Source organism: Paenibacillus sp. J22P59, from assembly GCF_059383895.1.
The window spans coordinates 1-83406 of record NZ_JBXENX010000017.1 but is presented as its reverse complement, the minus strand read 5'-3'; the positions used below and the strand labels follow the sequence as shown (position 1 = coordinate 83406).

Below are 83406 nucleotides of genomic sequence, written 5' to 3'. Positions count from 1 at the left end.
GAACCCATGAACCCATGAACCCATGAACCCATGAACCCATGAACCCATGAACCCATGAACCCATGAACCCATGAACCCATGAACCCATGAACCCATGAACCCATGAACCCATGAACCCAAACCCCAAACCCCAAACCCCACAAGGAGTACTCTCCCTTACGCTGCAGATGTTACGTATAAAGAGATTACGCTATCGTATGAAGCATTTTTCGTAAAAACAGGCTTCATACAGGGGCAAACCGGAGATAACGTCAGCTATACTCATTAGTCGGGAACCGAGCTTCGCCACTAATGACCCTCTCTTCACTATTGCTCTTTTCCGCCTGTCTGAGCGTTAAGATAAAGTAAATGCATTCATTAATTTCTACATGAACTTCCTTCTTTAACGTGGGAGCCGTTTTTTTGGAGCAGCTTTCTTTGTGTTCAGGGCGGCTGTGCTTGGAACAGCTACAGGAATCTGGCACTCCCTTTCATGCGAATGAAAGAAGATCACCTGCGTAATGGTCAACTTAAGCCTAGCTACACTAATGCAGGAGGACTGGCGGTATAGTGAGGCCGAAGAGACATGGACGTGTAATGGCTGGGCGAAAACGACTGTTATGGCCATAGCAACGAAGAGAAACGAAAGAAAACGAAAGAAAATGAAGAAAAAACGAAAGAAAACATAAGGGAACGAAAGAAAACATAAGGGAACGACAACATAAGGGAACGAAACGCAAGGGAACGAAAGAAAATGCAAGGAAATGAAAAACAAAAGAAACGAAAGAAAATGCAAGAAAATGGATAGGAAATAAGGAGCGGAAAGATCGAAATCGAAGATATAGGCTAGCGTTGTGAAGAAGGATTGAACGGGAGTGTGTGTTTGGAGAATTCAGGGACAGCCGGGGATTCAGGTGTTTTTTACTTCGATTTTGCCGAAAGTGAGACCTTAAAATCGGATGGCTTTCGTTCTCCCATCATTTGCTCGATAAGACAGGGATAGATCAAAAAACAAAAATGGCGGTGCTGGGATAACTTCCTTAGCCTCGCCATTTTTTTGAATTTTGACCAAATTCACATTAAAGATCTCTTCAAGTGAGCAGAGCTGCTTTTGCCAGCCCCTTATTTATATAGTCTAAAGGCTGCTCTAAGCTTGTCCGCTTAGCTTGCGGCCGATCCATTGCTCATAGGCGAGGGCAACGCCGCACATATCAAGCTCGCTTAGCCCCATCGCATCTCCCACCTGAAATTGGCTCTTAGCTGCTTCCAGTAAGGGGGTAGGAACATTAAGGCTGTCTGAGAGCACAGAGGATAACCGCAGATCCTTGAGCATCAGTGCCAAGGAGAATTGGACATCATAGTTGCTATCAAGAATTTTTTGCCCTTTCAGGTCAGCTGATTTGCTGGCTGCCCCTCCTGATTGTACAAGCTCCAGAAAGGCGCTGCCATCAATGCCGCCTTTAGCGGCGATAGCCATTCCTTCGGTCAAGGCAACGACATTAATGCCGACAATCGTATTATGTGCAAGCTTGGCTGTTGCGCCGCTGGCGTTGTCTCCCATATAAATGGCTTTGCTGCCCATCGCCATAAGTACATCCTGAACCTGCGCAAGCGTATCTTGCGGACCGCCCACCATGAAGACGAGAGTCCCGTTATCGGCTGCAGGCTTGCTGCCTGTCACAGGGGCATCTAGAAATTGACCGCCGAGGCTCTTCGCAGTATCAGCGAGCTCACGTGCAAGGGACGGGGATATCGTGCTGCTGTCAATAAGGGTCATTCCGGGACGAAAAGCATTGAATATGCCCTCCTGGCCCCAATACACGTCACGGATGGCTGCATCATTGCTGATCATCGTTATGACAATATCAGAATGATGCACAGTTTCCGTTATAGAAGAAGCTTCTTTTGCACCAAGCTCCAATAGTGATCCGGCTTTGCCTGGCGTGCGGTTGTATACAGTAACGGCATAGCCCTTGCTCAGCAAGTTAGCTGCCATTCCCATTCCCATAACGCCTAATCCGATGAATCCAATCTTTTTCATTCGTATTCCTCCTCAGATTTTACGGAGCAAAACTACTTCGTAATAAGCACGCTTGGCATAAATAATAGTGCGTGATAAATGTATTATAACGCTACTTCATGAATTTTTCATTGGAAGGAAGCTTGTTTTTACTTGGTAAATCCGATATTCTAAATGCTAAGTCTAAATCAAGATCAGGAGGCCTTTTCAATATGAGTAAAACAGTACAATTCGATTACAGCAAAGCGCTTACGTTTCTTGGCCAGCATGAAGTCGATAATTTGACCGAACAAGTGCGTCTTGCACATGATCAATTACATAACGGTACAGGTGCAGGCTCGGATTACCTTGGCTGGATCGACCTGCCGACTAATTACGATAAAGAAGAATTTGCCCGCATCAAGCAAGCAGCAGACAAGATCAAATCGGATTCAGAAGTATTGATCGTTATTGGTATTGGCGGTTCTTACCTTGGTGCACGTGCAGCTATTGAGATGCTGTCGAACTCTTTCTACAACCTGCAATCGAAGGAGCAGCGTGCAACGCCGCAAATTTTGTTCGCAGGCAATAATATCAGCTCGACCTATGTGACTCACCTTCTTCAACTGATTGAAGGACGTGAATGGTCCATTAACGTAATCTCCAAATCAGGCACAACGACTGAGCCTGCTATTGCTTTCCGTATTTTCCGTGAAGCGCTGGAGCGTCAATATGGCAAAGAAGAAGCTCGCAAACGCATTTACGCAACAACGGACCAAGAGAAAGGCGCTTTGAAAAAGCTTGCGACTGAAGAAGGCTATGAGTCCTTCATTATTCCAGATGATGTTGGCGGACGCTACTCCGTACTGACAGCTGTAGGCTTGCTTCCAATCGCAGCAGCGGGCATTGACATCGACGCTATGATGCAAGGTGCAGCTGACGCATCGAAGGAATACAGCAACCCGAATCTGGCAGAGAATGAAGCTTACCAATATGCGGCTGCTCGTAATGCTTTGTACCGCAAAGGCAAGACAACTGAAATTCTCGTTAACTATGAGCCTAATCTTCATTTCGTATCCGAGTGGTGGAAGCAGCTGTTCGGCGAGAGTGAAGGCAAGGATTACAAAGGCATCTATCCAGCATCTGTTGATTTCTCGACGGACCTGCACTCGATGGGTCAATTCATTCAAGAGGGCAACCGTAATATATTCGAGACCGTTATTCAGGTTAATGAAGTGACTGAGCACATTGCAATCGGCCATGATCCTGCGGATCTGGATGGCTTGAACTTCTTGACAGGCAAGACGATGGATTTCGTGAACAAAAAAGCATTCGAAGGAACGCTGCTTGCCCATACGGATGGACAAGTACCGAACTTTATCGTGAATATCGCTGACTTCAACCCGTATACCTTCGGTTATTTGGTCTACTTCTTCGAGAAAGCATGTGGAATCAGCGGCTATCTGCTGGGCGTGAATCCATTCGACCAACCGGGCGTTGAAGCCTATAAGCGCAACATGTTCGCGCTGCTTGGCAAACCGGGCTACGAGAAGGAAAAAGCGGAACTCGAAGCGCGCCTGTAGGCCGCTGGCGACCGTGACTACTGCATATGCTGGAACGTTATTCGACGATTAGAGAGCGAAGCAGCGCGGAAGTAATTATCAAAAAATCCCGGTTTATCGGTTATGCCAAGCCGGTAGAGACAGAAGAAGAAGCCATTGCCTTCATCGAGGAAATTAAGAAGCTTCATCGGGCCGCGACGCATAATTGCTCGGCCTATATGGTGGGAGAACGCGATCAGCATCAAAAAGCTTCCGATGATGGGGAGCCCAGCGGTACAGCTGGCAAACCGATTCTTGAGGTAATCAAGAATAAGGGGCTCAAAAATGTCGCTGTCGTCGTTACTCGTTATTTCGGCGGCATTATGCTTGGGGCTGGCGGACTCGTTCGTGCTTACACGGATGGCGCTGTAGCGGGTATTGAAGCGGCTGGGGAGATTGTGAAGGTGCTCCACCGTGAAGTATACGTGGACGTGGATTATACGTGGTACGGCAAGCTTGAGAATGAGCTTCATGGCAAGGGTACACGCCTCGGCGGAACTGAGTTTCTGGACCGTGTTATTGTGAAGTGCTTGCCAGAGGCCGCTGAAGCACCGGCTTTCATCGCTTGGATGACGGATCTTACCCAAGGACAAGCATTGATAACGGAAGGCGAAAGTGCCTATTATATTGAGGGCGAATAAGCAAGGAGAAGAGAGACAGACACTTTGGATAAAAGTGGACTGTCTCTCTTTTTGCGTCTATAGAAGTGAAAAAGTGGCTATATAAGCCCAAGTTATCCAATCCAGAAAAAAATGTTAATTTAGCATTGACTGATATGGTAAATGTCTGCTAAATTTATAATACCAAGTTAGTTAATAGGAATTGTGTTTTTTAGTTGTACAACACCTACGGCACAAGCCGCGGTCTGGAGGTCAGGTCACGCAGTGAATACGATGTTTCGCAGTAAAAGGTGGAGCTTTGGATTTCGTACCACCGTTATGCTCTACTTTATTCTATTAATCGTTCTTCCAATTCTAGGTATTTATACGCAGTCGATCTCAAGCGGGTGGCTGCCCTTCTGGGACAGCATTGTCGATCCTCTTGCTTGGAAAGCGGTTCTGTTAACCGTTAAGCTGGCACTCATTGCGACAATTATTAATGTTCTAATAGGCACAATGACAGGCTGGGTACTGATTCGCTACCGTTTTCCCGGACGGCGGATTCTGAATAGTCTGGTAGACCTGCCCTTTGCACTCCCTACCGCTGTAACGGGACTGATGATCTTATTGCTTCTTGGTCCAGGCAGCTTCGCAGGAGAGCTTGCGGCTAAGCTGGGCTTCGAAATTGTATTCCACGAGCCCGCGATTGTCATTGCGATGCTGTTCGTAACCTTCCCCTTCGTGATCCGGGCTGTACAGCCTCTTCTGGAGGAGATGGATAAGTCGGAGGAAGAAGCGGCTTATACAATGGGCGCTTCCAAATGGCGCACCTTCTTCAATGTCATTCTGCCAACCATGCTTCCGGGTGTCATTAGCGGAGCGATGCTTGCTTTTTCTAGAGGCTTGGCTGAATTTGGTGCGGTAGTTCTTGTAGCAGGCAATATTCCAGGCAAGACGCTGATTGCGTCCGTCTTTATATTTGGTGAAATTGAGAGCAATAATCCGCAGGGAGCTGCGGCTGTGTCTGTACTGCTGCTTACGCTTTCGTTCATTATCTTGTGGACTGTCAGCCTCATCCAAGCGAGGAGGCCAAGATAATGACAATCAGAAGACTGTGGATTGGATTGACTTATATTGTTTTTATTTTGCTGCTGATTATTCCTTTAATCGAAATTTTTACCGGCTCATGGGCAGATGGCTGGAGTGGTTTTATCGGAGGTTTGTCTCGCCCGCAATCGCTTCATGCCTTAGGGATGACTGCTGCTATCGTCCTTATCGTGACAGTCATTAATACGCTGTTTGGGGTAATGCTCGCTTTGTATCTGGTACGTGCAAGCTGGATAGGCGATCGAATCAAGCGTCTGCTTAACAGTCTGGTCGATCTGCCTTTTGCGGTATCGCCAGTCATTGGCGGGTTGATGATTGTCCTTATTCTCGGCCCTAATACGGTGATTGGTACATTTTTCGAGGATGCCGGGTTCAAGATCGTCTACGCACTGCCGGGGATGATTCTGGCGACCTTATTCGTTACTTTTCCGTTGATGGTGAGAGAAGTGCTGCCGGTGCTCCAAGAGATTGGAGCGCAGCAAGAGGAAGCGGCATCAACTTTGGGCGCGTATTCCTTCTATACGTTCTGGAAGGTCACTTGGCCATCTATTCGCTGGGGCGTTATTTATGGGGTTGTATTGACGGTAGCTCGTTCATTAGGAGAGTTTGGTGCTGTGCTGGTTGTCTCCGGCAACATCATGAACAAGACACAGACGGCGACCACGCTCGTCTATCAGGATGTAGAAAATTTCAACGTTGTAGCTGCAAACGGGGTAGCGTTGGTTCTTGCCGTATTTTCCGTTGGGCTGCTGTTAGTGATGGAATGGGCCAAAAAACGAAAGGAAGTGCATTAAGCCATGCATATTGAAGTTCGTAATTTAAGCAAAAGCTTTGGTGATTTTCACGCGGTACAAAATGTGAGCTTCGAAATCGAAAAGGGTCACCTGATTGGGCTTCTTGGGCCGAGCGGCGGCGGCAAAACCTCGATCCTGCGGATGCTGGCTGGCCTTGAGTCTCCAACCTCCGGCGATATTTTTTTCCATGGCAAGCGCGTGAATGATCTGCCTCCTCAGGAGCGCGGAATCGGATTCGTGTTCCAGAACTACGCGTTGTTCAAGCATATGACGGTATATGATAATATCGCCTTTGGGTTAAAGGTGAAGAAGCAGTCGAAGGAGCAGATTAAAGATCGCGTATCGACGCTAGTAGAATTGACTGGTCTCAAAGGGTTCGAGCATCGTTATGTGCATCAGCTATCTGGCGGACAGCGCCAACGGGTTGCCTTCGCTAGAGCATTGGCGCCAGAGCCGCAATTATTGCTGCTGGATGAGCCATTCGCAGCGATAGATGCGAAGATTCGATCTGAGCTTCGCACTTGGCTGAAGGAAATGATCGAGCGGGTCGGCATCACTTCGATCTTCGTCACGCATGATCAGGAGGAAGCTATTGAGGTCGCAGACGAAATTATGATTATCGGCAAGGGCAAGCTTGAGCAGAAGGGTACGCCATGGGAAATTTATAAAAATCCAGAGACGCCATTCGTAGCAAGCTTCATCGGCGAATCGACGATTGTAGAGGATATCGGCGTGCTGAAAGGCTTTGATGCCGCGGCTGTCTATCCACGTACTAAAGCTCTTATTCGTCCAGAATATATTGAGATTGGCAGACCTGGTGAAATACCGCTTGCTTCGGCAACACTTGATGCTACAGTCAAAGCCTTGCATTTCCGCGGCAGCGAATGGATGGTCGAGCTGCTCGTTGGAACCGTCAAGCTGATTACGTATCGCTCCTTGGAGAAGGCCGTACTCATACCGGGCGAGAAGGTCAATGTGCTCGTTCATCGCGCTTACCTGTTCAATGAGAATGACAGCTGGATTATGGAGAACAGCTTGAAAGAAGATCCGATGCCGATTCATATCTAAATTTCCTGAAAAGAGTTGTATGCGAATATGTTAATCAATCGAGCAACAAGCCAGCGCAGGATTATGCTGCTGCTTGCTCTTTTGCTGCTAATGACGGCAGCAGGCTGCAGCAACGCGGAGCCGGTGAATAATCCTGCGGCTGAATCTACCTCTCAAGATGGTGATGTAACGCTTGTCATTGGTGCTTATTCCGTTGTGAAGGACGCATTCAGTGAAATACTGCCGAGATTTCAATCTCATTGGCAGGAGCAGAGCAGCCAGAAAGTGAACTTTCAGCAGTCCTATGAGGCCTCTGGAACACAAGCACGAGCAATTGCAGGTGGCTTTGAGGCCGATGTAGCGATTATGGCGCTGGAAGGCGATCTGGATAAAATAGCGGACGCAGGCTTCATTACGCAGGATTGGAAAGCACAGAGCCATTCGGGGATGATTACTAGCTCTATTGTCGTCTTGGGGACGCGAGCAGGCAATCCAAAAGGGATTAAAGATTGGGATGATTTGACGCGAGATGGAATCAAAGTGTTGTATCCAAACCCGAAAACTTCAGGTGGAGCGCAGTGGGATATTAATGCGATCTATGGAGCAGGGCTGAAGAAGTCGGAGGAGCAGGGCGGAGGAAAAGATCCTGCTTTTGCGAAAAGCTTTCTCAAATCGGTGCATGACAATGTTGCTTCCTTGGATAAGAGCGGCAGAGCCTCAATGGCGGCATTCGAATATGGGGTAGGCGATGTAATCGTCACCTATGAGAATGAGCTGCTTGCCCGCCAGAAGCAAGGAGTCGACTATGACATTGTGATTCCAGAGCATACGATACTGATTGAGAACCCTGCTGCAGTTGTAGATAAGAATGTAGATAAGCATGGCACGCGTGACGTTGCAGAAGCTTTTATCGCCTACTTGCAAAGTGATGAAGCGCAGCGCATATTTGCTGATTATGGCTTCCGCCCTGTTAATGAGAAGATCGCTGAGGAAACCAAGACCAGCTTCACGGTTCCTGCGGGCCTATTTGATATTAACTATTTGGGTGGCTGGAAAGAAGTAAGGGAGAAGCTCTATTCCAAAAAAGGCGTCTGGTATCAGGTTTTGGCTGATTTGTAAGGAGAACAAATTAGACCTCTGTATGAGATGATTAATCTCGAGTACAGAGGTCTTTTCCTATGAAATCTATGGAGCAAGCAAGCTTATTGTACGGCTTCTGCCTGCAGGATGAACTTCTCAATAACGTGGCGAACGCCTTCTTCATTATTGCTAAGGGTTACGTAATTAGCGATTTCCTTGAGCGCAGGCGTGGCATTGCCCATTGCGACACCTAATCCTGCGGCTTCAATCATTTCATGATCATTCCAAGCATCGCCAATAGCGATACATTGTTCCATCGAGCAATTCAGATGCTCTGCCATGAAGCGGAGAGCGTGGCCTTTGGTGCCTTCCTTGTGCATGAACTCCAAATAATGAGCCTTTGATTTCGTCATATGAACGCGATCACCGATCAGAGGCCTGAGCTTAGCTGCGATTTCGTCCAAATAAGCAGGATCATCAATGATCAGCATTTTACTATTCGGCTGTTCTAGCAGATCTTCGAAGCTCTCAGGCACAACATAAGGGATGTTCGTCAGCTCGGAGTACTTCTTAGCCCTGTCGTTATCTTCTTTTACATATAGAATATCATCAACATACAGCTGCAAGTGCAGACCATGCGCTTCGGTGAAGGCATAGAGCTCTTTGGCAGCATCCGTCGGCACATAACGCTCGTACAGCACTTGCCCGTCCAGCAAGGTTTTGACCAATGAGCCTTGATACGTAATAATCGGGACATTCAATTGAATTTGCTGCGCTATTTTTCGTGCGGAGGCATACATCCGTCCTGTAGCCAGGGTTACGGTTACGCCTTGCGCAATCGCTTGCTCCATGGCCGCTTTCGTTGCTTCAGTCACGATGAGGTCATCGGTGAGCAACGTATCATCTACATCAATTGCGATAAGCTTATACATAATAGCTAGTAAGGCTCCTCTCGTCTCTTTCGTTAACAATGGACTAGGTTGATTGTAGCTTAAAAGCAGCGGAGCGTTCAAGAGATGGATGTGAATCAGCTCTCATGTCAAAGGGGTATTTGCTACATTCCCTTCAAATAAGCTAAAGTATAGGGAGACATATGAAAGATTCGGGGAGTGACGAAAGTGAAGTATTTTACAAATAACATAGCAAAGCAAAGAGCAATCACGTTCTGCCTAATGGGCGGTATCGTTTGTGTGTTAGCAGGATTCGTGGGAGGCTGGCTGTGGACGGAGGCCCGTTATCCGATGCTTAAGGAACCAGCATTTCGCAATTTTAATGCCTCTTATACAACGATCATGGACGATTATTTGAATGGGGCGAAGCCCGAGGATCTGATTAACGGGGCATCTGAAGGAATGGTGGCCTCTCTTGAAGACCCTTATTCCAGATATCTGATCAAAGAGCAAGGCAATGCCTATACACAAGGCTACGAGGGTGAATTTTCTGGGGTAGGCGCAGAGGTGCGTGAAGAGGACGGGAAATTTATAGTGAACGGCCTGACCAAAGGAGCTCCAGCTGAGCGCGGGGGTATCCAGGCTGGGGATGTTATTATAGGCGTTAATGGTGAGAAGCTTGCAGGGAAGACCTTTCAGGACCTGATCGGTATGCTGCGCGGCGAGACAGGCTCGGAGGTAAGTCTAACTCTGCAGCGGGGCGAGGACTCAGAGCCTATTGTCATTAAGCTGAAGCGAGAGGCGATTCCGGTACATACGGTTTCATCAGAAATGCTAGAGGATGGTATCGGGCATATTACGATTAGCCGCTTCGCCGAGAAGACGGGGACCGAGTTCGATGAGGAAGTTGAGAAGCTGAAGAAGGAAGGCATGACTAAGCTGCTGCTTGATCTTCGTTCAAATCCGGGCGGCCAGCTAGTGCCGACGATTCACATAGCGGATAAGCTAGTGCCTAAGGACAAATTGATTCTTGATGTCATTTATAAGAATGAGCGCAAGGTAGTCTCCTATAAATCCAAGCAGAAGGAGCCTTGGACAATTCCGATCGCGGTGCTTGTTAACGGGCAATCAGCTAGCGCGAGTGAGGTATTGACCGCGGCGTTGAAGGAGTCTGCAGGGGCTGTCGTCATTGGAGAGAAGACCTATGGAAAAGGTGTCGTTCAGGCTTACCAGCAGTTCAAAGACGGCTCGGTGCTAAGTCTGACAGAAGCGCAGTGGAAAACACCGGGTGGAACCTGGCTTCATAAAGTCGGCGTAACACCGGATGAGATCGTTGCGTTGCCTGCCTATGCGAGCCTTCGTCCATTGCCGCTCGGAAGTGAGCTCACAGTCGGCAGCTATGGGGAAGATGTGAAGACACTTCAGACGATGCTTAAGGAGCTTGGCTATGCACCTGTAGGACATGATGGGCTGTTCGATGAACAGACGGCGTCTGCCCTTCGTCAATTCCAAGCGGTAGAAAAGCTTGGAGCTAGCGGCAAGCTGACTGATCGCACCTCATATCGACTGCTCGCTAAACTTAGGGAGAAATTAGATCGTGAGGATACCCAATTGCAAAAAGGACTAGATATACTAAAAAAATAACAGCCGCTTTCACCTGCCGCTATTGACAACGGGAATGATAATTAATATCATTTGAAGAGTAAGCATTACACCGTTGCAATACGGTTGCGGGGTGAGACGGATGAAGAAGATCAAATATTGTACGAGGAACCTCAAGAACGGAACGAAGCCAGTGTATAAGGCTATGAAAGCGAAGTTTCCAGATATTAAGATGAAGAAAAGCGATTGTCTAGGCCATTGCAAGACTTGCAAGCATGAGTGCTTCGTTATGATTAAATCCGAGACCGTCCGTGCGTCAGATCCAGATCAACTGTATAAGCAGTTGAAGAAGATGATTGGCTAACGAGTTGGAATAATTTATGGGGGCGGCTTTTGCCGCCCTTTTTCGTTTGTGTTAGAATAAGAGTAAATATGGAAAGAGGTGCATAGGCGATGAATGATAATTTAGCAGAAGCGTTAAATGAACAGATGAACTTTGAGTTTTATTCGGCGCATGTGTATCTGGCAATGGCTGCTTATTGCAGCGCAGAAAGCCTGGATGGCTTCGCGAACTTCTTTATTATTCAAGCGGAGGAAGAACGATTCCATGCTATGAAGATATATAAGTTTATTAATGACCGCGGCCGTCGTGCGACCTTGACAGGCATGGGCGATCCAAAGAATGAATATTCTTCGATGCTGGATGCATTCGAGCATGGTTATGAGCATGAGAAACAGAATACGAAGCGGTTCTATAACCTTGCCGATCTGGCGCTTAATGACCGTGAGCATGCAACAATGTATTTCTTGAAGTGGTTCATTGACGAGCAGGTAGAGGAAGAGTCTCTGTTCGATAGCATTATTCAGAAGCTTAAACGGATTGATAAAGACAATAATGCCTTCTATATGCTGGATGCCGAGTTCGCACAGCGGACCTTCGTTGCTCCGGCAGAGTAAGATACAACATAGAGCAAGTAATAACAACGGGAATGGCTTATTCAGCTGTTCCCGTTGTTGCTTGTAGAGGAGGGATATACCTGTTCTTCATCATCCAGCGTATTTGCGGTGTTTTATTACTGATATTCGGAGTAGTCTTATTATTCATGGGTAACGGAGGCATTCCAGTTGGAGGAGCGCTGCTGTTCGGGGGTTTTGTGCTTGTTTCACTAGCAGAGCTTGTAGATCTTCAAAGAGGCATCTATCGTACGGCTATGGGATTGCCTTATTCGCAGGAGCAGCTTAATCTTCTAATCAGATCAAACAAACGATTAGTGACTTCGGAATCCTTGTCTATCTATCCCAATAACGAAACGGAATATCCGATTATTCATCTCCACGGCCAGCCCTACATAAGGGCCAGAGCATTAGTAAATTATATGGAACAAAGCGAGCTGACTTATACTTTTCAATTTCCTAATGCTGACCCTGTCGTTATGCGTTGTGCGGCGCGTTATGCCGCTGGTGTGAATTTATTCGGCTTTCATGATCAGGTATTTGTTAATCTTGCGGAGCTTCCGATAACGGTAAGGATTAACGGGGATTACTTTCAAATAGAAAGTAAAGCTGCGCAGTAGGCGTGCTTGCTGAAAAAACCACTCGTATAAGCATCAAAGGATGAAAGTAGTTAAAAAAAGCGATGCAGAGATTATCTCTGCATCGCTCAGATTTTACAGAAACCCGCGTTTTTAAAACGTTGGGTTTCTTTTTTAATTACGCTAAGTCAAACTCGTGAAATACGGAATATGGTAATCCTCTTAGCCCATCCGTTTATGATGGAGGGCGGAATGGAGATTGAGATTTTCTCGGGCAGCATCATACCGTAACGGTTTTCCGCTATAATCTTGTTTCTTGTCTTTTCTAGATAAATAAAGGTTCCAGGTTCCGCTATTTTGGGAAATCAGTTCGTTTTGGCTTTGTTTTCTTGCGATAGCGGAATCGCCTTCCTCTATTGGATCTATTAAAGTAGAAATACAACAAATAGAGGAACGTCATGCCGCTATAGCAGTAAGGCCACTGGCAGTTATAAGACTACCAGCAGCAGACCACCGGGACAACTATAATTTCCTGCGTCCCGTTCATTCCTGAAATCGCATAGTTGCTTTTCGGGAAGTCAGCTCTAAAGAACTCAAAAGCTCGGGGAATAATTTCATCAGGTAGAGAGTGTCTTATGAGCTTTCAATACAGCATGAGCGATGCAGATTCTGCATCGCTATTTCAATTGTGATTAATTGCTGCTTTTTTCAGGTGAGGATAGGCAAGGGAGCGCCCCCGACAGAATAGGCATGCTTTTGCAACCTTACTCATTAATTCAGAGGAATCCCAGAGCAATGGCGATCGTAAGAACATTCGAATGAACAGCATGCTGCTTAAAACGAAAAAAAGTCCCATTCGTCAGTTCAATGACGTACGGGACTTTCTCCTCTTTTGATTCAAGCTTGATTCGTCTGTTCCTGTTCGAACATGGCAAGGAAGGAATCAACAATAGCCGGTTCAAATTGCTTGCCGCGCTGCTCCTTGATATAAGCTAACGCTTGCTCGTTGGACCATTTCTCTTTGTAAGCTCGCTTGCTCGTAAGAGCATCGTATACGTCAACAATGCTAACGATACGAGCTTCTATTGGAATATCATGACCTGCCAGCTTATGCGGGTAGCCTTCCCCATCCCAACGCTCATGATGGTGGAGTATAATATTCCGGCTGACTGTCAGCTCGCTGGAGAATAGTTCATCATTGAATTCGCTAAATATTTTTTCGATAATGTCGGCCCCGATTTGGGTATGCATCTCGATAATAGCTCGCTCATAATAGACGAGCGGTCCCGGCTTATACAGTATTCCTTCAGGGACGCCTGATTTGCCGATGTCATGCAGAATGCTGGCCGATGACAATTTGTTAATAAATTCTTCTCCCCATCCCAGCTGCAGCCTGTCGTTATGTATCCGCGAAAGACGGTCAGTGAGATCCCGAACGCGCACAAGATGGGATTCAATTCCGGGATCACGAATTTCGCAGGAGATAGCGAGCACTTTAAGCAAGGAGCTTTGGATATGCCCCACTCGGTCCTCAGGCAAATAAAAGCCGCTTTTCAATTGCTCCAGCTCTCGAAAAATGCCTATATAGTAAATGGTATCTTTATCCAGAGAATAAGGCGTAATCGTAATGGAGGAATGCCACAGCTGGCCATCCCGTTTGCGATTAGTGAAGACGCCTGACCATGGTTTTTTTGCACGAAGTGCCAGCTTCATATTGTCATGTGTTTCTTTGGGCGTGTAACGGGTTCTTAGTATACTTGCTTTTTTGCCGATGATATCGCATTGCTTATACCCGGTTATTGCCTCATAGCTGCTATTAATGGCTAGAATGTGATGCTGCTCATCCGTAATAATGACGGCGTCAGCAAGGCTGAGAAAAGGCTTCAATTGTTCAATCATGATCATGCTGCTGTTGGCTCCTCACTCGAATGCGGATAGTAGGAAAGGCGAGATTGCCGCTGGCTTGCCGCGATAGTAGGCCGGAGAGCTGATATACAGCTCTTCCTGCGCTCTTGTGACGGCGACATAAGCAAGTCTGCGTTCTTCTTCAAGAGCAGCCTCCGTCTTGTTGTCACCTATTTGAATGGCACTTCGATCAGTATTCTTGCTCGCGGTGATCGCTGAGCTGTGCGGTAGTATCCCTTCGGATGCCCCGCATAGAAATACGACGGGAAATTCAAGCCCCTTCGATTTGTGGATGGTCATGAAGTTAACGGCATCCTCTTGAGGCTTGCCCTGCTTCATTTCCTTATGCTTGGTTCTAACCTCGTCAATAAAAGTGAGGAAGGATTCAATCTGGTCGAAACGTTTGGCGGAGGCTTCCAGTTCATCAAGCATTTCCTTAAGGGATTCTTTATGCTCAGTCATTGCCTGGCCTTTGCTTGCATCAAGAAAGGAATCATAGAATTGGCTGCGGAGCAGGCGAATAGCAGCCTCCGGTTTAAGCTTCTCCAGAGATCGAATCAGCTTGACCCGTTCTTTGATTTTATCTTGATGGAAAGATTTGATATCCGGGAATCTAGTTAGATGGATTAACGGCCACTTCTTGGCTTGCTTCTTGTCTTCATTCCATATAAAGGCCATTGCTTGCTCAGGCTTCACATACAAAGTTGCGAGCATTGCTTCAATCGCATCGAAATTCCTTCGATCGACGGCAATCCTGAGATGGGCAATGATAGGCTTGATCACCCACTGCTCATAGAGGGACTCTCCATTGCCGTAATCAATGAAAGGCACCTTCTGAATGACGAGCTGGTCGAATATCGCACGCGAGCTGCTTGCCGTTCGGAACAGAATGGCAAAATCGCTGAACGAGCGCTCCTTTTTCTCCTGCTGTGACAGGATCGTTCTAATGATCAGCTCTGCCTCATCGTCACTGTTCCCAGGACGGGCATATAAGGGCAATCTGCCATGCGGCTTTGCTGTTTGCAGCGTCTTGATGCGGCGCTTCTTATTGTGGCGGATAATGGAGTTGCCAAGCCCGACTATGCCTGAGCCGGAACGATAATTCACATCCAGCACGACCTGCTGCGCCCCCGGATATTGCTGCTCAAAGTTCAAGATATAATCATTGCGTGCGCCATTGAAGGAATAGATCGTCTGATCATCGTCTCCGACAACCATGAGATTGCGGTGTATCGCTGTAATCAGCTTAATGATCTCGTATTGCACCTTGTTCGTATCTTGAAACTCATCTATCATGACATAGCGAAAGCGGCTCTGAAGATTCCGCAATAGTGATTCATCCTCTTGGAGCAGCCTATAGGCTTCTAGCAGCATATCATCATAATCAATAAGATCCGACTGGGTCTTCCATTCCTCATAAAGGGTGAACAGCAGCTTCAGCTGCCGTTCCTCCTCTGTTGCCTCCGGAAGGTCGCTTACTGCAATCATTTGCATTTTGTATGCGGAGAGAAGCATAATAAGTGTCTCTGGCTGATGGATCTCATGCAAATTACGAGAGCGAAGCAGTCTCTTGAAAAAGACTTGTTTCCTTCCCGCTTCCCCTAGAATACCTTGTTTATAGCCGCGGCGGCGAAGGAGCAGCAAGCAGAAGGAATGGAAGGTGCGTGCTTCGATTCGCGCTGCTGCAGCCGCATGGATATCCGGCAGCTTTGCAATTCTGTCGCGCATTTCTTCCGCTGCCTTTTTGGAGAAGGTCATAAGCAGGAGCTGCTGGGGAGCAATGCCCCGTACAGACAACAAATAGCCTGTCCGACAGACAAGGACAGACGTTTTGCCTGAGCCTGCACCGGCGAGGGTGAGGACGGGTCCTTCTTCATGTCGTACGGCTTCTATCTGTCGCTCGTTGAGCTTAATTCCTTGTTGCTCCAAGGCTCGGAAAAAAGCCGCATCGGCTTCCCGATTATTAATCAGCTGTTCGCTGGTATCGGCTGAAGCATGCAGGGCAGGAGTGAAGTTTTTATTCGTAATGCCATAAGGCCGCTTCATATAAATTGCGGTAGGGTTCATTGGTTTTGTCATGTTTAGTAATCACCTGCTTGATTATAACATGTTAGAATAGTTCATAATGCGTTAAAATAGAACATTAATGCACACTTCGAGGAGGACAACATGATACAGGCTGCTAAGAAAGAAGACGTGAAGCAAGTCATGCCGCTATTGCATGCTGCAATTGGTTCAATCGCCTGCTCGCTTGCGGGCGTGGATGATGAAGAGAAGGCAATGGGCATACTGGCCGGATTTTACGAGCAAGAAGGGAACCGGATCAGTTATCAGAATGTGATTGTCGATAAGAGGGATGGCTGTATTGCCGGTATCCTTATTTGTTATGGAGGCGATGATGCGGAAAGCTTGGATCGGCCTTTTATTGAACGGGTGGAGCAGGAGACCGGCATTAGCGGCTATACGATTACGGCAGAGACGAGGCCGGGAGAATATTATTTGGACTCGATATCCGTACATGAGTCTTATCAAGGTCAAGGGATCGCCAAGACCTTAATGGGAGCATTTGAGCTTCAGGCAGAAAAAGTAGGCTATAACAAAGTTTCACTCATCGTAGAAGAAAATAATGACCGCGCATTTGCGCTCTATAAGAAGATGGGCTATTCGGAGGACGGGGAATTGACCGTTAGCGGCCATTTGTATACACGCATGTCGAAGCCGGTCGGGGACAATCCAACGGCCTAATTTTTATATAAGGTAAGATGAGATCCATTAAGCGGCAATTGTGCTGTCTTAATGGATTTTTTTAATGATCCAGAAACCACCTCTAAACTCAAGGGTGATTAGAGACAAGGACAAATGTGGTATAATATTGTTAAACAGATTTACAAAGGGGTCTTATTTCTATGACAACCGATCCAATCTCGCAATTCGAAAAGAAAATCATCATCCGCAACATTGAACGAGAAGATTTCGATAAAATCATCGCGCTGCAAAATATTTGTTTTCCGAACATGTCTCCTTGGAAGCTGGATCAATTAGAAAGCCACGTCCGCATATTTCCCGAAGGTCAAATATGCGTCGAGCTTGATGGTGAAATTATCGGCTCCTGTTCTAGCTTGATCGTGAACTTCGACGATTATTTGGAGCAGCATTCGTATTCCGAAATCACAGACAAGGGCTATATTCGCAACCATAACCCCCGTGGCGGGAACCTTTATGGGATGGAGGTCATGGTACATCCAGATTTCCGTCGCATGAAAATCGGCAGAAGATTATACGAGGCAAGGAAACGGCTGGCGGAGCAGCGTAACCTCAAGAGTATTATAGTTGGGGGACGCATCCCGGGGTATCACAACTATTCTGATAAGTTGTCTCCAAGGGCTTATGCAGAGGAAGTGTTGCAGCAGAACATCTACGATCCGGTACTGACTTTTCAGATGATGAATGGATTTACGCTGAAGAGAATCATTACCAATTATTTGTCCGATGACGCCGATTCTGAGAATTTCGCGGCCCTGTTAGAATGGAATAATATCGAATACAGGCCGAGCATCAACAAGACACTTTATAAAATGTCTTTCCCTGTCCGCATTTGCGTCGTCCAGTATATGATGAAGAAGATCGATTCTTTCGAGGAATTCGCTACCCAGTGCGAGCATTACGTGGACGTAGCATCGGATTACAAATCCGATTTCGCCGTTTTCCCGGAGAACTTCACGATGCAGCTGCTTTCATTCTTGGATGACCGGTCTCCGAGCTTGGCTGTCCGGAAGCTTACGACCTATACGACCCATTATGTGGAGTTATTCTCCGAGCTCGCGGTCAAGTATAATGTAAATATCGTAGGTGGCTCCCACTTCATTGAGAACAATAACCGGATCTACAATGTGGCTCACTTATTCCGCCGAGACGGCACAATTGAGCAGCAATACAAGCTGCATATTTCTCCGAACGAGCGGAAGTGGTGGGGGATCAACGGGGGGAACTCACTCGGGGTGTTCGATACGGACTGCGGTAAAATATCGATTCAGCTCAGCAGCGATATCGAGTATCCGGAGTTGTCGCGTATCGTCGCGGAGGAGGGAGCACAGATTATATTCGTTCCTTTCTGTGCGGAAGATAGGCAGACGTTCCTGAGAGTGAAGTACTGCGCACAGGCTAGGGCGATCGAGAACCAGGTATTCATTGTAACCGCGGGAACAGTAGGTAATCTAACCCATGTGGACAATGTAGACGTTCAGTACGCCCAGTCCGGCATTTATACGCCAGCCGATTTCTCCTTCTCTCGCGACGGCATTGCGGGGGAGTGCAGTGAGAATACAGAGACGGTCATCATGGCCGAGGTAGACATGGAAACGCTGGAGAGGTACCGTAAATCCAACGATGCATTATCGTTCAAGGATCGCCGGACGGACATCTATTCCTTACAAATTCGTACTTAAACCATAACAGAGGTGCATATGAAGAAGTTAACGATAGCAACCACGCAATACGGTCTGACCGATATCCGCACCGAAGAAGAGTTCTGGACGGGAATCGCCACGAAGGTTCGGGATGCTGCCGAGCAGGGCGCCTCCATGATCGTGTTCCCGGAATACATGACCGCTCACTTACTAAGCATAGAGCCGGCGATGCTGCACGATGAAGCGTGTTATTATCTAAATGGGCTGACGGATAAATATATGGCGTTCTTCGGAGACCTAAGCCGAGAATGCGATATTGCCATACAAGCGGGGACACATATTTGCTTAGTGGAAGAGGGAGAGTACTCGAACAAGGCATTCCTCTTCTTTCCCGACGGACGGGTCGAGACGCAGAGCAAGGTGCATCTTACGCCAGAGGAGCAGATTCGCTGGCCTCTGGTCGCGGGCGACGAGCTTAACGTATTCGATACAAAGTGGGGCAAGATGGCGATCTTGACCTGTTACGACATCGAGTTCCCGGAGCTGGCGAGGGCAGCCGCGCTTCGCGGCGCGGAGCTTCTTCTATGCCCTTCCTATACCGATAGCTCCTTCGGGTACCATCGCGTGCGGCATTGCGCCCAAGCAAGGGCGATCGAGAATCAGCTGTTCGTGGTATTGAGCGGCCTCGTCGGAGCTTTGTCTGAGGATCGTCCGCAGGTGGACATTGGTTTTTGCCAAGCGGGCGTATTCACTCCATGCGATTTACCGTTCGCCGCGGATGGCATTTTGCAGGTCGGAGAAACGAACGAAAACAGTACGGTGCTGGCCGAGCTCGACTTTCACCAGCTCCGAGAGAATCGAGAACGCGGCGCGGTAGCGCCCTTCTACGACCGCCGTCCCGATCTATACGAACACGAACACCAGAAGACACTACTGTAAACAAGCTGTTTGGCCCCTTTATGGTATTATCCCTATCCCCCTTAAGTAGACACTCAAAAAACCGCCAAGTTATCATGGAGGTGCAGTGATACTTGAGGGGGATATTTTTATGGCTATATATGATCTTGTCCTGCCACATTTAACGGCTACAACTCTGAGGGAAGGCCATAGAGACACATTTTCATACAATCTGAATTCTGAAGTAAGGCAGTGGTTGTTTTTATATTTGGCGTCGTGTAAATGACAGGATAATCTATTTCTTCGTATAATTTGCGTATCGGAAAAGCTAATTTTTCTTCTCCCAGAGAGAGCTGGGCATCTACACCCCTTTTATTCCCACGTGCATCCAAGCGAATCCATCTTCCCATTGATGTAAGATAGACAGCATTTAATGCATGGATCACGTAGCCCGTATCAGGAGTATCTCCTAAAGTTAAACGTTGGTAACAGAAGCCCGCTGGTATTCCTTGGCATCTCAGTAAAGCACATAAAAGATTGGACTTGGCATAACAAATTCCTTCTTGGAACAAAAGGACCTCAGATGCTCTATACGTAATGCGCGAGCTTTGGATATCCCAAGAATGAGAGATGTTGTCACGAACAAATTCAAAAGCAGCTTTAATGAATTCAAATTCATTTAACGATCGGTTATGTAATTCCTCTGCTGCCTCCTTTATCAAATAATGGCTATAATCCACGGCTTCCGTTTCTTCCAAATAGTCTTCCAAGTTATTGGACTCGCATATGAGCTCCATTAGGCCACCCTCACATTTTTTAGAATAGATTTTATAATTATGAGATAAAATGAATATTTATTCAATCTATATTTGGCTGGAATTACGATCTTTTTTTAGTGTCCTATATCCAGTATAGAATAAGTATTCAGAATCGAGTAATATGGTAAGGATTGGAGAAGCTTGTTTATTTTATAGGAGAGTGAAGCTGATGGCAGACCTAAGTTTGGGGAAAAAGGTAGCGTATAGCTCGGGTAATTTGTCGGTTAGTTTGATCGCACAGGCATTCTCGACTTATATCGTCTTTTATTATGTAGATGTACTGGGTGCAAGGCCGTACTGGATAACGATGGCGATGGTTATACATGGGATTTTTAATGCGCTGCTGAATCCTTTGTTTGGCTATTTGTCTGACAGGACCAGAACACGCTGGGGAAGAAGAGTGCCTTACATGATGTTCGGCATCATTCCATTAGCCGCACTATTCACGGCGATATGGTTCCCGGTAGGTACAGGAGCAGCGCTGTTCTGGTATTTTCTGCTCATCATATTAGTCTATGATATTGCCTACGTAATGGTCGTGTTGAATTATTCAGCATTGTTCCCTGAATTATTCGTCACAATTAAGGAGCGGGCAAATGTCTCTTCATGGAGACAGATGCTTGGCATTGTCGGAATGATCATCGGTGTAGCGCTGCCTCCCCTTTTATACAGCAGGTTAGGCTGGGGACCGATGGGAGCCATCTTCGCCAGTATAGCTTTGTTATTTTTCCTCGTGGCCTTATCGGTGAGCAAAGAGAAGGGAACGGCTCCTGAAGCAACGATCAAATTTAGGCAAGCCGTAACCTATACCTTTGGCAATAAAGCTTTTCTGCTCTATGTCATTGGAAGCTTTTTCGTACAATTCACGTTTGCGCTGCTTCCAGCCATGATCCCCTTTTTCACTAAATATGTACTTTTGGCCTCTGAGGACAGTAACACCCTCGTGCTAGGCGCTATATTCCTTATTGCGATTCCGTTCGTTTATTTATGGGGGCGTGTTGTACAGCGATGGGGTCCGCGGAAGACGATTATTACGGCTATTATTTGTTACATGCTGGCACTCTTTCCGTTCTTGTTCGTGACAAGTGTAACAGCAGCAGTAGTGACGGCCTCATTTATTGGGATAGGGCTGGCAGGGATAATGGTTTTATTAGAAATTTTGCTGTCCGAAGTAATTGATGAGGATGAGAAGCGTACAGGCGAACGCCGTGAAGGTATGTACTTCGGCATGAATGGCTTTATTGTCCGCTGGAGCGTATCCTTGCAAGCAGTCGTCTTAGGAATCGTTCTGGAGACGACGGGTTATGTGAAAGACGCCCCTCAGCAGACTGAAGCAGCGATTTGGGGCTTGCGTTCCATGCTTAGTGTCATTCCCATTATCGCCTTGCTTGCGGCATTGTTATTTTTCTATTTATACCCGATTGGCCGCAGCAGTTATAGCCTGACAAAAGAAGCCAAGAATGAAACGGCGCCACCTAGTGTAGATTAAACGTTATGAATTGCGTTCTACTTACATCGGGAGACAGGTGAGCTCTGTTGAAGGAAAGAAAAAAACTGGACTTAGCTGCACTCGCATCCATACCGTTAATTATGACGCTCGCTAATTCAATGCTGATTCCGGTTCTTCCTTTGATGAAAAAGGAATTGAAGATAACAGCCATGCAATCGAGCTTAATTATTACCGTGTATGCTGCCATTTCGATCCTTTGTATTCCTATCGCTGGCTATTTGTCGGATCGTTTCGGCCGAAAACGGATCATTATTATCGGATTATCTTTAGCTGCTATTGGTGGAGCGGTCTCAGGCTTATCCGCCTGGCTAATGAAAGAACATGTCTACTCCATGATTTTGCTCGGGCGCTTCATTCAAGGGATTGGGGCAGCAGGTGCTTTTCCTATCGTGCTTCCTTTAGTTGGGGATATGTTCGATAGTGAAGAAGAGGTAACGAGCGGGCTAGGTATGATTGAGACGTCGAATACATTCGGCAAAGTGGTCAGTCCGATTCTAGGCTCGGCCTTGGCTTTAGTGGTCTGGTATCTCCCGCTTGCCGTTATTCCAATCATCTGTGTGCTGTCCGTTATTGCTGTACTATTTCTTGTGAAAGAGCCGAAGAAAAAACCGAATCAATCGGATCAATCCTTGAAGCAGTTTATCCGCTCAGTTAAATCCATATTGTCCGAAAAAGGCCACTGGCTATACGCCATATTCGCAATTGGCGGTATTGCCATGTTTATCATGTTCGGGTTTTTGTATTATTTATCCTCGGTTCTCGAAGACCAGTATCACATTGATGGAATATGGAAGGGCTGCTTGCTGGCAATTCCGCTTAGTGCCATTTGCCTTGCTTCTTTTGTTACAGGAAAAATAGTTGGAGAGAACAAGCCCCGCATGAAATGGTTCACTGTAGCGGGAACGCTATTGGCGGCGGCTAGCATGCTAGCATGTGGCATTATTAACTCTCAGAGCTTAGTTGTCCTGTTGTCTTTAATGTTCGTAAGCGGTGCGGGCATCGGGTTAATACTGCCTTGTCTGGATGCATTAATTACAGAAGGAATCGAGAAGAAGCAGCGAGGAACAATCACTTCCATCTATAGCAGTACCCGCTTCATTGGCGTGGCGCTGGGCCCATTGATAACGGCCTTGATCTTGAACAAAGAGGCGATGATGTTCTATATCTTCGCTGGCTGCGGGGTTGTATGCGCATTGCTCGTCTTGATCTCGGTGAAACCAGATGCTTCATCCTAGAACAGAACAGCAGAACCTTCCAATCCTCTTCAGATTGGGAGGCTCTGTTTCATGTTAGGATTCAGGCTGTCACTGGTTAGGGGAAAGAAACAGTCAGCTTTAAGGAGCATCTGGACTGGGAATAATCTGCTTCGCACAACTTTGGCAAATACAAGCTTTATCGCGCAGCGCTTCTGGAATCTTCTTCAACACCTCTTCCGGGATCTGAATGGAGAAGCACCAGCATGATGCAGGCGTGGTTCCGGCTAAGAGTCCACAATTATTATCAGTATGGCACAGAGGGCAGGTCTTCATGATCGGTTTAGCTCCTTACATTGCCTGTTTATTATAATTATGATAATATGATAATCACTATATTTTATGAGCACAACCTATTTAAAATTCGAAGGGCGGTGAGCAGCCTTGATTATAGAAGAACGAGTGGCAATAATCAACCGTCAGTTAAAAACCAAAGGGTTTAAGCTGACCCCTCAACGGGAGGCAACGGTACGTGTTCTGTTAGAGAATGAGAAGGATCATCTGAATGCAGAGGATGTCTACATGCTTCTGAAACGCACCAATCCGGAAATAGGCCTTGCAACTGTATATCGCGCACTGGAATTATTAAGTGATCTCCATATTGTTGAAAAAGTCAACTTTGGGGATGGAGCTACTAGATTTGATCTTAGAAATAATGATCAAGACCATCACCATCACCATTTGATTTGTACGGAATGTGGGCGTGTTGAAGAAATTATGGATGATTGGCTGCTGCCGATAGAGAATCGGTTGGAGCTTGAATATGGATTTAAGGTGCTTGATCATAGGCTTGATTTCCATGGTGTGTGCCAAGCGTGCAAGACCAAGTCAAAAGAGCTGAGCAAAGAAAATAAATTTGTATCCTAATAAGAGTTACCACTCCCCAACACTCCCATTTATTGTATAATAATGGGTAGGGAGAGTGGTAACTATTTTATTGGAAATGGACAAACAAGCATTTGATTCTTATGGGGATGAAGCATTGGGTTGGGCATGTATAGGGCCGATGCTAATCCAGGTTCGTGCAAAAAGCATGGAAGTCAAAGGCCAATTGTACAAGCAGTTAACGGAGGGGCAACGCGCATTAATGATGTTTCATGTATTCTATGGTCATGCCAAGAATTCGCCTAGTGAGCTATATGCTTGGACAGCTCATTTGTTGAGCGAAGGAGAGAGCTGGGAGCATGTCCTGAGCAGCCTTCGTTACTTTGGAGATGACCAGTTGCTTGAATTGGTTGAGAAGGTAAGAGTTGTGGTTGAGGGAAGAACTCATCCGCCGACCTTGAATGATCTGGCTGAAGATGATGGGCTGTCGAGCACGATGAATCTTTATTACGAGGCTTTTCAACAGCTTCTCCCTCACACGATGGCGCGAATAGCTTCATTTATTCGGACGGATACTGATCAATTTGTACGCTTGACGACAATAGGGTAAGCGTTCTAATAGAACAAGGAGAACGATAATCGCATGCGATTATTTTTCTCCTTGTTTGTTTTTAGCTAGAGTGGCTTCGAGCTCATACGATATCCATTTGCGATAAAAAAGAATCGGCATTATGCTAATAAGAGTGGCTTATGCAGCCTTTCAGAAAAAGTGGACGTAAGCGGTCAGACAGATAAATTTTTTTGAATGGAAGAAAGGAGCATCCATTATGTATACCATTAGAATGGACTTATATCAGGATTGGAATGAAACGGTAAAGGAAATATTCCGAGGATCGGGCTATCCGCTGCCGGATGATATGGATGAAAAAACGATAGGTATCGTTTACTTCATGCAAACCGCCCAAAGCGAAGAAGAGGCGGAGCAAATGCGCGCAGCTAATGAAGAGCGAATTCGCGGACTGCAAACAACGATAGCGGAGCATTTTGAAGCAGTGATATTGCCGGATATCCGCAGTCGGACAGGGTATGAAGGGGAGGAATTCTCTTTCAAATGGATCTACCAGAGTGGTGAGCATATTATTGAGGAGCATTCCTCTTATCGAATTCCAATTTAATCGTACAAGCAGCAGTCTAAGGGCATGGGTACCGTCCGCGACTGCTGCTTATTAGCGTAATTTTTTCACAAAAAATAGATTTAGATCGTCATCAACTACGACCTGCTGACCGTATTGCAAATACTCCCCATTTTTATAAATTCCTTGGCCGTCAGGGACATAACCCCGTTTGATATATAACGTTTGTGCAGCACCGTAATCGCGGAATAGCGCTACACCAAGTCCAGACAAGGGGGAATGCTGACTTATAAGCTCTTCGCATTTATCCATTAGCAAGGTGCCAATTCCGCGTTGTCGATAGCTGATCAGAACGTTGAAGTCTTGGATCTCGGGAATGGCGTTATTTTTGAAATAAGGATAATTGGATTGCCAGACGATATTGACGTATCCCGCGAATAATCCCTCCACCTCTGCTAGCAGCGTTACACTTTCTCCCTTATCTTGCTTCTCTGCATAAGCGGAATATAGACTCGCGGGCTTATTCCAGCCCTGGTCGAGGAAAGCATTTGAAATGGTTGAAGCATCACTGGCTTTCAATCTACGAATGGTAATCATACTCATTGGCTCCACTCCTGTTCTCATAAAAAATGCACCACCTTAAGGATGATCGGGCTGCCCCTAATGGGATTTCCCTTATCAGTTTAAGATGGTGCAAGGCCAAGCTATAATGTTCTAGGCTTCGTTGTAATGCTCTTCACAGAAGGCCAGCACGAATTTCTCTTCTTCATCCTCAAGCTCAAACTCCAGATGGCGATCCGTTTCTTTCTCAATAATTTCATGCTTAATGATTCGGTTGCCGCTTTCCTCTACACTGTATACAACCCTCAAATAAAGGCCTTTCTCCGAGTGCAGCTCATCTTCTTCAGGCAATTCAATATCAATCAGGAATTCGTAGCGCTTGCCGCTTAGAATACCGAATGGATCTTTAACAAACTCAACGCTATAGCCGCTAATAGTTAACATATTCTCATCCTTTTTGTGAAACAAATTTGTAAAACCTATTTATTTGGTTCTAGTCTTGCGGGGATCTGTCCGAAATGGGCTTAAGAATAGCTTCGGAATGCCCGTGTCGAAGCGTTGGAGCACACCCGTGATAGGATGATCAAAGGCAAGCACGCGAGCGTGCAGACCGAGTCTTCCTATCGGCTTGGTACGGGAGCCGTATTTCTTATCGCCGACGACAGGATGCCCGATATCCTCCATATGAACGCGAATTTGATTTTTCCGCCCCGTTTCGAGATGAACCTCCATTAATGAAAATTCTTTGCTCGCTTGCAGCAGCTTGTAATGGGTTACAGCATGCTGACCATCATTGGGATGGCGGCTGGAGTACATTTTGAGTGTCTTGCTTTCTTTCAACCAGGAAGTTATCGTCCCTTGCGGCTTCTTGACGGCTCCTTCGACGAGAGCGACATAGGAACGTTCTTTAACGATCTCCTGCCAGGATTGCTGCAGCAATTGCTGGACCTTTTCGCTTTTGGCAAACATCATGACACCAGACGTATCTCTATCCAACCGATGGACGATGAAAATTCGCGCCTTGTCGGCTGTCGCGCGCACATGGGAGGTCAGCTGGCGATAGGCGGTTATATCGGTTTCCTTATCCGTGGCGATGGAGAGAAGACCTGCGTCCTTATTGACGACGATGAGATGCTCATCCTCGAATAGGATTGTAAGGCCCATAAGCGGAACAGTCTCGGGAGTCCGTTCTTTTTGAATCACAACCACTTGTCCGGGTTGAAGCGGATAATTGTATTTGGTCTCTACGCGGTCATTCACGTACACTTGCCCGTGTGCCAGCAAGGACTTGATGGAATTGCGGCCCTGACCGTTCAATTGTGTTAATAAAAAGGAAAGCAGCTCCGAGGGCTCTTGAACCGTTAGCGACTTGCTTGGTGCCGGCTTCTTGTTCGGGCTGGCTTGTTTCTTATACATTCTTGCAACCTCCTGCATATTCACTGCTGCTCTCACTATACCATGATCATCCTTTCAATTCTATGCTGATCGTTTTGCAGGAGGGGAAGGAGCTTTTTTATTTAAAATTTATTTGTACTTCATATACCTATGGTAAAGTAGGATGAAAAAAAAGACGAGGTGATACTCGATGTCCATAAAGATCCTGGTAATCGAAGATGATTTGTATATTCAAGAGCTCATCAAAGAATTTCTCAAGGCACAAAACTATTACGTGGAGGTAGCTGCAGATGGAATGGAGGGGTACCGAAAGTTTCAACAAGGCACATTCGACTTGGTCCTGCTAGATATTATGCTGCCGAGTATGAACGGGTATTCTGTCTGTCAAATGATTCGGAGGCACCATCCGACGCCTGTGATCATTCTGACTGCTCTAAGCGAAGAGAAGGATCAGCTAAAAGCGTTTGAATTAGAAGCGGATGATTTCATATCGAAGCCTTTTTCATTCAATGTGCTTGTCAAAAGGGTTGAAGCTGTGCTGCGTCGCTCCATGCCGGAAAGCAGACCTAATGAGCTTCATTTTGACCGCCTTCGCATGGAATGTGAAAGTTATAAAGCCTATATTGATCAGACGATGATTGAGCTGACCATTAAAGAGTTTGAAATTTTGCAGTTTTTTGTAGAAAACGCGAGGCGAACAATAACCAGAGAAATGCTTCTTGATAAGCTGTGGGGCTACGATTTCTACGGAGACACTCGCATTGTGGATGCACATATCAAAAATATTCGAAAGAAATTAGGTTTGCCTTACATAAGAACATTAAAAGGCATCGGTTACATTATGGACGGTACTGTAACATGAGGCATAGAGGCATTACCTTCAAAATATTTGTCATCACGACGATCTTGCTGATCGTCTCAGCGCTGTTTTTGTACCTTGCGTTATATTTCTTCCTCCCTTCCTTTTATTACCACACCAAAAAAGAGGGGCTGGCAGCCGGGGTTAATACGCTGGTCACTCAACTCGAAAATAGCGACTGGGACAAGGCGAATGGCTTGCTTGACGCTTTTGGGTACAGCCAAAATGCAATGGTGTTAGTAAAGAATGGGGAAGGAAAAGTGGTTTACCCCCATCTTTATGTGCTACCTTACAATGATGACATAAGCAATGACAAAACAATTACATCACTTCCTGCTGCTTCCGAAAAGATAAGCGGTTCGTCAATCATCATTCGACAAATCGATAACCCGCAATTAAACTTATTTTCATTTGCTACCACCAAAACGGAGGAATTCAGTACTACAGCGCTTGTCTCGATCGGTGGCAATGACGAATCGTATACCTTATCAGTAAGTGCTACTCTGCAGCCAATCGATGAAGCGGCATCTGTCATTTGGACCTTTCTGCCCTATATGTTTGTTGTGATTCTGCTCATTTCATTCGTCGGCGCCTATGTGTATTCAAGGCTTATTACGCGGCCATTGATTGGCTTAAACCTATTGGCTCGACAGATGTCAGGATTTGAATTTACGAATGAAATTACAATCAAGTCCAATGATGAAATCGGCGAATTGGCTGGTTCTTTGAACAAATTATCCCGCGATTTGCAACGTTCGATGACAGAACTCCACGACGCTAATGCAAGGCTGACAGATGATATTCAACGAAAAGAGGATCAGGAACAGCGAAGACGGGAATTTATCGCTACGATTTCTCATGAACTAAAAACGCCGCTAACCGCGGTATCCGGCCAACTCGAAGCGATGATACATCGAATCGGGCCATACCACAATCGAGACAAATATTTATTGCAATCCCAAGAAATCGTGAAAAGCATGGAAAAGCTCGTACATGAAATTCTGGACCTATCCAAGCTGGAGAGCCAGGCGTTCAAGCCCCAAATTCAACCCGTGAACGCGACATTGCTTGTGGAGAATTTACTTCATAGCTATGAATACTTTTGCGAAATGAAACAGATCAAGCTGGTCGGTGAAATCGACCCGGATGTGATGCTGCAGGCTGATGAACGATTATTATCCAAAGCTGTGTCCAATGTAGTGGGCAATGCAGTGCAGTATACTCGGGAAGGAGAAAAGGTATCCGTTCGCCTACGTGGAAGCAACGATTTCATCCATTTGGAGGTATTGAATACGGGGACTCACATCAATGAAGAGGAGCTTCTGCTTCTGTTCAACCCGTTCTATCGTCTAGAGAAGTCTCGAAGCCGGGCAACGGGAGGCAGCGGACTCGGCTTATATATTGTACAAAAAGTGCTGGAAGCCCATTGTGCGGAATATAAGCTTGTTAATACGCCCGATGGCGTTCTATTCACCATACAGTTTCCTAGAACCTGGAGCTCATAGCTCTGGGTTTTTTTCTTGCCAACTTCATATAAGCTTCATATGCGATTCAAGTTGAAATCCTATAATCAGTCATAGTTCAGTCGAACTAGAGGAAGGGAGACAAGAAGCTTGAAGTTTTTGAATTTATACCGAAGGCAAATGAAGGAAGTGTTTGCCGCGTTTTGTTTTCTCGCTCCGAGCCTTATAGGGTTTTCTGTGTTTTATTTGGTTCCTTTTATCAATAGTGTAGGGTACTCGTTTCAAGAGCGGATTGAAGGGACATTTACCCTCGGCAACTATATGGAATTGCTCGAAAGCTCGTCTTTTCACAAGGCTGCTGCCAATACGTTTTGGTTTACTGCTGTCAGCGTACCGATCATTTTGATCGTATCATTATTCCTGGCTATGATGTTGAACCGGCGGGTGTTCTTCCGAAACTGGCTGCGTACAGCTTATGTGATGCCGCTTGTCGTACCGGTGGCATCGATCGTGATGGTCTGGCAGATTTTGTTCGATTGGAACGGAACAGGGAATGCCATATTACAGTATTTGGACATTGGCCGCATCGATTGGATGAAATCAGATTGGTCCGTATGGGTGCTTATTCTCGCGTTTTTATGGAAAAACATCGGATACAACGTGATTTTGTTTTTGGCTGGGCTTCAAAACGTTCCTGAGCAGTATTACGAGATCGCGGAGTTGGAAGGCGCTGGCCCGCTCCGTAGACTTTTCGGCATCACACTGATTTATTTGACGCCGGCGATGTTCCTCGTCATCTTGATGTCCATATTGAATTCGTTCAAAATTTTTCGCGAAACATATTTGCTAGCCGGTTCCTACCCCTATGACCGCATCTATATGATGCAGCACTATATGAACAATATGTTCCTGTCGTTGGACATTCAAAAGCTTACCGCCGCTGCGACATTGATGGCGCTCTTCATAATTGTGCTGGTTGTTGTGTTATTTCAAATCGAGAATAGGTTTCGTTCTTTTATGGAGTAGTAATTCATGACAGGAGAGTTTAGCTATGGGCAAGAAAAAAATGCAAGCCATCTTCACATGGATGCGCACATTGCTATTAATCGCAATAGCTCTGGTCATACTCGTACCAGTTGTGCTGACGATCGTCAATTCCTTAATGACGGAACAGGAGATTATTACAAATTACAGTATGCTTGGGAAATCGGATACGAGTGAATTTGCCAATCTAAAATGGATTCCGGACTGGATTTCTATTCATCAATATTTTAAGGTTCTAATCGCTACCCCTCAGTTTTTATACATGTTCTGGAACTCGGTATACATGGTATTCGCCATCATTATCGGACAGACGGCACTATCCGCTTTGGCTGCCTTCGCTTTTGCCAAATTACGTTTTCCGGGCAGGAATTTGTTGTTCTTTTGTTACCTCATGGTTATGCTCATGCCGTTTCAGGTGACGCTGGTACCCAATTATATTACAGTCGATCGTTTGGGACTGTTGAACAGTCCCGCAGCGATAATCCTTCCAGGCATATTCGCCACCTTTGGCGTATTCTTGCTGCGGCAATTCATTCAGCAGATCCCTTCGGCTTACCTGGAAGCCGCCAGAATCGATGGAGCGGGCTATTGGCGAATATTCCAATCAATTGTCTTGCCGATGATTAAACCGGGCTTAACGGCGCTGGTTGTACTATTGTTCGCTGACTACTGGAATATGGTCGAGCAGCCGCTTATTTTCCTGCAGGATGCTCATCTTCAACCGCTATCCGTCTTTCTGTCTCGTATTCAGGAGGAAACATACGGCGTTGCCTTTGCCGCGTCCGTTCTTTATATGGCGCCTATGGTGCTGTTGTTTTTAAACACCGAACGATATTTTGTCGAAGGGATTGAACTATCCGGTATAAAAGGGTAGCCGACCCTTGATCCACAGAATCGCCCGAGGAGGAAATACAATGGAAAAGGCTCAAAGACGGCTGCCCCGCTACTTATTTATCCTGTTTTTTATTCTGTTGGCAGCGTTGACCTTGTTCAGCAACATGTTTCAAACCATGATGCTGCCGAAAGTAACATCAGAACAACCGGTGAAAAAGCAGCTAACTCATGTGATAAAGGGTACAGGAACGATTGACTTTCGCGATAAAGAGGACTTGATCAATGAGAGCGGTTGGAAAGTCAAAGATATCAGGGTGAACGAAAATGACGAAGTCAAGAAAGGACAAGTACTAGCTACGTTCGACGGCTCAACCATCGAAGCTCAATTGCTTGATGAGGAGGATCGGTTGAAACAACAAACGCTGGACGGAGAGATACTGCAGCAGCAATTGAAATTGAAATTACGGGATGGAGAGGAAGGAGCGTTGCAAGAAGCGAAGCGCGAATTAGAGAAACTACAACTGAACATCAATATGCAGCAGAGAAAGATCGATCAATTACGAGAGGATCTGGCAAAGAATACACAATTGACAGCACCTTATAACGGAAGAGTAATCGATTTGAACGTAAAGGAAGGCAGGAGTGTTCCTCAAGGAGCAACGATACTTACGCTTGCCAAGACCGATGAAGGCATGTCCTTCTCCTTCGAGACAGACTCGAATTACGCAGCATTGCTGCAAATTGGAGAGACGGTAAGGGTGAATGTGAAAGGCGAAAAGGAAAAGTCGGTGGATGGAACCATCGCAAAGATAACAAACGGTGGATTGAAGGAGGACGCCAGTCAGAGAGGGATAAGTGCGGGAAACGACACGAAAAACGATCGTAACCCGCAAAAAATGATTTCTGTCTCGATCAAAGATAACAACTTGAAAGGTGGTGAACAAGCAGAGGTGAAATTGGACAAGCCGGTCAAGCAGCAAGGGCTGGTAATCCGTAAGGAGTTAGTCAAGGAAGATGCTGGCGGGAGTTATGTATTCGTTATACGGGAAAATAAGAGTCCGCTCGGCAATACATACTCGGCGCAAAAAGCCTATTTGCGAATAGGAGAAGAATCGGGCAACGAGATTGTCATTCTATCTGGTATAAGTTCTGATGAAAAGATCATTGTGGAAGCAAGTGAGCCGTTGCAGGATGGCAACCGTGTTCGACTGAACTGAAAGGAATGATAAACAATGAACAGTAAATGGATATTTCTCTTATTAACTCTTTTGTTATTCGTATCTGCATGCAGCTCCAAAAGTACATCATCCAATCCAGACACCGCACAGAACGGCGATCGAAAAACCGTTGTTCTTTCCGTGAAATCGTCTAATCCTTTTCTTGAAAATGCAGTTCAGAAATTTGAGGCGCTTCATCCCGATATTCACATTGAAATTAAACAGTATAGTGCAATGCCGCAAATGGACGGCGGAGTCAAGCTTTCGATGGACGATGTGATGGACTCGGAGAAATATGTCCAGTCGGTTATAACCGAAGCGATGTCGGGAAAAGGGGCAGATTTGATCGAAATGATGGATTTGCCCGAAGATAAATTTGTGGACAAAAAACTCTTGTCTAATTTGGATGATTGGATAGCCGGCGATTCATCCTTCGATAAAGACCAGCTTTATTCTAATATTCTTCAATCTTCGCGCATCGGCAATGGGTTATATACGATCCCGACTAACTTCATGCTTCTAATGATCGAAGGGAATAAGGAGCTATTAAAAAAAGCGAATGTTGAGATTGATGACAAAACTTGGACATGGGAGCAGTTGAAGGACATCACCAAGGACATGAGGGAACAGGAAGGTCAAGAGTTGTACGCCTTTGTCGGATTTCCGCAGGACTTCATCGTGTCTCTATTCCTGGAAGGCAGTTATCGGCAATTCGTTCAGGACGAGCGATCGGTGAACTTTGATTCGGAACCGTTCAGAACGTTCATGGAAAATATTAAAACGATGTATGATAATGGCATTATTAGTTCCGAAGACAATGAAAATCAAAAGGATCTATTTTCCTATACGATTAATAATAGAGTGCAATCTTTATTATCTAGCTTAGTTAATCCGTCTACTCAAATGCTGCAAATGCCAACAGAAAACGGTCAATCGCAAGGTTGGATGTACAAATCCTCCTTCAAACTAGGTATAAACAGCAAATCGAAAGTTCAGAAGGAAGCATGGGAATTTCTGAAGTTCCTTCTCTCAGAGGAGATGCAGTCTTCGCCGGAATTGATGGGAATCCCTGTCCATAGAGGGGCTGCTGATATAAGGCTTCAGGAAGCTGCGCAAAATATCACACAGGGGGAATTGGGTACTCAGCAGCCCGGAGTCGTTTCCACAGAAAATACTGAACAAGAATTAATTCCGGATGCCAAGCTTCTAGAAGAGCAAGTCCAGTATGCAAAAACTATTTTAGAGGGAGCTAAAGTTAGTTCTACTATTGATAAGAAAATCGACGCCATCGTTAAGGAAGAGGTCAAATCATATTTGAGCGGCCAGAAGTCAGCTGAAGAAGTAAGCAAACTGATTCAAAACCGCGTTAAAACCTATTTAAATGAGTGATGGATGTCGATTAATGAGGAAGGATAGACAGTGGATTGAAGGAGATTGGATCAATAGTTAATGAATTAGGCTCTAGCAAATGATGCTAGAGCCCTTTCTTGTTACTCATAAATTGAAAGTCATTTTCATAGACAAGCTCTGTGCTGTGGTGTTACGATTAGGAGACATTTCTGTCAGGATGGGAATAGAGTTAATATCTGGAGGGTAAAGACGTGAAAATCAAAGCTGCACACCTGTTATTATGCCCGCTGCTAGCGGCTGGCCTAATACTGACACCACTGCCGCAGGTATCTGCTGTATCTGCCGCTGCCTCTGAGGCGGTTGCTTTTTCTTCAACTGCAACGAAGAACACGATTAAGGTTACGGTGGATGGCAAAGCGCTATCGCTTTCTTCGGCTCCTTATGTAAAGGATGGAGTAACCTTTGTCCCTATGCGGCCAATCTTCACTGCACTTAATGCGACTGTGGCTTGGGAACCCAATACGGAGACCATTATTGGACGCAAGTATGGCACGACCATTACGTTGAAGATTGGCAAGAAATCAGCTGTTGTCAATGGGAAGACAGTTAAGCTTGAAGCAGCCGCTGAGGTAAAGAACGGTACAACCTTCGTACCTGCGCGCTTTATTGCAGAAGCGTTCGATGCTGAGGTCAAATGGGAGAACGCTGCGAGAACGGTTCGAATCGAATCCAAGGAATATGCCCTGAAGCAGCTGTACGAGAAGATTCAGAAAGAGGAAGAGGCGAAGCGGGTCAAGCTGACCGCGAAGCAAATCGTAGACTTATATGACGAGAGCGTCGTATCCATTTCTACTAATGTAGGATTTGGCAGCGGGGTCATCATCGGCGATCGTTACATTCTGACTAATCATCATGTTATGTTGGATGCTACTTCAGCTACGGTTAATACGATCTATGGCGATGAGATTAAAGTAACAGGTGTTGCTCTCTATAACGAGAACAATGATCTGGCTATTATACAGACAGCTGAGCCGATTGGACTTCAGCCGATTAATGTCGGATTCGGCTTTAATTCCGATAAGGGCGACAAGGTTGTAGCGATTGGCAGTCCGCTCGGTTTGCAAAACACGGTCTCTGATGGATTAATTAGCAATATTATATATGAAGACGGTATTCGTTTGATTCAGACAAGTGCGCCGATCGATCATGGAAGCTCGGGCGGAGCCTTGTTTAATGAATATGGCGAGCTGATTGGCATCACATCAGCGGGCTATACTTCTCAAGCGGATTTGAATTTTGCAGTATCAACCATGCATGCAGCTCTATTAATAGGAATGCTGCCTGATGAGCCGCAGGACAAGGTAGCGTTCCTTGAGCCGTCGCTGCCTAAAACGTTGGAAGGCGTTTCGTTCGATAAAATCCAAGAGTTGATGACAGAGCAATTCTCTTCTGTACAGACAGGCTCGGGCTACGCTAGATTTACCGAATGGAAAGTGCAGCGTGATACTGCCGGGTGGTTGGTATTTACTGCTAATATTGATCCGATCTTCTACACGTATTATGGAGCAGAGGCAGCTGCAGACCTTCGTCTATGGACGATTAATATGGGCCATGAGCTGCACCGGATGCTTCCAAAGGAGCGCATACAGGTCACTATCTCCTTCGATCGTGTATTTGGCTTTGAACCGCGCGGTTTCAAAGCTGGAGAAGTAGAAGCTCTAGGGAATGAAAAGTGGCGTGTGCGCTTCCCAGTTATCGAAATGCAGCTCAAAGATCAGCTCTATATTGAAGTGAAGCACTAATATCATTTAATTATAGGATTCAATTAAGGAGAGGCCATTTTGGCTGGTACGCTTGTACCCGCCGGGGCCTCTTCTTTTTTATTGTTTTTTTCTGTACAATAGTAGTCATCTTGGTTGAAGTTAGTGAGGTAACGTTCATGAAAGTCGTACTGTCTACATTAAATGCAAAATATATTCATACATCGCTGGCACTGCGCTGCTTGAAAGCCTATAGTGGCCATCAATTCGATATGGATATCGCCGAATATACGATTAAAGACCCGGCCATGAATATCGTGTCTGATATTTTTACGCGTCAGCCCGATGTGGTTGCTTTCTCTTGTTATATCTGGAATATTCAAGAGACGATTACGGTTATCAACATGCTGCGCAAGATTAACCCGCAAGTCAAAATTGTACTTGGCGGGCCGGAGGTCAGTTATGATACCGAGTATTGGATGGAGCGCATCCCTGAGGTGGATTTCATCGTCGTAGGCGAAGGAGAGGAGACCTTCCATCATTTGCTTACGGAGCTTGAGGGAGCTGGCAAGTTCCATATGGTATTTGGCCTTGCTTATCGCAAGCAGCGTGAGAGCGGCGTGGAGATTCTGGTTAACCCGGGACGGCCGAAGCTTGATCTTGCTACGCTGCCATCCCCGTATCGATTCAAGGAGGATATTGCCACTCTGGGCAGTCGCGTCGTCTATTTCGAGACAAGCCGGGGATGTCCATTCAGCTGCCAATTCTGCCTGTCCAGTATTGAGGTGGGTGTCCGTTATTTCGATATGGATCGAACCAAATCGGATATTTTGTACCTGATTGCATCTGGAGCGAAGCTAATCAAATTCGTGGACCGTACCTTTAATATTAAAAGGGATTATGCACTCGAAATGTTCCGCTTCCTGATTGAGAATCATCAAGGCTGTGTATTCCAGTTCGAGATCACGGCTGACATTATGCGTCCTGAGGTGCTTGATTATTTGGCAGAGCATGCGCCGCCAGGCGTATTCCGGTTCGAGATTGGGGTTCAGTCGACGAATGATCCGACGAATGAAGCTGTACAGCGTCGTCAGAACTGGTCGAAGCTGGTGAGAACCGTGACCAAAGTAAAGGATTCTGGCAAAATCGATCAGCATCTTGATTTGATAGCCGGCCTTCCGTTAGAAAATTATGATACATTCCGTGGAACCTTCAACGATGTATTCGCACTTGGACCGGAGGAGTTGCAGCTTGGCTTCCTGAAGATGCTGCGCGGAACCGGCCTGCGCCGCGATGCGGAGAAGTGGGGATATATCTACATGGATCAATCTCCTTATGAGATGTTAGGCAACGATCTGATGCCGTTCGGAGACATTGTTCGCATCAAGCGAGTGGAGGATGTCCTCGAGAAATATTGGAATGCGCATCGAATGGATCGCACGCTGCTGCATTTGGTCGAGAAGGTCTTCCCATCCCCGTTCGATTTCTTCCAATCATTTGGCGATTACTGGGAGAATCGCGGCTGGCAGAAAATTGGGCATCAGCTGGAGGATTTATTTTCCCGGCTATGGGCGTTCTTGAATGATTACAAAGCGCATATTCCAGCTGCTGAGGGCGAGAAGCTTGATCTTGAAGTGGTGCTAGGATTAATGAAATATGATTATTTCCTCAACCATAACTATAAGCCGCGCAAAACGTGGTGGGAGTTCACGATGGACAAGTCCGAATGGGGACGCTGGATGCGCCAGCTCATTGAGCGTCCGGAGGAGCTATCTGGCTCATTTGCTGAATTGCGGTTGACAGAGAAAGAGCTGTTCAAGCATGCAGTGATTGAGATGCTTCCATTTGACCTTGAGGCATACCTTGCGAAGGGCGAGATTAATAAAGAGTCTCATACGTTGCTAACTGTATTATACGCGCTAGATAGCAGCAATCCTGGCGGCAAGCCGGTGCCAAAGCCGTATATGCTGCAAGTAAATCCAGAAGAAGCATTAATCAATTAATAGGAATAGGCCGGAGCAGATGGCAGCATCTGCTCCGGCCTATTGTCATTTTAACGTTCTACATTGAGCTGATCTGAGTCTGTTTACAGACTCAGATCTTTGTCCTTCCTTCATGAAGGAAGGACGCTTCGCAGCACAGTCATCTTCCCATCCAGTGTATAGCTGCCGAGGCTTGCTGGCAGGAGGAAGCACTCTCCTGCTTTGGCGGTAAGCTGTCCCTCTGCCCATACTAGCGTACCGCTGCCTTCGGCAACGACAAGAATAACAAAGCTGTCTGTTGTAGTGACGTAACTGACAGCGGAGCTTATGATGCCTTTTTCAACAACAAAATAAGGTGAGGATGCTATAGTAAGCCACTCGCCGGGCTTCATGCTGTCCGTATCCATCCGACTGGCTTCCGAGCCCTCGTAGGAGATGACATTGAGCGAATCCTTAATATGAAGCTCTCTTAATTGACCATCAAGCCCGGGACGGTTGTAATCATGCAGCCGATAAGTCGTATCGGAATTTTGCTGAATTTCTGCAACAAGTATGCCGGCACAGAGCGCATGCACGGTGCCAGCGGGAATATAGAAGGAATCCCCGGCTTTTACAGACACCTCTTGCAGCGTATCCATAATGCGGCCCTCTGCAATAGCAGTCTCCATCGCCAGACGATCTATTTGATCCTTTAGTCCGTAAATGATTTTTGCATCCGGCTTTGCCTTGAGAATATACCACATCTCTGTTTTGCCAAGCTCGCCGGGAGGCAGAGCCTCGTAATGATCGTTCGGATGAACCTGTATCGACAGGTCATCATTACAATCAAGCAGCTTAATCAGCAGGGGGAAGCGGCCGTTTTTCTCGGAAAATCCCTTTGCACCGAACCATTCACGGCCGTAAGCTATACGTATTTCGTCCAAGCCTTTGCCGGCAAGCGGACCGTTAAGCACCTTGGTCGTTCCATTGGGATGATCGCCAATCATCCAGCCTTCACCAATAGATCCCTCGGGAAGCTGGAGGCCGAATTGTTCCAGTGCGCGGCCCCCCCAAATCCGTTCTTTCATTTCTGCCCGAAATTGTAAAGGATACGGTTGCACAGTCATTGTTATCTCTCCCATCAAAACTATTTTTGGAGAAAGACCTGTTACGATAGTGGCCCCCTTACAGCAATAAAGAGGCTATTCGCGTTACAGCTACTTGTGAAGTACGTAGGACTACAGGTAGTTATTGCTGCTTCGGCTAGACAGGTTCTTTCTAAGAAAAGAGTGTCAGATCAGCGAAGTCGTTTCTCGATAGCTAGAAGATAAGGGGCTGCCTTCCTTTGAGGCTGGCGGTATAAGACCACTGCATAGGCTGCACCTGGCAATTGAGAAGCCCAATTCTCAACAGCAGTCGCTTCATCCGAGCCTCCAGGATGTCCTGGATACAATACGCAGGTCACAATCGCACCGGGACGAAGGAGGGAGAGTGCAGCATTCAGAGCTGGCAGAGTGGTGCTCGGCTGTGTAATGACATCCTCATCACCGCCTGGCAAATAGCCAAGGTTGAACATAACGGCAGCTACATTCCCGTGAGCCTGCGTGTCGATGAGCTCGGCCATTTGAGCATGATTGCCCAGCACTAGCTTTACATCTGGGAGCTTCCCTTGAAGCTCTAGTGGTGATAGTCGTTCCTGTGTCCGATTCAGCGCTTCCTGCTGGATGTCAAAGGCGTAGACGGTTCCCTTCACGCCAACCAGTTCGCAAAGAGCCAGCGTGTCAACGCCTCCTCCAGCCGTTGCATCAATGACAATATCGCCGGGCAGCGTACGCTCGGCAATCCACTTATGTGCCATACTCAAAACCGATAGAAATCCCATTAGTTCTCCCTCCATAGCTTGCCTTGCCATGTATTCCGCGCCTTAAGCCCATTGTCGATGGCGTTAAGCACTTCCCACTTCTTGAGGCTCCACATTGGACCGATCAGCAGATCGCGCGGAGCATCTCCAGTAAGCCGATGAACAATCATCTCAGGCGGCAGCAATTCGAGTGAGTCCACAATCAGCTTGATGTATTCGTCCTGCTCAAGAAACCGCAGGAGTCCGGCTTCGTATTGCCGAACCATAGGGGTCTTTCGCATAAGGTGCAGCAGATGGATCTTGATGCCCTGTACATCCATATTGGCAACAGCGCGTACGGTATCGAGCATCATCTCATGCGTTTCCTGAGGCAAGCCGTGGATGATATGAGTGCATATGCGAATGCCTCTTGCACGCAATCGTTGTACCGCATCCAAATAGCAGTCCGTATCATGGGCACGGTTAATTAGTTCAGAGGTCGACTCATGGACCGTCTGCAAGCCCATCTCCACCCACAGATAGGTCCTCTCATTAAGCTCTGCCAAATAATCGACGACATCGTCAGGCAGGCAGTCTGGCCGAGTAGCGATCGACAATCCCACTACGCCAGGCTGCTTCAAAATCTCTTCATAATACTCTCGCAGCTCTTCAACTGGTGCATAAGTATTCGTATAAGCTTGGAAATAGCCGATGTATTGCGCTTCGGGCCATTTTTGGTGCTGGCGATCACGGATATGATTGAATTGAGTTACGAGATCATCTCGTCTGCTGCCTGCAAAGTCACCTGAGCCGCGAGCGCTGCAAAAGGTACAGCCTCCCTTGGCAATTGAGCCGTCCCTGTTCGGGCAAGTAAAACCGGCATCAAGCATAACTTTGAATACTTTGCCTCCGAATTGCTCTCTCATCTCGTAGTTCCATGTATGAAATCGTTTATCTCCCCAGAGCTGCGGCTGCTGGGGCGCCTGTTGCAATAAGTTCATTCCGTTCTCCTTCTTAACATAAATTGCCCCCTTTATTTTATCGAAAAACAAGGGGAAATGCCATGACTCAATTTCCAGCTCAGTTGCTTCCTTAGTTCTCATTTTTAATTGGAAATTATTTTAGATGAGACAATAATTAGGCTTGCAATACCTTACATCATCTGTTATATTAAAAGTGCGACAAAACAGCAAAAATACCTTACACGCCTTATTCGTAGCGATTGTTATATTCTGTCGATTAACTGGAAATGCTGTATAATAAATCGATGAGGTGATAAGACATGGATCAATTAACAAAAATCCCGCACGGCAATGACAAAGTAACCGTGGAATTAACCGTAAAAGAATTGATGGCGCTTTCAGGAGTTCGTTTCCCAAATAATCATAGCGTTAAGGTGTCGGCGAGGAAGAAGCTGAACGAAGTGCTTGAAGAGACATACGAGATTGATCAAAACAACCGTCCCATTGATTATCAAACACTGTTTTAAGCTTGGAAAATACAAGTACAGCCGAAGGGGTTAGCCCTTGCGGCTTTTTTTATACGATTCTGGCTCTTTACAATAACGTTGATCTTGGGCAGAATAAGGACTAGCTTAACGTGCAGGCTGCAGCCTGCGAAATGTCGGGGAGGATTATGTACAATGCGTTTAAGAGGTAGAAAAGGAATTCGTGAAAGTCTAGAGGCGCAGCCAGAGCTGGTTATATTGGATGCGGCGCCGCTTAAGGGAAAATGGCGTGAATTTTTTGGCAACGACCGTCCGATTTATGTAGAGCTGGGAATGGGCAAGGGTCGTTTCATAAGTAATATGAGCTTCCGCAACCCGGACATTAATTATATTGGCGTCGATATGTATGATGAACTGATTCGCAGGGCGAGTGACAAGGCAAGGACGATCTGGGAGGAGCGGGACGTGGAGCATCCGCCGAATCTGGCGCTGCTCAGAGCTAATATCGAGCATATCGAGTCGATGTTTGAGCCGGGGGAGATTGAGCGGATCCATTTGAACTTCAGTGATCCATGGCCGAAGGGTAAGCATGCTCGCCGCAGGCTGACGCATCCGCGTTTTCTCGCGAAATACGCTCAGCTGCTGAACGAGCGCGGGGAAATTCATTTCAAGACGGATTCGCAATCTTTGTTTGAGTTCTCTTTGAACAGCTTCACAGAGGTGGAGATGCAGCTGCGAAACATATCCCTTCATCTTCATAAGGATGAACCAAGAGAGGATCTTGTGTTCACGGAATACGAGATGAAGTTTATGGAAAAAGGGCAGCCTATTTATCGGCTGGAAGCCGTGATCGGCGAAGCTGCACTATCCGAGTATCGGACAAGCAAACGGGACAAGGCACTTAAGGAAGCTGCCGAGGCCGAAGCCGAAGTTGATGCGGTGGATGAAGAGCAATAATTAGACCGAGCTTACCCAGCTGTATTCGACTGCTAGTGCTGTAACGGTGCCAACAAACGCGCCTGCTGCTACATCGGAAGGGTAATGAAGGCCTAGGTACATCCTGGACCAAGCAACAGACAGACCGAGAAAGATCGCCACAGGCAATACAACAACGAACCACATGCCGCTTGTCGACACAATCGGAATCAGCCATGCGAAGATTGCTGTCGTATGCCCTGAAGGAAACGAAGAATCGACAAGCGGCTTTCTTCCAGTATTTAATCCCTCAAGCGCTTGATAAGGGCGCAATCTCTTGAACTTGCGTTTCATAATGAAGACAGGAAAATGGCTGATGACTACGGCAACGAAACAATGCCAGCCCGTTGCATTCCAAGGCGATGGCGCAAGCAGTGCGAAAAGCAATGAACTGAGTACCGTAAACGTTGCGCCTCCCATATGAGTTACCGTGCTTAGCCAAGTTCCGAGCCATCGGTGGAATCTTCTTTGTACCCGCCTGCGATTCGCCCAGATGATCAATTGCTGCTCGCGAATTCTCAGCCATCCAATCATTCGTTTCATTTACAACCTCCTACAACTACTTAGAGCCTCGCTTAATTCCAAAACATTATAACCGATCTTATCATGTTTTTGTTCCCTGTACGTAAACAAAATTGTTAATTATCTGTCATAAGGCAATCTGTACACCTCTTCTTTGAGCATTCTTGTATCCTTTTTTATTACAAATTATTTGATCATTATTTGTCGTTTTACAATTTGCAATGGATGGCAAAGATAGAGAAAGGTACATAGAACGATTGTGCCCTCTGCCACTTACTGGAATAGACAACATCGACATGAACCTGCAATTTTTTATAAGGTTGCCGAGCTGTTTTATGTCTTTATACCTGTTTCAAATTCTTATTAATGGGTAATGTTTGCCAAAACCATTATGATCGTGGCGAGCACTTAGTGAGGTGGAGCAGTCTATATACCTAGCAGGGACAAGCAATGAGAGCGAATACGAGCCAATCTGTCACTTAATCGACATCATTGCAAAATGACGATTTTCGCAACTATTTTAGAAATTTTATCGTAAAGAAGGTCAGAAGTGCTAAAAAATCAGCAAATGGATGAAAATAAGGGCAACGCGATGCAAAAGGAGGTCACGTTGCCATTCATCGGGCATGCAAGCGCTTTTCCGACGAGATTAAGCATAATGTAGTCAATTTAAGCTTTTGACAAAGTTGGTCATTGTGTGGAAAATCAGAATGGTCCCCGGACGCTTACAGAGACAAAGCGCCGGTTAAACAAGAGAGAAAATAAATAAAGAGTCTGTCGGTGTCATGTGGGAGTAACCTGCGGCAATCAGAACGGACAATAAAAAAGGGGTCTCAAGGGGGCACTACGCAAGATGGCAAATACTTTAATGATTGTTCTACAAGTGTTTTTAGCGGCAGTTGGTTTGTATCAGTTCACTCTGGCTTTGTTCGGCATCAAGAAGAAAGCTCCAACCAAAACGCATAAACCACAAAAAACGTTCGCAGTTCTTGTTGCGGCTCATAACGAAGAAAAAGTAGTGGGCGCATTGGTTGAGAATCTAAAACGAATGAAATACCCAAAAGAGCTGTACGATATTTTTGTTATTTGTGACAACTGTACGGACGGCACAGCAGATGTTGTAAGAGAAAATGGGGCATATGCCTGTGAGCGATTCAATCCCGAATTGCGGGGCAAAGGCTATGCGATTGAGTGGATGCTCAAAGAATTGTGGAGCATGCCTAAAGAATACGATGCGATTGTTATGTTCGATGCTGATAATTTGGTCAATACTGACTTCCTCAATCTGATGAATGACGACTTATGCGAAGGGCATCAGGTTATACAAGGCTACTTGGATACCAAGAACCCGGACGATTCGTGGGTAACGGCTTCTTATGGCATTACGTACTGGTACTGTAATCGCTTATGGCAGCTTTCTCGTAAAAACCTGAAAATGAGTAACTTTCTAGGCGGCACAGGCATGTGCTTCGATACGAAGCTAATTAAAGAAATGGGATGGGGAGCTACGAGCCTTGTTGAAGATCTGGAGTTCTCTATGCGTTGTGTAAAGCGCGGCATTCACCCCGTTCTGAACTACGAGGCAAAGGTGTATGATGAAAAGCCGGTTTCGTTCAAAGCATCCGCTCGTCAGCGCCTGCGCTGGATGCAAGGGCACTTCACAGTAGCCCGTCACTATTTCTTCCCCCTGCTATGGGATAGCATTAAGGAACGGAATTTCATTAAGTTTGATGCGGCGTTGTATTCTATTTCGGCCTACAATACATTGCTTGCCTTTGTCGGCACGGCGATCATCTGGATCGATTACATCATGCCGGGAACGAATGTGTTCACGTCGATCTATTCATACCTGCCATGGTGGGTGCCAATTGTAGCAATTGGCTTCACGGCAGTTATGTTCCCGCTGGTTATGCTTCTGGAAGGCATCAAGTCATGGAAAATGTATGCACATTTGCTCTCTATGGTTGTGTTCCAGTTGTCTTGGCTGCCGATTACGTTCTATGCTTTCTTTACACAAAACAACAAGACGTGGAGCCATACGCAGCATACTCGGGTCATCCGGCTGGAGGAAGTGCAAAGCAAGCAGCTCTAAATGGATTGGAATATGGGTTGACATCATGGATTTGTCTGTGGTATAGTCATTTAGTAACATTTAGAAAACATACAACGCACAAGAAGAAGCACCCGCTTCTCACCTTTCGGCCATGCTGACTGGTTTGCGATAATCGATTAGCTTATCGAGCCATTTCAGCAGAAATGATGAGAGCGGCATGACTTACGGTTATGGAATGCGGGTTCGTGCGAACCCGCATTTTTTATTTTGTCCAAAGACCTTTATGGAGGTGGCACATTATTAGCAGAGAACATCAAATTAACGATGAAATCCGGGCCAGAGAAGTACGTCTTGTTGGTGCGGAGGGCGAACAAATCGGTATCAAATCGATTCGTGACGCTATGCAGATGGCGATTGACCTAAGCTTGGATCTGGTGAACGTTGCACCGACGGCTAAACCGCCGGTATGCCGGATTATGGACTATGGCAAATTCCGTTACGAGCAGCAGAAGAAAGAAAAAGAAGCTCGTAAAAACCAGAAGATTGTTGATCTCAAAGAAGTATGGTTCCGTGCTAACATTGACGAGCATGACTACCAAACTAAATTCCGGAACGTAGTTAAGTTTCTGGGTGAGGGTGACAAGGTTAAAGCTTCCGTTCGTTTCCGTGGTCGTGAAATTGCCCATGCGTCGATCGGTCAGAAGATTCTGGATCGTCTCGCACAAGAGGTTGCCGAAATATGCAGCGTAGAACGCGCTCCTAAGCTGGAAGGCCGGAGCATGATTATGATTTTGGCACCAAAAACTAACGCATAAATTAAGGGAGGATAAACGACATGCCTAAAATGAAAACACACAGCAGTCTGAAAGATCGTTTCAAAATTACTGGTACTGGTAAAGTGAAACGTTATAAAGCTTACAGAAACCACTTGCTTTCCGGTAAATCCGGACGTCAAAAACGCGTACTTGCTGGCCAACCGCTTATGGCTGCTGGCGACGTTCGTCGCTTGAAGCAGGGTCTTGGCAACATTTAATTCACTCATTTGATCGAATAAAAAGAAAACACCTACAGGAGGTTTCCACTCATGGCTAGAGTTAAAGGCGGCTTTGTCCGCGCTCGTCGTCGCAAAAGAATTTTGAAGTTGGCTAAAGGTTATTTCGGTTCGAAACATCGTCTGTTTAAAACAGCGAAGGAGCAAGTTGGTAAGTCCCTTATGTACGCTTACCGCGACCGTCGCAACAAAAAACGTGACTTCCGCAGACTGTGGATCGTTCGTATTAACGCGGCTGCTCGTCTAAACGGCTTGTCTTACAACAAATTCATGCACGGCCTGAAGCTTGCTGGCGTTGAAGTAAACCGCAAAATGCTTGCTGAATTGGCTGTTAACGATATTAATTCGTTCAACTCCCTTGCTGGCGTTGCAAAAGAAAAAATTAACGCTTAGCATTTGCTATGCGTATTAGATAGAGGCTGTCCCCTTAAGGGGACAGCCTCTTTTGCTGTTATCCTATTCAATATTTCTAGTAAGTATAGTTCAATCTATCAGGAGGGACAAACAAACAAGCGAAGTATTCTATTCTCGCATAAGCTGTAAGACAACGAGAAAGGAGGAAACTAACATGGGTACTATTTCCAAGCAACAAGCGAGGAAACTGATCGGCAAATCTATCTATGCAGTTCGCAAAGATGGCTCTATGGTCACAGGCAAGCTTGTTCGGATACAGAACAATAGGCTGGTTCTGGAGCCACTCAAGAAATCCAAGGGGAAGACTGCGCAGACGAAAGCGTTCATCTTGCCGCTTGTTTTGTTTGATTTACTTGCTATAGGTACGATTCCATTCTGGGGCGGCGGCTTTGGCGGCGGCTACGGCGGTGGAGGCGGTTGCTGTAATAATGGCGGCGGCTATGGTGGTGGTTATGGCGGCGGTTACGGCGGTGGATATAACGGCTACTAATCGTTAAGGGCAGGCTGCGCTAAGGGGAGCGGTTTAATCATTTCATAGCATTTCAGCTCAGGATAATATCGAGTGATATGATAGCCAAGGCGGGTATAGAAGTGAAGCGCCTTTCTATTAATTTCGTCCACGAATAGCCTTGCTGCTATGCATTGATGGGCTTGGCCGTAGCCCTCGCAGCTTGCCATAAGCTGCTTGCCCCAATTGCGATTGCGATGATGAGGATGAATGACGAGCATGTCGAGATAGAGGATGTTGCCGGTTATTTCAAAATGGATAAAGCCGTAGGGCTCACTGGTCTTTCCTGCTGAAGCGACGTAGGTATTGCCCCAGCGGAATCGCTTGGGCAGCTCACGTATAACCTGGGCGTCCAGCGGGTGTACGGAGTGGGAAAGCGGCAGAAGCTCGGTCTGAATGAGCCGAAGAATTTCTGTGTCATCTGTCTTTGGATTCCGTGCTCGTATCATCGTTATCATTCCCAACTGCATAATTTATTGATTATAGGCTATGTTAGTATATGGGATAGGTGGAGCGAATGCTCCGAATATTTTTTGTTATGCTGTGTGCGGTTTGTTCTTGACTATCGAAGGATGACGGCATATAATGAAAACAATCTTATTCAAAAATATGTAATCGGCAATGATGAGGACGAAGTGTTAAGGGCTCTTTTGAACAGAGAGCAGACGGACTAGCTGCAACCGTCGCCAAAATCCCTTTTTACGAGCTCACCTCGGAGCTGTTCTCCTGAAAAGCAACAGACGTTGCGCATTAGGGAGAATCGTGGGGCACGCGTTATTGTGCCAAAGGTATGGACGTCTTATTTGCGCGCATACCTATAGAGGTTATACATCGCAAGATGTGTAACGAATCTGGGTGGTACCACGGAAGTTCAACCTTTCGTCCCTCGACGCTTCTATTTGAAGTGTTTGAGGGATGGAAGGTTTTTTTGTTGTTTTCGAGAGGAGGATGACTAATGGTGACGCAAGGTGCAGCATTGAAGTCAAAACAAGAGTTGATGGAAAAGCTTAGTAAGCCAGAGGTAATAACAGGTTCAGAAATTCTGCTTCGCAGTTTGGTACTCGAAGGTGTTGATTGTGTGTTCGGCTATCCGGGCGGCGCAGTATTATACATTTACGATGCGATGCATGGATTCTCCGATTTCAATCACGTGCTTACAAGGCACGAACAGGGTGCTATTCATGCGGCTGACGGTTATGCTCGGGCAAGCGGCAAGGTTGGCGTATGTATTGCGACATCCGGTCCGGGTGCTACGAATCTGGTAACAGGAATCGCAACGGCCTATATGGATTCGGTACCGCTAGTTGTCATTACAGGCAACGTTATATCGAGCCTGATTGGAAGCGATGCTTTCCAGGAAGCAGATATTACAGGAATTACTATGCCAATTACGAAGCATAGCTACTTGGTACGTGATGTTGAAGATTTGCCGCGTGTCATTCATGAAGCTTTCCACATTGCCAATACGGGCCGTAAAGGTCCTGTATTGATTGATATACCAAAGGACGTATCGGCCAATAAAACATTGTTTAAGCCAGTTACAGAGGTTAGCATTCGCGGATATAACCCGACAATGTCGCCAAATAAGCTGCAAGTAGACAGACTAATCAAGGCTATTGAGCAAGCAGAGCGTCCGCTCATTCTTGCAGGCGGAGGCGTAGTTTACTCCGGTGCTCATGAAGAGCTGCTTGAGTTCGTAACGAAGACGGATATTCCGATTACAACGACCCTGCTTGGCCTAGGGGCATTCCCTAGCGGGAATGATCTGTGGCTTGGAATGCCGGGTATGCACGGCACGTATACGGCGAACAAGTCGATTCAAAGCGCGGACCTGCTTATTAACATCGGAGCACGCTTTGATGATCGCGTAACAGGCAAGCTCTCAGGCTTTGCTCCGCATGCGAAGATCGTTCATATTGATATTGACCCTGCAGAGATCGGCAAGAATGTTCCAACAGACATTCCGATCGTTGGAGATGTTAAGACGGTGCTTGAGCTGGTCAATCAACAAGCCAAGCGTGCAGACAAAGCAGATGAATGGCGTGCGAAGCTGCAAGAGTCCAAAGTGCAATATCCATTCAGCTATACAGATTCTGAAGTGGAATTGAAACCGCAATGGGTTGTTGAGCTGATTCATGAGACAACGAATGGCGATGCAATCGTAACGACAGACGTTGGCCAGCATCAGATGTGGGCAGCCCAATACTACAAATTCAATAAACCGCGTTCATGGGTAACTTCAGGTGGACTTGGTACGATGGGCTTCGGATTCCCTTCAGCAATTGGTGCTCAGATGGCTAATCCGGATCGTGTAGTTGTATCTATTAATGGCGATGGCGGCATGCAGATGTGTGCACAGGAGCTCGCGATTTGCGCGATCAACAATATTCCTGTTAAAGTTGCTATTATTAACAATCAAGTGCTCGGCATGGTTCGCCAATGGCAAGAGCTTATCTATGATAATCGCTATAGCCATATCGACCTGGCCGGCAGTCCTGACTTTGTTAAGCTGTCCGAAGCTTACGGCGTGAAGGGCTTCCGTGCTACAAACAAAGAAGAAGCTCGCACGGCATGGGAAGAAGCGCTTCGTCATCCAGGTCCTGCGGTCGTTGAATTTGTGGTTCGCAAAGGGGAGAACGTGTACCCGATGGTAGCACAAGGAAGCACGATCGACGAAATGATCATGGGGGATGCAGAATGAAAAAACACACGATCGCAGTAATTGTAAATGATCAGCCCGGCGTTCTGCAGCGTGTCTCCGGCTTGTTCGGACGCCGCGGCTTCAATATTGAGAGCATTACGGTAGGCGCAAGTGAAGAAAAAGGTCTTTCTCGTATGGTCATCGTCTCTACTGGCGATGATCACACGTTGGAGCAAATAACGAAACAGCTGTACAAGCTGATTGATGTCATTAAAGTTATTGATCTCAGCGCTAACCCGTTGGTAGGACGCGAGCTTGCTTTAATCAAGGTGAGCGCAGAGCCATCCTCTCGTCCAGAAATTCTTGGTGTAGTGGAAACATTCCGTGCAGCAGTTGTCGATATCGGCACTCATACTCTTATGGTTCAAGTTGTCGGTGATACCGAGAAAATTGATGCAATGATAGAGCTGCTCGCTCCTTACGGCATTCGCGAGTTGTCTCGCACAGGTGTTACTGCGCTTAACCGCGGTAATAAATAATTATTTAAATAAGATAACATCCCGTTTTGAACGGGAGTTTAAGGGGAGAACCGCTTGTCTTTCCTACCCTGGCTCTTCTCTGCTTAAACACCCGTTCAAAAGGGTTAAATTAAAGGAGGCAATTATTATCATGGCAGTTACAATGTATTATGAAAAAGACGCAGACCAAAACGTACTTCAAGGTAAAACAATCGCAGTAATCGGTTACGGCAGCCAAGGCCACGCGCAAGCGCAAAACCTTCGCGACAGCGGTCTTAAAGTTGTTATCGGTCTTCGCCCAGGTAAATCCGCAGATGTAGCTAAGAAAGACGGTTTCGAAGTATTGACTGTTGCTGAAGCTACTAAACTGGCTGACGTTGTTCAAATCTTGCTGCCTGACGAAACTCAAGCAAAAGTATATGCTGAAGAAATCGAACCGAACCTCAAAAAAGGCGCGGCTCTGATGTTCTCCCACGGCTTCAACATTCACTACGGCCAAATCGTGCCTAGCAAAGATACAGATATTTTCCTGGTAGCACCTAAATCCCCTGGTCACATGGTTCGCCGTACTTACGAAGAAGGTTTTGGCGTACCTGGTTTGATCGCAATCCACCAAGATGCTTCCGGCAACGCAAAAGCAATTGGTCTGGCTTATGCAAAAGGTATCGGCTGTACACGTGCAGGCGTTATCGAAACTTCCTTCAAGGAAGAGACAGAAACAGACTTGTTCGGTGAGCAAGCTGTATTGTGCGGCGGTGCTTCGGCACTGGTTAAAGCAGGCTTCGAAACATTGGTTGAAGCTGGCTACGCTCCAGAAATGGCTTACTTCGAGTGCTTGCACGAGCTGAAGCTGATCGTTGACCTGATGTATGAAGGCGGTCTTGCTACAATGCGTGACTCGATCTCCAACACAGCTGAGTATGGCGACTATGTAACTGGTCCTCGTATCGTTACAGAAGAAACTAAAAAAGAAATGAAACGCGTTCTAGAAGATATCCAATCCGGCCGCTTCGCTCGCGATTTCATCTTGGAGAACCAATCGAACCGTGCTATGCTGACGGCTACTCGCCGTAACGAAGCTGCTCATCCGATCGAGCAAACAGGCAAACAGCTTCGTGAATTGATGCACTGGATCAAGAAGTAAGAATAATACTTACTATATATTTTTCCCGGTTCACCAGTTTAATCTAGCAGTTCTTCAGAAAGCCCGAAAGGGCTTTTTGTTGTATTAGGATACTTTTGTGATTGAGGGCAGAGCGTCTGGAAGCCAGCCTTGAATAAGCTTATAAGTAATTCCTATAAAGATGATAGATTTTATATCTTGGTTTTCATAGGCGAAATGTGGTACAAATGATAATAGTGTGAGAATAGCATTCAGTGCTTACTATAAAGGAGTGTACAACTATTATGTCAGAAGTGAAAAAAATCGCTGTCATCGCAGGCGACGGTATCGGTCCAGAGGTCGTTGGCGAAGCGCTTAAAGTATTGAAGAAAACAGAGGAACTGTTCGGCTATCAATTCGAGACCGAGCACGGCTTGTTCGGCGGTATTGCCATTGATGAGAAAGGTACACCGCTTCCGCAAGAAACGCTTGATCTGTGCAAAAAAGCAGATGCTGTATTGCTGGGCGCTGTTGGCGGTCCAAAATGGGATAATAATTCCAAGGAGCTTCGCCCCGAGACTGGCTTGCTCGGCATTCGCAAAGAGCTTGGCTTGTTCTCCAACATTCGTCCGGCTACTGTATTTGATTGCTTGAAGGAAGCTTCGACATTGAAGCCGGAAGTGCTTGAAGGCACGGACCTGATCGTTGTTCGTGAATTGACAGGCGGCATCTACTTCGGTGAGAAATTCCGCCGTGAAGGTGAGAATGGCGAAGAAGCGGTTGATACTTGCGTATACAACGTGAAAGAGGTTGAGCGCATCGTTCGCCAAGGCTTCGAGATTGCCATGACTCGCAGCAAGCGCCTTGCTTCTGTAGATAAAGCAAATGTACTTGAGACATCCCGCCTATGGCGTGAAGTTGTTAATCGGATTGCCCCAGAATACCCAGAGGTTGAGCTGGAGCATGTACTTGTAGACAATTGCGCAATGCAATTGCTTCGCCGTCCTTCGAGCTTCGACGTTATCGTTACAGAAAATATGTTCGGCGACATTTTGAGTGATGAAGCGGCTATGCTTACAGGCTCGATCGGTATGCTATCCTCCGCATCGCTTGGAGAAGGAGCTTTTGGCTTGTACGAGCCGGTACACGGTTCGGCACCTGATATTGCTGGACAAGGCATCTCGAACCCGATTGCAACGATTTTGTCAGTTGCTCTTATGTTCCGCCTGACATTCGGCTATCATGAAGCGGCTCAAATCATTGAAGATGCGGTTAAGGAAGTCCTTGACGCAGGTCACCGTACAGGTGATATTGCAGTTGATAAGAGCAAAGCGATCGGTACAACAGCAATGGGCGATCTGATCGTTGCCGCTATGAAAAAAGCATAATTATACTCGTTATTAATAAATAATAATTACAATATTGACATAATTATTATTTAATGGTAATATTTACGAAATGAATCTCAGCAGCACGAGCGACATTATTGAATTATTCATATATTCTAAGGAGGTTTTCTATTATGGCAGAGCGTTTGGTAGGCCGTCCGGCTCCGGATTTTACAATGGACACGGCAACAGGTGATGGTAAGGATTTCGGTACAGCATCTCTTGCAGATTACAAAGGCAAATGGTTGGTGCTTTTCTTCTACCCATTGGACTTCACTTTCGTATGCCCGACAGAAATTACAGCCTTGAGCTTGGCTGCTGAGCAATTCGCAGCGCTTAACACAGAAGTTCTGGGTGTGAGCGTAGATAGCAAACATAGCCACCGTGCATGGATTAACACGCCGGTTAATGATAATGGCCTAGGCCAATTGAGCTTCCCTCTGGCTGCTGATATCACGAAGAACGTTGCTCGTGATTACGGCGTCCTGATCGAAGAAGAAGGTATCGCGCTTCGTGGTTTGTACATCATCGACCCACAAGGCGAAGTGAAATATCAAGTTGTTAACCATAACGATGTAGGTCGTAGTGTTGACGAGACTCTTCGTGTATTGCAAGCTTTGCAATCCGGCGGTCTATGCCCAATGAACTGGAAACCAGGCCAACAAAATCTGGTAGCGAAATAAGCGATTTACGATAAAGAGAAGAGCCCGTGCCGAATATGGTACGGGCTTTTGTTTACTTGAAATAGACAAGTGATCGTCAAATCTGCTTGAAAAGCAGGAATTTCAACCGTCTTGAGCGAATAGGTTAAGGCAGTAGCTATTTGGGAGGCATTAAAGGAGGGAGTCGTCGATGAGCTTTTGCTGTGGAGCTAGTATGATTGGCACAAAGGGCACTCTGAAGCATGTTCGGACGCACATACATAATGTGCCGATCCTATTCTGTCCAGTGTGTAATCGTGTTGAAATTCATTATCTTGTTGAGAATGAGTATGAAATATTGGCTGAATTTGCACACGGAGACGGCGCCGCCGAAGTTGATTTCCAAGAATATGTAGAGCAAGAAGGCAAAGCCTTGTTCGAGAATTGCGTGAATCATGAGAATGAAGATCCGATGGTTATTGTAATGAATCAAATCGATATGTCTCTAGATTTGCTGAGCTTCGCTAAGCAGATTGAAGATGTAGAGTGGCAGGATGAATTGAAAAAGCGTCTAGGCACATTAAGCGGCAGGCGTAATAAATTACGGCAGCGGCGAACATCTGTCTAAGGGCTATGAATGATTGATAGAGGGGTTATTATTCACTGCGAAGCGACTTTGTCGTCCTTTTCATAAGGATGGGAAGGTCGTTTCTGTTTGCTGCCCAAGAAGAAGGGCATGAACTGAGTTCATCCGATAAATTATTTACCGCATACCCCCAAAACTGGTGAACAGATGACGAAACATATACGTAGAGAGGTGGAGCGGTTGTTACTCTTATTGTTCAAACGTTTTTTACGGAAGTCTTCTTCCAAAAAAAACGTATCGACTGAACAGAAATTAGCTCCCGAACAAATAATAGAGCAAATTATGCAGGGCGATGAGCTGCTTCGGGAGCGGTTCATTACGGATTATCAGCCGTATGTCGCCAAGGTGACCAGCAAATTTTGCAAACGATATGTAGATCCCTCCAGAGATGATGAATTCAGTATCGCGCTGACCGCATTTAATGAGGCGATCAATCAATTTTCCTCCGAATCCGGCAGGTCTTTTCTGAGCTTCGCAGAAACGGTTATACGAAGACGGCTTATTGATTATGTACGCAAGGAGCAGCGCCATTCTACCTCGGTACCCTACAGTGCTTATGACGTAGAGGATGAGGACAATATGCTCTATAATCCGCTTGAAACGAAGCGAGCGCTGCAAGCTTATGATGTATTGCGCGAGGCGGATGACAGAAGGAATGAGATCGGTGAATATAGCTTGGAATTAGAGAGGTTCGGCATTTCATTCCGTGACTTGGCGGACCAGTCGCCCAAGCATGCGGATTCAAGAAAATTATTGCTGGGCATAGCGGGTACGTTAGTTGACAATGAGAGGCTGCTTGAACCATTTCTTCTGACAGGCAAGCTTCCGGTAAAGGATCTGACAGAGCTATGCGGCGTTTCGCGTAAAACAGTGGAGCGTAACCGAAAATATATTATTGCGATTGCTTTTATACTAAATGGTACATATCCCTATTTGCTTGATTATTTAAATTTACCTATACAATCTAACGATGCGAGTAAGGAGGCTGGATTATGAATCGCGGGGTCGTGATGCAAGTGAATAAGAAAGATGCTGTTGTCATGACTGCCGATGGCAGATTCATAACCGTTCCCTTGCCTGACAACGTACAGGTTGGAGAAGAAATTATATTTGAGGCTGAGAAGATAGCGGCCCGCCCATCAAGACGCTCCTACTACTGGTACGGAGGCGCTGCGGCTGCAATTCTGTTGTTCCTTCTTCCCTTCTTTTTGGTCCTTCAAAGCAATGATCATCCGGTCGTAGCTTATGTGAGCATGGATATTAATCCGAGCATTGAGATTGGCGTGGACCAGAATAATAAGGTTCGGACGCTGGATGCTTGGAATGCAGATGGCCAAGCGATTATTGCTGATCTTGCCTATGAGGGAAAACCGGTAGAGAAGGTCACAGCAGCGATTATGAAGAAAGTCGCAACTGCACATTATTTGGACAGCAAGGATAAGGACATTGTCATTACAAGCATGCTGCTCGACGCTAACGGACCTGCCAAGTATGAGCAGGTGTTGTCTGCTAAGGTAGATCAGGCGATTGAGCAATTGCTCGTTGAGCTGGCTTTTGATCAGACAACGAATGTGACGACATTGTCGATTCCGGCAGAGCTTCGTGAAGAGGCTGTAGTAAATGGGATATCCTCAGGGAAGATGGCTGTCTATTTGATGGCTAAGGATGAGGGCTATGTGATTGAAATGGAGAAGCTGAAGCAGCAATCACTGGATAAGATAACGGAGCCTGCTGGCGGTGTAAAGACAATAGTAGAGAAATCGAGCAACTCCAGTAAAGAGCAGCTGAAGGAGCTTGTCAACAAGGAGAAGCAAGACAAGGAGAAGCTGAATCAGGGCAAGGAGATTCCAAAGCAGCCAAGCGATAAGAAGAGCAGCTCGGAGGTTAAAAATCCGGCAAGTCCTAATAAGCCCGTTATAGCACCGAATGGGGGCAAGGATGATAATCGGGGGAAGGAAAAAGATAAGCAAAAGCCGAATTCTCCCAAAAAGCCGATTAAGCCTAAAGAACCAAATAAATGGAACGGAAATAAAAATAAGAACGACGATGAGACCAACAAAGGGAAAGAAGATAAAGACGGGGATTGGGATCACGGGAAGCGTGAGGACAACGACCGCGGAAATAATCATAACCGCAATGACGATGAAGATGATGATGACGATGACGATCGAAATAGCAGCTATAATCGCGGCAGCCGCGGCAATAAGGGACATCGTGATGAGGATTGGAATCATCGTAATAATGACCGAAACCGGGAGCATCAGCATAGAAATGACAGAGGATGGAGCAGGAAAGAAGATTAATAGAGAGGAAGACCGACTCTTTCGCCCAATTACTTGTTGTTTTTCCATTATTCGACAAACTCTCCGATTGACTCTATGGAGCACTGATTCTATCATTATAAAGAATGAGCGTTGTTGTCCATAGATGCTGCCGGGGAGGGATACATGATGCAGGCAATTCGAAAGCGCTATTTCCCGGCGCTTGCCGAATATGTACGGAGTGGTAAGGAAGCATCCTTATATAAGGCATCTGAGTTAGGCAGAAATTTGACTGGCATACACCCTGAAGAAGTGATTGCTGCTCACGAGGAATGCATGCAGACCTTGGTTGCTAACGTAGATTCAGATGAAGCCATTGCCCTCTATAATCGATCATTTTTATTCCTGATTGAAGTAATGGTCAGCTACCGGTTTCATATCCTCTCAGACAAATCAACCGAGCAGAAGTTTACGGAAATGCGTGAAATGCTGTTTCATTCCAACCGATCTTTTGAAATGGTTAAGAATAAGTATGAGAATGTATTGCAGCATATGGACAGCGGCATTGCATTATTCGATGGTGAAGGTATTTTATCTTTTGTAAATGTTCGTATGGCGAAGCTGCTCGATATTCCGCGGAAGACGCTCGTTGGCTGCAACCTGCGTGAGATTCTGCTGCATAAGCAGTTGAATTCTACGACGAAGCGAGTCATTCTGCGTTTGTACAAAGAAATGTTCTTGCGGCGCAGCGGTTATTATGAGTTCCAAGACAAAGAAGGCAAGCATCTGCTGGTTACGGTTACGTATGGTGATCAATTAGATGGGGATTTTCTGTTCAGTGTGAAGGATGTCTCGGAGTATAAGCAGATTGAACAGACCGCCCTGCAGAATGATAAGCTGGCGATGCTCGGCCGGATCGCAGCGGCTATCGCACATGAAATCAGGAATCCGCTTACTTCGATTCGAGGATTTATTCAGCTCCTTAGGCCTTATCTGATGCAGCTTGGCAAAGAGGAATATGCACGTATTATTCTGGCTGAGATTGACCGTGCCAATGACATCATTTATGAGTTTTTGAATTCGTCCAAGCCGTCGGCCCCTATGAAGAAATCGGTATCGATTAACCATCTTATTCAAGAGGTTGTCTTGCTTACGGAGAGCGAGGCTCTGATGAGGAATTGCCATATTCAGACCGAAGCGTATGATCAGGACACCGATGTGATGGTATCTATTGATGTGAAGCAGATTAAGCAAGTCATATTGAATATTGTCAAGAATGCGCTGGATGCCATCGAGGAGATTAATCATGAGCGAAGAGGGCTTATTGATCTGGTGACTCGCTCAGATGGACAGTTCGCCGAGATTACGATCAGAGATAACGGCAAAGGGATGGATAAAGCAACGCTTGCGAGACTATTCGATCCGTTCTTCACGACCAAAGAAGCAGGCACTGGATTAGGATTATCTGTAAGTTATCGGATCATTCGCAATCACAGCGGGTCGATCAGTGTGGATAGTGTAGATGGAAGCGGAACATCATTCGTTATTTATTTGCCATTAACCGAATAAACCTTTAGAATCGGGGTAGGTATAAACCCCGATTTTGTTGTTGAAAGAGAGGAAAATGAGGATGAGTGTTCTATTTACATATGAGACAGTGGCAGCGGCAGGCTCTGCTGATGCAATCGTACGGTTAATTAGTGCCGATGAAATGAAGCAGATAAATACGGCAGAATGGGTACAGCCTCAAATTGATCAAGCTTTGAGAAATTTACATGCCAAAGGCCTATTCAAGGCGGAGCCAGAGCAAGTGGAGATCATTGCGACTTTAGGGCTGCATTCTGCTGAATACGTGCTGTTCGTAGGTTACGACGAAGCGGGCGGTCTAACAGGACTTCGGAAGGCGGCAGCCGCAGCAGCGAAAGCCTTGAAGCGGATTAAGGCGCAAACTGCCCAATTCCGTCTGCCAGAGGCTATTCTAGCGGGCAGTATCGCACCTAAGGAAGCCGCTCAGGCGTTAACGGAAGGGCTGCGCCTGGCCGTCTACGACAGGCTGCCTGAACAGCGTAACGCGAAGCAGCGTCACTCTCTGTCTAAGGTTAGCTTCGTTCCTGCATCAGGGTTTGATGAGCATACAGCTATTGCGGAGCAGTGGAATGAGGGGGTAGAGCGCGGACAGTTATTCGTTGAGGGCGTCATTATGGCCCGTGATTTGACGAATACGGCAGGCAATAAGCTTACTCCGGAAATTCTGGCTACTTATGCAGAGGATCTTGCTCGTGAATACGATCTGGAGATCGAGGTAGTTGATGAATGGAATGCAGCGGAGCAAGGAATGGGTGGACTGCTGGCAGTCGGACAGGGCAGCGTTCATCCGCCGCGCATGATCGTTCTCCATTATAAAGGCGCACCGGATGAGCAAGATACTTGGGGCTTGATCGGCAAAGGAATTACGTTCGATACGGGCGGCATCTCCTTGAAGAGGGCACCGGGCATGGAAGAAATGATCTCTGACATGGGAGGCGCAGCAGCGGTTCTGGGAGCAATGCGAATTATTGCCGAGCAGAAGCCTAAGGTAAACGTCATTGCCGTTATTCCAACGGCAGAGAATATGCCATCCGACCGAGCGTTCAAGCCAGGTGACGTGATTGAGATGATGAACGGGCTAACGGTTGAGGTAGTGAATACGGATGCCGAGGGAAGACTCGTTCTGGGCGATGGATTAACGACGGCCATTCGCCGAGGAGCTACCCGTCTTGTAGATGTAGCGACGCTCACAGGCGCTGTATCCGTTGCTCTGGGCACTGAAGCTACTGGTGTTGTAACGAATAATGACTTGCTCATGCAGCAATTGCAGGCGGCGTCAGAGCGCACAGGCGAGAGAGTGTGGCAGCTTCCGGCTTTTGCCGAATATAAAAGATTGATCAGCAGTGATGCTGCTGACTTGAAGAATAGCGGCGGCCGCTATGCCGGCACGATTACAGGGGGATTATTCGTAGGTGCTTTTGCCGAGAATTTGCCTTGGCTGCACTTGGATATAGCTGGGACGGCATTCCTTGAGAAGAGCCGCGGCTGGGAGCCGAAAGGCGCTACAGGCGTTATGGTACGCACGCTAGTGGAGTTAGTTACGAATTAATTATTGGATAAGAAAATAGAGCATCTTAGCGATGCCGAGCGCGCAAGTATGCGCGTTCGGCATTATTATTTTATAAGGAGAGGGCGTATATGGCGAAGGGGCCAAAGAGACCAACGAGAGATGAATACCAGCTAGAGGAGCTAGGCGAGCGATTGGTAGAAGCTTATCAAGAGGGAACCGAGCTATTGCTTCAAGTATGGAATCGGGAAGAGACGGTTAAGGGACGTATCGTAGCTATGGATTCACGGACACGTATGGTCCATGTAGAGGATGAAGGAATACTGATCAAAGTTCCTTTCCTGGATATTATGAAGGCAGATAGCCCTCGTTATTAATTTTTGGTATATTTTAGTAGTGAAATTAAAGAGAAGGAGGGAGGGAATTAGTGAGCAGCAAATTGCGGAAGCTTGGCAGTACGGATCTGATGCTATCGCCTTTGGGACTTGGTTGCTGGCAGTTCAGCAATGGGCAAGGAATGGTAGGGAAGTTCTGGCCGAAGTTAAGTGAGGATGAGATTAGAAAGATTGTCATGATCAGCCTTCAGGGAGGAATCAATTGGTTCGATACGGCTGAGATATATGGCAATGGACAGTCGGAGCAATTGCTCGCAGAAGGTCTTCGTGAAGCAGGAGCATTGGCAGATCAGGCTCATGTTGCGACAAAATGGTGGCCGTTCATGCGTTACGCCAGCAGCATTACGAGCACGATTGATGACCGCATTCGCTATTTGGATAATCGAACCATTCAGCTCCATCAGGTTCACCAGCCGTTCTCGTTGTCTTCGGTTGCGAGCGAGATGAAGGAAATGGCGCAGCTCATCAAGGCGGGGAAAATTAAGCATGTAGGCGTAAGCAACTTTTCCGAGAAAAAGATGCGGGAAGCAGATAGGGTGCTGCGAGAACATGGCCTCCGCCTAGCTTCGAATCAGGTAAAGTACAGCTTGCTCGATCGACGTATTGAGGACAATGGCATATTGGATGCAGCGAAGGAGCTTGGCATAGCGATTATTGCCTACTCACCGCTTGCACAAGGGCTGCTGAGTGGGAAGTTTCATGCTGATCCAGCGCTTGTAAAAGGGATTAGCGGCCCTCGTAAATGGCTTCCGGGGTTCCGTGAATCTGGCTTGCGGGCAACGAAGCCGCTTATCAGCTATTTAGAGGAGCTTGCGGTTAAATATGAGGCTTCGCCTACTCAAATTGTGCTCAATTGGATTATTCATGCACATGGAGATACCGTCTTCGCTATTCCAGGGGCATCGAAGGTTCATCATGCCGAGCAGAATGTGAAGGCGATGAAGCTAGCCCTTACAGCAGAAGAGATGATACAGATCAGCGATATTGCAGATCGTATTAAGAAGTAGGCTTGGCATGAGGAAGTAAGAACGGATTGAAGATGTAAGAGAAGTAAGAGAAGGATGAACGAGTTGTAATGAAAAGCTCTGTATAAGCGTAGTTGACGCTTATACAGAGCTTTTTGGCATTCGCTTGACATTGCGAACTGTATCCATTAATATTACAGTAACTTAAAAAGTTACAGTTATATTTTGATTAGAAGGCGGTGGGTAAGCATGAAATTAGAGATTAGCGATTGGGTGCGCGGCAAAGCTCATGATGGAGAACTTATTCTAGGCTTTATTGAAATGATAGATAGTATGCAGGGCTTCGTGAAGGTCAACGTTGTTCATTCGGATAATGCTAATATTATCGGGGATACGGTGGCGGTACGTGACAGTTGGATCAAGAAGCTGCCTGAAATGGTGAATGAGGATGAGCCCTACCTTCGTAATTTTATTGATCTGGCATTGTCCACGCGGAATGAGGCTTGGTTCATGGAGCTAACGGGACAGCTGAACAGCATAGATACAAAGGCAGGCCAAGAAGCGTACGGGAAAGCAGCGATAGACAACTCTCGCTTGTCGGCGTTGATCTAATATTAGTAAGGGAAGAAGCAGCAGATGGTTATTCATCGCTGCTTCTTTTTTTATAGGCGCAACATTGAGGGAAGTTCATCGTTTGGATATACTTATAGGAAGCGAATAGAAGATCGGGGGCAACAGGATGACTTATGAAGAGGTCATGCAGGCTTTAGAGAATATGGGAACTGAACAAACGAAAAAAACATATGAGCGTCATGGGGCGAAGGAGCCTTTCTTCGGTGTGAAAATAGGTGATATGAAGAAGCTGGTCAAAGAGGTGAAGAAGGATCAGGATCTGGCGTTGGCCCTATACGATTCGGGCAATTCGGATGCGATGTATTTGGCAGGGCTGACGGTCAATCCGAAGACTATCTCTAAGGAAACTTTGCAAGAGTGGGCGAACAAGGCTCATTGGTATAGTCCAGCGGAATATACGGTAGCGAATATGGCGGCAGAAAGTTCATTTGCCCGCGAGCTGGCAATGGAATGGATCGCTTCACCCGAGGAGCTGATTGCTGTCAGCGGATGGAGCACGTATGCGAACTACGTGTCTATCGCCCCAGATGAGCATTTGGATATCGCAGAGATTCGCCGCCTGCTCAATCAAGTAGGAGCTACAATTCATGAAGAACGCAATCGGTTGAGGTACGTCATGAATACATTCGTCATCTCAGTCGGGGCTTATGTTATGGAGCTGACGGAGGAAGCGAAGGAGATCGCTGAGGCTATCGGCAAGGTTCATGTGGAGGTGGGCAACACAGCTTGTAAAGTGCCGCTCGCAACTGAGTATATCGCCAAGATAGAAGCGATGGGCAAGATCGGGAGGAAGAAGAAGACTTGTATTTGTTAGAGCTATATTTGAAAACATTCAACTCTAACTATTGAGTATACGACGAGTATTATTTATTATACCTAACAGAATATAGTTACTTATCCAGTTTGAATTTTTAAACAAATGAATTATGGTTAAAACCGGAAAATTTATATTTCTTCTATATGATAAATCTTATTTATTGGCTTTAAAAAGGGAGGGAATAGGTGAGGAAATATTTATTTATTAATCCAGCTGTATTAATTGCTATGTTCGTATATTTAATGATTTTGGCGGTAATACCGACTATTATTATTTACTTTAGTGAAATAATTAATCCGTGGATTAAAATAATAATTGTTGTTAGTTGGTTTTCTATTTTAATTAGCTATTTTTATTTTGCTGGGATAAATAAAGTAGTAGTAGTTAGTGAAAAGGGTGTTGAATATAGGTCGGTTAAAAAAAATATTAAATTAAACTGGGAGGATATTGTTGAAGTTGGCTTTGTCTACTATTCTCCATCTTCCAGAGGACGAGCTACTAAGTTCATTTGTTTTTCAAACTCAGTTAATAATACACAAATTAGAATCACTAAATTTTCTAAAGAATGTATTTATATAAAAAATAGACGTGGTATTATTTCATATTTGTACAGATACTGGAAAAAAGAAATTTTCGATATAGAGTAACTAATTTATTCTATTAGAAAACATGTGAGTTTAAAACTCTGAACTGCAGCTCAATTGTCAGATACACCTAACAGCGGAGATGCAATTTTGTCTCATACAGATGAAGCATACAAGTGGTTATTCGTTATGGTAAATCTTAAATGATATTGCTCATTTCCTTATATTTATTAAAGGGATACTATGTTTAAAGGACAGTATGTGCTTTTTTCTATTAGACTTGATTGGAATCAATCAGTAAACAGAATAATGAACAATAGAAGGTTATTTCAACACATCAGAAGAAGGGAGTACCTCTTAATGACCAATAACAATAAACAACACTACGAGCTTCCAAACGGCATGTCCAAGCCTGCGCTTCGTGCGCTGGCGGGCGCTGGTATTACAAGTCTTGATCAGGTAGTGAAGCATAGCGAGGCAGAACTGCTTCAATTGCATGGGTTGGGGCCCAAAACGATCAGGCAGCTAAAAGAAGCACTTGCAGCTACTGGACTTTCATGGTCTTAACCCATCACTCCAATAAGTTAGACCGAACCTCACAGGTTCGGTCTTTTTCTTTTTCCAACGATTGACACTTTTCCTATACCTGAATTATGATGAAGCAACAATACCTAGTTTTTACATATGTTAAGTATGAATTAGTAAGTGTGGATTAAAATTATCCAATCCGTTCGTATGAAAGGGAGTCTTGTGCGATGAACATTGAGAATATAGAAGCCTTCGTCTATGTGATTCATTATGGTAGCTTCAATAAGGCAGCCGAAATTTTGTTCTTGTCACAGCCCTCGGTGTCCGCGCGAATTCAGTCATTGGAGCGGGAGCTGGACTGCAAGCTGTTCGACCGCATGGGGAAGCAGACGCAATTAACGGAGGAGGGCAAACGATTCTTGCCTTATGCCCAGCAGCTTCTCCAGACCCTGCAAAAAGGGAAGCAACAGCTTCATCAGAACAAATCGTTGCCGGGAGAGCTGCGTATCGGCTGTACGGCTTCCGTTGCTAATTATGTGCTCCCGAAGCTGCTGTCAGCCACGAAATTGAAGTATCCCGATATTTTATTCAAGGTCATAACGGCCACCACTGATGATCTCGTTAATAAGGTGTTGAACAAAGAGATTGATATCGGGTTCGTCCGCCATACGACTCATCCGAATCTTCGCTCAGTGAAGCTGTATGAGGACCCAATCAGGCTGCATGTGTATGAAGGGCATCCCTTCGCTTATCATGCTGATATTACGATTGAACGGATTGGCCAGTATCCCCTTGTGTTCTTTGAATGCGGGTCCTTGGACTGGCTGCGCATTCATCGGGTATTCGAAGAGCTGGAACTGCCGCCGACCATCGCTTTCCATTCTGACAATTTGGAGACAGCCAAAAAGCTGGTGCTGCAAAAGGCAGGCATAGCTTTTCTGCCAAGCCTATGCGCTTATGATGAGGTGAATGAAGGCAGGCTTGTACCGATCGAAATGGCTGAGGTAGCAGGCATTTCTCTTCAGACGAATATGATTGCTTTGAACGGCGAGAACAGCTTATTCTTCGATGTGTTCCTGAAGCTGGTGAAAGAGCTGAATCTTCATGGAAAAATGTAGTATTGGATTATTGTATCTTCATATAGAAAAACTCTATTATCCGGCGTATTGACGGGATATTACTCGGATGATAAATTTATCACAACATAATTCATACCAAACAAATAGGTTTTATTGGTTTAAGAATTATGCTGTTTGATGACAATCCAATATGATAGTAAACGGGGGAATAGAGAATGAAAAAGTTCACATTTATCGCGGCATTTCTTGTTCTTGGCTTGATGGTAACAGCTTGCGGTTCTAAACAAAATGAGGAAGTGCAGGGGCAACCCTCAGGTGTGAAAAAAATTATTGTAGGTACAGGCGTTAATTTTCCAAATGTCTGCTTTCTTGATGAGGATGGCAAGCTGACTGGCTTCGATGTGGAGTTGGTAAGAGAGCTTGATAAGCTATTGCCGGAGTATGAGTTCGAGTTCCAGACGCAGGAATTTTCCAATCTTTTGCTTAGTCTGGAGACGAACAAAATTGATTTTGTTGCCCACCAAATGGAGAAGAATCCTGAGCGAGAAGCGAAATTTCTGTTCAATAAAGAACCATATAGCATCTTCCTTAGCAAAGTCGCGGTAGAAAAGGACAATACGGATATTCACTCGATCGAGGATTTGAAAGGGAAGAAGGTTTATATATCGCCGACGAGTAATCAAGGCTATTTTCTGCAGGAATATAACAAGAACAACGGCAATCCCTTCGAAATTATCTATTCCGATGGCGGAGCCAATGATGTCGTGACTCTCCTTAGAAATAAGCGAGTGGATGCGACCTTATCGACAGACTTCTCGATTCCTTTCTACCCGGGTCCTGATGGGAAGCCCGGCATGAAGACGGTGGGAGAGCCGCTGATTCAATCCGATGTGCTCTTCGTCCTTCGAAAAGACAGCCAGGAGCTGTCCGACAAGCTGGATGAAGCCATTAAAAAGGCAAAGGAAAACGGGACGATTGCCAAGCTCAGCATTGAATGGCTGGGGCAGGATTTCACCAAGTCGCTTGATGAAGCGACGACCAAATAAAGTACATTCAACCACTTGGTTATAAAGGCGAGGTGCAGGAATGGGAAATCCATTTGACATAAAGTATGTGTTCGACTTTATACCCAAATTATTAGCTTATCTGCCTATTACCTTATTTATCGTAGCGGCTTCAATGGGGCTGGGTATTGTTATCGGCTTCATTGTAGCCCTCCCGAGAATGTATCAAATCCCAGTATTAAATCGGCTGTCGCGTGTGTATGTTTCTTTCTTTCGGGGCACACCGATCTTGATTCAGCTGTTCCTCGTCTATTATGGAATGCCGGAATTGCTGAAGCTAATTGGCATTGATCTCTCCCGAGCGGATGTGCTGCTGTTCGTTGTCGTTGCCTACGCCATGAACAATGGGGCATTCATCTCGGAAGCGATTCGCGCCGCAGTCAATGCGGTAGATCGCGGGCAGGTGGAAGCTGCCTATTCAATCGGGATGGGCGGGTTCCAAGCGTTTACGAGAATTATTTTGCCACAGGCCTTGGCGATATCTATCCCGATCTTCGCGAATGTACTTATCGCTAATTTGAAGGATACGTCGCTTGCCTTCACCTTGGGGATGATGGAGATGACCGGGCGATCTGTCACACTTGGCGCTAGAACGCTTCATTATGTCGAGACTTATTTGGCCTTGTCCTTCATTTATTTGGTCATCAGCATAGTGCTGGAGAGACTGTTCAATTTGGTTGAGAATAGGCTGCTGAGGCATGAGCATGTATTGGGCAAGGATGACAAGGCGACAAGAGAGCGTACCTATTGGAGGAGAACGCTAATTCCACGAATTGAAAAGGGAGGCTAGCCGTATGCAGCTGGATTGGGCTTTTATGTGGACGGCGCTTACTCAACTGCTCGGAGCATTGCCTAATACGTTGTACATTACAATTGTTTCTGTAGTGTTCGGTTTTTTGATCGGAACGACGGTCGCGCTCTTTCGCATCTACAAAGTGCCAGTGTTGAGTCAATTGGGGGCTGCTTATGTTACGTTCATTCGCGGTACACCGATGCTGATGCATTTGCTGCTTATTTATTTCGGCTTGCCGATTCTGTTCGATAGCTTTGCTGCCGCTGTTGGCTTATCCTACACAACCGCCCAGCTTCTGCCGATGATCGGATTCGCTTATATCGCCTTCTCATTGACGGCAGGAGCCTATATGTCAGAGATCGTAAGAGCGGGCATCCAAGCCGTTGATCGTGGCCAGATTGAAGCTGCCTATGCGGTTGGCATGACGACGGGGCAGGCGCTTCGCCGTATTATATTGCCTCAAGCACTGGCGGTAAGCTTGCCGAATTTATCGAGTAGCTTGATTGGCATGCTGCATGGATCGACACTTGCTTTTACCGTATCGGTCGTGGAGATTAATGCTCAGGCGCAGATTAGCGCAGCTCGCAATTGGAATTTTCTTGAGGCTTATATCGCAGCAGCTGTTCTATTCTGGGGAATGACGATCTTGATTGAGAAGGGGACAGGGGTGCTGGAGAAACGAATAAGTAATTACAATCGAGGGGGTGTCGCATGATCAAGCTAAGCCATATATCGAAGTCCTTCGGCAAAACACGTGTCCTGAACGATATCAGCCTTTCGGTCGATAAGGGCGAGGTTGTTGTCATTCTTGGTCCGAGCGGATCAGGCAAGACGACGCTGCTCCGGTGTATCAATTATTTGGAGCGCCCCAATACGGGTCAAATCGCGATCGGCGATTTTCAACTGGATGTTAAGCGTGCAGGGAAAAAGGACATCCATCAGCTTCGGCAAAAGTCAGCCATGGTATTCCAGCATTATAATTTGTTCAAGCACAAAACGGCTCTTGAGAATGTGATGGAGGGGCTTGTTGTTGTACAGAAGCTTCCTAAGGAAGAGGCTAGAGCCAGAAGCGCAGCGGTATTGGAAAAGGTCGGGCTCAGTACGAAGCTGGATGCTTATCCCAGCCAATTGTCAGGCGGCCAGCAGCAGCGTGTCGGTATAGCACGGGCGCTCGCTATTAATCCGGAAGTGATTTTGTTCGATGAGCCTACGTCAGCACTTGACCCTGAACTAGTTGGCGAGGTGCTGGATGTCATTCGCAAAATCGCTAGAGAAGGCATAACGATGATCGTCGTCACCCATGAGATGAGCTTCGCGCGCGAGGTATCCAATCATGTGGTCTTCATGGATGGGGGAGTGATTGTCGAGGAAGGCAAGCCGAATGATCTGTTCGGTGCTCCGAAGGAAGAGAGAACGAAGCAGTTCCTGAAACGGATAACTCCGGAATGGAGCTATAACATTTAGCGAGAACACTCGATTACGAATGGGAGAGAGATCGTCATGAGCATTAGATTGAGCATTTTGGATCAAAGCCCGGTATTTCCGGGAGAGACGGCAGCGGAAGCCTTCCAGCATACGGTGCGGCTGGCAAAGCAAGCAGATGAGCTTGGCTATCATCGGTTCTGGGTGTCGGAGCATCATGACTCTGCACTTGTTGCCGGGTCATCACCGGAGGTATTGCTCGCTTATCTGATCGCTCAGACCAATCGCATTCGATTAGGCTCTGGCGGCGTTATGCTTCAGCATTATAGTCCTTATAAAGTGGCGGAAAATTTCAATCTTCTTGCTGCGCTTGCTCCGGGCAGAATTGATCTGGGCATCGGCAGGGCACCTGGCGGCTTGCCTCGTTCTACGCAAGCCTTGCAAAAGGGACTAGCTGAACAGCAGTCTTTGACTGATAAGCTGGTTGAGCTTGATCAATTCATTCATAATACCTTGGATAAGGAGCATCCGCTGGCTGGCCTTCAGGCATTACCAATTCCGGAGCAGGCAGCAGATATTTATTTGCTCGGGACGAGTGTATCGAGTGCTGAGTTAGCCGCCGAGCAAGGGCTTCCCTATGTATTCGCACAATTCATTAATAGTGATCCTGACACAGCAGCTGAGGCATTGAGCGTATATCAGGAGCGGTTCGACACGGGGAAAGGCAAGCAGGCCGAACCTATTCTTGCGGTATCGGTTATCGTAGCGGATACCGATGAGCAGGCAGAATCTCTCGCTGCTAACATGAAGAACGTACGGATTACACTTGCGGATGGCAAGACGATTAATGTGGGGACCATCCAGCAGGCCGAGGAGTTCGGCAGACAATCTGGTCAAGATTATACGATTGTGGAGCGAGAAGCCGAAGTGATCAAAGGCTCCAAGGAAACTGTACGCGCCAAGCTTCTGGAGACGCAGCGGGTCCACGGTGTGAACGAGTTTATTATCGTTACAGCTGTTAAGGATTCAGCTCAGCGCCTGCGCTCTTATGAGCTATTGAAGCAAGCATTCTCTGAAGTATCGCTGGCTGATGCTGGCACTATAGGCTAACAGGGGCGTAAGAAACGCTTAAGAGGCAGTTTTTCTAAAGCAAAACTTGGGGCTAATGCTTACGAAGCAGTTTTGCTAGCGCAAAACTTGGAGGAGTTGCTTACATGGGAGAAATACGGGAAATAGAGAGAGAGGTTAGCTTTGAACAGCAATTAGTTGATATACGGCGGCATCTGCATCGCTATCCCGAATTATCTAATGAAGAGTATGAGACGACGCAATTCATTAGGGAAAAGCTGGAGGAGTCCGGTATTCGGATCGCGGAGTACAAGCTGAGAACGGGGCTGATCGCTGAGGTGGGCTCTGGAGCTGGACCAATTATTGCGATACGTGCCGATATTGATGCTCTGCCGATTCAAGAGGAGACAGGATTCGAGTACGCATCCCTTATTCCGGGAAGGATGCATGCTTGCGGGCATGATTTTCACACGGCTGCCATATTGGGAACAGCGCTGCTCTTGAAGCAGCGGGAAAGTGAGCTGCAGGGAACGGTACGGTTTATTTTTCAACCTTCCGAGGAGAAGGCGACCGGAGCCTTGCAGGTACTGCGAAGCGGAGCACTTTCAGATGTACAGGCGATATTCGGCATGCATAATAAGCCGGATCTTCCGCTTGGCACAGTAGGAATCAAAGAAGGCCCGTTGATGGCGGCGGCGGACGGTTTTGTCATTGAAGTAGAGGGGAGGGGAACCCATGCGGCGGTCCCGGAGGCTGGAATCGATCCGATTGTTGCGGCAGCGCATATTGTCACTGCTCTCCAATCCATTATCAGCCGGAATGTCAGCTCTATCGAGAGCGCAGTTATAAGCGTTACCAAGATCCATAGCGGTACAGCATGGAATGTGATTCCAGAGAAAGCGATATTGGACGGGACGCTCAGGACCTTTGAGGAGGGAGTTAGAAAGCGGGTGCTGGAGAGAGTAGAGCAAGTCGTGCAAGGAGTAGCTGCTGCTTATGGCACTACAGCCTCAGTGAGATGGATACAAGGTCCGCCTCCCGTTCATAACGACGAGCATTTGGCCAGCCTTGCAAATGAAGCTGCGAATAGAGTGGGGCTAACGGCGGTCATTCCCCGTCCTTCTCCAGCCGGTGAAGATTTTGCCTTCTATCAGAAAGAAGTTCCAGGGCTATTCGTATTTATGGGTACATCCGGCTCGCAGGAATGGCATCATCCAGCCTTTGATCTGGATGAACGTGCTTTGCCTTCCAGTGCCGAATTTTTCGCAGAGGCTGCCCGGATTGCCTTAATTAGATTTGCCGGTTCTAAGGAGAGCGGTACTTCTTCAGCAGGTGAAGGAGCGCAGCTATGAGCTCATACGAGGTTATTGTTGTTGGAGCTGGCTCGATGGGCATGAGTGCGGGTTATCATCTTGCGAAGCGGGGAGTACGTACGCTGTTGATTGATGCCTTCGATCCGCCCCATCAGAATGGCAGCCATCATGGCGAGCCAAGACTGATCCGGCATGCCTATCATGGTGGCGAGACTTATACAGCATTGGCGCTTCGTTCGCATCAGCTATGGAATGAACTTGAGGAAGAAGCTGATGAATCGTTGCTCATCCAATCTGGTGTTCTGAATATGACCTCATCCAAGCTGTTCTCCTTGAACAAAAAGCTTAATAACTCTGCTGCTTTCAAGCTTAATGTGGAACAGCTGGACGCCAAAGAAATGATGTTCCGATGGCCGGGACTCAAGCTTCCTGAAGATTACGTCGGCTTATATGAACCAGATGCCGGATATCTGCTCAGTGAGCGCTGCATTGCGGCATATCGCAAGCAAGCATTGGCAGCAGGGGCAGAGCTGCGCGTTCATACGTTAATCAGGCATATAGAAGCTGACGGGGAGGGTGTTGCCGTCCATACGCCGAGCGGCATTGTCCGAGCAGACAAAGTGATTATAAGCGCAGGTGCCTGGTTCAAAACGCTGGAGCCGTTCGTTTCGTTACCCATTCGGGCAGTCCGCAGAGTTGTCGGCTGGTTTCAAGCAGCTGAGCCGTTATTCCATGAAGGAGTGTTCCCCGGCTTCACGCTTGGCACATCCAATGGCGGCTATTATGGCTTTCCGAGCATTGGCGGGGCTGGCATCAAGATCGGCAGACATGAGGTAGGCGTGGATTGGCAGCCGGGCGAATCTCTTCAACCATTCGGCAGTTATGCAGAAGATGAAGCTGATATTCGCTCTGCGCTTGCAGCCTTCATGCCTCTAGCAGCAGGCAGGCTGCTGCGTGGCGGAGTATGCAAATATGAGCTGACTCCGGATGAGGACTTCATTATAGATCGTCATCCTGAGCAGCCGAATGTGCTGCTGGCGGGTGGATTCTCAGGACATGGCTTCAAATTCGCAAGCGTTGTCGGAGAACTGCTCGCAGATCTCGCTACTGCAGGAATCACAAAGCATGATCTTAGCTTGTTCGCTGCATCTCGATTTCAAGTGAGAGCATAACTTCGTATGAAGCTTTTTTATTTCTAATGAGAAAAGAGGAGGATGAAGATGAGTCAGCAGTCTATTAATAATGAAGCCTATTTGAATACGTATCATCAATTAAAGGAAGCGGTGGAGGGTTTAACCCATGATCAGTTGACATGGCGCCCGGGAGCAGGCAAATGGAGTATAACGGAAGTGCTGTCTCATTTGGCCGACCACAATATAATTGTATCCTTTCGCATTCGTGAAATTTTGGCAGACTCGGCAGCTGTATTGCCTCGATTCGATCAGGATGCGTGGGTAGCAGGCTCTAAGGCTAATGATGGTAAGGTTGATGATATTCTTGAAGTGTTTCGAGCCCTGCTGCAATATAACAACTTGCTGTTCGGAAGACTGAATACAGAGGACTTGCAGAAGACGGGGGTTAACTTTAAAGGAGAGACGATTACTCTGCCGATTATTGCTCATGCTTTCGTACAGCATGTACAGTCGCATCTAGGGCAGATTGCCACGATTAAGGCTAATTATCCAAAAGATTAATGATGCAATAGAGAATGTCTATTATCATAATGGCTCGGGCTCATGCTACGCTTTTATTGTAATTCCGATTTAAACGATGTGTTTTATTTGTTTTTTTTGTTAGTTCAATAAAAGGATGTGACGATAGTGGAGAACGATCTTCTGATTCGTGACGCCGAGGTGCGGGATCAAGAGGCAATCACAGCCCTGCTGCTGGAGGCTTATGGGGAATATGCGGAGAAGATGCCGGGGGATAGATGGCGAGAATATGCACAGTCTATCCGAAATTCGGTTATTAAGAAAGGTCCTGAGGCAAGGATTATAGCTGAGCTTAATGGAGAAATAGTAGGGAGTGTGTTGTTGTTCCTATCGTCAGAGGCAGCCTATGGACGCCCAGAGCTAGGCATTACTTCGCCAATTATCCGTCTGCTTGGCACTTCGACAAAAGTTCGCGGTAGGGGAGTTGCCACCCGTCTTATTAAGGAGAGCGTGAGAAGATCGGTTGCGCTAGGCTCTGAGACGCTGCATTTGCATACATCCGATTTAATGGAATCAGCCGTTCGTTTATATGAAAGATTAGGATTCGAGCGCGCTTTAGATAAAGAAATGTACAACGGCAATGTCTTGGTGAAATGCTATAAGCTGCAGCTGAAAGAGACCGCATTAATTGACTAGTGCAGAAGAATAAGGAGGAATTCAGGATGACTCAGCGGAAAAAACTTAAGTTTGGAGCCATTATTCATGGCGTTGGCGGACATATCGGGGCTTGGCGGCATCCGGACGCGCTGACTGATGCGAGCGTGAACATTCAATTTTATAAGCAGCAGGCCTTGAAAGCAGAGGAAGGCAAATTCGACCTTGTCTTTATAGCTGACGGCTTATATATTAACGAGCAATCTATCCCGCACTTTCTTAATCGGTTCGAGCCGATTACGATTTTATCAGCACTTGGTGCTGTTACGTCGAAGATTGGTCTGGTAGGAACATTATCGACCTCATATAGTGAGCCATTCACAGTCGCAAGGCAATTCGCCTCTATTGATCATATTAGTGGAGGGCGTGCAGGATGGAATGTTGTAACCTCGCCTCTGGAGGGCTCAGCCAAAAACTACAGCAAAGCTAAGCATCCTACCCATCCTGAGCGTTACAAGATCGCGGAGGAATATTTGGAGGTCGTACGCGGGCTGTGGGATTCATGGGAGGATGACGCTTTTATCCGCGATAAGGAATCGGGTGTATTCTTCGATGCGGAGAAGCTGCATCGTTTGAATCATACAGGAGAGTATTTCTCCGTGCAGGGTCCGCTTAATATTGCTCGCTCCAAGCAGGGGCATCCTGTTGTGTTCCAAGCAGGTTCATCAGAGGATGGACGAAACTTGGCAGCTAAGAGTGCGGATGCTGTATTTACAGGGCATGAGACGATCGAAGAAGGCAAGGAGTTCTACGCCGACGTGAAACGGAGAGCAGTCTCTTATGGTCGATCCCCTGATGATATCGTCATATTGCCTGGCATTGGACCAATTATCGGTCGTACGGAGGAAGAGGCGGAGAGCAAATACGAGGAGCTGGCTAATCTTGTAACGATTGATAAGGCGCTCAACTATTTGGGGCGGTTTTTTGATCATTTTGATTTCTCTCAATTTCCATTGGATGAGCCATTCCCGGACCTAGGGGATGTGGGCAGCAACAGCTTCCGCAGTGGAACGGATAAAATCAAACGAGTGGCCAAGGAACAGAACTTGACGCTTCGCCAAGTCGCGCTCCGTTCGGCGACACCACGGAGCGCTTTTATAGGAACACCAGAGAAGATCGCTAATTTAATTGCACAGTGGCATGAAGAGGGAGCGGCTGACGGGTTCATTATTCATGGGACAACACCGAAGGGCTTGGATGACTTCGTCGAGCTTGTTGTTCCTATCCTGCAGGAACGCGGGATCTACCGGACAGAGTATGAATCCGATACGCTGCGAGGCAATCTGGAGCTTTCGATTCCCGAGAATCGGTATGTGAGAGAGAAGATTATAGGGTAATTTCAGTGAGGTATGTATTCTGCCATTGTGGTGTGCAGAGTACATACCTCTTTTTGTTGTTGTTTGATAGAATAGTTTCTATACTGGAAAAACCAGGGTGGAGGGAGGCTTGTGAAATGTCTTGCCGATTATATACCGATCCGAGAGGGCCAGTGTACGAGCGTCTAATTGACTATGCAATAGCACGGTCAAAGACATTCTTATTGGCTTGTCATGCGAATATGCAGCAGAGCTCTCGTTGCAAGGAAGTGCTAGTCCGACTAAAGCCGTTCCTAATAGGCAAATATGAATTAGGCGTATTAAGCGGGAATCATGCTATTGCCTATACGGAAGGCGATTATTATGAGTATTCTTGCAGTGTGGAAGCGGGGATCGTACTCAAGGAGGCTGCATCCAGCTTGTTTTCCTGGCAGCATCCCGAGCTTCCAGAGGATTTGTGCTTCGTTGATAGGAATCAAAAGGATTTCTTAATCAATATCGCACACGAGAAGATTGCTGTACTTGTCGTTGATGAAGAAGAGGGAGCGAGAATTACCGAAGAAATTCCGGGGCTTTTTCTTCAATTGCCGACGGCACATGCCAGCTTTGAGTGTTATTTGGATGATGCGATTCGGCATCAGACTGATAAGCTAATTATTCAATGGCGCGGACTGACAGAAATTCCGAGTCGAATTAATGAGCTTAAGCGGTTGGCTCATTTGGAGATTTTTGAACAGAGGGTTGAAGAGCTGCCAATGGAGCTATTCGAGCTGGATACATTGGAATCACTCAGCGTACTAACAGCCAATTTACGCGCTCTACCGAGGGAGATTGGCCGTCTTAAGCGATTGAAGCACCTGACAATTAGCTGCGGCAGCTATCATGATTTGCAGCCAGGCATGCCAATTATCAGTAAATCTGAAGTTGAGCTCTCTCATTTGCCCCCTGAGATCGGGGAACTGAAGGAACTTGAGCATCTGACCATTAATTATACGTCGCTGAGTGAACTGCCGCCGCAAATGGAGCAATTACAGAAGCTGCGTTCTTTAAATTTGGCTAATAATAGACTGTCGGAGAAGCCGGCATTTCTAGCTCGAATGCCTAATCTTAAATATGTGGAATGGAGCAATAATATAGAGTGAATTTTGCTAGGGGAGATAGGCATTGGGGAATCCGCCAAGCGATAGATTCCGCATAACAGAATATCCAACGTATGTATTAGTAAAATCAACTTCGCAGGATGTACTGCTGGTAACCAATAAATTAGAGGACGTCAAGAAGTTCGTGGAGAAGTTAGATGAGTGATAACGTGCAAAAAAGCCTGAGATCATTTAGTGTAATGTCTCAAGCTGTTTATCCATAAGTCTTTTACTTTGTTTGCGAGAATAGAACACGAAGCTGATCTGGAACGGATCGGCTTTTTCGCGTATCCACATCCATAGCAACGCTGGTTACTGATGCCTCTGCACATAGTTCCCCCGCCTTGTTGACAATTTGCTGAATAAGTATGTAGCTGCTGTTGCCAACTGTTCCTGGTGAAGTGATTACCGTCAACTGATCGCCCTGCCGGCATTCTTTGCGGTAGTTAATGTTGATATTTACGGTGACAGTTTGGACACCCAACTGCTTGAAGACGTCATAAGCAAGATCATTCGCTTCATACCATTCTTCCCGACCCCATTCGAGGTATTCCAAATATTTTGCATTATTCACATGTCCATTAACATCAATTTCTGTAGGTCGGACAGTAAGATTAAGAGAGGTTTGCATAGTGGAGTTCCTTTCCGCTGTATAGTACCTCTAGTGTATCGCAATTGTGTATGGGCTAACAACTTGGACTGTTATAGGTTTCGATTAGTGTATTGCTGATTTGCTTGTGAAACTTATTATACAAATGTTGAGTTAATGCTCCATTTGATTCTGGCGTTAGACAGAAATACTGCTTCCTTATTTAGTATTGGGAGTGGGGGGGCAATAAATAGCTGCTGATAGAGGTTCTGATGTAAGTAGCCAGATATAAAAAAAGTAACAGGATCACTAATGCTAGCTTTGTAGGAAAGTATGCTGATAAAGGAGCTAATAATGGAACACCGTTCTGCTATTCGTAAAAAGAGAAGCTAGGGTGAAGACGATAGCTTCGAATACGCTTTTCGCCTGCTGCGGCCTGCAAAACTTTGTTCTCAACCATCTGCTTAAGCAGCATTCTAGCATGGCGATTACTGCAGCTGAGGGAATTCTGCACTTGTGAGGGGGTGATGCTGGTTTCGGAATAGGAGGCGAGTCTGATGATTTCACGATATTTTAATGGCAAAGCTTCATGACGGGTATCTAAGTGACTATATAGACGACCAATGATCTGCTGGATATATTGCTGGCATACACGGGGCCTTTCTTTAATCGCATCATAAGAAAAGCGAAATACCTTCCAATTGTCCAACACCAGATCATTCTGGCGGAAGCGGCTGTCTGAGAAATTCCATCTGTCAATGGTGCGTGCATGAGAAGTGAAGCCGTCTACTTCTATTGCTATTTTGAATGGAGGGCGCATAAAGGCAAAATCAATAAATCTAACTCCATCACGAAAATCATAGATTTCATGCTCTGCAAAGAGATAATCAAAATGTCCGACTGCAGGCCACCATACTTGTTTTAAAAACTGCTGCTCGGCGTGGGAGTGACCTTCCTTAAGCTTGCGAAGACTTTCCCCTGTTCGCTGAGTAGTTTGTTCATTTATCCATTGTTGATAAGCGATTTCGTAATTACTAATCATTCGACAGCCTCCTTGTTCATAAAAAAAGCTCCCTCCCTGAAAAATCAGGAAGAGAGCGGTGTGCTTCACGCGCAAATTATTATTTGATTAGCTTAATTATAGATTAAAAGCATATATTTGTCATCTATATACTGGGAGCGGCACGACGTTCCGTTATTATTTATTTTATTCTTATTTTTAGGGAAATAACGGAACTCCATTCCATTAATATTCGGAATTTGCTCTTTTAGAGGTTGTTTTTTTCAATTAGCGGAACACGGTTCCGTTAATTATGATAAAAAAGCAGAGAATTAGCAAATAGAGGAACGCCGTTCCGCTAGGAAACCGTAGAGGTAACTTTGTACGTAAATGGTCACCTTGGTATCCGATTTCGCAACCCCGTCAACCCCGTCAACCCTAGTAACCTCGTTCAAGACCAGTAACCCACGAAGGTTGCTGGGTATGTTCAGATCAAGAGTTAGGTTGAAGCAGATGCAGTAAGTCCAATCTGGTCCATCGCTTCGGATAGCAGCTCGATCATGGTGTCGATTTCTGGGGGAGTTACAATTAGGGCGGGCATTAGTCGTATGGTAGCAGCATTCGGGGAGTTAATAAGCAGCTTCTGCTTCAAGCACTGCGCCGCCAATGGGGCGGCGCAGCCTTCTGGAACATCGAAGGCTACGAGTAAGCCCTTCCCGCGAATATGGCTGATTGGATAGGATTGGGCTAGCTTCTGCAATTGCTCGGTTAGATAGATCCCCAGCTGCCGAGCATGTTCCGCCAAATTGAGGCGCACAATTTCCTGCACGACGGCGTGGCCGGCGGCCATGGCAAGAGCACTGCCTCCATAGGTGCCACCCTGATCACCGGGCTCGAATAGGTCGAAGCCATTGGTCGTTAGCATGGCAGATAACGGGAACCCGCCGCCGATCCCTTTGGCAAGTGTCATGACATCAGGCTTAACTCCATAATGCTCGTGAGCAAATAGGGTGCCCGTTCTTCCAAACCCCGTCTGAATTTCATCGAATATGAGCATAATGCCGTACACATCACATGCCTTCCGAAGTGCACGCAGATAAGGCGCATCTACCTCATGCACACCGCCCTCTCCTTGAACAAGCTCCAGCATAATTGCACAGGTATGATTGTTAATGGCTGCAAAGCAAGCATCTAGATCATTAATTGGTACATGCTTGAAGCCAGCTACCTTCGGTTCGAATAAGCCGTCCCATTGCTGTTTGCCTGTCGCAGACATTGTGGCTAGTGTTCTCCCGTGAAAGCTGTTCGTTAATGTAATAATTTCATAAGCGCCGTTCAAATTGCGGGCTCCATGCTTGCGCGCTAGCTTTATTGCACTTTCATTGGCTTCGGCTCCGCTGGTGGAGAAGAATACTTTATCCATCCCGGATAGCTCTGTCAGCAGCTTGGCGAATTCAATCATCGGCTTATTATAGAAAGCTGGGCTAGCATGGACTAACTGGCCTGCCTGACGAGCCAATGCTTCTTGAAGAACAGCGGGGGAGTGTCCGAGATTCGTAACGGCCCAGCCGCCAATAAAGTCCAAGTAACGTGATCCTTCCGTATCCCACAAGTACATGCCCTCACCACGCTCCATAACAATAGAGGGCCTTTTTGCGGTGAAAAGAATGGATTGTTCAGCTGCCTCCAGTAAAGGTGACAATTCTTGCTGCGTAGCTTGTTTCATGCTAAAACCTCCGAATCATTTTTAGTATTGTATAAATATACATTAAAACTAATATATATACAACGGTCTTTAAACGATATTTTAACGGCCTTCAACCGATCTATAACTAACTTTGAACTATGTCTTAAAGATGTTTGAACTTAACTCTTAAAGGTGTTTAAACTATCTTATTAAAGTACTTAATTTATGTTAATGGTCCTTGAACGCTACTGAAGAAGATCCGATCACGCGATAAAAAAAGGCTCATCCGCGAAGAGACAAATTCTCTTCGGGATAAGCCTTTTTGTATTGCGATGAACGGCAGTTAGCCGATCATAATTTTTCCTTCAGGATAGCGGTACAGTTGTTTGTCTGGTGTAGGAACCAAACTGAAGGCAAGCGTTAGCGGACCGAGACGGCCGAGGAACATCGTTAATATAATTAGTATTTTGCCGATGGTTGTCAGATGGGGGGTAATCCCCATAGATAGCCCTGTTGTGCCGAATGCTGAGGTGACCTCGAACAGTAGAGTGAGAAAGTCAGCATCCTCCGTTGCTGACAGAATCATGGTGAATAGCACGATTGAGGCCAGAGAAACGAAAGTAATGGTCAGAGCCTTGTAGACGCGGTCCTTTGCCAGCCTTCTACGGAAGAATACGACATCTTCCTTGCCTCGAACCATCGCAATAACAGCGCCAATCAGAATAGCAAAGGTCGTTACCTTGATGCCGCCCCCTGCTGAGCCTGGAGATGCACCGATGAACATTAGAATAATGATCAGAAACTGTGTGGCATGCCGCATGGATGCAATGTCGAGTGTGCTGGCGCCTCCAGATCTCGGTGAGATGGACTGGAATAAGGAGCTGTACAGCTTGCCCGTAATGCTAAGGGGCTCCAAAGTCTTGGCATTCGTAAATTCAAACACAAAGATAACGACAGCTCCGAATAGAAAAAGCCCACAGGACACATATAATACAACCTTGGAGTGGAAGGAGAGCTTACGCAGCTTGGAAAAGTCTATTACCTCTGCAAGAACGATAAATCCTATACCGCCAAGGAAGATGAGCAGCATGAGGACAGCATTCACGATAGGATCATTAACGTGGCTGATGAAGCTGGTGAAGGGTCCGTTGATCCCGCCCATTACATCGAAGCCCGCATTCGTAAACATGGAGACGCTGTGAAATATTCCAAAGTAAAAGGCATCTCCGATCGGCATGCTGGCGGACCATCTAATAGTTAGTAGCAAGGCCCCGATGATTTCAATTGTAAAGGCATATACAAGGACACGGCGTATGAAACGAACGATTCCCTCTAGTGAGGACTGGTTCATCGTTTCTTGCAGGACGAGCCGTTCTCTTAAAGAAATGCGTTTGCGAAAGGCGAGTGCGAACAAGGTTGCCATCGTCATGAAGCCAAGGCCGCCGATCTGCATTAAGGCGAGAATCACAATCTGACCGAACATCGTATAGTTCGTGCCCGTATCGACAACGACGAGGCCGGTTACACAGACCGCAGAGGTAGCCGTGAAGAGCGCATCTATAAAAGAAGTCGATTGTCCGCTGACGGTCGCATAAGGGAGCGATAGCAGCAGAGCTCCGATGCCGATAATCAATACAAACCCTAAGGTAAGGATTTGGGGCGGTGTTATTTTAAATAAGGATGTTCGGGTGTTCTTCAAAATGGGTATCTCCTTCTTAGATAACAGGCAAAGTCGCCCGAATGAAATGTTCACTATATTATCTGGTATAATTATCATATATGCAACCAACCGTAAGCTTACAAGGGAAAGCAATGGTCAAGTGATCATATGCAGCCCTTTTATAGGAGGATACCCAATGAAAACTAGATATATTGCTGGATTGTCGTTAGCCGTTATGGGTGCAGGATTTATTACGACAAAATATGGCCTGCCGGATACAGGCTGGTCGAGAATGCTGGAGAGCGGCTTTGAAGCGGGATTAGTCGGAGGAATTGCAGACTGGTTCGCAGTAACAGCCTTATTCCGTCACCCCATGGGCATTCCTATCCCTCATACGTCACTGCTCCTCAAGAATAAAGATAAGCTCATTAATGCGCTTATTTCGGCTATGGAGAATGAATTGCTCAAGAAGGAGAGCATCAGCCGCAAGCTTAGTGAGCTGAAGCTGTTCAGAGGCGTAGCCTCAGGTGCTGTGGGTATGCTTCGCAAGCGGAAAATGCGAGTCGCAGCTGTTCGGTTTGCTCAGTCCGCCTTGGAGCAGGTTCCTCTAGATAAACTAAGCGGCGTACTTCGTTCCTTAATTTCACAATATATGAGCAAGCAAGATTTGAAGCCGCTCCTCCAGAAATGGACGGATAAGTTCGTTCACGAGGGCTGGAGTGAAAAAGCGCTTGATTATGTTCTACAGCACGGCAAACAGTGGGTGAGCAAGCGCGAGACTGAGCAGCTGCTGGGCAAGCTGGCGCATAGCAAGCTCGAAGAACTCAAGGTAGGCGGCTTCATGGGCTTTGCTGTACAAGCCTTCGTTGGTTTTATGAGCCCTGAGAAATTAGGCCCTATGGTCCAGAACATGCTGTTATCCGGCATTCGTGATCTTAGTACCCCGGGCAGCGGGAACAGGAAGAAGCTATTAGATGAAATAGGGCAGCAAGTATCGCAGATGCCTGATAATGAAGAACTAATGGATAAATTGAAGAATTGGCTGACTGCGAGCACAGGAAGTGTTGAGATGGAGCGCTTCATTCATTTGCGCTTGGAGGAAATCAGGCAGCTGCTTCTTGATAAATTGGAGGAAGAGAGCTTGCAGGGCGGGCGCTCTATTGTGAAGGGCTTTCGGTATGTATCGGATTATGCTAAGGAGAAGGAAGAGCTGCTGCAGCAATGGGAGCAGTCCATCCTTACATTCGTTGTCAATTTAATCGAGAAGAACCATTATCGGATTGGGCTCTTGGTAAGGGATAATTTGAATCAAATGGATGATAAGGCGCTAGTCCAAATGCTGGAGCAAAAAATCGGCAGTGATCTGCAATGGATACGGGTAAATGGGGCATTATGCGGCTTTGCAATCGGGATCGTCCTGTCTTTTTTATGAACTAAATAGAAAAAGAAGGAAATGGGTAATTTTTCTAGAAGATTTAGGCAATATGGTGGCAGGACGGTGAGGAATTCGATGTTGTTGGACAGCCAATCGAATAAAGGCAACTTATTTACGCAAGCTTTTCGTTATGCACCGATCGGAATGATGTTAACCAGGCTTGATGGAAAGATAATGGAAGTCAATCACTCCTTATCCAGAATGCTGGCTTATGAGTTCGAAGAGCTTAGTGAAATGGTCGTTCATGATATTGTTCATTGTGATGACTCCATTCTCAATCTGGTCTATATGAAAGAACTATTGAGCGGCAAGAGAAAGTTTTATCAGTTGGAGCAACGCTTGAAGCAGCGAGAAGGCCTATATATATGGGCAAGATTAAGTGTGGCATTCGTACCGGGCAAATCGAAGGATGACGAAGGGTTCCTGATCTATCAGATGTCGGATATTAGTGAACAGCGAGAGACCATTCCACTCCTGCATAAGAATGAAGTAATCACTCCATACCTTACGGATAAAGAGGATGAACTCATATCCAGGCACTCCGCTGACGGAACTATACTATACACTTCACCTGCGTGGGTCAGGCTGTTCGGATATTCACAAGAAGAGATGCTCGGGCAGTTGCTAATCCAATTCGCCCATCCTGAGGATGTGGAGGAATTAAGAAATCAGCAGTACAATGCCGTCAATGGCAAGCCGATCGCCTCCGCTCCTGTACGAATCCGAAGCAAGGATGGGCAATACATTCAAGTAGAGACCTCGGGCAGCGGTGTGCGGGATGAGCGCGGCAATATGGTAGAGATGATTATATTAACAAGGAAGAGCAGCATAAAGCTCAAAAGGCATGATAGATATAAAGAACTGGATCAGGACCAGTACATTTCCCTCTTCTCTACCCATCCGGAGCTTGTCTATTCGATGGATCTGGAGGGGACATTCTTATCGGCTAATGAGGCCTTCGAGCGGGCGACAGGCTATAATGCGCAAGCGATTGAGCAGCGCTTGGTCCACTTTAGGAATGTAACGCATCCCGATTATTTGAATATTACAGAACGCAGCTTCCAATCAGCCGCTGCCGGTAACACAGAGCGTTACAGAATGATCGGTATGGCTACAGATGGGACAAGCTGTGTGCTTGAAATAGTGAATGCGCCGATCTATTCGGGACATGATATCGTGGGTGTATGCGGGGTTGCGAGAGATATTACGGAGCAAGCGCGATTGTGGAATGAGCTGATGCAGAGCCGGCAAATGTACCGGCTTATATCCGACAATGCACAGGATATCATTACCTTCTTGTCTCCTGATGGCATGATTCGTTATGTGTCGCCAGCGACAGAACGGCTGCTTGGCTATAAGCCTGAGGATGTTATTGGAACGAATATTTTTCATTATTTATGGGATGAGCCGCATCGGGAGTCTATTGCAATTGAAGTAGACCAGACCTTCACCAAGCAGTTGCTTCACAAAAATGGTCAATATATTTGGATGGAGTTCACCCTGCGCAAAATCGTTGATCAGAAGGGACAGCTTGAACAGATTATTGGGGTAGGCAGAGATATTACGGAGCGCAAAAAATCAGAGGAGCTCATGCTGAATTCGGAAAAACTGACGGTAGCCGGTCAGTTGGCAGCGGGGATCGCCCACGAAATTCGTAATCCTATAACGGCTATAAAAGGGTTTATCCAGCTTATGCAGACAGGGTATAAGGAGAAAAAACGCTATTTTGACATTATGGAATCAGAAATTGAACGGATCGAAATGATTCTAAGCGAGCTGCTTGTACTAGCTAAGCCGCAGGCGACCCGTCTCGAACGGAAAAATATATGTGATCTGGTCGCACAAGTTATTCCTCTTCTTGATACGCAGGCTATTATTAGTAATGTGCAAATTTTGATGGATTTTGAGGCAGATGGCGCTTATGTGATGTGCGATGACAATCAATTGAAGCAGGTGTGCATTAATTATATAAAGAATGCGATTGAAGCGATGACTAGTGGAGGGGAATTGCGAATCCAGGTGCGAAAATGCGGGAATAAAGCTATAAAGGTACGCTTCATTGATCAAGGAGGGGGAATTCCAGACTATATACTGTCCAAGCTGGGACAGCCATTCTATACTACGAAGGAAAAGGGGACTGGATTAGGATTCATGGTAAGCAAAAAAATTGTAGAAACGCATAATGGAACTGTACAAGTATTTAGTGAAGAAAATATAGGAGCGACCATCGAGATGACGCTTCCATGTGCATGAGTGCCCTTAATGTATAAATATCATTAAATATGAATAGTTATCCATTACGGGATATGCTATACTACAATTCAATCAAATATGATGGAATTAGGTGCTTATGCTTCACTGCATGAGCTTAAAAGGGAAGTCCGGTGTGATGCCGGCGCGGTCCCGCCACTGTAACAGTTGAGTCTGAGCGAATAGAGTCCACTGATCCGAAGTCGGATTGGGAAGGAAAGCGAAAGACGATGAAGCTGAAGCCAGGAGACCTGCCTATTTCGACAGCACTGCTGTACCTACGGGAGATAGGGAGGTGTTAAGATGGCAGCCACCGTTTGTCTAAAACGAGGGGCATCTTTACCTATGTATCTACACAGGTGAAGATGCGCCTTTTTTGTTGTTCATAAAAGGCCTGCAAAAGAGTTTAACTCGCAAGAATTGGACTCATTAATTATTGTATTTGCTGATCAGCAGCGATCGGAAGGGCAATTAGGCAGATGGAGAGACTCTGTTCGGATTTAAAAGAAAGCTGATCAGCAGCGAAGAGGATGGATTGTCGTGGAGAAGCGAAGCGTTCGCCTTTGTCCCACAATTTTCACCGCATGGAGCGGTTATTCAAAAAAATTGGGGGGCAACAGCGATCGGAAGGACAATCCATCCTCTCAGCAGCCAACTATCAGAGAAATAATCTTATGCTTACGAAGTAGTTTTGCTTTAACAAAGGTTTACCCTTTTTGTTACACACAAAACTTAAGTCTCATGCTTACGAAGTAGTTTTGCTTTAACAAAGGTTTACCCT

The 83406-nt window shown here is 46.3% G+C and carries 83 protein-coding genes, 1 riboswitch and 1 other annotated feature; of the genes, 65 read left to right on the top strand and 18 right to left on the bottom strand.

What is annotated here, in order from left to right; genetic code table 11:
- Nucleotides 1-1126: 1126 nt before the first annotated feature.
- Nucleotides 1127-2020, bottom strand: coding sequence for an NAD(P)-dependent oxidoreductase (locus AC50YO_RS23110; RefSeq protein WP_494850677.1), 894 nt, complete (start codon nt 2018-2020; stop codon nt 1127-1129).
- 191 nt (nt 2021-2211) lie between these two features.
- Here AC50YO_RS23110 and AC50YO_RS23105 point away from each other — a divergent pair, with 191 nt between their 5' ends.
- The 6 genes from AC50YO_RS23105 to AC50YO_RS23080 all read left to right on the top strand — a co-directional run bounded on the left by AC50YO_RS23105 (nt 2212) and on the right by AC50YO_RS23080 (nt 8245).
- Nucleotides 2212-3561 carry a glucose-6-phosphate isomerase gene (locus AC50YO_RS23105; protein ID WP_494850675.1) on the top strand — a complete coding sequence of 450 codons (1350 nt, stop codon included), beginning with the start codon at nt 2212-2214 and terminating at the stop codon, nt 3559-3561.
- Between the two features lie 26 nt (nt 3562-3587).
- Nucleotides 3588-4220 (top strand): YigZ family protein, encoded by a 633-nt coding sequence (locus tag AC50YO_RS23100; protein WP_494850674.1) that lies wholly within the window; start codon nt 3588-3590, stop codon nt 4218-4220.
- Nucleotides 4221-4472: 252 nt separating this feature from the next.
- Nucleotides 4473-5276, top strand: coding sequence for a sulfate ABC transporter permease subunit CysT (gene cysT, locus AC50YO_RS23095; protein ID WP_494850686.1), 804 nt, complete (start codon nt 4473-4475; stop codon nt 5274-5276).
- 5 nt (nt 5277-5281) lie between these two features.
- A complete protein-coding gene (locus tag AC50YO_RS23090; RefSeq protein WP_494850685.1) occupies nt 5282-6079 on the top strand; it encodes a sulfate ABC transporter permease subunit in 798 nt (265 codons plus the stop codon).
- A gap of 3 nt (nt 6080-6082) precedes the next feature.
- The gene (locus tag AC50YO_RS23085; protein WP_494850673.1) at nt 6083-7147 is read left to right on the top strand and encodes a sulfate/molybdate ABC transporter ATP-binding protein; all 1065 of its coding nucleotides are present in this window, start codon (nt 6083-6085) and stop codon (nt 7145-7147) included.
- Nucleotides 7148-7174: 27 nt separating this feature from the next.
- Nucleotides 7175-8245: a sulfate ABC transporter substrate-binding protein gene (locus AC50YO_RS23080; RefSeq protein ID WP_494850672.1), complete on the top strand. Its 1071-nt coding sequence runs from the start codon at nt 7175-7177 to the stop codon at nt 8243-8245.
- Nucleotides 8246-8328: 83 nt separating this feature from the next.
- Here AC50YO_RS23080 and AC50YO_RS23075 read toward each other — a convergent pair whose 3' ends face one another.
- Entirely contained in the window at nt 8329-9138 is an 810-nt protein-coding gene (locus tag AC50YO_RS23075) for a Cof-type HAD-IIB family hydrolase (protein WP_494850684.1), read from the bottom strand.
- 186 nt (nt 9139-9324) lie between these two features.
- On the opposite strand from AC50YO_RS23075, the gene AC50YO_RS23070 reads away from it, so the two are divergent.
- The 4 genes from AC50YO_RS23070 to AC50YO_RS23055 all read left to right on the top strand — a co-directional run bounded on the left by AC50YO_RS23070 (nt 9325) and on the right by AC50YO_RS23055 (nt 12272).
- Nucleotides 9325-10740 (top strand): S41 family peptidase, encoded by a 1416-nt coding sequence (locus AC50YO_RS23070; RefSeq protein ID WP_494850669.1) that lies wholly within the window; start codon nt 9325-9327, stop codon nt 10738-10740.
- 100 nt (nt 10741-10840) lie between these two features.
- Nucleotides 10841-11062, top strand: coding sequence for a DUF1450 domain-containing protein (locus tag AC50YO_RS23065; protein ID WP_494850667.1), 222 nt, complete (start codon nt 10841-10843; stop codon nt 11060-11062).
- Nucleotides 11063-11151: 89 nt separating this feature from the next.
- Nucleotides 11152-11655, top strand: a complete 504-nt coding sequence (locus AC50YO_RS23060) for a ferritin (RefSeq protein WP_494850665.1) — start codon at nt 11152-11154, stop codon at nt 11653-11655.
- Between the two features lie 146 nt (nt 11656-11801).
- Complete coding sequence (locus AC50YO_RS23055; protein WP_494850664.1) at nt 11802-12272, top strand: hypothetical protein; 471 nt, start codon at nt 11802-11804, stop codon at nt 12270-12272.
- Nucleotides 12273-13127: 855 nt separating this feature from the next.
- On the opposite strand, the gene AC50YO_RS23050 is transcribed toward AC50YO_RS23055, so the two are convergent.
- Nucleotides 13128-14135 (bottom strand): HD-GYP domain-containing protein, encoded by a 1008-nt coding sequence (locus tag AC50YO_RS23050; protein ID WP_494850663.1) that lies wholly within the window; start codon nt 14133-14135, stop codon nt 13128-13130.
- A gap of 15 nt (nt 14136-14150) precedes the next feature.
- The gene (locus AC50YO_RS23045; protein WP_494850662.1) at nt 14151-16214 is read right to left on the bottom strand and encodes an ATP-dependent helicase; all 2064 of its coding nucleotides are present in this window, start codon (nt 16212-16214) and stop codon (nt 14151-14153) included.
- 90 nt (nt 16215-16304) lie between these two features.
- Here AC50YO_RS23045 and AC50YO_RS23040 point away from each other — a divergent pair, with 90 nt between their 5' ends.
- The 3 genes from AC50YO_RS23040 (at nt 16305) to AC50YO_RS23030 (ending at nt 19480) form a co-directional block, all read left to right on the top strand.
- Nucleotides 16305-16880 (top strand): GNAT family N-acetyltransferase, encoded by a 576-nt coding sequence (locus AC50YO_RS23040; RefSeq protein WP_494850660.1) that lies wholly within the window; start codon nt 16305-16307, stop codon nt 16878-16880.
- A 161-nt stretch (nt 16881-17041) separates the two neighbouring features.
- Nucleotides 17042-18580: a GNAT family N-acetyltransferase gene (locus AC50YO_RS23035; RefSeq protein ID WP_494850659.1), complete on the top strand. Its 1539-nt coding sequence runs from the start codon at nt 17042-17044 to the stop codon at nt 18578-18580.
- Between the two features lie 18 nt (nt 18581-18598).
- Entirely contained in the window at nt 18599-19480 is an 882-nt protein-coding gene (locus AC50YO_RS23030) for a nitrilase-related carbon-nitrogen hydrolase (RefSeq protein ID WP_494850658.1), read from the top strand.
- Between the two features lie 146 nt (nt 19481-19626).
- Here AC50YO_RS23030 and AC50YO_RS23025 read toward each other — a convergent pair whose 3' ends face one another.
- Entirely contained in the window at nt 19627-20235 is a 609-nt protein-coding gene (locus AC50YO_RS23025; protein WP_494850657.1) for a transglutaminase-like domain-containing protein, read from the bottom strand.
- 190 nt (nt 20236-20425) lie between these two features.
- Here AC50YO_RS23025 and AC50YO_RS23020 point away from each other — a divergent pair, with 190 nt between their 5' ends.
- Both AC50YO_RS23020 and AC50YO_RS23015 read left to right on the top strand, forming a co-directional pair.
- Nucleotides 20426-21745, top strand: coding sequence for an MFS transporter (locus AC50YO_RS23020; RefSeq protein ID WP_494850655.1), 1320 nt, complete (start codon nt 20426-20428; stop codon nt 21743-21745).
- Nucleotides 21746-21792: 47 nt separating this feature from the next.
- Nucleotides 21793-23001 carry an MFS transporter gene (locus AC50YO_RS23015; protein WP_494850653.1) on the top strand — a complete coding sequence of 403 codons (1209 nt, stop codon included), beginning with the start codon at nt 21793-21795 and terminating at the stop codon, nt 22999-23001.
- A 99-nt stretch (nt 23002-23100) separates the two neighbouring features.
- Here AC50YO_RS23015 and AC50YO_RS23010 read toward each other — a convergent pair whose 3' ends face one another.
- Entirely contained in the window at nt 23101-23295 is a 195-nt protein-coding gene (locus AC50YO_RS23010) for a cysteine-rich CWC family protein (RefSeq protein ID WP_494850651.1), read from the bottom strand.
- Nucleotides 23296-23409: 114 nt separating this feature from the next.
- Here AC50YO_RS23010 and fur point away from each other — a divergent pair, with 114 nt between their 5' ends.
- The 3 genes from fur to AC50YO_RS22995 all read left to right on the top strand — a co-directional run bounded on the left by fur (nt 23410) and on the right by AC50YO_RS22995 (nt 25019).
- Complete coding sequence (fur, locus tag AC50YO_RS23005) at nt 23410-23886, top strand: ferric iron uptake transcriptional regulator (RefSeq protein WP_494850683.1); 477 nt, start codon at nt 23410-23412, stop codon at nt 23884-23886.
- A gap of 76 nt (nt 23887-23962) precedes the next feature.
- Nucleotides 23963-24454 carry a hypothetical protein gene (locus AC50YO_RS23000; protein ID WP_494850649.1) on the top strand — a complete coding sequence of 164 codons (492 nt, stop codon included), beginning with the start codon at nt 23963-23965 and terminating at the stop codon, nt 24452-24454.
- A gap of 217 nt (nt 24455-24671) precedes the next feature.
- Nucleotides 24672-25019 (top strand): hypothetical protein, encoded by a 348-nt coding sequence (locus tag AC50YO_RS22995; RefSeq protein WP_494850647.1) that lies wholly within the window; start codon nt 24672-24674, stop codon nt 25017-25019.
- 51 nt (nt 25020-25070) lie between these two features.
- On the opposite strand, the gene AC50YO_RS22990 is transcribed toward AC50YO_RS22995, so the two are convergent.
- From AC50YO_RS22990 to AC50YO_RS22980, 3 genes are all read right to left on the bottom strand, one after another.
- Nucleotides 25071-25580, bottom strand: a complete 510-nt coding sequence (locus tag AC50YO_RS22990; RefSeq protein ID WP_494850645.1) for a GNAT family N-acetyltransferase — start codon at nt 25578-25580, stop codon at nt 25071-25073.
- A gap of 111 nt (nt 25581-25691) precedes the next feature.
- Nucleotides 25692-25982: a DUF6509 family protein gene (locus tag AC50YO_RS22985; RefSeq protein WP_494850643.1), complete on the bottom strand. Its 291-nt coding sequence runs from the start codon at nt 25980-25982 to the stop codon at nt 25692-25694.
- A 39-nt stretch (nt 25983-26021) separates the two neighbouring features.
- Nucleotides 26022-26954 carry an RluA family pseudouridine synthase gene (locus tag AC50YO_RS22980; protein WP_494850641.1) on the bottom strand — a complete coding sequence of 311 codons (933 nt, stop codon included), beginning with the start codon at nt 26952-26954 and terminating at the stop codon, nt 26022-26024.
- 169 nt (nt 26955-27123) lie between these two features.
- Here AC50YO_RS22980 and AC50YO_RS22975 point away from each other — a divergent pair, with 169 nt between their 5' ends.
- The 8 genes from AC50YO_RS22975 to AC50YO_RS22940 all read left to right on the top strand — a co-directional run bounded on the left by AC50YO_RS22975 (nt 27124) and on the right by AC50YO_RS22940 (nt 37463).
- Nucleotides 27124-27795: a response regulator transcription factor gene (locus AC50YO_RS22975; RefSeq protein WP_494850639.1), complete on the top strand. Its 672-nt coding sequence runs from the start codon at nt 27124-27126 to the stop codon at nt 27793-27795.
- Complete coding sequence (locus AC50YO_RS22970) at nt 27792-29297, top strand: sensor histidine kinase (protein ID WP_494850637.1); 1506 nt, start codon at nt 27792-27794, stop codon at nt 29295-29297. Before AC50YO_RS22975 ends, AC50YO_RS22970 begins: the two co-directional genes overlap by 4 nt.
- A gap of 138 nt (nt 29298-29435) precedes the next feature.
- The gene (locus tag AC50YO_RS22965) at nt 29436-30281 is read left to right on the top strand and encodes a carbohydrate ABC transporter permease (protein WP_494850682.1); all 846 of its coding nucleotides are present in this window, start codon (nt 29436-29438) and stop codon (nt 30279-30281) included.
- Between the two features lie 25 nt (nt 30282-30306).
- Nucleotides 30307-31173, top strand: a complete 867-nt coding sequence (locus AC50YO_RS22960; RefSeq protein ID WP_494850635.1) for a carbohydrate ABC transporter permease — start codon at nt 30307-30309, stop codon at nt 31171-31173.
- Between the two features lie 40 nt (nt 31174-31213).
- Nucleotides 31214-32350 (top strand): efflux RND transporter periplasmic adaptor subunit, encoded by a 1137-nt coding sequence (locus tag AC50YO_RS22955; RefSeq protein ID WP_494850633.1) that lies wholly within the window; start codon nt 31214-31216, stop codon nt 32348-32350.
- A 15-nt stretch (nt 32351-32365) separates the two neighbouring features.
- Nucleotides 32366-33739 carry an ABC transporter substrate-binding protein gene (locus AC50YO_RS22950; RefSeq protein ID WP_494850631.1) on the top strand — a complete coding sequence of 458 codons (1374 nt, stop codon included), beginning with the start codon at nt 32366-32368 and terminating at the stop codon, nt 33737-33739.
- A gap of 212 nt (nt 33740-33951) precedes the next feature.
- Complete coding sequence (locus tag AC50YO_RS22945) at nt 33952-35502, top strand: stalk domain-containing protein (RefSeq protein ID WP_494850629.1); 1551 nt, start codon at nt 33952-33954, stop codon at nt 35500-35502.
- Nucleotides 35503-35639: 137 nt separating this feature from the next.
- The gene (locus tag AC50YO_RS22940) at nt 35640-37463 is read left to right on the top strand and encodes a B12-binding domain-containing radical SAM protein (protein ID WP_494850627.1); all 1824 of its coding nucleotides are present in this window, start codon (nt 35640-35642) and stop codon (nt 37461-37463) included.
- 110 nt (nt 37464-37573) lie between these two features.
- Here AC50YO_RS22940 and AC50YO_RS22935 read toward each other — a convergent pair whose 3' ends face one another.
- From AC50YO_RS22935 to mnmL, 3 genes are all read right to left on the bottom strand, one after another.
- Nucleotides 37574-38548, bottom strand: a complete 975-nt coding sequence (locus AC50YO_RS22935) for a type I phosphomannose isomerase catalytic subunit (protein ID WP_494850625.1) — start codon at nt 38546-38548, stop codon at nt 37574-37576.
- Nucleotides 38549-38718: 170 nt separating this feature from the next.
- Complete coding sequence (gene mnmM, locus AC50YO_RS22930; RefSeq protein WP_494850623.1) at nt 38719-39303, bottom strand: tRNA 5-(aminomethyl)-2-thiouridylate-methyltransferase MnmM; 585 nt, start codon at nt 39301-39303, stop codon at nt 38719-38721.
- Nucleotides 39303-40262 carry a tRNA modification radical SAM protein MnmL/YtqA gene (gene mnmL / locus AC50YO_RS22925; protein ID WP_494850621.1) on the bottom strand — a complete coding sequence of 320 codons (960 nt, stop codon included), beginning with the start codon at nt 40260-40262 and terminating at the stop codon, nt 39303-39305. Before mnmL ends, mnmM begins: the two co-directional genes overlap by 1 nt.
- A 281-nt stretch (nt 40263-40543) precedes the next feature.
- Between mnmL and AC50YO_RS22920 the strand changes: the two genes are divergently transcribed.
- A complete protein-coding gene (locus AC50YO_RS22920) occupies nt 40544-40750 on the top strand; it encodes a hypothetical protein (protein WP_494850620.1) in 207 nt (68 codons plus the stop codon).
- Nucleotides 40751-40903: 153 nt separating this feature from the next.
- Nucleotides 40904-41665, top strand: coding sequence for a tRNA (guanosine(46)-N7)-methyltransferase TrmB (trmB, locus tag AC50YO_RS22915; RefSeq protein ID WP_494850618.1), 762 nt, complete (start codon nt 40904-40906; stop codon nt 41663-41665).
- On the opposite strand, the gene AC50YO_RS22910 is transcribed toward trmB, so the two are convergent.
- Entirely contained in the window at nt 41666-42226 is a 561-nt protein-coding gene (locus AC50YO_RS22910; RefSeq protein WP_494850616.1) for a phosphatase PAP2 family protein, read from the bottom strand.
- Between the two features lie 832 nt (nt 42227-43058).
- Here AC50YO_RS22910 and AC50YO_RS22905 point away from each other — a divergent pair.
- From AC50YO_RS22905 to AC50YO_RS22885, 5 genes are all read left to right on the top strand, one after another.
- Complete coding sequence (locus AC50YO_RS22905; protein WP_494850614.1) at nt 43059-44297, top strand: glycosyltransferase family 2 protein; 1239 nt, start codon at nt 43059-43061, stop codon at nt 44295-44297.
- A gap of 74 nt (nt 44298-44371) precedes the next feature.
- Nucleotides 44372-44529: a sequence feature (ribosomal protein L20 leader region), on the top strand.
- A 28-nt stretch (nt 44530-44557) separates the two neighbouring features.
- On the top strand, nt 44558-45073 hold the full coding sequence (infC, locus tag AC50YO_RS22900; protein WP_494850680.1) for a translation initiation factor IF-3: 516 nt from the start codon (nt 44558-44560) through the stop codon (nt 45071-45073).
- 20 nt (nt 45074-45093) lie between these two features.
- The gene (rpmI, locus tag AC50YO_RS22895; RefSeq protein ID WP_494850612.1) at nt 45094-45291 is read left to right on the top strand and encodes a 50S ribosomal protein L35; all 198 of its coding nucleotides are present in this window, start codon (nt 45094-45096) and stop codon (nt 45289-45291) included.
- 51 nt (nt 45292-45342) lie between these two features.
- Nucleotides 45343-45702, top strand: coding sequence for a 50S ribosomal protein L20 (gene rplT / locus AC50YO_RS22890; RefSeq protein ID WP_494850610.1), 360 nt, complete (start codon nt 45343-45345; stop codon nt 45700-45702).
- Nucleotides 45703-45877: 175 nt separating this feature from the next.
- Entirely contained in the window at nt 45878-46213 is a 336-nt protein-coding gene (locus AC50YO_RS22885) for a hypothetical protein (RefSeq protein ID WP_494850608.1), read from the top strand.
- Here the strand turns inward: AC50YO_RS22885 and AC50YO_RS22880 are convergent.
- Nucleotides 46210-46680 (bottom strand): GNAT family N-acetyltransferase, encoded by a 471-nt coding sequence (locus AC50YO_RS22880; protein ID WP_494850606.1) that lies wholly within the window; start codon nt 46678-46680, stop codon nt 46210-46212. The genes AC50YO_RS22885 and AC50YO_RS22880 overlap by 4 nt on opposite strands.
- Before the next feature lie 506 nt (nt 46681-47186).
- Here AC50YO_RS22880 and ilvB point away from each other — a divergent pair.
- The 29 genes from ilvB (at nt 47187) to AC50YO_RS22735 (ending at nt 74170) form a co-directional block, all read left to right on the top strand.
- Nucleotides 47187-48932 carry a biosynthetic-type acetolactate synthase large subunit gene (ilvB, locus tag AC50YO_RS22875; protein WP_494850604.1) on the top strand — a complete coding sequence of 582 codons (1746 nt, stop codon included), beginning with the start codon at nt 47187-47189 and terminating at the stop codon, nt 48930-48932.
- Complete coding sequence (gene ilvN / locus AC50YO_RS22870; protein ID WP_494850602.1) at nt 48929-49411, top strand: acetolactate synthase small subunit; 483 nt, start codon at nt 48929-48931, stop codon at nt 49409-49411. The genes ilvB and ilvN overlap by 4 nt, the downstream gene beginning before the upstream one ends.
- Nucleotides 49412-49541: 130 nt before the next feature.
- Nucleotides 49542-50534 carry a ketol-acid reductoisomerase gene (ilvC, locus tag AC50YO_RS22865; protein WP_494850600.1) on the top strand — a complete coding sequence of 331 codons (993 nt, stop codon included), beginning with the start codon at nt 49542-49544 and terminating at the stop codon, nt 50532-50534.
- Nucleotides 50535-50797: 263 nt separating this feature from the next.
- Nucleotides 50798-51880 carry a 3-isopropylmalate dehydrogenase gene (leuB, locus tag AC50YO_RS22860; RefSeq protein WP_494850598.1) on the top strand — a complete coding sequence of 361 codons (1083 nt, stop codon included), beginning with the start codon at nt 50798-50800 and terminating at the stop codon, nt 51878-51880.
- A gap of 134 nt (nt 51881-52014) precedes the next feature.
- The gene (locus tag AC50YO_RS22855) at nt 52015-52563 is read left to right on the top strand and encodes a peroxiredoxin (RefSeq protein ID WP_494850596.1); all 549 of its coding nucleotides are present in this window, start codon (nt 52015-52017) and stop codon (nt 52561-52563) included.
- Between the two features lie 169 nt (nt 52564-52732).
- Nucleotides 52733-53149: a hypothetical protein gene (locus tag AC50YO_RS22850; RefSeq protein WP_494850594.1), complete on the top strand. Its 417-nt coding sequence runs from the start codon at nt 52733-52735 to the stop codon at nt 53147-53149.
- A 165-nt stretch (nt 53150-53314) separates the two neighbouring features.
- A complete protein-coding gene (gene sigI, locus AC50YO_RS22845) occupies nt 53315-54163 on the top strand; it encodes an RNA polymerase sigma factor SigI (protein WP_494850592.1) in 849 nt (282 codons plus the stop codon).
- Nucleotides 54160-55470: an anti-sigma factor domain-containing protein gene (locus AC50YO_RS22840; RefSeq protein WP_494850590.1), complete on the top strand. Its 1311-nt coding sequence runs from the start codon at nt 54160-54162 to the stop codon at nt 55468-55470. The genes sigI and AC50YO_RS22840 overlap by 4 nt, the downstream gene beginning before the upstream one ends.
- Before the next feature lie 147 nt (nt 55471-55617).
- Nucleotides 55618-56997, top strand: a complete 1380-nt coding sequence (locus AC50YO_RS22835; protein ID WP_494850588.1) for an ATP-binding protein — start codon at nt 55618-55620, stop codon at nt 56995-56997.
- Nucleotides 56998-57058: 61 nt separating this feature from the next.
- Entirely contained in the window at nt 57059-58564 is a 1506-nt protein-coding gene (locus AC50YO_RS22830; protein ID WP_494850586.1) for a leucyl aminopeptidase, read from the top strand.
- Nucleotides 58565-58653: 89 nt separating this feature from the next.
- Nucleotides 58654-58899: a YolD-like family protein gene (locus AC50YO_RS22825; RefSeq protein ID WP_494850584.1), complete on the top strand. Its 246-nt coding sequence runs from the start codon at nt 58654-58656 to the stop codon at nt 58897-58899.
- 89 nt (nt 58900-58988) lie between these two features.
- Nucleotides 58989-59924 carry an aldo/keto reductase gene (locus AC50YO_RS22820; RefSeq protein ID WP_494850678.1) on the top strand — a complete coding sequence of 312 codons (936 nt, stop codon included), beginning with the start codon at nt 58989-58991 and terminating at the stop codon, nt 59922-59924.
- Nucleotides 59925-60131: 207 nt separating this feature from the next.
- Nucleotides 60132-60494, top strand: coding sequence for an IDEAL domain-containing protein (locus AC50YO_RS22815; protein WP_494850582.1), 363 nt, complete (start codon nt 60132-60134; stop codon nt 60492-60494).
- 127 nt (nt 60495-60621) lie between these two features.
- The gene (locus tag AC50YO_RS22810) at nt 60622-61329 is read left to right on the top strand and encodes a DNA alkylation repair protein (protein WP_494850580.1); all 708 of its coding nucleotides are present in this window, start codon (nt 60622-60624) and stop codon (nt 61327-61329) included.
- A 188-nt stretch (nt 61330-61517) separates the two neighbouring features.
- Entirely contained in the window at nt 61518-61979 is a 462-nt protein-coding gene (locus AC50YO_RS22805) for a PH domain-containing protein (RefSeq protein WP_494850578.1), read from the top strand.
- A 297-nt stretch (nt 61980-62276) separates the two neighbouring features.
- Nucleotides 62277-62483, top strand: coding sequence for a helix-hairpin-helix domain-containing protein (locus tag AC50YO_RS22800; protein ID WP_494850576.1), 207 nt, complete (start codon nt 62277-62279; stop codon nt 62481-62483).
- 188 nt (nt 62484-62671) lie between these two features.
- Nucleotides 62672-63562 (top strand): LysR family transcriptional regulator, encoded by an 891-nt coding sequence (locus tag AC50YO_RS22795; protein ID WP_494850574.1) that lies wholly within the window; start codon nt 62672-62674, stop codon nt 63560-63562.
- Nucleotides 63563-63738: 176 nt separating this feature from the next.
- Entirely contained in the window at nt 63739-64569 is an 831-nt protein-coding gene (locus AC50YO_RS22790) for a transporter substrate-binding domain-containing protein (protein ID WP_494850572.1), read from the top strand.
- A gap of 40 nt (nt 64570-64609) precedes the next feature.
- Nucleotides 64610-65377, top strand: a complete 768-nt coding sequence (locus AC50YO_RS22785) for an amino acid ABC transporter permease (RefSeq protein ID WP_494850570.1) — start codon at nt 64610-64612, stop codon at nt 65375-65377.
- 4 nt (nt 65378-65381) lie between these two features.
- Nucleotides 65382-66095, top strand: coding sequence for an amino acid ABC transporter permease (locus tag AC50YO_RS22780; RefSeq protein WP_494850568.1), 714 nt, complete (start codon nt 65382-65384; stop codon nt 66093-66095).
- Entirely contained in the window at nt 66092-66844 is a 753-nt protein-coding gene (locus AC50YO_RS22775; protein WP_494850566.1) for an amino acid ABC transporter ATP-binding protein, read from the top strand. The genes AC50YO_RS22780 and AC50YO_RS22775 overlap by 4 nt, the downstream gene beginning before the upstream one ends.
- Before the next feature lie 36 nt (nt 66845-66880).
- A complete protein-coding gene (locus AC50YO_RS22770) occupies nt 66881-67912 on the top strand; it encodes an LLM class flavin-dependent oxidoreductase (protein WP_494850563.1) in 1032 nt (343 codons plus the stop codon).
- 104 nt (nt 67913-68016) lie between these two features.
- Nucleotides 68017-69222 (top strand): amidohydrolase, encoded by a 1206-nt coding sequence (locus AC50YO_RS22765; RefSeq protein WP_494850559.1) that lies wholly within the window; start codon nt 68017-68019, stop codon nt 69220-69222.
- On the top strand, nt 69219-70355 hold the full coding sequence (gene solA, locus AC50YO_RS22760; RefSeq protein WP_494850556.1) for an N-methyl-L-tryptophan oxidase: 1137 nt from the start codon (nt 69219-69221) through the stop codon (nt 70353-70355). Before AC50YO_RS22765 ends, solA begins: the two co-directional genes overlap by 4 nt.
- A 48-nt stretch (nt 70356-70403) precedes the next feature.
- Nucleotides 70404-70877 (top strand): DinB family protein, encoded by a 474-nt coding sequence (locus AC50YO_RS22755; protein WP_494850552.1) that lies wholly within the window; start codon nt 70404-70406, stop codon nt 70875-70877.
- Between the two features lie 126 nt (nt 70878-71003).
- Entirely contained in the window at nt 71004-71531 is a 528-nt protein-coding gene (locus AC50YO_RS22750; protein ID WP_494850549.1) for a GNAT family N-acetyltransferase, read from the top strand.
- Nucleotides 71532-71557: 26 nt separating this feature from the next.
- Nucleotides 71558-72886: an LLM class flavin-dependent oxidoreductase gene (locus AC50YO_RS22745; protein ID WP_494850547.1), complete on the top strand. Its 1329-nt coding sequence runs from the start codon at nt 71558-71560 to the stop codon at nt 72884-72886.
- Nucleotides 72887-73002: 116 nt separating this feature from the next.
- Nucleotides 73003-74007, top strand: a complete 1005-nt coding sequence (locus AC50YO_RS22740) for a leucine-rich repeat domain-containing protein (protein WP_494850543.1) — start codon at nt 73003-73005, stop codon at nt 74005-74007.
- 22 nt (nt 74008-74029) lie between these two features.
- On the top strand, nt 74030-74170 hold the full coding sequence (locus AC50YO_RS22735) for a hypothetical protein (protein ID WP_494850538.1): 141 nt from the start codon (nt 74030-74032) through the stop codon (nt 74168-74170).
- 63 nt (nt 74171-74233) lie between these two features.
- On the opposite strand, the gene AC50YO_RS22730 is transcribed toward AC50YO_RS22735, so the two are convergent.
- The 4 genes from AC50YO_RS22730 to AC50YO_RS22715 all read right to left on the bottom strand — a co-directional run bounded on the left by AC50YO_RS22730 (nt 74234) and on the right by AC50YO_RS22715 (nt 78979).
- The gene (locus AC50YO_RS22730; RefSeq protein WP_494850536.1) at nt 74234-74635 is read right to left on the bottom strand and encodes an acyl-CoA thioesterase; all 402 of its coding nucleotides are present in this window, start codon (nt 74633-74635) and stop codon (nt 74234-74236) included.
- Between the two features lie 328 nt (nt 74636-74963).
- Complete coding sequence (locus tag AC50YO_RS22725; protein WP_494850534.1) at nt 74964-75635, bottom strand: SgrR family transcriptional regulator; 672 nt, start codon at nt 75633-75635, stop codon at nt 74964-74966.
- Between the two features lie 457 nt (nt 75636-76092).
- A complete protein-coding gene (locus AC50YO_RS22720; RefSeq protein ID WP_494850532.1) occupies nt 76093-77319 on the bottom strand; it encodes an aspartate aminotransferase family protein in 1227 nt (408 codons plus the stop codon).
- Between the two features lie 304 nt (nt 77320-77623).
- Nucleotides 77624-78979: a TrkH family potassium uptake protein gene (locus AC50YO_RS22715; protein WP_494850531.1), complete on the bottom strand. Its 1356-nt coding sequence runs from the start codon at nt 78977-78979 to the stop codon at nt 77624-77626.
- A gap of 157 nt (nt 78980-79136) precedes the next feature.
- On the opposite strand from AC50YO_RS22715, the gene AC50YO_RS22710 reads away from it, so the two are divergent.
- The 3 genes from AC50YO_RS22710 (at nt 79137) to AC50YO_RS22700 (ending at nt 83314) form a co-directional block, all read left to right on the top strand.
- Nucleotides 79137-80372, top strand: coding sequence for a DUF445 domain-containing protein (locus AC50YO_RS22710; RefSeq protein ID WP_494850530.1), 1236 nt, complete (start codon nt 79137-79139; stop codon nt 80370-80372).
- A 66-nt stretch (nt 80373-80438) separates the two neighbouring features.
- Nucleotides 80439-82628, top strand: coding sequence for a PAS domain-containing sensor histidine kinase (locus AC50YO_RS22705; protein WP_494850528.1), 2190 nt, complete (start codon nt 80439-80441; stop codon nt 82626-82628).
- Nucleotides 82629-82700: 72 nt separating this feature from the next.
- Nucleotides 82701-82898, top strand: a riboswitch (cobalamin riboswitch).
- A gap of 257 nt (nt 82899-83155) precedes the next feature.
- A complete protein-coding gene (locus AC50YO_RS22700; protein ID WP_494850526.1) occupies nt 83156-83314 on the top strand; it encodes a hypothetical protein in 159 nt (52 codons plus the stop codon).
- The last annotated feature ends 92 nt before the right edge of the window (nt 83315-83406 follow it).

Bases quoted from the DNA above. Each gene is read 5' to 3' on its own strand.
- AC50YO_RS23110 (WP_494850677.1), bottom strand. From the start codon at position 2,020: ATGAAAAAGATTGGATTCATCGGATTAGGCGTTATGGGAATGGGAATG.
- AC50YO_RS23105 (WP_494850675.1), top strand. From the start codon at position 2,212: ATGAGTAAAACAGTACAATTCGATTACAGCAAAGCGCTTACGTTTCTT.
- AC50YO_RS23100 (WP_494850674.1), top strand. From the start codon at position 3,588: ATGCTGGAACGTTATTCGACGATTAGAGAGCGAAGCAGCGCGGAAGTA.
- cysT (WP_494850686.1), top strand. From the start codon at position 4,473: ATGTTTCGCAGTAAAAGGTGGAGCTTTGGATTTCGTACCACCGTTATG.
- AC50YO_RS23085 (WP_494850673.1), top strand. From the start codon at position 6,083: ATGCATATTGAAGTTCGTAATTTAAGCAAAAGCTTTGGTGATTTTCAC.
- AC50YO_RS23080 (WP_494850672.1), top strand. From the start codon at position 7,175: ATGTTAATCAATCGAGCAACAAGCCAGCGCAGGATTATGCTGCTGCTT.
- AC50YO_RS23075 (WP_494850684.1), bottom strand. From the start codon at position 9,138: ATGTATAAGCTTATCGCAATTGATGTAGATGATACGTTGCTCACCGAT.
- AC50YO_RS23065 (WP_494850667.1), top strand. From the start codon at position 10,841: ATGAAGAAGATCAAATATTGTACGAGGAACCTCAAGAACGGAACGAAG.
- AC50YO_RS23060 (WP_494850665.1), top strand. From the start codon at position 11,152: ATGAATGATAATTTAGCAGAAGCGTTAAATGAACAGATGAACTTTGAG.
- AC50YO_RS23055 (WP_494850664.1), top strand. From the start codon at position 11,802: ATGGGTAACGGAGGCATTCCAGTTGGAGGAGCGCTGCTGTTCGGGGGT.
- AC50YO_RS23050 (WP_494850663.1), bottom strand. From the start codon at position 14,135: ATGATCATGATTGAACAATTGAAGCCTTTTCTCAGCCTTGCTGACGCC.
- AC50YO_RS23045 (WP_494850662.1), bottom strand. From the start codon at position 16,214: ATGACAAAACCAATGAACCCTACCGCAATTTATATGAAGCGGCCTTAT.
- AC50YO_RS23040 (WP_494850660.1), top strand. From the start codon at position 16,305: ATGATACAGGCTGCTAAGAAAGAAGACGTGAAGCAAGTCATGCCGCTA.
- AC50YO_RS23035 (WP_494850659.1), top strand. From the start codon at position 17,042: ATGACAACCGATCCAATCTCGCAATTCGAAAAGAAAATCATCATCCGC.
- AC50YO_RS23030 (WP_494850658.1), top strand. From the start codon at position 18,599: ATGAAGAAGTTAACGATAGCAACCACGCAATACGGTCTGACCGATATC.
- AC50YO_RS23025 (WP_494850657.1), bottom strand. From the start codon at position 20,235: ATGGAGCTCATATGCGAGTCCAATAACTTGGAAGACTATTTGGAAGAA.
- AC50YO_RS23020 (WP_494850655.1), top strand. From the start codon at position 20,426: ATGGCAGACCTAAGTTTGGGGAAAAAGGTAGCGTATAGCTCGGGTAAT.
- AC50YO_RS23010 (WP_494850651.1), bottom strand. From the start codon at position 23,295: ATGAAGACCTGCCCTCTGTGCCATACTGATAATAATTGTGGACTCTTA.
- AC50YO_RS23000 (WP_494850649.1), top strand. From the start codon at position 23,963: ATGGACAAACAAGCATTTGATTCTTATGGGGATGAAGCATTGGGTTGG.
- AC50YO_RS22995 (WP_494850647.1), top strand. From the start codon at position 24,672: ATGTATACCATTAGAATGGACTTATATCAGGATTGGAATGAAACGGTA.
- AC50YO_RS22990 (WP_494850645.1), bottom strand. From the start codon at position 25,580: ATGAGTATGATTACCATTCGTAGATTGAAAGCCAGTGATGCTTCAACC.
- AC50YO_RS22985 (WP_494850643.1), bottom strand. From the start codon at position 25,982: ATGTTAACTATTAGCGGCTATAGCGTTGAGTTTGTTAAAGATCCATTC.
- AC50YO_RS22980 (WP_494850641.1), bottom strand. From the start codon at position 26,954: ATGTATAAGAAACAAGCCAGCCCGAACAAGAAGCCGGCACCAAGCAAG.
- AC50YO_RS22975 (WP_494850639.1), top strand. From the start codon at position 27,124: ATGTCCATAAAGATCCTGGTAATCGAAGATGATTTGTATATTCAAGAG.
- AC50YO_RS22970 (WP_494850637.1), top strand. From the start codon at position 27,792: ATGAGGCATAGAGGCATTACCTTCAAAATATTTGTCATCACGACGATC.
- AC50YO_RS22965 (WP_494850682.1), top strand. From the start codon at position 29,436: ATGAAGGAAGTGTTTGCCGCGTTTTGTTTTCTCGCTCCGAGCCTTATA.
- AC50YO_RS22960 (WP_494850635.1), top strand. From the start codon at position 30,307: ATGGGCAAGAAAAAAATGCAAGCCATCTTCACATGGATGCGCACATTG.
- AC50YO_RS22955 (WP_494850633.1), top strand. From the start codon at position 31,214: ATGGAAAAGGCTCAAAGACGGCTGCCCCGCTACTTATTTATCCTGTTT.
- AC50YO_RS22950 (WP_494850631.1), top strand. From the start codon at position 32,366: ATGAACAGTAAATGGATATTTCTCTTATTAACTCTTTTGTTATTCGTA.
- AC50YO_RS22940 (WP_494850627.1), top strand. From the start codon at position 35,640: ATGAAAGTCGTACTGTCTACATTAAATGCAAAATATATTCATACATCG.
- AC50YO_RS22935 (WP_494850625.1), bottom strand. From the start codon at position 38,548: ATGACTGTGCAACCGTATCCTTTACAATTTCGGGCAGAAATGAAAGAA.
- mnmM (WP_494850623.1), bottom strand. From the start codon at position 39,303: ATGGGATTTCTATCGGTTTTGAGTATGGCACATAAGTGGATTGCCGAG.
- mnmL (WP_494850621.1), bottom strand. From the start codon at position 40,262: ATGAACTTATTGCAACAGGCGCCCCAGCAGCCGCAGCTCTGGGGAGAT.
- AC50YO_RS22920 (WP_494850620.1), top strand. From the start codon at position 40,544: ATGGATCAATTAACAAAAATCCCGCACGGCAATGACAAAGTAACCGTG.
- trmB (WP_494850618.1), top strand. From the start codon at position 40,904: ATGCGTTTAAGAGGTAGAAAAGGAATTCGTGAAAGTCTAGAGGCGCAG.
- AC50YO_RS22910 (WP_494850616.1), bottom strand. From the start codon at position 42,226: ATGAAACGAATGATTGGATGGCTGAGAATTCGCGAGCAGCAATTGATC.
- AC50YO_RS22905 (WP_494850614.1), top strand. From the start codon at position 43,059: ATGGCAAATACTTTAATGATTGTTCTACAAGTGTTTTTAGCGGCAGTT.
- rpmI (WP_494850612.1), top strand. From the start codon at position 45,094: ATGCCTAAAATGAAAACACACAGCAGTCTGAAAGATCGTTTCAAAATT.
- rplT (WP_494850610.1), top strand. From the start codon at position 45,343: ATGGCTAGAGTTAAAGGCGGCTTTGTCCGCGCTCGTCGTCGCAAAAGA.
- AC50YO_RS22885 (WP_494850608.1), top strand. From the start codon at position 45,878: ATGGGTACTATTTCCAAGCAACAAGCGAGGAAACTGATCGGCAAATCT.
- AC50YO_RS22880 (WP_494850606.1), bottom strand. From the start codon at position 46,680: ATGATACGAGCACGGAATCCAAAGACAGATGACACAGAAATTCTTCGG.
- ilvB (WP_494850604.1), top strand. From the start codon at position 47,187: ATGGTGACGCAAGGTGCAGCATTGAAGTCAAAACAAGAGTTGATGGAA.
- ilvN (WP_494850602.1), top strand. From the start codon at position 48,929: ATGAAAAAACACACGATCGCAGTAATTGTAAATGATCAGCCCGGCGTT.
- ilvC (WP_494850600.1), top strand. From the start codon at position 49,542: ATGGCAGTTACAATGTATTATGAAAAAGACGCAGACCAAAACGTACTT.
- leuB (WP_494850598.1), top strand. From the start codon at position 50,798: ATGTCAGAAGTGAAAAAAATCGCTGTCATCGCAGGCGACGGTATCGGT.
- AC50YO_RS22855 (WP_494850596.1), top strand. From the start codon at position 52,015: ATGGCAGAGCGTTTGGTAGGCCGTCCGGCTCCGGATTTTACAATGGAC.
- AC50YO_RS22850 (WP_494850594.1), top strand. From the start codon at position 52,733: ATGAGCTTTTGCTGTGGAGCTAGTATGATTGGCACAAAGGGCACTCTG.
- sigI (WP_494850592.1), top strand. From the start codon at position 53,315: ATGACGAAACATATACGTAGAGAGGTGGAGCGGTTGTTACTCTTATTG.
- AC50YO_RS22840 (WP_494850590.1), top strand. From the start codon at position 54,160: ATGAATCGCGGGGTCGTGATGCAAGTGAATAAGAAAGATGCTGTTGTC.
- AC50YO_RS22835 (WP_494850588.1), top strand. From the start codon at position 55,618: ATGCAGGCAATTCGAAAGCGCTATTTCCCGGCGCTTGCCGAATATGTA.
- AC50YO_RS22830 (WP_494850586.1), top strand. From the start codon at position 57,059: ATGAGTGTTCTATTTACATATGAGACAGTGGCAGCGGCAGGCTCTGCT.
- AC50YO_RS22825 (WP_494850584.1), top strand. From the start codon at position 58,654: ATGGCGAAGGGGCCAAAGAGACCAACGAGAGATGAATACCAGCTAGAG.
- AC50YO_RS22820 (WP_494850678.1), top strand. From the start codon at position 58,989: ATGCTATCGCCTTTGGGACTTGGTTGCTGGCAGTTCAGCAATGGGCAA.
- AC50YO_RS22815 (WP_494850582.1), top strand. From the start codon at position 60,132: ATGAAATTAGAGATTAGCGATTGGGTGCGCGGCAAAGCTCATGATGGA.
- AC50YO_RS22810 (WP_494850580.1), top strand. From the start codon at position 60,622: ATGACTTATGAAGAGGTCATGCAGGCTTTAGAGAATATGGGAACTGAA.
- AC50YO_RS22800 (WP_494850576.1), top strand. From the start codon at position 62,277: ATGACCAATAACAATAAACAACACTACGAGCTTCCAAACGGCATGTCC.
- AC50YO_RS22795 (WP_494850574.1), top strand. From the start codon at position 62,672: ATGAACATTGAGAATATAGAAGCCTTCGTCTATGTGATTCATTATGGT.
- AC50YO_RS22790 (WP_494850572.1), top strand. From the start codon at position 63,739: ATGAAAAAGTTCACATTTATCGCGGCATTTCTTGTTCTTGGCTTGATG.
- AC50YO_RS22785 (WP_494850570.1), top strand. From the start codon at position 64,610: ATGGGAAATCCATTTGACATAAAGTATGTGTTCGACTTTATACCCAAA.
- AC50YO_RS22780 (WP_494850568.1), top strand. From the start codon at position 65,382: ATGCAGCTGGATTGGGCTTTTATGTGGACGGCGCTTACTCAACTGCTC.
- AC50YO_RS22775 (WP_494850566.1), top strand. From the start codon at position 66,092: ATGATCAAGCTAAGCCATATATCGAAGTCCTTCGGCAAAACACGTGTC.
- AC50YO_RS22770 (WP_494850563.1), top strand. From the start codon at position 66,881: ATGAGCATTAGATTGAGCATTTTGGATCAAAGCCCGGTATTTCCGGGA.
- AC50YO_RS22765 (WP_494850559.1), top strand. From the start codon at position 68,017: ATGGGAGAAATACGGGAAATAGAGAGAGAGGTTAGCTTTGAACAGCAA.
- solA (WP_494850556.1), top strand. From the start codon at position 69,219: ATGAGCTCATACGAGGTTATTGTTGTTGGAGCTGGCTCGATGGGCATG.
- AC50YO_RS22755 (WP_494850552.1), top strand. From the start codon at position 70,404: ATGAGTCAGCAGTCTATTAATAATGAAGCCTATTTGAATACGTATCAT.
- AC50YO_RS22745 (WP_494850547.1), top strand. From the start codon at position 71,558: ATGACTCAGCGGAAAAAACTTAAGTTTGGAGCCATTATTCATGGCGTT.
- AC50YO_RS22740 (WP_494850543.1), top strand. From the start codon at position 73,003: ATGTCTTGCCGATTATATACCGATCCGAGAGGGCCAGTGTACGAGCGT.
- AC50YO_RS22730 (WP_494850536.1), bottom strand. From the start codon at position 74,635: ATGCAAACCTCTCTTAATCTTACTGTCCGACCTACAGAAATTGATGTT.
- AC50YO_RS22725 (WP_494850534.1), bottom strand. From the start codon at position 75,635: ATGATTAGTAATTACGAAATCGCTTATCAACAATGGATAAATGAACAA.
- AC50YO_RS22720 (WP_494850532.1), bottom strand. From the start codon at position 77,319: ATGAAACAAGCTACGCAGCAAGAATTGTCACCTTTACTGGAGGCAGCT.
- AC50YO_RS22710 (WP_494850530.1), top strand. From the start codon at position 79,137: ATGAAAACTAGATATATTGCTGGATTGTCGTTAGCCGTTATGGGTGCA.
- AC50YO_RS22700 (WP_494850526.1), top strand. From the start codon at position 83,156: ATGGATTGTCGTGGAGAAGCGAAGCGTTCGCCTTTGTCCCACAATTTT.